This is a genomic window from Arenibacter sp. ARW7G5Y1 (assembly GCF_003201775.1).
In the GTDB taxonomy this organism is placed as follows: Bacteria; Bacteroidota; Bacteroidia; order Flavobacteriales; family Flavobacteriaceae; genus Arenibacter.
The window spans coordinates 1-115,343 of sequence record NZ_QJJZ01000006.1; the positions used below are offsets into that span (position 1 = coordinate 1).

General features: G+C 40.1%; 102 protein-coding genes and 1 pseudogene (1 of these 103 running past the window's edge). 47 read left to right on the top strand and 56 right to left on the bottom strand.

Annotation, left to right across the window (positions count from 1 at the left end; translation table 11 throughout):
• Window positions 1–194: 194 nt before the first annotated feature.
• From C7972_RS10235 to C7972_RS10245, 3 genes are all read right to left on the bottom strand, one after another.
• Window positions 195–545, bottom strand: coding sequence for a toxin-antitoxin system YwqK family antitoxin (locus C7972_RS10235; RefSeq protein ID WP_110356089.1), 351 nt, complete (start codon window positions 543–545; stop codon window positions 195–197).
• A 201-nt stretch (window positions 546–746) separates the two neighbouring features.
• Complete coding sequence (locus C7972_RS10240) at window positions 747–2,027, bottom strand: RagB/SusD family nutrient uptake outer membrane protein (protein ID WP_110356090.1); 1,281 nt, start codon at window positions 2,025–2,027, stop codon at window positions 747–749.
• 17 nt (window positions 2,028–2,044) lie between these two features.
• Window positions 2,045–5,017, bottom strand: coding sequence for a SusC/RagA family TonB-linked outer membrane protein (locus C7972_RS10245; RefSeq protein WP_110356091.1), 2,973 nt, complete (start codon window positions 5,015–5,017; stop codon window positions 2,045–2,047).
• Between the two features lie 179 nt (window positions 5,018–5,196).
• Here C7972_RS10245 and aspS point away from each other — a divergent pair, with 179 nt between their 5' ends.
• The 4 genes from aspS (at window position 5,197) to C7972_RS10265 (ending at window position 9,345) form a co-directional block, all read left to right on the top strand.
• A complete protein-coding gene (aspS, locus tag C7972_RS10250; protein WP_110356092.1) occupies window positions 5,197–6,945 on the top strand; it encodes an aspartate--tRNA ligase in 1,749 nt (582 codons plus the stop codon).
• A gap of 54 nt (window positions 6,946–6,999) precedes the next feature.
• Window positions 7,000–8,793: a chloride channel protein gene (locus tag C7972_RS10255; protein ID WP_110356093.1), complete on the top strand. Its 1,794-nt coding sequence runs from the start codon at window positions 7,000–7,002 to the stop codon at window positions 8,791–8,793.
• 14 nt (window positions 8,794–8,807) lie between these two features.
• Window positions 8,808–9,059 carry a hypothetical protein gene (locus C7972_RS10260; protein WP_110356094.1) on the top strand — a complete coding sequence of 84 codons (252 nt, stop codon included), beginning with the start codon at window positions 8,808–8,810 and terminating at the stop codon, window positions 9,057–9,059.
• 91 nt (window positions 9,060–9,150) lie between these two features.
• The gene (locus tag C7972_RS10265) at window positions 9,151–9,345 is read left to right on the top strand and encodes a cold-shock protein (RefSeq protein WP_110356095.1); all 195 of its coding nucleotides are present in this window, start codon (window positions 9,151–9,153) and stop codon (window positions 9,343–9,345) included.
• A 77-nt stretch (window positions 9,346–9,422) separates the two neighbouring features.
• Here C7972_RS10265 and C7972_RS10270 read toward each other — a convergent pair whose 3' ends face one another.
• On the bottom strand, window positions 9,423–9,842 hold the full coding sequence (locus C7972_RS10270) for a hypothetical protein (RefSeq protein ID WP_110356096.1): 420 nt from the start codon (window positions 9,840–9,842) through the stop codon (window positions 9,423–9,425).
• A gap of 82 nt (window positions 9,843–9,924) precedes the next feature.
• Entirely contained in the window at window positions 9,925–10,374 is a 450-nt protein-coding gene (locus tag C7972_RS10275) for a nucleoside deaminase (RefSeq protein ID WP_110356294.1), read from the bottom strand.
• 152 nt (window positions 10,375–10,526) lie between these two features.
• On the opposite strand from C7972_RS10275, the gene C7972_RS10280 reads away from it, so the two are divergent.
• Together C7972_RS10280 and C7972_RS10285 are read left to right on the top strand one after the other, a co-directional pair.
• On the top strand, window positions 10,527–12,305 hold the full coding sequence (locus C7972_RS10280; RefSeq protein WP_110356097.1) for a 1-deoxy-D-xylulose-5-phosphate synthase: 1,779 nt from the start codon (window positions 10,527–10,529) through the stop codon (window positions 12,303–12,305).
• Window position 12,306: 1 nt separating this feature from the next.
• Window positions 12,307–13,419 (top strand): DUF3078 domain-containing protein, encoded by a 1,113-nt coding sequence (locus tag C7972_RS10285; protein ID WP_110356098.1) that lies wholly within the window; start codon window positions 12,307–12,309, stop codon window positions 13,417–13,419.
• Here C7972_RS10285 and dgt read toward each other — a convergent pair.
• A complete protein-coding gene (gene dgt, locus C7972_RS10290; RefSeq protein WP_110356099.1) occupies window positions 13,416–14,759 on the bottom strand; it encodes a dGTP triphosphohydrolase in 1,344 nt (447 codons plus the stop codon). The genes C7972_RS10285 and dgt overlap by 4 nt on opposite strands.
• Before the next feature lie 331 nt (window positions 14,760–15,090).
• Here dgt and C7972_RS10295 point away from each other — a divergent pair, with 331 nt between their 5' ends.
• The 3 genes from C7972_RS10295 (at window position 15,091) to C7972_RS10305 (ending at window position 19,397) form a co-directional block, all read left to right on the top strand.
• Window positions 15,091–16,296, top strand: a complete 1,206-nt coding sequence (locus C7972_RS10295; protein ID WP_110356100.1) for a porin — start codon at window positions 15,091–15,093, stop codon at window positions 16,294–16,296.
• Between the two features lie 74 nt (window positions 16,297–16,370).
• Window positions 16,371–18,638 carry an inorganic phosphate transporter gene (locus C7972_RS10300; protein ID WP_110356101.1) on the top strand — a complete coding sequence of 756 codons (2,268 nt, stop codon included), beginning with the start codon at window positions 16,371–16,373 and terminating at the stop codon, window positions 18,636–18,638.
• Between the two features lie 27 nt (window positions 18,639–18,665).
• Window positions 18,666–19,397: a DUF6503 family protein gene (locus C7972_RS10305; RefSeq protein ID WP_110356102.1), complete on the top strand. Its 732-nt coding sequence runs from the start codon at window positions 18,666–18,668 to the stop codon at window positions 19,395–19,397.
• Between the two features lie 77 nt (window positions 19,398–19,474).
• Here C7972_RS10305 and nadD read toward each other — a convergent pair whose 3' ends face one another.
• The 7 genes from nadD to C7972_RS10340 all read right to left on the bottom strand — a co-directional run bounded on the left by nadD (window position 19,475) and on the right by C7972_RS10340 (window position 24,762).
• Complete coding sequence (gene nadD / locus C7972_RS10310) at window positions 19,475–20,062, bottom strand: nicotinate (nicotinamide) nucleotide adenylyltransferase (RefSeq protein WP_110356103.1); 588 nt, start codon at window positions 20,060–20,062, stop codon at window positions 19,475–19,477.
• A gap of 80 nt (window positions 20,063–20,142) precedes the next feature.
• Window positions 20,143–20,733: a guanylate kinase gene (gene gmk / locus C7972_RS10315; RefSeq protein ID WP_110356104.1), complete on the bottom strand. Its 591-nt coding sequence runs from the start codon at window positions 20,731–20,733 to the stop codon at window positions 20,143–20,145.
• On the bottom strand, window positions 20,733–21,590 hold the full coding sequence (locus C7972_RS10320; protein WP_110356105.1) for a YicC/YloC family endoribonuclease: 858 nt from the start codon (window positions 21,588–21,590) through the stop codon (window positions 20,733–20,735). The genes gmk and C7972_RS10320 overlap by 1 nt, the downstream gene beginning before the upstream one ends.
• A 114-nt stretch (window positions 21,591–21,704) precedes the next feature.
• A complete protein-coding gene (locus C7972_RS10325; protein ID WP_110356106.1) occupies window positions 21,705–22,076 on the bottom strand; it encodes an SdpI family protein in 372 nt (123 codons plus the stop codon).
• The gene (locus C7972_RS10330; protein ID WP_110356295.1) at window positions 22,077–22,907 is read right to left on the bottom strand and encodes a DUF1080 domain-containing protein; all 831 of its coding nucleotides are present in this window, start codon (window positions 22,905–22,907) and stop codon (window positions 22,077–22,079) included.
• 18 nt (window positions 22,908–22,925) lie between these two features.
• Window positions 22,926–23,693 carry a DUF1080 domain-containing protein gene (locus tag C7972_RS10335; RefSeq protein WP_110356107.1) on the bottom strand — a complete coding sequence of 256 codons (768 nt, stop codon included), beginning with the start codon at window positions 23,691–23,693 and terminating at the stop codon, window positions 22,926–22,928.
• Between the two features lie 16 nt (window positions 23,694–23,709).
• Window positions 23,710–24,762 (bottom strand): sugar phosphate isomerase/epimerase, encoded by a 1,053-nt coding sequence (locus tag C7972_RS10340; RefSeq protein ID WP_110356108.1) that lies wholly within the window; start codon window positions 24,760–24,762, stop codon window positions 23,710–23,712.
• Window positions 24,763–24,906: 144 nt separating this feature from the next.
• Here C7972_RS10340 and C7972_RS10345 point away from each other — a divergent pair, with 144 nt between their 5' ends.
• Both C7972_RS10345 and C7972_RS10350 read left to right on the top strand, forming a co-directional pair.
• Complete coding sequence (locus tag C7972_RS10345; protein WP_110356109.1) at window positions 24,907–26,610, top strand: GMC oxidoreductase; 1,704 nt, start codon at window positions 24,907–24,909, stop codon at window positions 26,608–26,610.
• 61 nt (window positions 26,611–26,671) lie between these two features.
• Window positions 26,672–27,133, top strand: coding sequence for an ASCH domain-containing protein (locus C7972_RS10350; RefSeq protein ID WP_110356110.1), 462 nt, complete (start codon window positions 26,672–26,674; stop codon window positions 27,131–27,133).
• A gap of 60 nt (window positions 27,134–27,193) precedes the next feature.
• On the opposite strand, the gene C7972_RS10355 is transcribed toward C7972_RS10350, so the two are convergent.
• The 4 genes from C7972_RS10355 to C7972_RS10370 are packed head-to-tail and all read right to left on the bottom strand — an operon-like array spanning window position 27,194 to window position 31,038.
• The gene (locus C7972_RS10355; RefSeq protein ID WP_110356111.1) at window positions 27,194–28,330 is read right to left on the bottom strand and encodes a Gfo/Idh/MocA family protein; all 1,137 of its coding nucleotides are present in this window, start codon (window positions 28,328–28,330) and stop codon (window positions 27,194–27,196) included.
• An 18-nt stretch (window positions 28,331–28,348) separates the two neighbouring features.
• Window positions 28,349–29,578, bottom strand: a complete 1,230-nt coding sequence (locus tag C7972_RS10360) for a nucleoside permease (protein ID WP_110356112.1) — start codon at window positions 29,576–29,578, stop codon at window positions 28,349–28,351.
• 16 nt (window positions 29,579–29,594) lie between these two features.
• Window positions 29,595–30,038 carry a DinB family protein gene (locus C7972_RS10365; RefSeq protein WP_110356113.1) on the bottom strand — a complete coding sequence of 148 codons (444 nt, stop codon included), beginning with the start codon at window positions 30,036–30,038 and terminating at the stop codon, window positions 29,595–29,597.
• A gap of 10 nt (window positions 30,039–30,048) precedes the next feature.
• Complete coding sequence (locus tag C7972_RS10370) at window positions 30,049–31,038, bottom strand: sugar phosphate isomerase/epimerase (RefSeq protein WP_110356114.1); 990 nt, start codon at window positions 31,036–31,038, stop codon at window positions 30,049–30,051.
• 136 nt (window positions 31,039–31,174) lie between these two features.
• Between C7972_RS10370 and C7972_RS10375 the strand changes: the two genes are divergently transcribed.
• The 3 genes from C7972_RS10375 (at window position 31,175) to C7972_RS10385 (ending at window position 34,554) form a co-directional block, all read left to right on the top strand.
• A complete protein-coding gene (locus C7972_RS10375; protein WP_110356115.1) occupies window positions 31,175–32,887 on the top strand; it encodes a GMC oxidoreductase in 1,713 nt (570 codons plus the stop codon).
• Window positions 32,887–33,534, top strand: coding sequence for a gluconate 2-dehydrogenase subunit 3 family protein (locus C7972_RS10380; RefSeq protein ID WP_110356116.1), 648 nt, complete (start codon window positions 32,887–32,889; stop codon window positions 33,532–33,534). The genes C7972_RS10375 and C7972_RS10380 overlap by 1 nt, the downstream gene beginning before the upstream one ends.
• Before the next feature lie 105 nt (window positions 33,535–33,639).
• A complete protein-coding gene (locus tag C7972_RS10385) occupies window positions 33,640–34,554 on the top strand; it encodes a hydroxypyruvate isomerase family protein (protein WP_110356117.1) in 915 nt (304 codons plus the stop codon).
• Window positions 34,555–35,036: 482 nt separating this feature from the next.
• On the opposite strand, the gene C7972_RS10395 is transcribed toward C7972_RS10385, so the two are convergent.
• The 4 genes from C7972_RS10395 to C7972_RS23780 all read right to left on the bottom strand — a co-directional run bounded on the left by C7972_RS10395 (window position 35,037) and on the right by C7972_RS23780 (window position 40,330).
• Window positions 35,037–37,511, bottom strand: a complete 2,475-nt coding sequence (locus C7972_RS10395) for a ribonucleoside-diphosphate reductase subunit alpha (RefSeq protein WP_110356119.1) — start codon at window positions 37,509–37,511, stop codon at window positions 35,037–35,039.
• A gap of 132 nt (window positions 37,512–37,643) precedes the next feature.
• Window positions 37,644–38,630, bottom strand: a complete 987-nt coding sequence (locus C7972_RS10400; RefSeq protein ID WP_031446286.1) for a ribonucleotide-diphosphate reductase subunit beta — start codon at window positions 38,628–38,630, stop codon at window positions 37,644–37,646.
• Window positions 38,631–39,339: 709 nt separating this feature from the next.
• Window positions 39,340–39,468 (bottom strand): hypothetical protein, encoded by a 129-nt coding sequence (locus C7972_RS24415; RefSeq protein ID WP_375334784.1) that lies wholly within the window; start codon window positions 39,466–39,468, stop codon window positions 39,340–39,342.
• A gap of 688 nt (window positions 39,469–40,156) precedes the next feature.
• Window positions 40,157–40,330, bottom strand: coding sequence for a hypothetical protein (locus C7972_RS23780; protein WP_181422856.1), 174 nt, complete (start codon window positions 40,328–40,330; stop codon window positions 40,157–40,159).
• Between the two features lie 313 nt (window positions 40,331–40,643).
• Here C7972_RS23780 and C7972_RS10415 point away from each other — a divergent pair, with 313 nt between their 5' ends.
• Together C7972_RS10415 and C7972_RS10420 are read left to right on the top strand one after the other, a co-directional pair.
• Entirely contained in the window at window positions 40,644–41,378 is a 735-nt protein-coding gene (locus tag C7972_RS10415; RefSeq protein ID WP_110356122.1) for a LytTR family DNA-binding domain-containing protein, read from the top strand.
• Between the two features lie 36 nt (window positions 41,379–41,414).
• Entirely contained in the window at window positions 41,415–43,367 is a 1,953-nt protein-coding gene (locus tag C7972_RS10420) for a tetratricopeptide repeat protein (protein ID WP_110356123.1), read from the top strand.
• Here the strand turns inward: C7972_RS10420 and C7972_RS10425 are convergent.
• The gene (locus C7972_RS10425; protein WP_110356124.1) at window positions 43,357–43,929 is read right to left on the bottom strand and encodes a DUF3109 family protein; all 573 of its coding nucleotides are present in this window, start codon (window positions 43,927–43,929) and stop codon (window positions 43,357–43,359) included. The two genes, C7972_RS10420 and C7972_RS10425, sit on opposite strands and share 11 nt — an antisense overlap.
• Before the next feature lie 149 nt (window positions 43,930–44,078).
• On the opposite strand from C7972_RS10425, the gene C7972_RS10430 reads away from it, so the two are divergent.
• Both C7972_RS10430 and C7972_RS10435 read left to right on the top strand, forming a co-directional pair.
• Entirely contained in the window at window positions 44,079–44,657 is a 579-nt protein-coding gene (locus C7972_RS10430; RefSeq protein ID WP_110356125.1) for a MarC family protein, read from the top strand.
• 20 nt (window positions 44,658–44,677) lie between these two features.
• A complete protein-coding gene (locus C7972_RS10435) occupies window positions 44,678–44,881 on the top strand; it encodes a hypothetical protein (RefSeq protein ID WP_110356126.1) in 204 nt (67 codons plus the stop codon).
• On the opposite strand, the gene C7972_RS10440 is transcribed toward C7972_RS10435, so the two are convergent.
• The 4 genes from C7972_RS10440 to C7972_RS10455 form a co-directional block, all read right to left on the bottom strand.
• Window positions 44,878–46,503 carry a S41 family peptidase gene (locus tag C7972_RS10440; RefSeq protein ID WP_110356296.1) on the bottom strand — a complete coding sequence of 542 codons (1,626 nt, stop codon included), beginning with the start codon at window positions 46,501–46,503 and terminating at the stop codon, window positions 44,878–44,880. The genes C7972_RS10435 and C7972_RS10440 overlap by 4 nt on opposite strands.
• Window positions 46,504–46,518: 15 nt before the next feature.
• The gene (locus tag C7972_RS10445; RefSeq protein ID WP_110356297.1) at window positions 46,519–46,953 is read right to left on the bottom strand and encodes a dCMP deaminase family protein; all 435 of its coding nucleotides are present in this window, start codon (window positions 46,951–46,953) and stop codon (window positions 46,519–46,521) included.
• A 210-nt stretch (window positions 46,954–47,163) separates the two neighbouring features.
• Window positions 47,164–47,748 carry a HupE/UreJ family protein gene (locus tag C7972_RS10450; RefSeq protein WP_110356127.1) on the bottom strand — a complete coding sequence of 195 codons (585 nt, stop codon included), beginning with the start codon at window positions 47,746–47,748 and terminating at the stop codon, window positions 47,164–47,166.
• A gap of 36 nt (window positions 47,749–47,784) precedes the next feature.
• Complete coding sequence (locus tag C7972_RS10455; RefSeq protein WP_110356128.1) at window positions 47,785–48,522, bottom strand: TerB family tellurite resistance protein; 738 nt, start codon at window positions 48,520–48,522, stop codon at window positions 47,785–47,787.
• 137 nt (window positions 48,523–48,659) lie between these two features.
• Here C7972_RS10455 and C7972_RS10460 point away from each other — a divergent pair, with 137 nt between their 5' ends.
• From C7972_RS10460 to C7972_RS10470, 3 genes are all read left to right on the top strand, one after another.
• Window positions 48,660–49,070: a BrxA/BrxB family bacilliredoxin gene (locus C7972_RS10460; RefSeq protein ID WP_110356298.1), complete on the top strand. Its 411-nt coding sequence runs from the start codon at window positions 48,660–48,662 to the stop codon at window positions 49,068–49,070.
• Window positions 49,071–49,151: 81 nt separating this feature from the next.
• Window positions 49,152–49,889: a 1-acyl-sn-glycerol-3-phosphate acyltransferase gene (locus C7972_RS10465; protein WP_110356299.1), complete on the top strand. Its 738-nt coding sequence runs from the start codon at window positions 49,152–49,154 to the stop codon at window positions 49,887–49,889.
• Entirely contained in the window at window positions 49,886–50,542 is a 657-nt protein-coding gene (locus tag C7972_RS10470; protein ID WP_110356129.1) for an HD domain-containing protein, read from the top strand. Before C7972_RS10465 ends, C7972_RS10470 begins: the two co-directional genes overlap by 4 nt.
• 110 nt (window positions 50,543–50,652) lie before the next feature.
• On the opposite strand, the gene C7972_RS10475 is transcribed toward C7972_RS10470, so the two are convergent.
• Window positions 50,653–51,765, bottom strand: coding sequence for a PA0069 family radical SAM protein (locus C7972_RS10475; RefSeq protein WP_110356300.1), 1,113 nt, complete (start codon window positions 51,763–51,765; stop codon window positions 50,653–50,655).
• A gap of 203 nt (window positions 51,766–51,968) precedes the next feature.
• Here C7972_RS10475 and C7972_RS10480 point away from each other — a divergent pair, with 203 nt between their 5' ends.
• On the top strand, window positions 51,969–52,403 hold the full coding sequence (locus tag C7972_RS10480) for a hypothetical protein (RefSeq protein ID WP_110356130.1): 435 nt from the start codon (window positions 51,969–51,971) through the stop codon (window positions 52,401–52,403).
• Window positions 52,404–52,442: 39 nt separating this feature from the next.
• On the opposite strand, the gene C7972_RS10485 is transcribed toward C7972_RS10480, so the two are convergent.
• From C7972_RS10485 to C7972_RS10500, 4 genes are all read right to left on the bottom strand, one after another.
• Complete coding sequence (locus tag C7972_RS10485) at window positions 52,443–54,008, bottom strand: hypothetical protein (protein ID WP_258364823.1); 1,566 nt, start codon at window positions 54,006–54,008, stop codon at window positions 52,443–52,445.
• A gap of 23 nt (window positions 54,009–54,031) precedes the next feature.
• Entirely contained in the window at window positions 54,032–54,814 is a 783-nt protein-coding gene (locus C7972_RS10490) for an enoyl-CoA hydratase/isomerase family protein (protein ID WP_110356131.1), read from the bottom strand.
• Between the two features lie 68 nt (window positions 54,815–54,882).
• On the bottom strand, window positions 54,883–56,307 hold the full coding sequence (locus C7972_RS10495; protein ID WP_110356132.1) for an ATP-binding protein: 1,425 nt from the start codon (window positions 56,305–56,307) through the stop codon (window positions 54,883–54,885).
• Between the two features lie 116 nt (window positions 56,308–56,423).
• Entirely contained in the window at window positions 56,424–56,975 is a 552-nt protein-coding gene (locus tag C7972_RS10500; protein WP_110356133.1) for a CopD family protein, read from the bottom strand.
• Window positions 56,976–57,238: 263 nt separating this feature from the next.
• Here C7972_RS10500 and C7972_RS10505 point away from each other — a divergent pair, with 263 nt between their 5' ends.
• On the top strand, window positions 57,239–58,018 hold the full coding sequence (locus C7972_RS10505) for a tryptophan-rich sensory protein (RefSeq protein ID WP_110356134.1): 780 nt from the start codon (window positions 57,239–57,241) through the stop codon (window positions 58,016–58,018).
• An 89-nt stretch (window positions 58,019–58,107) separates the two neighbouring features.
• Here C7972_RS10505 and C7972_RS10510 read toward each other — a convergent pair whose 3' ends face one another.
• Both C7972_RS10510 and hemH read right to left on the bottom strand, forming a co-directional pair.
• Entirely contained in the window at window positions 58,108–59,493 is a 1,386-nt protein-coding gene (locus C7972_RS10510) for an MATE family efflux transporter (protein ID WP_110356135.1), read from the bottom strand.
• Window positions 59,493–60,524 (bottom strand): ferrochelatase, encoded by a 1,032-nt coding sequence (gene hemH / locus C7972_RS10515; protein WP_110356136.1) that lies wholly within the window; start codon window positions 60,522–60,524, stop codon window positions 59,493–59,495. The genes C7972_RS10510 and hemH overlap by 1 nt, the downstream gene beginning before the upstream one ends.
• A 319-nt stretch (window positions 60,525–60,843) precedes the next feature.
• Here hemH and C7972_RS10520 point away from each other — a divergent pair, with 319 nt between their 5' ends.
• The 3 genes from C7972_RS10520 (at window position 60,844) to C7972_RS10530 (ending at window position 66,713) form a co-directional block, all read left to right on the top strand.
• Window positions 60,844–61,917 carry a mechanosensitive ion channel family protein gene (locus tag C7972_RS10520; protein ID WP_110356302.1) on the top strand — a complete coding sequence of 358 codons (1,074 nt, stop codon included), beginning with the start codon at window positions 60,844–60,846 and terminating at the stop codon, window positions 61,915–61,917.
• Window positions 61,918–62,039: 122 nt separating this feature from the next.
• A complete protein-coding gene (locus C7972_RS10525) occupies window positions 62,040–65,570 on the top strand; it encodes a TraB/GumN family protein (protein WP_110356137.1) in 3,531 nt (1,176 codons plus the stop codon).
• Between the two features lie 300 nt (window positions 65,571–65,870).
• Window positions 65,871–66,713, top strand: a complete 843-nt coding sequence (locus C7972_RS10530) for an N-acetylmuramoyl-L-alanine amidase-like domain-containing protein (protein WP_110356138.1) — start codon at window positions 65,871–65,873, stop codon at window positions 66,711–66,713.
• Between the two features lie 180 nt (window positions 66,714–66,893).
• On the opposite strand, the gene C7972_RS10535 is transcribed toward C7972_RS10530, so the two are convergent.
• The 4 genes from C7972_RS10535 to C7972_RS10550 all read right to left on the bottom strand — a co-directional run bounded on the left by C7972_RS10535 (window position 66,894) and on the right by C7972_RS10550 (window position 71,743).
• Window positions 66,894–68,681 (bottom strand): SGNH/GDSL hydrolase family protein, encoded by a 1,788-nt coding sequence (locus C7972_RS10535; RefSeq protein ID WP_110356139.1) that lies wholly within the window; start codon window positions 68,679–68,681, stop codon window positions 66,894–66,896.
• Between the two features lie 6 nt (window positions 68,682–68,687).
• Window positions 68,688–69,179, bottom strand: coding sequence for a GyrI-like domain-containing protein (locus C7972_RS10540; RefSeq protein WP_110356140.1), 492 nt, complete (start codon window positions 69,177–69,179; stop codon window positions 68,688–68,690).
• A 472-nt stretch (window positions 69,180–69,651) separates the two neighbouring features.
• A complete protein-coding gene (locus C7972_RS10545) occupies window positions 69,652–70,113 on the bottom strand; it encodes an FKBP-type peptidyl-prolyl cis-trans isomerase (RefSeq protein ID WP_110356141.1) in 462 nt (153 codons plus the stop codon).
• 163 nt (window positions 70,114–70,276) lie between these two features.
• A complete protein-coding gene (locus C7972_RS10550) occupies window positions 70,277–71,743 on the bottom strand; it encodes a Gfo/Idh/MocA family protein (protein ID WP_110356142.1) in 1,467 nt (488 codons plus the stop codon).
• Between the two features lie 598 nt (window positions 71,744–72,341).
• Here C7972_RS10550 and C7972_RS10555 point away from each other — a divergent pair.
• On the top strand, window positions 72,342–73,469 hold the full coding sequence (locus tag C7972_RS10555) for an inorganic phosphate transporter (protein ID WP_110356303.1): 1,128 nt from the start codon (window positions 72,342–72,344) through the stop codon (window positions 73,467–73,469).
• Here the strand turns inward: C7972_RS10555 and C7972_RS10560 are convergent.
• From C7972_RS10560 to C7972_RS10575, 4 genes are all read right to left on the bottom strand, one after another.
• Complete coding sequence (locus tag C7972_RS10560; protein ID WP_110356143.1) at window positions 73,466–73,912, bottom strand: GNAT family N-acetyltransferase; 447 nt, start codon at window positions 73,910–73,912, stop codon at window positions 73,466–73,468. The two genes, C7972_RS10555 and C7972_RS10560, sit on opposite strands and share 4 nt — an antisense overlap.
• A gap of 74 nt (window positions 73,913–73,986) precedes the next feature.
• Window positions 73,987–74,769 (bottom strand): family 16 glycosylhydrolase, encoded by a 783-nt coding sequence (locus tag C7972_RS10565; RefSeq protein WP_146216304.1) that lies wholly within the window; start codon window positions 74,767–74,769, stop codon window positions 73,987–73,989.
• Between the two features lie 909 nt (window positions 74,770–75,678).
• The gene (locus C7972_RS10570) at window positions 75,679–76,488 is read right to left on the bottom strand and encodes a ThuA domain-containing protein (RefSeq protein ID WP_258364824.1); all 810 of its coding nucleotides are present in this window, start codon (window positions 76,486–76,488) and stop codon (window positions 75,679–75,681) included.
• Window positions 76,489–76,705: 217 nt separating this feature from the next.
• Complete coding sequence (locus tag C7972_RS10575) at window positions 76,706–77,596, bottom strand: helix-turn-helix transcriptional regulator (protein WP_110356146.1); 891 nt, start codon at window positions 77,594–77,596, stop codon at window positions 76,706–76,708.
• A gap of 204 nt (window positions 77,597–77,800) precedes the next feature.
• Between C7972_RS10575 and hemA the strand changes: the two genes are divergently transcribed.
• The 15 genes from hemA to C7972_RS10645 all read left to right on the top strand — a co-directional run bounded on the left by hemA (window position 77,801) and on the right by C7972_RS10645 (window position 90,851).
• Window positions 77,801–79,057: a glutamyl-tRNA reductase gene (gene hemA / locus C7972_RS10580; protein ID WP_110356147.1), complete on the top strand. Its 1,257-nt coding sequence runs from the start codon at window positions 77,801–77,803 to the stop codon at window positions 79,055–79,057.
• Window positions 79,054–79,965 carry a hydroxymethylbilane synthase gene (gene hemC / locus C7972_RS10585; RefSeq protein WP_110356148.1) on the top strand — a complete coding sequence of 304 codons (912 nt, stop codon included), beginning with the start codon at window positions 79,054–79,056 and terminating at the stop codon, window positions 79,963–79,965. The genes hemA and hemC overlap by 4 nt, the downstream gene beginning before the upstream one ends.
• A 33-nt stretch (window positions 79,966–79,998) precedes the next feature.
• Window positions 79,999–80,676: a uroporphyrinogen-III synthase gene (locus tag C7972_RS10590; RefSeq protein ID WP_258364825.1), complete on the top strand. Its 678-nt coding sequence runs from the start codon at window positions 79,999–80,001 to the stop codon at window positions 80,674–80,676.
• 82 nt (window positions 80,677–80,758) lie between these two features.
• On the top strand, window positions 80,759–81,790 hold the full coding sequence (hemE, locus tag C7972_RS10595; RefSeq protein ID WP_110356150.1) for a uroporphyrinogen decarboxylase: 1,032 nt from the start codon (window positions 80,759–80,761) through the stop codon (window positions 81,788–81,790).
• Window positions 81,791–81,973: 183 nt separating this feature from the next.
• Entirely contained in the window at window positions 81,974–82,723 is a 750-nt protein-coding gene (locus tag C7972_RS10600) for an EI24 domain-containing protein (RefSeq protein ID WP_110356151.1), read from the top strand.
• Between the two features lie 224 nt (window positions 82,724–82,947).
• Window positions 82,948–83,517, top strand: coding sequence for a transposase (locus C7972_RS10605; protein WP_110356152.1), 570 nt, complete (start codon window positions 82,948–82,950; stop codon window positions 83,515–83,517).
• A gap of 175 nt (window positions 83,518–83,692) precedes the next feature.
• Window positions 83,693–84,595, top strand: a complete 903-nt coding sequence (hemF, locus tag C7972_RS10610) for an oxygen-dependent coproporphyrinogen oxidase (protein ID WP_110356153.1) — start codon at window positions 83,693–83,695, stop codon at window positions 84,593–84,595.
• A gap of 19 nt (window positions 84,596–84,614) precedes the next feature.
• On the top strand, window positions 84,615–84,782 hold the full coding sequence (locus tag C7972_RS23785; RefSeq protein WP_181422857.1) for a hypothetical protein: 168 nt from the start codon (window positions 84,615–84,617) through the stop codon (window positions 84,780–84,782).
• A 54-nt stretch (window positions 84,783–84,836) separates the two neighbouring features.
• Window positions 84,837–85,223: a YchJ family protein gene (locus tag C7972_RS10615; protein ID WP_110356154.1), complete on the top strand. Its 387-nt coding sequence runs from the start codon at window positions 84,837–84,839 to the stop codon at window positions 85,221–85,223.
• Between the two features lie 76 nt (window positions 85,224–85,299).
• Entirely contained in the window at window positions 85,300–86,274 is a 975-nt protein-coding gene (gene hemB, locus C7972_RS10620) for a porphobilinogen synthase (RefSeq protein WP_110356155.1), read from the top strand.
• Between the two features lie 70 nt (window positions 86,275–86,344).
• On the top strand, window positions 86,345–86,857 hold the full coding sequence (locus C7972_RS10625) for a DinB family protein (protein ID WP_110356156.1): 513 nt from the start codon (window positions 86,345–86,347) through the stop codon (window positions 86,855–86,857).
• 10 nt (window positions 86,858–86,867) lie between these two features.
• On the top strand, window positions 86,868–88,187 hold the full coding sequence (locus C7972_RS10630) for a serine hydrolase (RefSeq protein ID WP_110356304.1): 1,320 nt from the start codon (window positions 86,868–86,870) through the stop codon (window positions 88,185–88,187).
• Window positions 88,188–88,235: 48 nt separating this feature from the next.
• On the top strand, window positions 88,236–89,357 hold the full coding sequence (locus tag C7972_RS10635) for a CNNM domain-containing protein (protein ID WP_110356157.1): 1,122 nt from the start codon (window positions 88,236–88,238) through the stop codon (window positions 89,355–89,357).
• Window positions 89,357–89,830, top strand: a complete 474-nt coding sequence (locus C7972_RS10640; RefSeq protein WP_110356158.1) for a methylated-DNA--[protein]-cysteine S-methyltransferase — start codon at window positions 89,357–89,359, stop codon at window positions 89,828–89,830. Before C7972_RS10635 ends, C7972_RS10640 begins: the two co-directional genes overlap by 1 nt.
• Before the next feature lie 307 nt (window positions 89,831–90,137).
• On the top strand, window positions 90,138–90,851 hold the full coding sequence (locus C7972_RS10645; RefSeq protein ID WP_110356159.1) for a 3'-5' exonuclease: 714 nt from the start codon (window positions 90,138–90,140) through the stop codon (window positions 90,849–90,851).
• A 25-nt stretch (window positions 90,852–90,876) separates the two neighbouring features.
• Here C7972_RS10645 and C7972_RS10650 read toward each other — a convergent pair whose 3' ends face one another.
• Window positions 90,877–93,081 (bottom strand): S8 family serine peptidase, encoded by a 2,205-nt coding sequence (locus C7972_RS10650; RefSeq protein WP_110356160.1) that lies wholly within the window; start codon window positions 93,079–93,081, stop codon window positions 90,877–90,879.
• Window positions 93,082–93,231: 150 nt separating this feature from the next.
• The gene (locus C7972_RS10655) at window positions 93,232–94,206 is read right to left on the bottom strand and encodes an endonuclease/exonuclease/phosphatase family protein (protein ID WP_110356161.1); all 975 of its coding nucleotides are present in this window, start codon (window positions 94,204–94,206) and stop codon (window positions 93,232–93,234) included.
• 77 nt (window positions 94,207–94,283) lie between these two features.
• Between C7972_RS10655 and hflX the strand changes: the two genes are divergently transcribed.
• A complete protein-coding gene (hflX, locus tag C7972_RS10660; RefSeq protein WP_110356162.1) occupies window positions 94,284–95,495 on the top strand; it encodes a GTPase HflX in 1,212 nt (403 codons plus the stop codon).
• Window positions 95,496–96,334: 839 nt separating this feature from the next.
• A complete protein-coding gene (locus C7972_RS10665) occupies window positions 96,335–96,724 on the top strand; it encodes a hypothetical protein (RefSeq protein WP_146216305.1) in 390 nt (129 codons plus the stop codon).
• 660 nt (window positions 96,725–97,384) lie between these two features.
• Here C7972_RS10665 and C7972_RS10670 read toward each other — a convergent pair.
• From C7972_RS10670 to C7972_RS10720, 11 genes and pseudogenes are all read right to left on the bottom strand, one after another.
• Window positions 97,385–98,317: a DUF3078 domain-containing protein gene (locus C7972_RS10670; protein WP_110356164.1), complete on the bottom strand. Its 933-nt coding sequence runs from the start codon at window positions 98,315–98,317 to the stop codon at window positions 97,385–97,387.
• Window positions 98,318–98,391: 74 nt separating this feature from the next.
• Complete coding sequence (locus C7972_RS10675; RefSeq protein WP_110356165.1) at window positions 98,392–98,895, bottom strand: DUF2480 family protein; 504 nt, start codon at window positions 98,893–98,895, stop codon at window positions 98,392–98,394.
• A gap of 95 nt (window positions 98,896–98,990) precedes the next feature.
• Window positions 98,991–99,323, bottom strand: a complete 333-nt coding sequence (locus tag C7972_RS10680) for an SUF system Fe-S cluster assembly protein (protein ID WP_110356166.1) — start codon at window positions 99,321–99,323, stop codon at window positions 98,991–98,993.
• A gap of 59 nt (window positions 99,324–99,382) precedes the next feature.
• Window positions 99,383–99,805 carry a SufE family protein gene (locus C7972_RS10685; protein WP_110356305.1) on the bottom strand — a complete coding sequence of 141 codons (423 nt, stop codon included), beginning with the start codon at window positions 99,803–99,805 and terminating at the stop codon, window positions 99,383–99,385.
• Between the two features lie 106 nt (window positions 99,806–99,911).
• A complete protein-coding gene (locus C7972_RS10690; RefSeq protein WP_110356167.1) occupies window positions 99,912–101,138 on the bottom strand; it encodes an aminotransferase class V-fold PLP-dependent enzyme in 1,227 nt (408 codons plus the stop codon).
• 42 nt (window positions 101,139–101,180) lie between these two features.
• Window positions 101,181–102,497 (bottom strand): Fe-S cluster assembly protein SufD, encoded by a 1,317-nt coding sequence (gene sufD / locus C7972_RS10695; RefSeq protein WP_110356168.1) that lies wholly within the window; start codon window positions 102,495–102,497, stop codon window positions 101,181–101,183.
• Window positions 102,498–102,529: 32 nt separating this feature from the next.
• A pseudogene (locus tag C7972_RS10700) lies at window positions 102,530–102,906 on the bottom strand (four helix bundle protein).
• 65 nt (window positions 102,907–102,971) lie between these two features.
• Window positions 102,972–103,724, bottom strand: a complete 753-nt coding sequence (sufC, locus tag C7972_RS10705; protein ID WP_110356169.1) for a Fe-S cluster assembly ATPase SufC — start codon at window positions 103,722–103,724, stop codon at window positions 102,972–102,974.
• Window positions 103,725–103,867: 143 nt separating this feature from the next.
• Window positions 103,868–105,313, bottom strand: a complete 1,446-nt coding sequence (gene sufB, locus C7972_RS10710) for a Fe-S cluster assembly protein SufB (RefSeq protein ID WP_110356170.1) — start codon at window positions 105,311–105,313, stop codon at window positions 103,868–103,870.
• Window positions 105,314–105,412: 99 nt separating this feature from the next.
• Window positions 105,413–105,742 carry an iron-sulfur cluster assembly accessory protein gene (locus tag C7972_RS10715; protein ID WP_110356171.1) on the bottom strand — a complete coding sequence of 110 codons (330 nt, stop codon included), beginning with the start codon at window positions 105,740–105,742 and terminating at the stop codon, window positions 105,413–105,415.
• Window positions 105,743–106,092: 350 nt separating this feature from the next.
• Window positions 106,093–109,011, bottom strand: coding sequence for a PA14 domain-containing protein (locus C7972_RS10720; RefSeq protein WP_110356172.1), 2,919 nt, complete (start codon window positions 109,009–109,011; stop codon window positions 106,093–106,095).
• Between the two features lie 324 nt (window positions 109,012–109,335).
• On the opposite strand from C7972_RS10720, the gene C7972_RS10725 reads away from it, so the two are divergent.
• Complete coding sequence (locus C7972_RS10725) at window positions 109,336–110,793, top strand: Gfo/Idh/MocA family protein (protein WP_110356173.1); 1,458 nt, start codon at window positions 109,336–109,338, stop codon at window positions 110,791–110,793.
• Window positions 110,794–111,092: 299 nt separating this feature from the next.
• Window positions 111,093–112,136 carry a thiamine-phosphate kinase gene (thiL, locus tag C7972_RS10730; protein WP_110356174.1) on the top strand — a complete coding sequence of 348 codons (1,044 nt, stop codon included), beginning with the start codon at window positions 111,093–111,095 and terminating at the stop codon, window positions 112,134–112,136.
• 180 nt (window positions 112,137–112,316) lie between these two features.
• Here thiL and C7972_RS10735 read toward each other — a convergent pair whose 3' ends face one another.
• Complete coding sequence (locus tag C7972_RS10735) at window positions 112,317–112,568, bottom strand: hypothetical protein (RefSeq protein WP_110356306.1); 252 nt, start codon at window positions 112,566–112,568, stop codon at window positions 112,317–112,319.
• A gap of 266 nt (window positions 112,569–112,834) precedes the next feature.
• Here C7972_RS10735 and brnQ point away from each other — a divergent pair, with 266 nt between their 5' ends.
• Window positions 112,835–114,121 (top strand): branched-chain amino acid transport system II carrier protein, encoded by a 1,287-nt coding sequence (gene brnQ, locus C7972_RS10740; protein WP_110356175.1) that lies wholly within the window; start codon window positions 112,835–112,837, stop codon window positions 114,119–114,121.
• A 67-nt stretch (window positions 114,122–114,188) separates the two neighbouring features.
• On the opposite strand, the gene C7972_RS10745 is transcribed toward brnQ, so the two are convergent.
• Window positions 114,189–115,343, bottom strand: partial view of an aminopeptidase P family protein gene (locus C7972_RS10745; protein ID WP_110356176.1) — the 3' portion only. Its footprint extends 144 nt past the window's final position; only the last 1,155 of its 1,299 coding nucleotides appear in the window; its start codon lies beyond the right edge, outside the window — the gene reads right to left on this strand; it ends in the stop codon at window positions 114,189–114,191.

Below are 115,343 nucleotides of genomic sequence, written 5' to 3' on the forward strand. Positions count from 1 at the left end.
TCTAACATAGTGTCGATAAATCATTACCCATTGAGGGCCCAGTTCAGAGGAGTCAAAAACACGGAATTCTTCCTAATTAGGCTACCAACAATATTATTATAAACACAACAATTGGTCAAGACCCCAACTGCGCCATGATCCAAAACAAAAAACCCGGCGATATTCGCCGGGTTTTCAATTCACAAAATATTGTATTATTTATTGACCGCCAATTGACCCACGTTGTTCCATTCGGTAACATTGGCAATTTTACTGTCCACAAAATCCACTTCTTTTAATTTTTTGACATCCCAGAAGAACCATTTTCCGGTTTTCTTTCCTTCGGTATATTCACCCATGGATATTTTTTTTCCATCTTCACCGTACATCTTCCATTCACCATGGAGTTTTCCATTTAGAAATTGACCTTCCTGGGAAACTACTCCATTATCATGGTAATAGGTGGCCTTCAATATTTCACCATCTTGTTCAAAAACAGGTTTTATATCTTGAGCGTTGATTACAACTGAAAATATAAGTGCAAAAATCAATGTTATTCCTTTCATTTTATTTGGGATTTTAAGTTTTTCAATAATCTCCTAACGAAATAAAGATACATATATTTTACGAAAAATAAACCTTAAGTTAACATTAAATTTACATTGAACTGCCAAACAGCTGTTTTATAGTTACTTATAAACCAAAGAAACTCCCTATTTTAGGGAGTTTCTGTTTTCATCGATTATTTGATGTGTTACAACTACAAATTATTGAGCTTCATTCTGAGGAATAGGGAATTGTGCAACCCTATTGTCTCCGGCCCTGTCTATTACCAGTTCATCCAGCCTATCAAACCTTCTTAAATCTATCCAGCGATGCCCCTCGGCAAATAATGAATATCTTCGTTCGTACAAAATCCTATCCTCATCCACACTACCTGGAAGAACAGGGTCTAGTCCGGCAGCATCCCTCACTAGGTTGATAGCCATTTCAGCTTCGCCAGGGTTATCTGCCATATTCGCTTCTGCATATAACAAAATAAGCTCTTCATTCCTAATTATTGCAACCGGATCAGTACTGGATTCATAAATATATACATCATGTGTCCCAGGTGTCAATCCTGCAATATTTAGTGGGCCGTCGGTTCTCAGTACCGCTTTCCCCAATCGACTATCTCCAGGTTCGGCTGAATTAACAAAATCTGGATGTGCAATTCTCGCATTGGCACCCGTGGAATTCTTGGCAAAAAACAACTGGTTCAATTCATCGGACCCCGCGGATGAAAATTGGTAATATGCTCCTAAATACAAGTCCCCCGTGAAATCCATAAAGGAATCCTCCAAAGCACTTAGAACAAGGGGATAGTTACCTTGATAGGCAGCTGCCCTTGCCGTTAGGGCTCTGTTGAATTCCAAATAGGATACACCCAAGGTATTGGGAGAAACGTCCCCTCCGGTGGCCAAATCAGTGGCCGCGGAATTCAATAAACCTATAATAGTTGTTAATGCGGCATCATAACCTTCGAAGCTGCCCAGATTATCAGGATCGGCCACATCGGTCCGTATTCCGTTTTGATACAACATATTAAGTACGGTTAACAGTTGATGTGCCTTAATAGTGTTTGCAAACCCCCGAATAGCAGCCTTTTCAGCCTCGGAAAAATCTGTTGTCGTATTTTCCAATCCTTCCAGCAAAATATTACATTCCTTAACTACAGCATAACGGGCCGAATACGGTGTTGTAAGATAAAAGGCGTTATCATCCAAGACCCCGGTCATAAGATCCCCGGTCCATCTGGGATCAGAACTCTGATGTCTCCAATAGTCCCGGCCAACAACCGAAATAACATCTTCTTGGGTATTTAAACGATCTCTCATATCGGCCAGTATTCCGGACACCACTTGAGGAAGTTCCGGTCTGGACACTCCTTCCGAAATGGATGTTGTTTCTGGACCGTTTAAATCTTTCCCATCTTCAATAGTACAACCAAAAACCAGCAATCCGATCAAGGTCATAAATAGAACTTTTAATTTATTTGTGATTTTCATATTATTATTTTTAAATGTTATAGTCCAATTGATAAGTGAAACATAAATCTTTTGGACGATGGAAATGGTGCCACTTCAATTCCTATCCCTGCTGCTGCCGAACCAAAATTAGATACTTCTGGATCGTAGCTATTGTAGTCAAAAATACTAATGATATTGTGTCCGGAAAGACCAATTTTAACATTGGAAACATTTCCTTTAAACAATTTTTGGAGCGTGTTTTCGGGAAGGTTATAATACAAACCTACTTCCCTTAATTTTAAATACGAAGCGTCTTCCACAAAAGGTCCTGCAAAACCGGCGCCATAAGCACTTAGCCTATAACTTCCATTGTTGAGGGTACCTGAAGGGTCTAAATTCATTTTATCAAAATCGGCACTGGTTCCGCCAAAATCTGAAAGTAACCTACTTAGATTTACATTATCCCCCCCTTTTTTCCAATGCCATAAAAAGGATAAAGAGAAGTCCTTATACTTGAAATTGTTATTAAATGACATTTGAAAATCCGGTTCTGCATCCCCCAAAACGACTACGTTGCCATTTTCATCATTACCAACAATTTGGGTAGCACTTTTGCCCTCCTCAATTCTAAATGTTCCCAGACCCGTACCAAAACCTTGAGTATCAAATGAGGCCACGGTTAATTTTGTGATTTCAGATTTATTTTTAAACCAACTAATTCCGGAATCCCATGAAAAGTCCTCATTGTCAAAGGCATTTACATTGATTCCTATTTCGGCTCCCTTATTTTGCAAAGCTCCGGCATTTGCCCATCGAAAGGTATAGCCCGAAGAGGGTTCGTTATCCGCTTGGAGAATTAGATCTTCCACCTTCTTGTTATACCATGTAAATTCCAAGGTCACTTTATTATTAATAAAACCGGCATCCAGACCAATTTCAAATTCCTTTTGCCTTTCAGGCTGAATGGAGGGATCCCCAAGCGTTGCCGGGGTAATTATCCCTACATTTCCGTCGATCAAAGAATTTATATAGGTCGTAAAAAGTGCCCCATTTGGCGCAAAATTACCTGCTTCCCCATAAGCAGCACGTAGCTTCAACTGATTAACGGCCTCCAGTTTCCAAAAATCAAAATTGTGAATATTCATTGCTACGGAAGCCTTTGGATAATAAAATAGCTTATTGGCATCACCATTGTTTGAGGACTTATCTCCCCTTATCCCAATGGTTCCCACTAATTTATCTTGAAAATTAACCTCCTCCTGAACGAAAAACCCGGCATCTTCCTGTTCCAATCTAAACTGGTCTACCTTAACATTGGCAGCCTGATCCACATTTTGTTCAGAAGCTATTAAGCCAGTTGAGGTTACCCTAACAGTGTTTTGGGAAAACTGCTCATTGGTCACCCCTGCTTGGGTGGTAAAACTAAGTTCATTATCGGTTCGAAAATTATGTACAAGAAACCCCGAAAAATTAGCATCGGTGTTCTGTGTGGTACCATCGGATGACAATCCGTCCAATCCTCCTACATCCGGTCGCATAAACTGTAATTCCCTCGGGAAAAAAACGGTCGTTTTAAGAGTGTATGTGTCCATTCCAGCCTTAAGGATCATTTTCAAACTTTGATTTTCATTTCTAAATAAATTCACATCCAAAGATCCACCGGCAATCAATCGACTAACAGATTCGTTGTTCGTCATTACATCCCGGGTATGTATCTGATTGGAAGAATTCGCAGGGTGATCGGGATAATTACCATCCGCATCGGGTAATAAATAATCCCATGGCCTAGTAAATAACAAAGAAACTCCTATGGTGGTGTTGGAGTTATCATTATTGAAGAACCCTCTATCCGCACTGGACTCAATATAATTTCCTGTTAAGGATAATTTAATATCATCTGTAATCCTGTGATCCACATTTAAACGAAGCGATTGTTTGGATGCCCCGGTCCTTTTCACAATACCATCTTCCTCATTGTTGGTAAAACTGCCAAAAAAAGAGGTTTTGTCGGACCCTCCTGAAATACTTAAATTAGTATTGGTAATAAAGCCCTTTTCTCCATAAATTTCCTGCTCATAATCACGTAGCCTGCCTGCAGATTCAGCCGCCGTAAACAATGCGCCTTCACTATATGCACTCTCTGCCAATGCCGCGGTCCAGTTTCTTTGACCCAACAAATTAACAGCTTCGTTAAATCCTACGGCTTGGGAAAAATTGATTTTTGTTTTCCCGGCCTTCCCCTTTTTGGTTGTAATAATTATTACACCTGCAGCGGCCCTAGACCCGTAAATGGCAGAGGCCGAAGCTCCTTTTAGTATCTCAATATTCTGAATATCGTCCGGATTTATATCCGCAATCCTATTTGAAGCGTTGTCCTGGGAATCGGTAGAGGAAGCACCACCACCGGCTGCATTGGAAATCTCATTTAGACCACCAGCAAAAACACTGTTGTTATTCACATAAACACCATCTATAATATATAAAGGCTGGCCCTGTCCATTAATAGAGGTAACCCCCCTCAATTTTACCGACATACCACCCCCTGGGGCTCCGGATGCCGCAGTAATTTGTGCTCCTGCAAATTTACCGGCCAGGGCACCATCCAGAGTTTGTGGTGGTGTCCTTCCCGTTAACTCATCTGCGGATACCGAGGCTACTGCATTGGCGGAATTACTCCGTTTAACCGATGTTGCCAATCCTGTTACCACCACTTCCTCCAATCCTGTTGCAGATTCGTCCATAACAACATTTAAAGTAGTTGGGCCAGTTACCCGCATTTCTTTTAAGGCATATCCCAAGGACGAAAACACCAAGGTAGCCGGGAAATTATCCACTGAAATTTCGTAATTACCATCAAAATCGGAGGTAGTACCTGTTGTGGTACCTTTTATTACCACATTGACCCCTGGAAGTGGATCTCCCAGACTAGTGTCTGTAATCTTTCCCTTAACAACTCCCTGAGCCAACAAAAGCAGAGGTGCCATTAAAAAAAATAAGAACATGTTTTTCCTAATTAATTTCTGTTTCATATTTATAAGTTTAGTTAGAATTATATACTAAAATACTTAAGTTTTGTTAATATTCTCTAAAAATTATTAGAATTTGATAAAATTGAGTAACCCATATTTCGAATTTCCTAATTGCGGATATTTTTTTCAGCTTACCCTATTACTTCTTACATTTGCCTGATCATAGATGAAAAAAAAAGATGTATAGAAGTCATAATTGCGGTGAATTACGGGAAAGCCATCAACACACAGAGGTTACCCTGTCTGGATGGGTCCAAACGGTTAGGGACAAAGGTTTTGTGATATGGGCCGATTTACGCGACCGATATGGTATTACCCAGCTCATTTTTGATGAGGAACGCTCCTCAAAAGAGATTATGGAAATTGCCAAATCCCTAGGTCGTGAATTTGTAATACAGGTTAAGGGAACCGTTATTGAAAGGACCTCCAAAAACCCAAATATACCTACCGGAAATATAGAAGTTTTGGTCTCGGAAATCAAAATACTCAATAAATCCTTAACCCCCCCTTTTACCATTGAGGACCAAACCGATGGTGGCGAAGATATCCGTATGAAATTCCGATATCTGGACATTCGCAGAAATCCTGTAAAGAACAACCTAATATTTAGGCATAAAGTGGCCATTGAGGTGAGAAAATATCTCTCCGACCAAGGTTTTATTGAAGTGGAAACTCCCTATTTGATCAAATCCACTCCAGAGGGTGCCAGAGATTTTGTAGTTCCAAGCAGAATGAACGAAGGCCAGTTTTATGCCCTGCCACAATCGCCCCAAACATTTAAACAATTATTGATGGTCGGAGGAATGGACAAGTACTTCCAAATCGTTAAATGTTTTAGGGACGAAGATCTAAGGGCGGACAGGCAACCGGAATTTACACAGATAGATTGCGAAATGGCCTTTGTGGAACAAGAAGATATTTTAAATGTTTTTGAGGGACTAACCAGGCATTTATTGAAGGAAATAAAAGGGGTCTCACTTGACAAGTTTCCTAGAATGACTTATGATGAGGCCATGAGAAAATATGGCAACGATAAACCGGATATCCGTTTTGGCATGGAATTCGGTGAACTTAACGCCATTGCAAAACATAAGGACTTTGGAATATTCAACGAGGCCGAATTGGTAGTGGGTATTGCCATACCTGGAGGAGCGGCCTATACCAGAAAAGAAATAGACGCCCTTGTAGACTGGGTACGTAGGCCACAAATAGGGGCCAAAGGAATGGTCTATGCCAAATTCAACAACGATGGCACCTTCAAATCTTCAGTAGACAAATTTTATGACCAGGAAGATCTTGCAAAATGGGCAGCTGCAACAGGCGCCAATGTAGGGGACCTAATATGCGTACTATCCGGGGAGACCCATAAAACGAGGACACAATTAAGTGCACTTAGAATGGAAATAGCCCAGCGTTTAGGATTACGCAAAAAAGATGAGTTTGCTCCGCTTTGGGTAATCGATTTTCCATTATTGGAACTAGATGAGGAAACAGGTCATTACCACGCCATGCACCATCCATTTACCTCACCGAAGCCCGGACAGTTGGAGCTACTGGACACGGACCCCGGCGCAGTAAAGGCCAATGCCTATGATTTGGTGCTGAACGGCAATGAAATTGGAGGTGGCTCCATACGGATTCACGATAAGCAAATACAAGCCACTATGTTCAGACATCTTGGCTTTAGCCCAGAGGAAGCCAAGGCACAATTTGGATTTTTAATGGATGCCTTTCAATATGGAGCACCGCCCCATGGTGGTTTGGCATTTGGCCTCGATAGATTGGTAGCCATTTTGGGCGGACAGGAAACTATACGGGACTTTATTGCTTTTCCCAAAAACAATAGTGGTCGCGATGTCATGATCGATGCCCCTGCCCCGATTGACAATTTACAGTTGAAGGAACTTCACCTAAAATTGGATTTATAATCATATCTTTAAAATCCTGCTAGTCAAAGTAACTAGCGGGATTTTTTCAAAATCATGACAGCACTAAAAAAATCTTGGCTTACCAACTTTTTGGTTTGGCGCGCAAAACATATCTCCCAAAGGCAATTTATTTACATCCTTAGTATTTTGGTTGGGTTTACTTCTGGGATAGGTGCTGTTGTCCTTAAAAATTTAACTCACTTTTTTCAACATCTATTGGAAGGTAATTTGGTAAGGTATTACCACAATGCCTTTTATTTTGTTTTTCCTATAATTGGTCTTACCCTTGTTTATTTGATCATTAAATACGTGATCCGCAACAAGGTGAGCCATGGTATTCCCTCTACCCTCTTTGCCATTTCCAAGATGAAGGGAATAATGCGGAAATATCAGATGTTCGGATCCATTCTTACAGCACCCATTACCGTTGGTTTCGGAGGATCTGTTGGTCTGGAGGGCCCTACCGTGGCAACAGGAGCTGCCATAAGCTCCAACATTTCAAGGATGTTCCACGTAAACCAGACCACAAGGAATTTACTTATAGGCTGTGCGGCAGCAGGAGCCATGGCCTCCATATTCAAAGCCCCCATTGCAGCCATTATTTTCGCCATTGAAGTATTTAGCCTAGACCTGACCATAGCCTCCATGCTGCCCCTGCTCTTGGCTTCCCTTTCAGGAATTATAACATCCTACTTTTTCTTTGGGAGCGATGTGCTTTTGCCCTTTAAAATTGAGGACGATTTTATTATTTCGGACATTCCCTTCTTTGTAATCCTAGGCTTGTTTGCAGGTCTAACCTCCATCTATTTCACAGAAGTATATGAGCGGATCCAAAAAATATTCGACAGAATAGGTTCTCCCATCAAAAGGTTACTTTACGGCGGAATTGCTATTGGAATATTGGTTTATTTGGTCCCTCCTTTATACGGCGAGGGTTTTGATGTTATCAACAACCTCATCTTGGGAAAGCCTGAAAAGGTTTTGGAAAATAATATTTTCCATTTGGACCTTACGAATATATGGTTAGTAATTGGACTATTGGCCGGATTGGTTTTTTTTAAAATTATTGCCTGTGCCCTAACTTTTGGTGCGGGGGGCGTTGGGGGTATCTTTGCCCCTACACTATTCATGGGAAGTATAATGGGCAATTGCATTGCAAAAGCAATTAACAATTTAGGAATCTTATCAAACCAAATTTCAGAAAGTAATTTTACACTTGTGGGTATGGCCGGACTTATGGCCGGCGTTCTCCACGCCCCCCTCACTGCAATATTCCTTATAGCCGAGGTTACTGGGGGATATGAATTGTTCATTCCTCTAATGATCACCTCTACTATCTCCTTTTCCATCACCAAATATGTGCACCCACATTCTGTTTACAACATGGAGTTGGGCAGAAAAGGAGAGTTAATTACACATGATAAGGACCATGCCGTTTTAACTTTGATGGATATAGACAAAGTTATTGAAGATAATTTTGTCCCAATATACCCGGAGATGAATCTGGGGGATATTGTACATCAAGCAGTGGTAAAATCCAATAGAAATATATTTCCGGTAATTGACAAGGAGGACAATACCCTTTTGGGGATTATTTTGTTGGATGACATACGCCCCATAATGTTCGATCAGAAATTGTACAAGGAAGTAATGGCGGGCGACATTATGAACACCCCTCCCGATATAATTGAATTGGACAAGGATAAAATGACGGATATTATGGAGAAGTTTCAAAGTAGCGGAGCTTGGAACCTGCCCGTTATTAAAGATGAAAAATATGTAGGTTTTATCTCCAAGTCCAAGTTGTTGACCGCTTACAGAAGAAAATTAATAAATTTAACCTCATAAAATCCCAGTTAGGAATGAAGTATATTATTTCTTTGATTCTAATAGCTTCCATAACCTCCATCGTTTATGGGTTTAACATAAGTGAGGAAGATGTGGTCTTATCCAATAAATGTATAGGTTTTGGAACAGTCGGGATATTTTTGGTGGCCATGCCCCTCTTTCTTATCAAAGTTAGTAAAGGCAAAAAAATGAAGGACTATATGCTTACTGAGGAAAACATCCTAAAAATGCAGGGAAAGGAAAAGAAGCCTACTGACAATCAGTGATTTTCATATTTTTTTAAATCGATTATATCCAATTTTGCCCAAAAAAACATAAATTAGTAATATAAACCATTATTATTTTAATTTCATTGGAATGACTGGAACAGTAAAATTTTTTAATGAATCCAAGGGATATGGCTTCATTACCAACGACGACACAGGTAAGGATATTTTTGTTCATGCAACTTCATTAAACGGCACTGAACTTAACGAAGGCGACAAAGTGGAATACGAGGAAGAGGAAGGCCGAAAAGGAATAGTTGCTGCAAGGGTGCAGGTAATTGGCTAATACTATTTATTTAAAAAAATGTAAACCCTTGGTGATCGCTAGGGGTTTTGGTTTTTGACCATTTATCAATGCCTTGGCTATTTTACCAGTACCAATACAAAGCCATCCGCTCCACTACCCGAAGAGGTGTTGTTTTGGTCTAAGACCAATTGTGACTTGGCAACATCAATACCACCTACCTCCTTGTCGTTTAATTGCAAATAATCCTGGTCTTTCCCCTGTAGGATGGAATAAGCATAGGTGCCCGTTGGCAAGCCGTTGTATAGTGCGCCTGATTCGTCATTGTTGGTAACGAGCAAGGTCCCATCCTTGGTGTCGAATTCCCATATAATTTTACCTTTTTCAAAGTCTTCATCAATCCCAGCGAATCCACCACTAACGCTCATCAGGTTCCAAGTTCCACTAACCTTGTCCTTCTTTTCGGGCGTACTTTCTGTGGAACATCCATGTAGGACAAAAATCAGAACCAGGAAGCGTATTAATCCATATACTTTCATTATATCTCAGATTGTTGAATTAAAAAGTAGATGCAAAATCTGCTAATAAGTTGCGTATTAGGCAAAACCAATTGGAAACATTCTAATTCAAATTACGCTTCTGAATAAAAAAGCGCTTCAAAATTTCCGATGCCTCCTTCTCCATGACCCCTTTTACCAATTCGGTCTTGGGGTGTATTTTGGTACCCATGGTTATAAAACCCCTATCCAAGTCCCTTGCTGCATAGACAACCTTGGAAATTTGGCTCCAATACAGTGCCCCCGCACACATTTGACAAGGTTCCAGTGTTACGTATAGGGTGCAATTGTGTAGATACTTCCCTCCCAGAAAATTGGCCGCCGCGGTTATGGCCTGCATTTCGGCATGTGCAGTAACATCGTTCAAACGTTCGGTTAAATTATGCGCCCTGGCAATAATCCTATTCTCAACAACAATAATGGCACCAACGGGCACCTCTCCTATTTCAAAAGCGGCTTCTGCCTCCTGTAAGGCTCTCTTCATAAAATAAGTGTCGTCAAAAGGATTGATCATACCTAACATTTTAAGCCACAATAGTAAACAATATTGGTGAAGGGTCAAAAAAAATACCATTTGATTAAATTATCCTGAAAAACCGCCAATGATCCACTAAAAAACATACCATTCAACGTTTAAATACCTTAGTTTTGCGTAACATTTTTAGTATGCCCAAGGGAATTCTACAACATATTAACGACCCCAAGGATATTCGAACCTTGGAAATAGTCGATTTATTGCAACTTGCCCAAGAATTAAGGGAGTTCATCATAGACATTGTAGCTACCAAAGAAGGGCATTTGGGGGCCAGCTTGGGTGTTGTGGAACTAACGATCGCCATTCATTATGTATTTAACACCCCGAAAGACAAGCTAATATGGGATGTTGGACATCAGGCTTACGGCCATAAAATATTGACCGGACGTAGGGATATATTCGATACCAATAGGCAATTGGGGGGAATAAGCGGATTTCCCAAACGCACAGAAAGCATTTATGACGTATTTGGCACTGGACATAGTTCAACCTCTATTTCAGCAATCCTAGGAATGGCTTTGGCCTCCCAAATAAAGGGGGCAAAAAATATACAGCACATTGCCGTCATAGGTGATGCCTCCATTGCTAGCGGTATGGCCTTTGAAGCGCTTAATCATGCCGGGGACACCAACGCCAACGTCCTTATTATCCTAAATGACAATGCCATAGGAATTGATCCTAGCGTAGGTGCCTTGAAAAAATACCTTACCAATGTTAAAAAAGGCACAGCCAAAGACGAAAACATTTTTGAATGTTTAAATTTTAATTATTCCGGCCCTTTGGACGGACATGATCTGGCTATGTTGATAAAAGAGCTAAAGAGGTTAAAAGATATTGAAGGGCCCAAATTGCTCCATATTATAACTACCAAGGGAAAAGGACTCAAAAAAGCTGAGGAGAACCAAGTAGCGTACCATGCTCCAGGGAAATTTAATAAAGAAACGGGCGACCTTTGGCCCAAAACCTCGGAAAAACAACCTCCAAAATATCAGGATGTTTTTGGGCACACCTTGGTAGAATTGGCTAAAAACAATGAACATATTGTAGGTATAACCCCAGCCATGCCCACCGGAAGCTCCCTTAAATATATGATGGAACAAATCCCGGAAAGGGCTTTTGATGTGGGCATTGCCGAGCAACATGCCGTAACCATGGCTGGTGGAATGGCCGCAGAAGGCCTGGTCCCATTTTGCAATATATACTCTACTTTTTTACAGCGTGCCTATGACCAGATCATACATGATGTAGCTCTTCAAAATCTCCCAGTTATTTTCTGTTTGGATCGTGCAGGTATAGTTGGGCAGGACGGTGCCACCCATCACGGAATATATGATATGGCCTATTTACGGTGCATACCAAATCTTATTATTTTTGCACCTTTGAACGAAATCGAACTTAGGGATATAATGTTCACGGCACAGCTGGGTTTAGGACAACCCATAGCCATAAGATATCCAAGAGGAAGAGGGGTAACACTGGATTGGAAACAACAGTTTAACAAAATTCCGATAGGATTATCACAAGAATTAAAAAAAGGTACGAAAATTGCTGTACTTTCAATCGGTCATATTGGGAACATGGTGGTTGATTTACTAAAAAGCACGAAGGACGAGGGCCAAATTGGCCATTACAATATGCGTTTTGTAAAGCCTTTGGATACGATTATGCTGCGGAAAATATTCTCGGCCTATGAGCAGGTGATCACCATTGAGGATGGCTGTAAAATGGGGGGATTTGGAAGTGCCATTTTGGAATATGCCAACGAGATGCATAGTTTTGTCCCAATAAAGATTTTTGGAATTGAAGATGTTTTTATAGAGCACGGAACTGTGGAAGAGCTCCATAAAATAGCTAAAATAGATATATCGACCTTAAAAAAATATATTAACAACCTCTTGAATACTGATTAGCATGTACGGTAAAATTTTCATTATTGTCCTTCTGTTTCTAAATTTTAATTTTTTATTCGCACAAGATACTATTCCCGCTCCACAAGCCCCGGATTCCATACAAGTAGATTCTATGCGTATAGATACCATAGTAATACGGACCTTGCAGGACAAAATTAAATACATTCCGCGTGGTGCAGACCTGACAAATCCCGTTGTCTCCTTTAAGCGCACCAAGCCCCTAGAAGAAAAATACAGACGATTTAGAATTCCTTCGTTTTGGGAAAAGGAGAATAAACTTGGATTTAATTTTAGTGAAGTAGCCTTTGTAAACTGGAATGCCGGGGGTAACAATTCCATTTCCGGATTGGCCAGCGCCAAATTTGTACGAAATTATAAATTTCGATACGTTCAACTCAACAACAATTTGGACATACGATATGGCCTCAATGCCCAAGAAGGTTTTAAATTAAGAAAGTCCGATGATGCATTACGGTTTTCCTCCACCTTTGCATTTCGAAGGGATACCATAAGCAATTGGTACTATTCCGCTAGTGCCGAATTTAGGACACAGTTCTCCAATGGTTACAAATATCCCAATAGGGATAAACCAATTTCCCGATTTATGGCTCCTGGCTATGCCCTATTGGGTGCTGGTACTTCCTATATTCCAGAAGGCAAGAAATTCAACCTGCGCTTAGCCCCTCTCACCTTCAAATCCACCTTTGTGTTAGACCAAACTCTTGCCAACAGTGGTGCTTTTGGGGTACAAAAAGCACTTATAGACACCGATGGCAACATAATAAAAGAGGGCGAAAACGTATATCTGGAATTTGGTTTTCTGGTCTCCAACTCCTGGGAAACCATGGTTTATGAAAATGTAAAACTAAATCACAGGTTACAATTATACTCGGACTACGTGAAAAATTTCGGGAACATAGATGTTGACTGGGAAGTAAATTTGGATTTAGCCGTAAACAAATATGTAAAGGCCTCCATTGGCACCCATGTTTTATATGACCACGATATAATTTTCGACGAGGTTAAAGCCGCGGATGGCACCATTACAACCCCGGGAAAACGCAAGGTACAATTCAAACAATTACTGGGCGTAGGTTTGATCTATGATTTTTAAAGCTGTTTTCCCATAATCTTATTATGGATGTGCACCGCAGCACTATCCGATAAGCTGGCAACATAACAGCAGGTACTCAAGAGTATATCGTAGATGGAACCTTTGGTTTCCCTATAAGGTTCGGGCAAAGTAGAAATCATAAGTCGGTCATAATTGGAACTATTCCCTTCCTTATTCCTGATCAATGCCGTTGCATATACATCCAAAATGTCCGAAATTATCCTGTAACCCGCTATTTCCTTTTCCAACACCTCCTGGGACCTATAGATCTTCTGTACACTTAAGGTAATAATATCCTCTATTTGTGCCTTAAACTTGCTTTTATCCATTAAGGAAACCGAAAATTCCCCGTTTAGGATAGCATCCTCGTTTTCAATAAAAATAGTAATGGCATCAGAGATCAAGGTGTTGATAGCAAGAGCCCTTAAATAGCTCAGACGATCTTCCATATATGCCAAATTGTTATACTTTTTTATGTTGATACTGTCCTTGACCAACTTAATTAAATACTCCAAGGCATAATCCTCTGAAATAAGGCCTAAATTGATTCCGTCCTCAAAATCGATAATGGTATAACAAATATCATCTGCAGCCTCTACCAAAAAAGTAAGCGGGTGTCTACAAAAACCGACATCCCTGCCCTTTCCCCTCGATTCGAGTCCCAGCTCCGCGGCCACCTCCTGAAAAGAAGACACATCCTGTTGAAAAAATCCAAATTTCTTGTCCGCTATATGCTTGGTGGGCTTTTTGGGCAAGGATTCCTTTGGGTATTTCATAAAAGCCCCCAGGGTAGCGTAACTAAGTCGCAATCCCCCTTCAACTCCTTGGCGGGATTCTGTTAATAATCTATATCCATTGGCATTACCTTCAAAATCTATAATGTCCTGATACTCTTTTGGTGTCAACACCTTCTCAAACTGTTTGCCCCTGCCCGTTTTAAAGTATTCCCCTATGGCCTTCTCCCCACTATGGCCAAAAGGAGGGTTCCCAATATCATGTGCCAGGGCTGCAGCGGCAACAATGGCGCCAAAATCGTTAAAGCGATAACCGTGCACTTCACGTAAATGAGGATGTTTTTCCAGAATTTTCTTCCCGGCGATCCTGCCAAGGCTTCTACCTACTACCGAGACCTCCAAGCTATGGGTAAGACGGGTGTGGACAAAATCGGTTTTGGAAAGAGGTATTACCTGTGTCTTGTCCTGTAGGCTCCTAAAAGCCGCAGAAAATATCACCCTATCGTAATCCACTTCAAAACCCAACCGAGTTTCATCCTGTTCCTTTCTAATTCTTTTGTTGGTATCACCAAAACGTTTCAAGGAAAGAAGCTGCTCCCAATTCATAATGTAATTTTAGAGGTCGCAAGATACATTTTTAGGATTTCAACACATAATAAAACCTAAAAACAGCGCTTACCCAACCAAACCACACACCCAATTTTTAACGATAAATTAAAGTTAAGATTACAATGGGTTTATTAGCAATCCCCATCTTAGCATTTGTCTTAAGACTATCTTGGTTTCATTGTAACTATTAGTTTTTGTCGACTATTGATGTGAAATCGGAAGCTACCTCTGGCCAAGGTAGCTTTTTATTTAAACTAATATTATTCCTAAGTTAACATTAAATTAACATATATATTGGTACTTTGTCCTCGACAAAAACTAATACTATATGAAAATGAAATGCTTAGCCCTAGGGCTTGCATTGTGCTCACTTTTTATATCCTATTCTCAAGAACCCAATGCCCCCGAATTTGGCAAAGGTCTTTTTAATTTGATGGGCAAGGACAGTACCTGGAGCTCCAAGATTGCGGCTAGAATGCAATTTTTGAGTAGCACGACTTGGACTGAAAATCCCAACGGAAATTATACAGACCCCGATTTTAATGCTTTGATAAGAAGGGCAAGGTTAAAATTTGATGGATTTGTATATTCCCCTAAACTTCGTTACAAACTGGAGTTGGGATTGTCCAACAGGGATATTTCCGGTGGTTCCAAATACACTGGTAACGCCCCACGTTATATACTGGACGCCGTAATAATGTGGAATTTCTATCAAAATTTTGAACTTTGGGTAGGCCAAACCAAACTGCCCGGCAATATGGAGCGGATTATTTCTTCAGGCAATCTTCAAATGGTGGACCGTTCCCTATTAAATGGTCAGTTTACCTTAGACAGGGATATGGGCATTCAACTTAGACACCACTCCCATCTAACGGATACATTTGTGATACGCGAAATAATCGCAATTTCGCAAGGAGAAGGTAGAAATATCACCACTGGAAATCTAGGTGGCCATCAATACAGCGGACGCGTGGAACTACTTCCATTTGGTGAATTTAAAAGAGGTGGCGAATATAGTGGAGGCGATTTAAAAAGGGAAAAATCCCCAAAACTGATGGTGGCCGCCACGTACAACCTGAACCTCAATGCGGTTAAGACCAGAGGTAGCCAAGGGACATATATGGTAACCGACTTCGGTTTTCACCAAACCGATATCAACACCCTATTTCTAGATGCCATGTTTAAGTATAACGGATTCTCCTTTATGGCCGAATACGCATATAGGGATGCCGAAGACCCCATTGCGAGAAATATGGACGGTTTTCAGACCGGGGAGACAGTGCAGATAGGGCACGGATTAAATCTGCAAACCGGATATCTTTTAAACAGTAATTGGGAAATTTCCGGAAGATACACCAACATAGAACTGGAGAATAATATTACCATAGAAAACCCTAAAAATCAATACACCCTAGGACTTTCAAAATATATTGTTGGCCACAAATTGAAGGTGCAAACGGATATTAGCTATCTATCTGTTGGCAGTGGCCCTGATGAATTAATGTACAGACTGCAATTGGATGTACATTTTTAAGAATAAAATATAACCTTAAGATAACGTTACGAACCTAGAGACTTTAGATATTTGCAAACTATTTTTATAAGATAATGGACAATTTATATTTATTAATGATCATTGCCCTTGCCTTCTTGGCAATAGCAGATTTGGTAGTTGGGGTTAGCAATGACGCCGTTAACTTTTTAAATTCCGCAATTGGCTCCAAAGCCATTTCGTTCAGGACCATTATGATAGTGGCCAGTTTGGGTATAGCCATAGGTGCCATTTTTTCCAGTGGAATGATGGAGGTGGCCCGTAAGGGAATCTTTCACCCAGGTGAATTCATGTTCAGCGAAATTATGATAATTTTCATGGCGGTAATGATTACCGATATCCTGTTATTGGATTTTTTCAACACGGTTGGGATGCCCACTTCCACAACGGTATCCATCGTCTTTGAACTGTTGGGAGCCTCGGTAGCCATGTCCTTTATAAAAATTGCCTCAAGTGGGGGCGACTATATTGATATTTACAATTATATAAACACTTCAAAGGCTACTGAAATTATTTTGGGCATCTTGCTTTCCGTTGTAATTGCCTTTTCCATAGGAGCCATGGTTCAATATCTGTCCCGTATTCTACTTTCTTTCGACTTTAGAAAAAAGGCTAAGATAATAGGAGCGCTCTTCGGAGGTATTGCCCTGACAGCAATCACCTATTTCATTCTTATAAAAGGTTTAAAAGGGGCTACTTTTGTAAGTGATAATGTTCTGGATTATATAAAAAACAATACCGGCACCATTATCATTGGAAGCCTTGTACTTTGGACCCTGGTATCTTATATTATTTCGGTAATATTGAAATACGACGTGTATAAACTCATTATTATAGTAGGTACATTTGCCTTGGCACTTGCCTTTGCCGGGAACGACCTTGTTAACTTTATTGGAGTCCCCATCGCCGCTTGGCAATCTTTTGAGGCTTGGCAAGCTTCAGGGGTTCCTGCAACCGAATTTAGCATGACAGTGTTGGCCGAAAAAGTTCCTACCCCCACTATTCTATTGTTCGTAGCAGGAATGGTCATGGTACTTACCTTATGGTTTTCCAAAAAGGCACGTTATGTAACCCAAACCGAAATTAACCTATCTAGGGAAGGGGAATCCAAGGAGCGTTTTCAACCCAATTTTTTATCAAGGGGAATAGTTAGATCGGCTATGATGTTGTCTACGGTCACCTCTGCCCTTTTACCAAAAGCCCTACAGGAAAAAATAGATTCCAATTTTAAAAAGCCCGTTATACCCCTTTCCAAAGATAAAACGTTTGAAATGCCAGCTTTTGATATGGTAAGGGCTTCCGTTAATTTGATGGTTGCCGGGGTGCTGATATCCGTGGCCACCTCGTACAAATTGCCATTATCCACTACCTATGTAACATTTATGGTAGCAATGGGAACCTCTTTGGCCGATAGGGCTTGGGGAGCTGAAAGTGCCGTTTACCGGGTTGCCGGAGTATTGAATGTCATTGGAGGCTGGTTCTTTACGGCCATTATAGCCTTTGTTTCTGCCGCAGTTATAGTTTCACTTATCAATATACATGTACCCTCCATGGTGGCGGTTCTGTTATTGTTGGCAATCCTCTTGTTGGTAAGAAATTATATTTCACACAACAAAAAATCCAAGGAAATCCGGGCGGAAGACAGTTTAAGAAAGGCTGAAAGCAGCTCTATCCAAGGGGTGATCGAAGAAAGTGCGGACAATATTTCCAATGTGGCGAAAAGAAGTAACAAAATATACACCCACATCATCGACGGACTTGCCAAACAGGATTTGGAGCTATTGAAAAAGAACAAAAAAGGTGTTGGTAAACTTTCTGACGAAATAGATGAATTACGAGATCATATATTCTATTTCATCAAGAATCTGGATGAGGCAAGTGTTGGGGCCAGTAACCTATATATCAACATTTTAGGGTATTTGCAAGATATGGCCCAATCCTTGGAATATCTGAACAAGATAAGCCATAAACACATCCACAATAACCATAAAAAATTAAAATACAACCAGATAAAAGAGTTAAAAGAAATAGACCTTGAATTGCAAAAATTACTAAGTGCAACAAAGGCGGCTTTTGAAACTAGATCTTTTGATCGTATTGGTGAAATTTTTGCCAGTAAACAAGCACTTTTGGATATGGTTTCGCAAAAAATAGAAAAGCAGATTGCTAGGACACGTACCGAAGAATCCAGCCCAAAAAATACTACTCTGTATTTTACTTTTCTTCTGGAGACAAAAGATTTTATCAACGCTACCATGAACCTTTTGGAGCTCTATTACAACGAACACGATAGTACGGTAATACCTGCCAAATTGGAAGTGTAATAGTGTTCCCTTCAATTATAAGTTTGCATGAAATACTTATTTATAATAATATGTTTTATACATGCTACGGGATGTTTGGGCCAGGGGATATCCGGATCCGAACTCCTGGATAAGGCTATTGAATATCATGACCCCAACAACAATTGGCACTCCTTTAAGAATGATTTTACAGTGACCATGGAATCGCCCAAAGGGGATATCCGAAAAAGCCTCATCAACATTGACCGGCCCGCATCCTCCTTTAAGTTGACCACAAATATGGCTGGGAAAACCCTGGAACAGATTATGGTCAGGGATACATGTATTTTGAAAATTGATGGTAAGGCCATTATCTCAGAAAAAGATAGGGCAACCCATAATATCTCCTGTGAGCGGTCCAAAAAAATGAGGGATTACTACACCTATCTCTATGGCCTTCCAATGAAATTAAAAGACCCGGGGACCCTTTTAGACCCACTTGTTGATACCAAAACCTTTAAAGGCAAGAACTATTTGGTACTAAAGGTTACTTATTCAAAGGAAGTGGGAACAGATACCTGGTATTTTTATTTTAATCCTTCCAGCTATGCCATGGAAGCCTATCAATTCTTCCATGATGAATCCAAAAATGATGGTGAATACATTCTATTATCAGGAGAAGAGATAATCAACAATGTAAAAATTCCTAAGACTAGGGCATGGTACTACAATAAAAACGATCAATATTTAGGAACGGACATTTTGAGTAAACTATCTCAGGGCAAGCCCGCGAGGCATTGAAAGAAAATTCAAATTTGATTTCGACGCAAGCGTCAGAGCATTTAAATCTTGATTATCGAGTAAAACCCCCTAATGACCTATCTATAAAAATTCATTTCATCCATATATTTCCAGACTCTTTCCGGAAGCATAGGTCTTACATTTTTACCCAATTTATGTTGCGCCCTAATAAAGGTGGAGGATATTTCCATGATTGGAGCATCCACCCGTTGGATCCTATCGTGATTCTTAAAACGATGCACCACTTCCCCTTCGGATATCCTTGGGTAGACATAAATGTAATGGTTTTCCAAAATTACCTCAAAGTTCTTCCATTTATGTAGCCCTTTTAAATTATCCTCCCCCATTATCAAACAAAAATCATGTTTATCATCATATTTTTCAAGAAGATAGGCAAGGGTGTTTACTGTATAATTGGGCTGGGGCAGATCAAACTCAATTTTGCTAGGTTTTAATTTGGGATAATCCAGGGTAGCTTCGGTTACCAGCTGATAACGATGATGATTGTCCAGCAGGCTTTTCTTGGTTTTAAAAGGACTTTGTGGAGTAACCACAAACCAGACCTCGTCCAGATCGGAAAACTCTACCATATAATTGGCTATCACCAAATGCCCTATATGGATCGGATTGAAGGTGCCAAAATAAAGTCCAATTTTTTTATTCATACGAAACTTGATGCAGTATCATTATTCAAGGAGTACACTAATCCTATTTGCGAGGGCCAATCTGTACCAGACCCTGTTTCCTATATTTTACTTTTAACTTCAACACCTACATATTCTGCCACCAATTTATGGGCCTCATTCAAAGCGGTATCCAAATCGTAATTCTTAATCACCGCATCGAACTGAGGGGCGGTCGCCAACTCTACCGAAGCTTTCGCAATCCGCATATTTATTTTATCCTCGGATTCCGTACTGCGTTTTTTCAACCTAATTTTGAGTTCATCAACACTGGGAGGTTTCACAAAAACGGCAAGTGTCTGATCAGGAAACTTCTTCTTTATCCGCAGACCCCCAACTACATCTATATCAAAAATGACATTTTTACCCTCTGCCCAAAGTCGGTCTACCTCACTTTTTAAGGTCCCATAGAAATTGTCCCTATAGACTTCCTCCCATTCCAAAAAATCATCATTTTTAATATGTCTCTTAAATTCGGACAAGGTCATAAAATAATAATGCTCCCCATGCTTTTCCTTACCTCTCCTAGGCCGGGAGGTAGCTGAAATGGAAAAAGCCAAATTTAGCTCTGGCTGGTTTAATAGATGTTTGACAATGGTAGTTTTTCCACTGCCCGAAGGGGCAGAAAAAATAATTAATTTTCCTCCTTTCATTATAAAACGTTAAGCATTTGTTCTTTGATCTTTTCCAATTCATCCTTCATTTGCACGACCAACTGTTGCATTGGGGCAAAGTTTGCCTTGGAACCAATGGTATTGATTTCCCTCCCTATTTCCTGACTTATAAAGCCTAGCTTCTTACCATTGGAGTCATCAGATTTAAGCGTAGCGGCAAAATAATCCAAGTGATTTAGCAAACGGACCTTTTCTTCCGTAATATCATATTTCTCAAGATAATATATCAGCTCTTGTTCAAAGCGATTGGTATCCAGATCGGCCTTTAGGTCCGCCACGGCCTTCTCCAGTCGCTCCCTGATCGTTAGAAGCCTATCGGGGTCCATTTGTGCCACTTGTTCCAATAAGTTCTTTAAAACACTTATTCTGGCCTCAAAATCGGCTTCCAAAACCTTTCCCTCCTCCGTTCTAAAAATGTTTATTTCCTTAAGGGCTTCCTCCAAGGATTCCTTAATGATCTTATATTCCTCTTCATCAATATCCTCCCGTTCCGTTTTCATAGTATCGGGCATTCGCATAGCAATTTCCAACAAACCCATTTCATTGCCCGAAACAATATGTCCCAATTGCTTCATATATTGCCTTACTACCACTTCGTTCACCTCTGAAGAGGTCTCTGCACCCGTATTTTCTATATAAAGTCCGAAATCTACCTTGCCCCTGACCAATGAACCTGCAATAGTCCTGCGCAGTTCCAATTCCTTTTCCCTATAGGTGGATGGTATTCTAGCATTTAAATCGAGACTTTTACTGTTCAGCGATTTAATTTCGATGGTAATTTTTTTCGAAGGAAGTTGAATAACATGCTTCCCAAACCCTGTCATAGATTGGATCATAAAATATTTTTAGAATTTGTCAAAGGTAATTAAAATTGAGGTTTGTATATCTCGATAGTCCAGTACTGTCCAAAGTAGTTCATGGAGACCATAAACACCATTTTGAACACTTCCCTAATTGGGTTTACCACCTTTATGAATTCGTTTCCCATTTTTATCAAAATTATCCGCCAATTGCTGTTCGCACCAAAATATGCCTACAAATGCAGCAACCACAAGGAAAAAAATGGAAATACCAAAGGACCATGGAGGAGAAATGAAATAAGTGGCCGCACCTACTATCAAGGAGGACACGCCCACATAAAAAAACATTTTGGCTCCTATTTTGTTACCAAAATCCCATGTCTCTTGATTCCTCATACTTTTCCTTGTACGGTAACCATAAATAAAATTAATGCTTTTGGGAGGGAATGCCCTATAGTACCAGGAAAAAATAATAAATAGTAGACCGGGCCCTGTGGCTCCAAGAAAAAACACCCATTCCATTTAAAGTTCCCTTACCCAAATATTCCTATAGCTAACCCTACTATTGTCCCCATGGTCCTGTAGTCTTAAAGGCCCCTTGCCATGTGCAGGGTTTTTGGGCCAGCCAATATAGGGAGTGGTTCCCTTAATTTCAACATTGTCCTGAATCAGTACGCCATTATGTAAAACCGTTATGGTCCCAGATTTAATTTTATCCCCTTCATCATTGAATTCAGGAGCATGATAAATAATATCATATATATTCCATTCCCCTGTGGGCACCGAAGCCATGGCGAGGGGCACGTGCTGCTTGTAAATAGAGCCCACCTGTCCATTAACATAGGTGTCATTATCATTGTTGTCCAAGACCTGTACCTCATACAGCCCATTTAAAAAGACACCGCTATTGCCCCTACTTTGACCTTTACCCTGTATTTCCGCAGGAGATTTCCATTCCAGGTGCAATTGAATACTTCCAAAGTTTTGTACCGTCTGTATATCCCCTGTTTTATTATTAACAGTCATACTGCCATCATTGTTCACTATCCATTTGGCCGCGGTACTATCCCTTGAGCTGATCCAATTATCCAAATTGTCCCCGCCAAAAAGTACAATGGCATCACTGGGAACTTTTTTTATGGGGTCATAGGGATTAACTACAGCTGGTACTGGTTTATACAATTCGGTCTCCTCAGGAGTAGTGGGTTCTATACCTGCATATTCCGAATGAACCACAATCTCTTCCCCCCCGGTTTCTGTTCCCCTTGACTCCAAGGCATCCACCGAAACTTTATCCTTACAGGCCAAAACCAAAATCGATAAAAAAGGGATAAAAATTAGTCTTATTCCCATAAGCATTCCAATATAGATTTAGTCCAATGATTTAATTTTAATATTTCTATAGGACACTATATCCCCGTGATCCTGTAAACCTATTTTTCCAGTTCTATACTTCCCAAAATGTTCGGAACCCTTAAATTTGGATTTGGAGATCATAGCCTCCCATTCCTCTCCGTGTACAGGGAAAGAAGCCACTTCCGTACCATTCAACACCACATTCCCCTTATTGGTTTTATGATTTACTGTGATAACACAGGTATTCCATTCCCCTACAGGTTTGGTAACATCCTCACTAGGACCAACCATATCGTACAAAGCTCCAGCCTGTCTTACAGGCCCATTTTTGGCGTCAGGGTGTTTTTGGTTGTCCAAAACTTGGATTTCCGGTCCGGAATGGTAGGCCTCTGGAAGACTTTCCACCTCCTTGACTCCCCAAAAAATACCACTATTACCACCTTCCGAAATTTTCCAATCTACGGATAGTACAAAGTTGGTAAAGTCTTCCTTGGTCACTAAATTGTATTTCTCCCCCTTTTTGCGCTCTTTTGGCGGATAGTATACCATGGCACCATCCTCTATTTTCCAGGCATCCCCTACACCATCCTCCAAGTACCTTTTCCAGGCATCGAAATTTGTCCCATCAAAAAGTACTTGCCATTCGTTTTCCATGACATTGGTAGCTGGGGTTTCTTGCTCCGAATTGGTCACAGCATCCGAATCTACGGTCTTTTTGTCCGATTTTTCCTTACATCCCATTACCATAACGGCGATCAAGCTGCTAAATATTAATTTTTTCATTTCCCTTATATTTATTTTAAAGTCCTAATATTTTCTTCAATACTGATTTATCTATGGCCGCCCCGGCGAAATCATCAAAGGTCTTTTCAGTGGCTTCAATAATATGCTCTTGGATAAACTTGGCGCCTTCCCTAGCTCCCTGCTCCGGGCTCTTTATACAACACTCCCATTCCATCACGGCCCACACATCGCATCCGTACTGGGTTAATTTAGAGAAAATGGATTTGAAATCTATTTGCCCATCCCCTAATGAACGATATCTTCCTGCCCTGTCGCCCCAATCATTAAAGCCCCCAAAGGCACCTTTTTTTCCAGTTGGATTAAATTCGGAGTCCTTAACGTGAAAAGATTTTATGAATTCGTGATAATGGTCTATATAGGCAATGTAATCTAACTGCTGAAGTACAAAATGGCTAGGATCGTACAAAATATTAACACGTTTATGGTTCCCGGTGGCCGCCAAAAAACGTTCAAAAGTATCCCCATCATGTAGATCTTCACCTGGATGAATTTCGTAACATACGTCCACACCTTCCTTGTCAAAGTGATCCAGAATGGGCAACCATCTTTTGGCCAGTTCTTCAAAGCCCATTTCTACCAATCCTGCAGGTCTTTGAGGCCAAGGATGGGCGGTATGCCAAAGTAGGGAGCCAGAGAAGGTGGCATGTGCATTTAGTCCAAGCCTACGACTCGCCGTGGCCCCTTTTTTAACAACATCAATGGCCCATTCGGTTCGTGCCTTTGGATTATTCTTCACCTGGTCCGGCGCAAAGTTGTCGAACATCAAATCGTAGGCAGGATTCACTGCTACCAATTGTCCTTGCAAATGGGTGGACAACTCTGTAATTTCCAATCCATAGGAATTTATCTTTCCCTTTAGCTCATCACAGTAAGTCTGACTCTCGGCAGCCTTATCCAAATCGATTAGAAAATCTACCCATGTAGGTATTTGTATTCCCTTATATCCTAAATCGGATGCCCATTTACACAAGCCATCCAAGGAATTGAATGGTGCTTTTTCATCAACAAATTGCGCTAAAAATACTGCCGGCCCTTTAATTGTCTTCATTTTGATTTTTTATTAAGTATAATTGAAAATAACCTCTGTTAACATTTAGGATAAAAATCCTATATTTAAAGTTTGTAGCATATACCTACAAATGCGAAGTCATAAATATAGGAAAAGCATCAGAATTAAAACAAGAAATTTAGAATGAATCAAGGTGAAATATTTGATGCCATTGTTGTAGGTACTGGAATTAGTGGGGGCTGGGCAGCTAAAGAACTTTGTGAGAATGGGTTAAGGACTTTGGTGCTGGAAAGAGGTCGAATGGTAAAGCATATCGAAGATTATCCCACAATGAACGACGATCCCTGGGATTATCAGTTAAAAGGTGAATTATCCAAAACGGATAGGGAGAAATATCACATACAAAGTAGGTTGAATTGGGCACCGGTGGAAAGCAATAAGCATTTCTTTGTAAACGACCTGGAGCATCCTTACGTTGAAACCAAACGGTTTGATTGGATTAGAGGATATCAGGTGGGCGGACGTTCCTTAACATGGGGCAGACAGAGTTACCGATGGAGTGATATTGATTTTGAAGCCAACAAAAAGGAGGGTATTGGTATTGATTGGCCTGTTAGATATAGGGACATTGCGCCCTGGTATGACAAAGTTGAGGAATATATAGGGGTAAGTGGTGAGCCCCTGGGGCTAAAGCAATTGCCCGATGGCAAATTTCAACCCGCCATGAAATTAAATTGTGTAGAGGAAGACTTTCAAAAATCTATCGAGGAAACATTTGATGACGGCCGTTTGGTGACCATTGGCCGTACGGCACATATTACAGATCCAAATGCAGATTTTGAAGGTCGTGGAGTATGTCAAAATCGAGATAGATGCTGGCGCGGCTGCCCTTTCGGAGGCTATTTTAGCAGCAATTCATCCACTTTGCCGGCCGCCGAAAGAACGGGCAATATGACGCTCAGACCCAATTCCATTGTTTACGAAGTTGTCTATGACGATAAAACAAAAAGAGCGACCGGCGTAAAGGTGATAGATGCGGAGACCAACGAAAAAATGGAGTTCAAAGCCCGTATTATTTTTCTTTGTGCGTCATCCATGGCCTCTGTGGGTATTTTATTGCAATCTAAAAGTGAACGCTTCCCAAACGGTCTTGGAAATGACTCGGATGCCTTGGGAAGAGGAATTATGGACCATCACTATAAATTAGGGGCAACCGCTAATGTAGATGGATATTTGGACAAATATTATAAGGGTCGCCGTGCCAATGGTTTTTATATTCCCCGATTTGTAAATTTGGACGAAAGGACCAAACGTGATGGGTATATTCGTGGCTTCGGGTTTCAAGGTACGGCCAGTAGAGGTGATTGGTCGGAAGCCATTGGGGAATTGGGATTTGGAAAAGAACTCAAGGAAACCATACTAAAGCCAGGGCATTGGACCATAGGTGTCACCGGTTTTGGTGAATTCCTTCCCTATGATGACAACAGGGTTACCTTAAGCCCTACTGAAAAAGATAAATGGGGGCTTCCACAACTGGCCTTTGATGTAGAGTTTAAGGAGAACGAATTGAATATGCGCAAGGATATCATAAAAGTTATTGTGGAAATGTTTGAAGCGGCAGGATTTAAAGATGTAAACGCCTATGAGGAAGCTTCCGGGCCAGGATTGGGAATCCATGAAATGGGCGGTGCCCGTATGGGGCACGACCCCAAAACTTCAATCCTGAACAAAAACAATCAAGTACATCTCGTTCCCAATGTTTACGTCACCGATGGTGCTTTTATGACCTCTTCAAATTGTGTAAATCCCTCATTGACCTATATGGCATTTACCGCCAGGGCTGCAAATCATGCTGCCAAACAATTGAAAGAGGGTACATTTTCATAATATCCTTCGAGAAATAATTAATGTTTTAAATCGTTACTGTTAAACCTTAGACCTAATTAAAATGGACAATGCTTCGGCTAGAAATATGTGGGGTGATTTTTTGGATGCCCACTTGGAATTTGCTTTTGAAGAAGCCCCTAAAGTGTTACACTTTAGCGACAATGAACAAGATGCAGACCACGGGGTGGAACTGGTCATCAAAAACCTTAAGAAAGCGACCACCTTTTCCCTTTTGGGCCTGCAATACAGAAAAGAGCCACTTCCCAAAATAGGTGCCTTTATAATCCTTACGGATTGGAGCGGCAAAGCAAAATGTATCATTAGGACAACAGCTGTAAAACTAAAGCCGTTCTTTAGTATTAGCAAAGAGTATGTACAATTGGACTGCTTGGGCGATAAAAGTCTGGAACATTGGAAAAAGTTCCATTGGGATTATTTCTCACGTGAATTGGCCCCTTTTGAACGTGTTCCTCGAGAAAGTATGATCGTGGTCTGTGTAGAGTTTGAAAAAATATACGGATGAGAATCCTTTACATTAAAAAGGGCCGCAAATGCGACCCTTTTTTTTATACCCAATCGCGTATTATTTTAAATTGATCCAAACGTTGCCCTTTTTGTTGGATTCCACAGTGCTCTCTATAAAATCGAGCCCGCGAACACCATCCATCATGGTTGGGAATTCTCCATCGTTATATTTTTGCCCTCGAATAGCCCTTGCAACACCCAAATAAATATTGGCCATGGAATCAAAGATACCTTCGGGATGCCCTGCAGGTAATTTTGTTCCATCCAAGGACAACTTGGAATTATAGGCATGACCAGGCTTATAAACCTGAAGCGGTTTATCGTCGCTCAGCACATAAAGGTAATTGGGATTTTCCTGCTCCCATCTCAGTCCACCTTTCTCACCATAAATAGCAATGGAAAGTCGGTTCTCCTCCCCGGTAGCAACCTGGCTGGAGCGTATAACCCCTTTCACATGTTTGTCCATACGGATCAATACCGTACCGTCCACATCCATTTGGTTATCTTCATATAAATAATTGAAATCTGCCAAAATGGATTTGATGGTCAATCCCGTAGTATATTCAATCATATTAAAGGCATGCACCCCTATATCTCCCATACAGGAACTGATCCCGGCCTTCTTAGGGTCCAATCTCCAAACCGTTGAACGTTTGTCCTTGTCATGGATAATGGAGTTGATCCACCCTTGATAATACTGTGCGTCCACCTTATGTATCTTCCCTATGGCGCCGGACTTTATCATTTCCCGCATTTGTCTAACCATAGGATATCCCGTATAGGTATGGGTAACCGCAAAAACCGTCTTGGCCTTTTCCAAGGTAGCCTGTAAAATTTTGGCTTCCTCGTAAGTGGTGGTCATGGGCTTTTCACAAATTACGTGAAACCCATTTTCCAACAACTTTTTAGCCATAGGAAAATGCAAAAAGTTAGGGGTCAGCACCGAACAAACCTGTATACGCTCTGTCTCTGGAAGTTTCAATTCCTCTTCCACCAAGGTGTCAAAATCCTTATAGATTCTATTGGTAGGCACATCTATTTCCTTGGCAAAAGCAACATTTTCCTCAAAAACAGGGTTGAAAACCGCTCCAACAATCTCGTAATTATCATTGATCTGTGATGCCACCCGATGCAGCACCCCAATAAGGGAGTCTCCTCCACCCCCCAAAATTCCTAATCTAATTTTCTTGCTCATAATGTATTTATTCCTAAGTTACTCTTTATACTCAACTTCTACGTTCTTAAAAAATATTGCGAACAACAACATTGCCCCTAAGGCAAAAACAGCAGGAAATGTCCAAATATTGGTCCAACTGTGTATCCCTTCACCAATTACATAACTATCCGTTATAGTTCCTGCCACCCAAAAACCAATCAACATTCCAACCCCATAGGTAGCCAAGGTTATCAATCCCTGGGCCGCACTCTTAAATTTGTCACCTGCCTTGGAATCCGTATAAATTTGTCCTGAAACAAAGAAAAAATCATAACAAATTCCATGAAGGGCTATCCCCAAAATTAACATAAATGCCAAATCTCCAGCATTACCGTATGCAAATAACAGATACCTAATGGTCCATGCCAACATTCCGGCAATCAAAGTATTTTTAAATCCAAATTTCTTGAAAAAATATGGCAATAACAACATAAATAAAACTTCCGAACCCTGGCCAATGGTCATTTTACCGGTGGGATTTTCCATTCCGATCTCCGACAAAAACGGGTTGGCATTTTGGTAATAAAAGGCCAATGGAATACAGATTAAAATAGATGAAAGAAAGAAAATAAAAAAGTTCCTATCCTTTAGGAGTTTTAGGGCATCCAGCCCCAAAATACCCGAAATGGATACCTTTTCACCGGTTTTTACCTTTGGTGGCGTTTTGGGCAGGGTAAAGCTAAAAATCCCTAAGGCCGCTGATGCAATGGCCACCATTAAAAATGTATTTTTCAAAAGACCTTGTTCCCTAGAAGTTTCCGAATCCCATAGGAACACAAAACTAATTATGAGTCCGGCCACTATCCAACCTACGGTACCAAAAACCCTCACAAAAGAAAACTCCTTGGCAGGATTCTTCATCTGACTAAAGGAAATTGAATTCACCAAGGCCAAAGTTGGCATATATAGAATCATGTATCCAAGTACATATGGATAGAAACCAGCAAAATCGACCGCCATATACATTTGATACATCATTATCGCGCCAAGAAGGTGCAAAACCCCTAAAATGCGCTCTGCATTGAAATATCTATCCGCTATTAAGCCAATGATAAAAGGTGCAATTATGGCCCCCCAGGATTGGGTGGAATATGCCATTGCCGATTCTGCACCCGTGGCCTTGAGATTCTGCCCCAAAAAAGTGCCAAGTGTTACAAACCAACCTCCCCAAATAAAAAATTCGAGGAACATCATTAAGGACAACTGAACTTTGGTCTTTACATTCACGTTATTGTAGGTATATTTAGCGTTTATAAGTTGCGTAATCCAAGACCAAGGGCTCAATGGAGTTGTTTCTAAAATCAATGGAAATTTGTGCCCTGTGATGGGTGGAATGGTTTATGATATGAAATAACATATCCTGTATGGTATTGGTAAACAATCTACCCTGCGAATTCTCATAATCCAAGCGCTTTTCAAAACTATCCACATTGGTGATTATTTCAAAAGAGCTTCTTTGATTTTCATAATGCAGGTCGCCCCAATCTTTTAACGATTGTAACTGAAATACACCATACTCCACTTTTTTACCAAGAATTCTGGCGTTCCATATATGGTGTGCATTTAATATATGACTGAACAGTTCCGTTGTCCTTTCTGGAACGTTTTCCAGTCTTTGGCACTCTTCAATCAATTTCTTATTGCAATAAAAGTTATAATCGAACAGTTGATTGAAAAAAGCCTTCATAAAAATAATGCTAATTAAGTTCCTTACCAGCTTTTATCAATAGATCCCTGGTGGCGATTATTCCCTGCTCCTCACTGAGCACGCTACCTTCATACTCCACGCCTATAAAACCGGTATAACCGGCATCCTTGACGATTTTAAGTATTCTAGGGTAGTCCAATTTGGTTTCATTGCCCTCGGCATCAAAATTGTAAGATTTGGCACTTACTGCCAAGGCGTGTGGCATTAACTCACTAATACCTTTGTAAATGTCATATTCCTGGGCGCAACCATCCTTCGACCTCTCAATGCAAAAGTTACCAAAATCGGGTAGGGTGCCACAATTATCCATATTTACCTTGGTCATAACCTCTGCCAACATAACGGCATTGGACGATAGACCACCATGATTCTCCACCAAAATCTCAATATTTTTATCCTTGGCATAGGTAGCCAACTGGGTTAGACCATCCACAGAACTGGCAACCCATTCATCGGGAACCTTGCTTCCGGAAAGGTTGACCCTAATAGCATGGCAACCCATGTCTGCAGCAGCATCTACCCACTTGTAATGATTTTCAACAGCCTTCTTTCTTTTTTGTGCATCCGGTGTGGCAAGATCTCCTTGACCATCGATCATTATCAACACGTTTTGCATTCCATGTTTTTTGCTTTCGGCATTGCATTTTTCCACGAAAGAAGCCATGGCTTCCTTGGAAAAATTGGCAGCCTCCAATTCCTTATAATAAAGGGCACTTACATACTCCAATCCAGTAAAACCCCAATTCTTGGCCTTTTCGGCAAATGTATATGGATCCACACCATCTTCACGCACCATTTTATGCATTGACCATTGCGCGAGCGACAATTTAAAAAAAGGTTCCGTAGCCTTCATGGACACTTCCGGGGTTCCTACATCTTTGGGCTGCTCCTTGGGGGCTTCCTTACAGGACAAGGCACCCATTAACAAGGCAACCAAAACCACCTTGACACCTTTTGAATTTAAATTTTTTTGCTTCATTTTTAAGTTTTGAGATTATATCCGAGAATTAATAATTACTATAACGTTATAGTGCCATAGTATTAATATATATAGGGTTTAAATGTAAAAAATTAATTTTATATTTAATAAATTTATTAAATAAACAATTTCATAAATGAGCAAATTCAATAACAATGAAGTGCAGGATTCGTATGATGCAATTGTCGTGGGTACGGGTATTAGCGGAGGATGGGCCGCTAAAGAACTATGTGAAAAAGGACTCAAAACCCTAGTGTTGGAGCGCGGAAGGATGGTGAAGCATATCGAAGATTATGAGACGGCCAATTTGGATCCCTGGGATTTTCCGAATGCCGGCGAACCAACCAAGGAAGATATTAAAAAACAGCCCAAACAGAATAGAACTGGATATACCACCAATGCCGCCAGTAAAATGTGGTTTGTAAATGATTTGGAACACCCTTATAATGAAATAAGGCGATTTGATTGGATGAGAGGTTACCACCTAGGGGGGCGCTCCTTACAATGGGGACGCCAAAGTTACCGCTGGAGCGACATCGATTTTACCGCCAATCAAAGGGAAGGTATAGCCGTCGATTGGCCAGTGCGCTATAAGGACATTGCACCGTGGTATTCAAAAGTGGAAAACTTTATCGGCGTTAGCGGGGAAGCACTTAACCTACCTCAATTGCCCGATAGCGATTTTCTACCGGCCATGGAAATGAATTGTGTGGAAGAACATTTTAAAAACAAAGTAACCGAAGGTTTTGACGACCGTGCCGTAACCATAGGTCGGGTTGCCCATATTACCGGTACCAAAAATTTTGACGGCCGTACCAAATGTCAATATAGAAATAGATGTATCAGAGGCTGTCCTTTTGGAGGCTATTTCAGTAGTTTGTCATCTACCCTACCGGCCGCAGAGGCAACGGGAAATATGACGTTGCGGACGGACTCCATTGTTCACGAAGTAATATATGACCCCGATACCAAGAAGGCTACAGGAGTAAAGGTCATAGACAGGTTGACCAAGGAAGCCTTTGAATTTAAGGCAAAGGTAATTTTCTTGTGTGCCTCGGCCATAGCGTCTACCTCTATTTTAATGCAATCCAAATCCGATCGTTTTCCAAATGGTTTGGGCAACGACTCGGATCAATTGGGACGTAACATTATGGACCACCATCTAGGAGTAGGTGCTTCCGGTAAATTTGATGGCTTTGAGGACAAATATTACAAAGGCCGAAGACCCAATGGGATCTATATTCCTAGATTTAGGAACCTTGGGGGTGCTTCCGATAGAAAAGATTACAAGCGTGGTTTCGGTTATCAAGGTGGAGCCAGCAGAGGTAATTGGGAAGAAACGGTTGCAGAACTCTCTTACGGAAAAGAATTTAAGGAAAACATGCTTAAACCGGGTGGATGGAGAATGGGAATTGGCGGTTTTGGCGAAGTACTCCCTTATGAAGATAACAGGATGACCTTGGATTATGACAAACTGGATAGCTGGGGACTCCCCACGATAACCTTTGATGCCGATTTACAGGAAAACGAATTCAACATGCGTAAGGATATGCAGGAATCTGCAGTGGAAATGTTGGAAAAAGCTGGATTACGGGATGTAAAGGGACATGATGGACCAACCGGTTTGGGTCTGGGCATTCACGAAATGGGTACTGCCAGAATGGGACGTAACAGAAAAACCTCCGTACTAAACGGTAACAACCAATTACACGATGTACCCAATGTATATGTTACCGATGGGGCATTTATGACCTCGGCCAGTTGTGTTAACCCATCATTGACCTACATGGCCTTCACCGCCAGGGCAGCCGACCATGCGGTAAAAGAACTTAAAAAAGGAAATATATAATGGATAGAAGAAAAGCACTAAAAAATATGGGGCTGGCATTAGGATATACGGTAGCCACCCCAACCTTGATCAGCATCGTACAAAGTTGTAAAAAAGATACTGCCAATGTATGGACTCCGGATTTTTTAACCTCCGCCGAAGGAGCTGTTCTGACCCATTTGGTAGATATAATAATGCCTAAGACCGATACGCCTTCAGCTTCCGAAGTGCAGGTCCATATCTTTATAGATCGCTTTGCCGATCAGGTAATGGAAAAGGAGCAACAGGATCTTTTAAAAATGACTATGGGAAAATTCATGGAGAAGGCCCTGCAAAATTCCGGCAAGATGGAAATTGCAGACCTGACCCCCGAAGATTTGGAACCGGTCTTGGCCATTGCCCTCAAAATTTCCAAAGCCGATCAAGCCAAAAACTTTAAGGCTATAAGTTCTTATACAGAAGCTGTTAAGAATGGCCAAACAGCCACCTTGGATGATGATGTGTCTAGATTTGCCTTTGCCAATAATTTAAGGGGGTTGGTTATCTGGGGCTACAAGTCGTCTGAGTTTGTAGGAGAAAATGTATTGCCCTATTTACCGGTACCTGGTGAATTTATAGCCTGTGGAGACCTTCAGGAACTGAGCGGGGGAAAAGTTTGGTCGTTATAAATAATCAAGACAATTTTCAAAAAAGCTAAAAGGACTGGGATAGCCAATACATTGCAGTTCTTTTAGCATTATTTTATCAAAATATTCCAACTATATCCAAAAAAAATGAAAAGAAGAGATTTTATACAAAAAACAGCCCTAACCGGCAGTGCGGTTACCCTAGGAGGTTCTTTAGCCTATGGAACCAACACTGGTTTGGATTTGAAACATACGTTCAACCTAAAATACGCTCCCCATTTTGGAATGTTCAAGAACCTTGCTGGCGAAGACCTTATTGACCAGATAAACTTTATGGCCGATCAAGGGTTTACGGCGTTTGAAGATAATGGTATGATGGGCAGGGATGTAGCAACCCAAACGAAAATCGGTGAAACCTTGGCCAAACGCAATATGACCATGGGGGTTTTTGTGATAGACAAGGGTGGCAATATGGCCAACACCTTGGCTGCCGGCAAACAGGAATACATCGATATCTTTTTGGATGGATGCAGAAGAGCCGTTGAGGTTGCCAAACGCGTCAACGCCAAGTGGATGACCGTTGTACCAGGTGGATTTGAAAGGAAACTGCCGATCGGTATTCAAGATGGCAATGTTATTGAAGCATTAAAAAGGGGGGCTGAAATTTTGGAACCCCATGGCTTGGTAATGGTCCTTGAACCATTATCGGACTCTCCGGATCTGTATTTACAAAATTCCGATCAGACCTATATGATCTGTAAAGGAGTGGACAGTCCTTCCTGCAAAATATTGTTCGACATTTACCATATGCAGAAAACAGAAGGACATCTAATCCACAATATGGAACTTACCTGGGATGAGATCGACTATATCCAAATAGGGGATAATCCAGGTAGAAAAGAGCCAACTACAGGAGAAATTAATTATAAAAACGTATTTAAATACATCCATAGCAAGGGATTTAAAGGAGTTCTGGGAATGGAACACGGCAATTCCAGACCGGACAAGGAAGGAGAACTGGCGGTTATAAATGCCTACAAATCGGAAGATAATTTTTTGTAGTCCAAACTACCTTTCAAGGTTCCTGGGCCATCAATTTAACTTAGTATTCAGAAAGTTTCCATCTTGTTTCCACGTCAAAGGATCAGGATGGAACTTTATTTTTACACCATAACAATGTACTTGATATTATTTGTCCTAGGCAGAATAATATATCACCATCATTTCAAAAAATGAGAAGGGTAAACTACGTTATATTATTGTTTTTGAGTTAATTATAATCTATTTTTTAATTCTTACCGTATATAACTATATACTCATTAATACAGGTAAAGTGGACAATTACATTACAATTCTGGTTATATACTGCATAGCGTACCTATGCGCATTTGTACTAAAGCCCTATATATCCAATAGATAGGAATACCCTCCTTATTGCAATAGGGAAGGGTTATTTTGAATAATTCCCATTTGCCAAGGACAAAAAAATCCCCGAAGAGATCTACGGGGATTTTTTTGTTTCTCCAATATGCCAAATAAGCCATTTAGGAGCCACACATTAAACAATCGTCATCTGCTTGTCCCTCCTTTGCCTTAGCGATCAATTCCTTCATCTCAGCGGCCGTCATAGGTTGAACATCCACCTCCTGGGTGTTGGCAGAAGTGGCCTCGACCTTTATAGTCTTTGCTACGGCAGGGGCTACTATTGTGGCCTCCATTGGCGCCTCAACCACTGGCACTTCCTGTTTCTTTGAATTATCCAAAGTGAATTTAATGGCATCTGCAGCTGCCTTGGTCCTTAAATAGTACATTCCAGTTTTAAGTCCGCTCTTCCAGGCATAGAAATGCATTGATGTCAATTTTGAATAGTTTGCGTTTTCCATGAACAGGTTTAGGGACTGGCTCTGATCTATGAAATAACCGCGTTGTCTGGACATATCAATAATATCCTTCATACTTAATTCCCAAACCGTTTTGTACAACTCCTTAATATCCGCGGGAATATTATCAATATGCTGTACGGATCCATTGGCACGCATCAATTCCTGCTTCATATTTTCGTTCCAAAGTCCAAGACCAACCAAATCTTCCAACAAGTGCTTATTCACTACAATAAACTCGCCGGACAGCACCCTACGGGTGTAGATATTGGATGTATAAGGTTCAAAACATTCATTGTTACCTAGTATTTGCGATGTGGAAGCTGTAGGCATTGGAGCTACCAACAAGGAGTTACGAACGCCATTCTTTTTTACTTCTTTGCGCAATTTTCCCCAATCCCATCTACCGGACAACTCCTCATCCTTAACTCCCCACAAATTGTGCTGGAATTCCCCTTTGGATATTGGGGAACCTTCATAGGTAGAATAAGCACCTTCCTCTTTTGCCATTTCCATGGAAGCGGTAACTGCGGCAAAATAAAGCGTCTCAAAAATCTCTTGGTTCAGTTCCTTGGCCGCATCACTGGTAAATGGCAATCTCAACATTATAAAGGCATCTGCCAAACCTTGAACGCCCAAACCAATTGGCCTATGTCGCATATTGGAATTTTCGGCCTCCTTGATGGGGTAATAATTTCTATCTATTACCCTATTTAGATTTTTGGTTACACGTTTTGTAACCCTAAATAACTCTTTATGATCAAACTCTCCATTCTTAATAAACATGGGGAGTGCAATGGAAGCCAAATTACAGACCGCCACTTCGTCCGGGGAGGTATACTCCAAAATTTCCGTACAAAGATTGGACGAACGGATAGTACCCAAATTCTGTTGGTTACTCTTCCTATTGGCAGCATCCTTATAAAGCATATACGGTGTTCCGGTCTCTATCTGCGATTCCAAAATCTTCTCCCAAAGCTCACGGGCCTTTACGGTTTTACGCCCTTTGCTTTCCGCTTCATACTTAGTGTACAATCTCTCAAATTCCTCACTATGATGGTTAAAGAGGCCGGGGCATTCATTGGGACACATGAGGGTCCAATTTTCATTGGCTTCAACCCTCTTCATAAATAAATCCGGAATCCACATAGCATAAAAAAGGTCTCTGGCCCTCATCTCTTCCTTTCCGTGATTTTTCTTTAAGTCCAAGAAATCATATATGTCCGCATGCCATGGTTCCACATAAATTGCAAAACTACCCTTACGCTTTCCACCCCCCTGATCTACGTACCTTGCAGTATCGTTAAAGACCTGTAGCATGGGTACAATACCATTGGAGGTCCCGTTGGTACCTGCAATATAGGATCCTGTAGCCCTTACATTGTGGATAGAAAGACCTATCCCCCCTGCGGATTGTGAAATTTTTGCCGTTTGTTTTAGGGTATCATAAATACCATCAATACTATCGTCTTTCATTGCCAAGAGGAAACAGGAAGACATTTGAGGTTTTGGGGTCCCTGAATTAAATAAAGTAGGAGTAGCATGGGTGAAATATTTTTTGGACATCAACTCATAAGTCTCCAGGGCCGAATCCAGATCGTTCAAGTGAATCCCGATGGAAACCCTCATGAGCATATGCTGTGGCCTTTCGGCTATCTTTCCATTCAGTTTCAAAAGATAGGACCGTTCCAAAGTCTTAAATCCGAAATAATCGTAGCCAAAATCCCGGTTATAAATAATGGTCGAATCCAACCTATCTGCATTCTCGGCAACAACCTTATACACCTCATCGGATAGCAAAGGTGCCTTTTTCCCTGTTCTGGGATTAACATACTCATAAAGATCCTTCATCGTTTCCGAAAAGGATTTCTTGGTATTCTTATGTAGGTTGGAAACAGAAATACGGGCCGCCAATTTTGCATAATCCGGATGGGAGGTAGTCATTGTAGCTGCAATCTCGGCCGCTAGATTGTCCAGCTCCGAAGTAGTTACCCCATCATAAAGTCCTTCAATAACCCGCATGGCCACCTTTAATGGATCTACAAGGTCATTTAGTCCATAACACAATTTTCTTACTCTAGCCGTGATCTTATCGAACATCATCAGCTCTTTTCTTCCGTCTCTTTTTACTACATACATGTTGCTACAATTTTTTTAAAATGATACATAATTTTGGGTTATGGCCCAATATGTTAAAAACATTAACATATCAAATTCATCGCATAAAAATCCCCTTATAACCCAAAGGGGATTTTATTATAAAACTAAATCTTAAAAATCCGCGTCGAAGCTGATTTTCTGGGAATCGTCGTCTTTATCTTTGTTCATGACCCCTGCCTTTTGATACTCGGCCACTCTTTTTTCAAAGAAATTGGTTTTACCCTGTAGGGAAATCATGTCCATAAAATCGAAAGGGTTGGTAGAGTTGTACACTTTATCACATTCCAATTCCACCAACAAACGATCTGTTACAAACTCCAAGTACTGTGTCATCAACTTAGAATTCATTCCTATTAGACTGGCCGGAAGCGATTCTGTAATAAATTCCCTTTCTATATTCAATGCATCCACCAAAATTTCGGTAATACGTGCTTTGGGAACTTTATTGATAAGATGATTGTTATGAAGATGAACAGCATAATCACAATGCATCCCCTCATCCCTGGATATCAATTCATTGGAAAAAGTAAGACCAGGCATCAACCCCCTTTTCTTAAGCCAAAATATAGAGCAAAATGCACCCGAGAAGAAAATACCTTCCACGGCAGCGAAGGCGATCAAACGTTCGGCAAAACTGGGCGACTCGATCCACTTCAAAGCCCAATCCGCCTTTTTCTTTATAGCCGGAAAATTCTCTATGGCATTAAAAAGCAAATCCTTTTCCTTTTCATCCTTAACGTAGGTATCTATCAAAAGGGAATAAGTTTCGGAATGGATATTTTCCATCATGATCTGAAAACCATAGAAAAACTTTGCCTCGGCATATTGAACCTCACTAACAAAATTTTCTGCCAGATTCTCATTCACAATACCATCGGAAGCAGCAAAGAACGCCAAGATATGTTTTATGAAATAACGTTCGTCACTATTCAATTTATTGGTCCAATCATTAAGATCCGTATGAAGGTCAATTTCTTCAGCAGTCCAAAAACTGGCCTCACATTTTTTGTACCAATCCCACAAATCATGGTGTTTAATCGGGAAAATAACAAATCGGTTAAGGTTTTCTTTCAGAATCGGCTCTATAGCTGCTGACATATCTTTTTTTTGATTTATAGGGTTTCTTAAACTTAGGCGAAAAATTGCCCTCGATAGGAGTTAACAAAGATTGCAAAATACCCCCAATAACTAAAGCTAAATAAGCATTATTAACCACAAAGTTTTTAACACAAAATGTTGAAATGTTACCTCGCAAGTGATGTTCATTACCTTTGTAGTACAACGCAAAACGAAAAAAAGACAAACGCTTTCCTTGAAAATATTATCCCAAAAAAATAAACCAAAAAGTATATAAAAAACATACTCTTTGGTTTATCCACATCATTACCAGAAACCAACCATTGGCCGGTAGGGTCATGTATCCAAAAATGGCCTTTTTTCCATTTCAATTTAAATTAAAAAAATTAGAGCGATAATGCGGCCAAGATCATAAATATCGAAATAGCAGTCATTGCTAAAAAAACTAAGCTTACGGCTTTAATATTTGAAGTTGTCATAGTGGTGGAGTTTGAGTTAATATTGTATTTTAATACTTCCCACATGGTTAAATCCAAATGAAAATTATATTGTTTATGGCAAATCCTATCTATCGCAGAGCTCAACATCCCAAATCCTCAATTCCCGTAGTTTGCTGGGCAATCATCTACTTTCCAAATATATCTAAGATAATCCAAAAGGGATATCCAATATGTAACAATGTGTGCAACAGATGTAACATTGTCCACCTTGTACTACTGTTCATAAGTGTCTAGATACTCTTTGGGTGTTTCTTGTAGGTTTCCCTAAAACACTCAAAAAAATAGGAAGGAGTATTGAAACCTACGGCATAGGAGGCTATTTCACTGATCGATGCATCGGAGGTCTTTAATATATGCACGGCCCGTTTCAATCGTTGCGATCTAATAAAAACGGTGGTGAAAAGTCCGATATGGGTTAAAATTTCCTGTGAAATAACCCATATGCAACATTTTCTATCTACATAACCCTTCTACAGATCACTATGCGTGGCCCTTGCAACATAGATAATTGTGAATGGAAATACCAAATGTGCTACCATCGTACTTGTTAAGGCCTTCTTTGGTGGCAATACTTTTATTATTTTCTTGCCACGCTTAATCCCATCCTGCATCGCAGGAGACAAGTTAAAACTATATCCGTGGAAAATTAATTGAAATATACTTATAGGATTATTTTATGATAAGACTTATACCAGAGAGGCGCTCCGAATGCAATTAGAAAAGTAAAAAATAACCACCAAATCGGTGCGATCCAACAGATGCAATGAGTTTCTGAATTACGAGAATCGGAACCACACGTTTAGGTAGTTCCCCCGAAACCTAAAGACTTTGCGAATTCCAATACCTACAAGTTGATTGCGTTTTTCAAATTTACATCAACATCCTTCGGATAGTTTTGCAACAATAACAAGTTACTATTTAAAAAATCCTACAGGACCGCACTTTTTTTGGCAGTTAATTTAATTTATTAATAATTATGGTCATTGAATACTCTTCGATTATAAATACCACAAATGGATTACCAATGTAAACTACAAAACTAAATTTTCAATATCTCCTGTCTGCCACGGTCTTATTTTCAACAAGATTCTTATTGTTATTTGTATCTACCTTATGTTCCACTAAGTTGTTTTCTTGGGAAATTGCACTCTTATTGTCCGTAAAAACAGCAGCAACAAGAACTAAAACTAAAACGATAAAAAAAACTATACATTTATTCATCACCTGGATTTTGGCACTATTAGGTTAAACTAGATCCATTTCTTCCGAATATCGGATGAATCAAATGTATATGAAATGTAAGAGCATATACCCTCTAATTGTGTAAATGGTAAAATTTCCTGTATAAATGACATCGGATAAATCCAAGATACCCTTTCTATTCCAGCCCATAAACCCGTAAACCGTCTCCCCTTTCCCAAATTACCCAATCTTAACCTAATAACCGCCAATTATACTCAATTCAATTCCATTGACACAAAATATTAAAAGCATTGCTTACAATATTTCTAATTTTGAGTATCTTTCCTATTCTATGTTAGAAGCAGTTTTAGTAGACGACGAAATTAAAGCCTTGCAGAGTCTTTCCTGGGAGTTGACCAACTTTAGTGATGAAATTAAAGTAGTGGCCTCCTTCACAGACCCTTTTGAGGCATTAAAATATTTGGAGCAATATCCCCCGGATTGTTTGTTCCTGGATATAGAAATGCCCACCATGGACGGATTTCAATTTATTCAGAAATTGCAGAACAAGGAGTTTCCGGTAGTCATCACCACTGCCTACAACCAATATGCGATAAAGGCCCTTAAGAACGAAGCAATAGATTATCTTCTAAAACCAATAGATACTGATGATTTAAATGCCACCATCGCAAAAATAAAGAAGTTCAACAGCAAAAATTATACGGCGGAAAAACTAGAGAAAATATTACTGAAATTCAACTCCGATTCTCTTCAAAAGAAGATTACCATAAATACAGATGGGAAATTATTATTTTTAGAAAGTGATGAAATTCTTTTTGCGGAATCCGATGGCAATTACAGTACTTTATTTTTAAGTGATGGTCAGAAAATTTTGCTAACCAAAAAATTAAAGGAGGTAAATCAGATTCTTCCTAAGGATACTTTTTTTAGAATTCACAATTCCTTTATCATCAACCTTAATAAAATAAAGGAATTTCTTAAAACGGATGGTTACGTAATTTTACAATCAAACCATAAAATACCTGTGTCAAGACAGAAGAAGTCCGACTTTCTAGATTTAATATAATCTATCATTATGAATTTTCCCTCTTTATTTTTTTCTATGTTTTGTCGACTTCCATTCTTAAATATAGGCCGCTACTTTTTTTTTTTAGTTTTTACCTCCCTTTCATTTTCCACAGCCCATTCCCAGAAAGTATCAGAAGAATTTAAAAGGATAGCGGATAGCCTCATTAAGGCTGCACCTGTCACCTATCAGGAATTGGATTCCATTTTAAAACCTAAAAGAAGTGATACCACCTATATGCGCTTTTTTGATATGGAATCTGCCCGAAAAAAATATTTCATAGGACAGTCCTATGCCTTAAATCAACTTGGCAGGAAATACAGGAATATTTCCAATTATACAAAGGCCGTTGCACTCCATGAACAGGCCTTGCAGGCGGCCTTGGATGCCAACAATCTAGAATTCCGAGTCTATAGCCTAAATATGTTGGGTGTAGTCTACAGAAGGAGCGACGCCATTAAAATAGCCTTGGATTACAACCAGGAGGCATTGGAATTGGCGGAGTCGGAAGCGAATCCTTCGGACGGACTGAAAAGAAGTATCAACGTTTCCCTAAACAGTATAGGCAATCTTTATTCCATTCTAAAACAATACGATATTGCCATTGCACAATTTAAGAAGTCGATGGCTTTGGAAAAGGAGCTTGGCAATAAGTTGGGCCTTGCCATTAACTATCAAAATATTGGGGAATGCCTGGAATACAAGGGAGAATTGGAGGAAGCCCTGCACTACTACAGAACCTCCCTGGATTACAATAATGAAATTGATAGTGACAAGGGCAGGGTTATTTGTAAAAATAGTATTGCCCAGATCTACATAAAGCAGAACAAATTAACACAGGCGTTGGAAATTCTTGAACCCAACCTATTGGCCGCGGAATCCTTAGGGGACAAGACTGTTATAGCGGCCATAAACATCAATATGGGTTGGGCCCTAATGGAGTTAAAACAATATACAGAATCGGAAAAATACCTTGTGAACGGGTTGGAAATGTCCAAAAAACATCATTTGCCCAGTTACATTGCCCATGCTTATAATTACTTATCCAAACTATACACTTACAAAGGCGAATACCAAAATGCCTTGGAATACTACCAAACGGCGGAAAAATTTAACGAAGAAATAAATAGTGAGGTAAATCGGCGTTATATCAATGATTTGATCATAAAATATGAAACCGAAAAAAAAACCAATCAAATAGAGGCCTTGGCCCGGGAAAACGAATTCATCAACCTACGGCTTCGCAAGAAAACAAATACCCTGATCATCGGGGCATTGGGAATGGCCCTTTTAACTTTTATTCTTTACATTCTATATCGGCAGAAAGAGCTGAAAAATGAAAAACAGATTCTAACCTTGGAGCAAAGTATGCTGCGCAGCCAGATGAATCCTCATTTTTTATTCAATTCCCTAAATTCAATTAAGCTGTACATCATCAATAATGAAAAAAAGAATGCGGTACACTACCTTAATAAATTTTCCAAGTTGGTTCGCAAAATTCTCGAAGCATCCTCATTGAAAGAAATATCCCTGGCCGATGAATTGGAGACCATTGACCTATACATGAACATTGAAAACATTAGATTTTCGCACGAGATAAATTTTACAGTGCGGGTAGATGAACCCATTGATGAGCATACCGTTAAGATACCTTCGCTGATTCTACAACCATTTCTGGAAAATGCTCTTTGGCACGGGCTTTCATCAAAAGAAGGGGAAAAGAAAATCCATCTGCACGTAAGCCGGGAAAATGAGAAATTCATACAAATAAGCATCACGGATAACGGTGTTGGGCGTGAGGCCTCCGAAAGAATCAAGGAAAGTAAGATTTTGAAGCGTAAATCCATTGGCATCGACATAACCAAGGAAAGGTTGGCCAACTTCTCCAAAGACTTCGAAAACTCCTTTCAGGTAGAAATTATAGACTTGTATGATTCCAATAAAGTGGCCTTGGGTACCAAAGTGATCCTACACATCCCTACCCATTAGTATGCTCCAGGGCAATTTGCTCCAATTCCGAATACCATTTTTTTCCAAACTTCCGAATCAGGGCCTCCTTTACAAATTTATAAATTGGCACCTTTAGTTCCTTTCCCAAAGAACATGCAGGATCGCAAATTTCCCATTTATGATAGTTCACTGCGGTAAGTTCGGAATACTCACGCACCCTTATTGGGTACAAATGACAGGAAACGGGCTTTTTCCATTTGGTAGCGCCTTTATTATAAGCCTCTTCCAGGCCGCATTTTGTTATACCTTTATCATCAAAAATTACATATGCACATTCGCTCCCATTCACCAAGGGCGTTTCCCATTCACCATCCTCCCCCCGTATAAAGGCTCCTTGCTTTTCTATTTCAGCAATGCCTTCGGGCCGTAAAAAAGGTTTTACCTTGCTGTATATATCCACCAAAATTTCGGTTTCCTTATCATCAAGAGGTGCTCCGGCTTCACCATCAACACAACAGGCCCCCTTACAGGCATTTAAATTACAAACGAAATCGTTTTCAATTATTTCCTCCGATACTATTGTTTTTCCCAGTTGGAACATACCATTTTATTAGGCAACAAATATAATTGATTAAGGGATATATTTTCATTTAAATAAATCCAAATACCCTTAATTAAACGTAAATTTACCGCGTTTTAGACCCGAAAGGAAAATCAAGTGTTTTAGAATCCGGGATTATATTTTTTATTATGGAATTCAATTTTAATTTTAGGGAGATAGTTACTGCCAGTATGGTTCTTTTTGCAGTAATAGATATAATAGGCAGCATTCCGATCATTATTTCCCTAAGGAACAAGGTGGGACATATCCAATCTGGTAAAGCGTCTGTTGTTTCGGCCTGCATTATGGTGGCTTTTTTGTTTGTAGGGGAAGAAATCTTAAACCTAATAGGGATCGATGTCAACTCCTTTGCCGTGGCCGGGTCCTTTATAATCTTCTTTTTGGCCATAGAAATGATTTTGGGCATCACCTTGTACAGGGACGATCATCCTGAAAGCGCTTCCATAGTGCCTATTGCCTTCCCGCTAATTGCCGGTGCCGGAACGGTTACTACCTTGCTCTCATTGCGTGCGGAATACTACGTAGAGAATATTATTGTAGCCATAATAATAAATGTTATTTTTGTATACTTTGTCCTGAAATCCTCTAAACGAATAGAGCACATTTTAGGTAAGAACGGACTTAATGTAATCCGAAAAATATTTGGTGTTATTCTTTTGGCCATTGCCGTTAAGCTATTTACCTCGAATATCAACCAGCTATTTTAAACTATAAAGTAAGTGATCAGATGAACAAAATTGTAATAGTAATACTTATTGTACTGGGATTGGGCCTTATAGCTTATAACGTGACCTTGGTGGATTTTAAGGACCCTTTTCAGGGAAATAGTATAATAGCCCTAATAGGAATAGTGGCCTCCTTATGTGCCATAGCACTTTTACTGATTTACAGTATCTCTAAAAAAATCCAAAAAAAAATTGAGCAGGACTAATTGGTAGCTTCAATTTGATCGGCCTCCTTTTGGCTTATGCTTGGGCTATCCAGTTCCAATACTTTTTGTAGCATATCATCCCCACCACTTTTTATCTTGGCATAGGTGTTGGGATCGAACAACTGTTCTGCCAATCTTGCCTTTATATATAATTTTATTTTATCCTCGTAAGCGTAAAAGTCGAACTTAATATTCTTATCCAAAAAATAATCTATAAACTCTTCAAAAAGGATATCATCTACCCTAAACCCATTGATAAATTCTTCCTTTGAGTACCCTTGGTACTGGGGCCTGTGGGCATCCAGATGTTCAAATACAAAATAGCCCAGATATCCCGAACTTTCAATAGTCTCCAAAAATTCGGATTCATTGGAGCCAATGGGTACAAATACATCGGGAATAATACCACCACCGCCATAGACCACCTTACCTTTCGGGGTCTTAAACTTTAGGGAATCGGCAACTTTTATACTGTCTACAGAAATTAGTTCCCCACTATGAAAGCGATCCGTAAATTTCTGATAATAATCCTTATTCCCCTTGTTGTAGGATTTCTGAATGGAACGCCCAGTAGGGGTATAATATCTTGATACGGTCAATCGCACGGCCGAACCATCTCCCAAATCCATTTCCCGCTGAACCAAACCCTTACCAAAAGAACGGCGCCCCACAATAGTGCCTATATCATTATCCTGCAGGGATCCTGCTATGATCTCGCTAGCAGAAGCGGAACGTTCATTTATTAAAACATAGACCGGTTTGTCCTCAAAGTCCCCTTTTTTGGTTGCAAATACTTTATCTATCTTACCCTTTTTGTTTTTAGTGAACAAAATCAATTTCCCATCGCCTAGAAATTCATCGGCCATTTGTTCGGCAATCCCCAGATATCCTCCAGGGTTATCCCTTAGATCCAAGGTCAATTTCTTTGCCCCTTGGGCCTCCAATTTCCTCAATGCCGCCTTAAACTCTTTATAGGTTGATTCGGCAAAACGATTTACCTTTATATAGCCCATATCCTTGGTAAGCATATAATAGGCCTCTACACTTTTTATGGGAACCACATCCCTTTTAATATTTACACTGAAGGTTTTATTGTCGTCCTTTCTATAAACCTGTAACTTTACGGGGGATCCTTTTTCCCCTTTTAGTTTATTTACGATAACATCATTTCCAATATTTTGACCAAATAGGGTATCCCCGTCAGCCATAAGAATTTTGTCCCCGGGCTGTAGACCTTTGCGGTAACTAGGCCCATCTTCTATAGTCCTGATCACCGAAATAGTATCCTTATACATATAGAAATTAACACCAATCCCTACAAAATCGCCCTTCATATTCTCAGAGACCTTGTCCATCTCCTGTTTCGGGATGTATACCGAATGCGGGTCCAATTTCTCTAGAATATTATTTACGGTTACATCTACAATGCTATCCGTATTGATGTCATCAACGTATTCGTAGTCTATATAATCTATTAATCTATTGAGTTTGTCTTTTTTAGAATTGGTAGTGAAAAGCTTCTCAGGAGAGTCATTAAAGTTCAATTTGCCCCCAACGAATATCCCCGTGGCCAAAGCCAAGGCAATTATTGTAGGCCATATGTAGGAATTTTTTCTTTTCATGATCCAAATTGGCATTTACACGTTCACAATGGAAGGGAGGTGAACGAGCTGCACTCCTGCCTTTTCCAGAAATTGCAGTCCGGAGTTATCCTTATACGCTTTCTGATATACTACACGTTTTATGCCAGACTGATGTATTAATTTACTGCATTCCTTACAAGGGGACAACGTTATGTACAAGGTGGCACCTTCACAAGACTGGGTGGAAGAGGCTACTTTGGATATGGCATTGGCTTCGGCATGAAGAACATACCATTTGGTATAGCCTTCTTCGTCCTCACAAATATTTTCAAAACCGGTTGGAGTTCCATTGTAACCATCTGAAATAATCATCCTATCCTTTACAATTATTGCCCCTACCTGCTTGCGCTTGCAAAACGAAAGTTTGCCCCATTCGCTGGCCATTCGCAAGTACGCCTTATCATACTTTTCCTGTTTACGTTCCTTCATCCGTTGAATTTTCCCATTTATTAACGAGCCGATTTCCCTTTTAAATGTCCCATGGCCCCTTAGCAACTACCCAAATGGTTTGCCTCTACAAAGGTAAGGGAACTTTTTATTGAAAATATTAGCGAATTGGGAATAAAATAACTTTTCCTTACTAAGATAGCTGCTACCCACAACCCATACTATCCCAAAAGGTTAAGATTTAGCCAAACTCTACCAAGGAAACGTTGCAAACAACATTGGTATTGTAATAACCAGGATAATAATCGACATTACCTGGGTAAAAAGCGATTGTTTTACCGCAAATAGGGATCTAACGATATAATTGGCGCACAATACGGCTAGTAGAATTAATATTTGCGAAATTTCTATCCCGGCCGCAAAGCCCAATAAAGGTGAAATTTTTTCTTCTTCCCCGGCCATTAGCATCTTAAAATAATTGGAAAACCCGAAACCATGAACAAGGCCAAAAAAGCCCGTTGCTATGCTATATAGGAGCATGTTCCTATGTTCTGCCGCTTTATGGGAATGAATTAGATTATGGATTGCCGTAAAGAAAATGGTAATGGGAATTAGAAACTCAATCAGCCCAACATCAACCACCGCTATCCCATAGACCGAAAGGGCAAGGGAAGCGCAATGTGCAATTGTAAAAATTGTGGCAAGTACCAATATTTTTTTCCAGTTTATAAAAGTAAATGGAACCGCCAGAGCTGCCAAAAACAAAATATGGTCATAAGCCTCCAAATCCAAAACATGCTCCAATCCCATTTGAATGTAAAACCAAAAATCCCCCATTGTCCAGAATAAAATTTAAAATTATTAATCAGCGTCTTAAAGACCTCTTTCTTGTTGAATAATCTCGTAGGCTTTCTGCACTTCCTTGAACTTTTCCTCTGCCCCTTTCTTAATAGCTTCGTTTTCGGTATTTACCCTATCCGGATGATACTTTTTGGCCATGGTCCTATAGGCCTTTTTAACCTCCTCGTCCGTCACTGATTTTTCAATTTCCAATATTTTGTACGCATTATCGGCCGATTTGATGAACATGGCCTTAATACTTTCAAAATCGATCCGACTTACCCTAAAATATCCTGCTATTTCAGATATTTTATCGATTTCTGCCGGACGCAAAGTCCCATCCGCTTGGGCTATTCCAAATAAAAAATGCAATAATTGAAGTCTAACTTCATATCTAGTCCGCTGATTTAGATAGTTACATATACGTTCTGCAGAGACTTCCCTTTTCTTAACAACCTCATTAAACGTCCTGAAAATGGCATTGGCCTTATCCTTGCCATAAGTGCTTACAAAATATCGCCTCACGTAATCCATTTCGGTTTGGCTCACGGAACCATCCGCCTTAATGACTATAGAACAAAGGGAAAGCAAATTGATCTCAAAATCGGCAGGAGATACATTTTGCTGAGTAATATCCCTAAAAACAGAACGGCCTCCCCCACTGCCAGAGCTTTTCAAATTATCGAAAAAGCTACCAATAATAAATCCCAGTATTGCTCCAGGAAACCTAAAGACATAATACCCTAATATTGCGGCGAACCATTTAATCATCTTTATTTCAAATTTTGGCAAAGATATAATTTTAAGGTACAATAGAAGGTTTAATGAAAAGTTAAGGTATTTAGTTAGGATGTACTAAAATGGTTATCTTTGAAGACTTTATCAATAATCGAATAAAAATATATACTATGTATCCTGCAGAATTAGTAAAACCTATGAGACAAGACCTGGCAGTTGCCGGTTTTGAAGAACTATATACAGCCGATGCGGTTGAAAGTGCCCTTAGTAAAGAAGGAACTACCTTGGTAGTGGTCAATTCGGTTTGCGGTTGTGCCGCTGCCAATGCAAGACCTGCGGCCAAAATGAGCCTTCAGAATCCAAAGAAACCAAGCCATTTGGTAACCGTTTTTGCCGGTGTGGACACCGAGGCTGTAAATGCCGCAAGAAATGCAATGGTTCCTTTTCCTCCCTCCTCGCCCAGTATGGCATTATTCAAGGATGGGGAATTGGTACATATGATAGAACGACACCATATAGAAGGCAGGCCCGCAGAGGTAATTGCAGAAAATTTGATGGAGGCATACAATGAATTTTGTTAATGTGGCATTTCCACATTAATTTTCAGTAAATATTCTTGAATGAAACCGCTCTTTAAAAGAGCGGTTTTTTATTTTTGTAACATGCAAAAAGTATTGGCATTTCCCTTGTCGGCCCTTTATCTCATATTATTTGGGTCAACATTGCTTCTGTTCCATCCCCTCCAATGGGTCTGCTTCAATTGGTTCGGCTATGATGCCCACAGAAAATCTGTAGCCCTGTTGAACCTATGCCTGCTGCGCTGTACCCATGTACTCGGTACTCGTTATTCCTTCAACAATCCGCACCATATACCAACAGACAGACCGGCCATTATTGTGCTCAACCATCAAAGTATGCACGATATTCCTCCTGTTATTTGGCATATGCGAAAACATCATCCAAAGTTTGTAAGTAAAATGGAATTGGGCAAAGGAATCCCCAGCGTATCCTATAACCTTAGGCATGGTGGATCGGTACTCATAAACAGAAAGGACAGTAGGCAGTCCCTGACACAAATTGCAAAATTGGGAAGTTATATTGAAAAATATAATCGTTCCGCCGTCATATTCCCAGAAGGCACTAGAAGTAAGACCGGACAACCCAAAAAATTCCATACCACAGGATTAAAAGTGCTATTAAAGAAAGCTCCCTCTGCCATAATAATCCCCATTAGCATCAACAATTCCTGGAAAATGTTGAAATATGGCAAATTCCCGTACGGACTTTGTAACCACATTACTTTCGAGGTGCACAAACCAATGGAAAATAACGGAGATTCCGAAAAGCTCATTGAACAAGTTGAAAAAACCATAACCCAGGCCATAATGCCATCTGCATGACCAACACACAGATTATAGAGGAAACTATTGCTTTTGTAAAGGAAACCCTGCAGGGAGCCGAGGGTGGACATGATTGGTTCCATATACAAAGGGTCTTTAAGAATACGCTGCTTATAGCAAAAGATGAAAAGGTAGATGTACTTGTTGTTAGTTTGGGGGCACTACTACACGATATTGCAGATGCCAAGTTTAATGGTGGGGACGAAACCGTTGGGCCACAAATGGCATTTGAATTTTTAACGTCCTTAGAGGTAGATAAAAAGATAGTGGACCAGGTGGTGAATATTATTGAAAACATTTCCTATAAATCCAGTTTGGATTCTAAAAAACCTTTTACTTCCAAGGAATTGCAGGTGGTACAGGATGCCGATCGTTTAGATGCCATTGGCGCCATAGGAATTGCCCGTGCCTTTAATTACGGTGGGTTTAAGAACAGGGAACTTTATAATCCCGAAATTGCCCCCAACCTTCAAATGACCAAGGAGGAGTATAAAAAATCAAAGGCCCCTACTCTAAATCATTTTTATGAAAAATTACTGCTCTTGAAAGACAAAATGAATACGGAAACTGGTAAGAAACTAGCTGAAAATAGACACCAATACATGTTGGAGTATCTGGAGCAATTCTATAAGGAATGGGCTGGTAAAGCCTGAGGCCTAAAGTAAATACCTTTCAGTATTATTTAAACCATCCGTTTATTGGGCTTTGGGCTGCACAGATCCCTGCACCCAATGTTCTCATCAGGATAATCAAAGCCCATATGCTAAAATAATTTCAACTGACCTCCCTTATAGCCTTCGTATTGGCTTGTATTAAGCTTCGGAAAAACTTTGTCCTTAAAATATTTTTGACGCGCCAAATGGGCCATATCCTTAATTTGCTGTGCAATTTTGCCTTCGCCCTTATTACGAATACCAAATCTACTATCGTTTAGGGAGCCACCATGGCAGTCCGCTATCTGCTGCAATACTTTATTGGCCCTGTCCGGTAAAGTCTTTCTTATCCAATCCTCAAATATTTGGCCTATGGCGCCATTAAGTCTTACCACGGTAAACCCAAAGGAAAGTGCCCCAGCCTCGGATACCGCTTTGGCCAAATTGAGAATTTCATGACTATTTATCCCTGGTATAATAGGGGCCAACATAGCATTAACAGGTATATGATTTTCGGACAAACGGCGTATTGTCTCCAGACGTTTTTTAATAGTAGCCGTTCTAGGTTCCAAGATGCGCCGTGTTTCTTCGGACAAAGAGGTCACGGAAATATTTACCGCTATCAAATTCTCCGCCGCCAATTGGGTCAAGATGTCCAAATCCCTCAGCAGCAGTACATTTTTGGTAATTATCCCCACTGGATGCCGGTATTTTAAAAACACTTCCAAACAAGCCCTGGTAATTCTAAATTGATGCTCTGCGGGTTGATAGCAATCCGTATTCCCGGATAGGACAATAGTAGCGGCCTTCCAACTTTTGCTTTTCAATTTGGCTTCCAATAGGACAGGGGCATCCTTTTTGACCAAAATCTTGCGTTCAAAATCAAGTCCGGCACTATAGCCCCAATATTCGTGGGTATTTCTAGCATAACAATAAATACATCCATGTTCGCAACCCTGATAAGGGTTTAAGGAATAATTCATGCCCACATCGGGACTGTCTACTTTGTTTACAATGGTCTTTGGAAAGATGGGAAGGTATTGCGTCCTGTTATGGTCCGATGTTTCCCCTTCCAAACGACAGAATTCCAAAAAATCCTCCCTTAATTCATTGGAAAATTGGGAAAACCTATTGCTTGTATTTTGTTGGGCGCCACGACCTTTAATGTATGTATTCTGTTTCAAATGATTTGGATTTTGTCCAAATTTATGGATTTTATCCATATTAAAATACATAAAAATAGATATATACACTTCATCGGGACATTTATTCCTGCAGGAAATGTAAAGCAATAATCCCTAAACCTAAATAAATAATTATATTGTTGTCCTAAATTGTGCGCAGATGAAAACTAGCAAACACAGCTTTATAATAGTATTTTTTTCTTTGCGCATGGTATAGTTCATATGCCCAAGAAAAAAGGAATGTGGACGATGGCACCAATTTTACCATAGAAGAGGCACAGGCTATAATTGACAAATACAACTTATTGGAGGGCAGCATAATATTACACCCCAATGATTCACTGACTCTTTCCTTACGGGAAAGAGATCCGGAATTAGCTAAAAACCTCTCTAAACCACCTTTAATACCGATGACCAAAGCCGAATTTGAAAAGTCAGTCGCAGAAATGGCCGCTTACCAACAATCACAAGAAGGACAGATAGCAAAAAAGATTGGGGATTTTTATAGAAAACTAGGTACCACTGAACCTACCGGAAAACATCTGGATAGTTTATACTTGGGCATAGATAAGGAGTACGGAACAGACTATTGGCAACAGGTTAGAGGCCCCTTGCCCCCTGGCGGAAAGCGTTACTCCAGTTTTGGCAATAAACCAATGCCCTTGAAAGAACCTTAGTGTATTACTATTCGGGAAGACAACCCTGATCTTTGGGCGTTATGGAGTGTTAATTTCTACTTTTACCAATTGCTTTTTAGATCCCCTTTTAGCATAATAAAGCATATTACCGTTTTCCTTGTCTATCAACGGCATGGAAACCATTAACGGAAGACGTGCTTCGTGATCATCTATTACCTTTTCATAACGTATCTTACCTTCCTTGTCCAACTGTATCATAAATACGTTTCTGTTACGACTAAGGCCCTGTTTAAAAACCAATCTTTCACCACTTAACAATTGTGGGTTTTCTGCAGCCGTACTGATCAGATAATAGGTATTATCACCACTGGTGCAAGAACTGTAAGACGCGTACGCACCATCTCCCTGGGTCACCTCCGACTTATTAATATTTCTTGCCCAAATGATATCGCCTTCCGAATTTAATTTGGCACTGACAATATCGTTGTAATGAAACCTTTCTATTTTTATTCTGGATCCGGTGGGATCCTGCTGCACACTGGAAGTAACAAAGTACTCCTCCGCATTAAAAAGAATGGAATTATCCTTGGTAACACTGATATTCTTAAAGACTAAATTCTTGATTTCCGTATCGTCTTCCCTCCCAAACTTATCGGCCATAAACTGTTGTGAAAACGCATTGTATTTCCTTTCCTTGATGACTAAGGAGTTCCTATCAAGTTCAAAATAAGCCAAACCATTATATCTATTGTCCTTTCTATCTGCATAAAAACCAACACAAATTAATTTGTCATTTACGATGATAGGTTTTAAGGCTTCCGAAAATTTACCGGGGTCATCAAAAGTCTGGATTCCCGCCCCATATTTGGTTACCTTGAGCATTTCATATTGAAATTTCCGTTCTGTGGCCGCAAATCGTTTCTTTTTATAATAAGCTTTACCAACCAAATACAACTGACTTAAATCCTTGGAAGTAACAATGTTTTCAAAGGCATAGTTCTTTTCTTCTATTTCCGAAGAAAAATCATATTCCATAAGCTTGTTCAAGCTACTGTTAAAGAGATATACAAAATGCTTTTCCTCCTTCCCCCTTTTAAAGTGGGTACTAATGGCGAAAGCCGATTTGTCCTCATTTAGAAAAGCGGTTGTAGTGAATCCTGAAGAAAAATTCCTCCTATAATAATTATGGTCCATAGGTTCGTTTACTTGCTGAGAGGGTATGGAAAGAATCGTCTCCTGGCTAAAATTAAAGTGGTCCAATGGACTTCTATGCACCACGTAATCATAGGAACCCTTACCAAGATTATAATCCAAGAACAGGATATTAAGTTGTCCGTTCTTTACAAAGGCATTTACAAAGTCGAGACCCTTTAGTTTGTAATTAAACTCCCCTATCAATTCCAAATCCTTATTGTAATGTTCAATATAATATCCCTTGGGCTTCAGGATGATACCCGTGTAATAGGAACGCACCAATATAGAGCCTCCCATTCCGTCATCCGAAATTTCCAACAAGTTGGAATATTTATACCTATCATTATATTTTTCTCCAAAACTATATTTTACAGGCAATTGCTGGGCCTGGGTAAGGAAAAAAACACAAAAAAACAAACATGGTAACACAAGATTTTTTCCAATATCCATAACAATCCATTTAGATTATCTTTCTAAGCACCCGGAAAATTGGCCTTTCTTTTTTCCAAAAAAGCAGTGGTTCCCTCCTTAAAGTCCAAAGTACCAAAACAACTGCCAAAAGCCTCTATTTCCGCTTCGAAACCGTTTATACTATTGTTAAAACCAGCATTTACCGCTTTTATTGCATAACTAATGGCCACAGGGGAATTATTCGATATCTTACCTGCAAACTTCATACAGAGATCCATCAGATGTTCCTGCTCAACCACATAGTTGACCAAGCCGAATTGCAATGCTTTGGCAGCATCGATCATGCCTGCTGATAGTATCATTTCCAAGGCCCTTCCCTTCCCTATAAGTTGCGGTAACCTCTGTGTTCCTCCATATCCCGGTATCACTCCCAGGGAAACTTCGGGAAGACCCATTCTGGCATTATGGCTAGCTACCCTAAAATGGCAGGCCATAGCCAATTCCAAACCACCCCCCAAGGCAAATCCGTTTATTGCGGCTATGACAGGAGTGGATAGGTTTTCTACAAAATCGAACAATCGTTTCTGCCCTTTTGCGGCTAGTTTTCCACCTTCCTTAACGGTAAAATTGGCAAACTCGGAAATATCGGCCCCGGCCACAAACGCTTTTTCACCACTCCCCGTCAAAATAATGACCTTTACTTTTTTATCCTGCTCCAAATTCTTAAAAGCGTAATGCAGCTCTTCTATGGTTGCCTTGTTAAGCGCATTTAATTTAGTTGGTCTATTTATGGTGATGACGGCCACCTGCGCTTCTGAGGTAATAAGTAAATTTTCGTATTTCATTGTTATAATATTAATTTAATCCAAAAAGTATTAAGATACCCGGTATGGACTTTCCAGCCGATACGGATTTATATATTTACACCTTCATTGGCAATAGGAAACCGAACCGTAAACACAGTGCCCCTTCCTGGTTCCGAAGTAAAGTTGATAGTTCCCTTATAGGTTTCCACAATATTTTTTACCATCCCAAGACCAAGGCCCATACCGCTGGTCTTAGTTGTAAACTTAGGTTCAAATACCTTGTCTTTAGACTCCATTGAGATTCCCATACCGTTATCTTCCACGGTCATTTTAACAAAATTCCCATCTCTGGAAACGGTCACCAAAACATTGGGGGCATCTACATTCACAATTGCCTGGGTGGCATTCTTGACCAGATTGGTAACTACCCTAATCAATTGTGTACGATCCAATTTGGCAATTATCTCCTCTTGGTCGGAGGAAAAATGAATATAGTTTTCATCAAAAATATCCACCGCCATTTTTACGATCTTCACTACATTTAAGGTCTCATTCTGCTGGGCCGGCATATTGGCAAAATTGGAAAATGCCGAGGCAATACTGCTCATAGTATCAATCTGCTGAATCAATGTTTTTGAATATTCGGAAACCTTTTTTGTAATATCGGGATCATTTGGATCGAACTTACGTTCAAAATTCTGCACACTTAGACGCATAGGCGTCAGTGGATTTTTAATTTCATGAGCTACCTGCTTTGCCATTTCGCGCCATGCCTGTTCCCTTTCCCCTTTTGCCAATTTTGCTGCGCTTATTTCCAGCTCGTCTATCATTTCGTTATAGGAGGTAATCAACTTTCCAATTTCCTCACTCGGATTCTCTACAATTATCTTTTCGTTCCTTTTGGTAAGGTCGGTCTGATTCAATCGGTCCGAAATGGTCTGCAAGGACCTAGTAATATACTTGGAGATAAAATAGGCTAGGGCAATTGCCAGGAGTAACAACAAAAGGTAAGCTCCGGTTAACCTCAACAAAATCTCCTTCAATTCCTTATCATTAAAGGAATTATCCTCAAAATAGGGCAGGTTTAAAATCCCCACATGTTTAAACCTTTTATCGTCGATGTAAGTGTAGGATGCTTGATAACTATAGCCTGCAGCCGATTTTTGTTCCACGTACCTTTTGTTAGGCGAGGACGCCAGATTGTTCAGCACTTCTGCTTCCAAACATGTGGAAATGGAGTCTACTTCAAATTTGGGCCTAGAACTTTTAATTAATTGGCCCTGTAGATCATAAATATTAAAATTGATATTCTGGACCAAGGCGATCTCATAAATTTCATCCCTAAAAATAAGGCCTAAATTTTCGGTAGTAACCGGGTATGTTGTCTTTTGCAGTGCCAGATCAATACTCTGTTTGATCTGTTCCTCCTTCCGTTCCATACGATCTGCATGGTAGTCCCTGTTTTGTTCGCTGTACTGGTATATGGTAACGGATGCAATCAAAATAAATGCGATTACCACCCAAAAAATCATGGAGATAAAAATTCGGGAACGCAAGGAGAAGTTTGTGAGCAACTGAAATCTAATTTAGACTTTAAAGGTAACAATTATCACGCCAAAATTAATGGCAATTTAGCATCAAGTAGTGCCTAAGCTTCAGGATCTTTATCGCGGATCCGCTTGTAAAGCCTTATACCCAACATTAAAAGCACTCCCAGTACAATAATACCGACAACACCAAAAATCCAATTGAAGGTTCCCTTTAAAATCACCAAGAAAACCACTGCAAATAGAATCAAGGTAGCCCCTTCGTTCCATATGCGCATAAATTTGGAGGTGTATTTCACCTCATCTCGCTGCAACTGTTTAAAAATCTGATGATTTTTCAAATGATAGGCTATCAGTAACAGTACAAAGACAAGTTTTATATGCATCCACGGCTGTTGCAACCAGGCAGGATACAAAACCAAAAGCCATATAGCAAAGAAGGTGGCCAAGACCGCGGACGGCCATGTAATGATAAACCACAACCTCTTGGTCATCAACTTTAGTTGGTGGGTTAGGATTTCCCGCTCCGGTGACATTTTTTGATCGGCTTCAATATGATAGATAAACAACCGGGGTATATAGAACAATCCCGCAAACCAGGTAACTACAAAAATGAGGTGCAAGGATTTAATATAGTTGTAATAGTCGGTCATACAAGGTCTATTGTTCCGTAAAGATAGTAGACGGATTTCTGAAAAACTAATCTTTGGTATCCTTACTGGTTTACACCCCTAATACAGGGGTCAATACCAACTAAATAATATCCCAATTTTATTCACTTTCTGAAAAATGTCCTCTGTATTTGTTATGGTAAAAAATGCAATATGCCTTACAATCAGAATAGGGTTTATGTGAATGGATTAATTTTTTAAGCAATAAGACTTTAATCCCTGCAAAAGTTACGTAATTTGGGTAAATGCACAAGAAATTATCCATTATAAACCTGCTCTCGGTGATTTTGGTCATAGCTGTAAATTATGTTTCGCAGGCTGTCCGCATTAACGATACCACTATAGGGGAATTAAGTCAGCGGTACACCAATCTTTTCACTCCTGCCAGCTATGCCTTTGCCATTTGGGGCCTTATTTTTTTAGGCTTGTTGGCCTATGCCCTATTTCAAATTAAAGTTGTTTTTTTTGATAAGAAAGAACTTGCTTACATAGAGCAGACGGGATATTGGTTTGCCTTTGCCAATGTATTGAATGGGATGTGGGTGATTGCCTTTGCATATGGGTACATGGGCTTAACCGTAATTATCATGGCCGGAATCCTAATCTCCCTAACAAGAATTATTATCAACACCAATATGGAACGATGGGATGCCCCTAAGGGAATAATAGCCTTTTCCTGGTGGCCGATTTGTCTTTACAGCGGATGGATTACCGTTGCCACTATAGCCAATATTGCCCTTTATTTAACGAAAATAGGTTGGAGCGGTGGTTTTCTTACAGAAGTGTCATGGACCATTGTTCTAATGGTAGTTGCCACATTGATAAACCTGGTCATCATCTACAAAAGAAACATGCGCGAATTTGCAGCTGTTGGGGTATGGGCACTGTTCGCAATTTATATTAGGCATCAAGACAGCATGGAAGTCCTGGCTTATACGGCATTGGCGTGTAGTGCTGTTCTGCTATCGGTAATATTGGTCCATGGGTATAGCAAAAGGAAATCCAACCCCTTTTTAAAGCTTTGAATTATTAAAAACCCGGATTCTTTATTGGGTTCGGTGTAAATATCATCTTCTTGGACTTTAGAATGTTGAATTCTTAAAGCTTGTGTTACTTATGGTTTTTCCATCAAGGTCGCCCTCACTTCTTTCCTCAAAAAATAGCCCGTAACCAGGGTGGCCAGGACATCGGCAATGGGGAAGGAAATCCAAACTCCCAGTTCTCCCAAGTAATTGGGTAAAATTAAAATGAGCGGTATAAAAAAGAATCCCTGTCTACTCAAGGTCAGTAATAGAGCAGGCACGGCCTTGCCAATGGCCTGAAAATAGGCCGCACCAATCAATTGAACTGCGATAATAGGTGTAGCCGCAAAGACCCAGCGCATAGCTGAAGGGGTATGTTCCAATACATAGGCATTCATAGCCAATTCATCTGCGGTCATTCCTGGCTGGTTGCTCAAAAACAGGGCCGCAATCCCTGCCGGAAAAATCATAAGCCCTACAAACACCACAAATGCCAAGCTGGCAGCGTATAGGATGGCCGTATTGATCGACTCCCGTACCCTTTGGTATTTTTTTGCTCCGTAATTAAAGCCTGCAATAGGTAGAAATCCCTGTGTAACCCCAAATACGGGGAACAGGGCAAACATTAGCATCCGACCAATAATGGCGTAAACCGCTATCATGGCCTCTCCTCCCAGACCAAAGAGAATGTTGTTCATCAACAAATAGATTAAACTTATTACGGCCTGTCTGGACAAGGTTACGAAACCCAAAGCGCCTATTTCCCTTAGAATGGGTCTATCCAGTCCAAAATGGAACCATTTCAATTTTAATTCGGAATTCTGGGAAAGAAAAAAGTACAGTATATAGGCAAAACATAGAAAATAGCCTATAGTAGTTGCCCATGCTGCCCCTTCCATACCCCAATCAAATACATAGATAAAAAGATAATCCATCAAAAGATTTCCTACCGAGGGGATTATCATGGCGTTCATGGCAAATCTTGGTTTACCTTCCGCTCTAATGACCGTATTTCCCATCATACACAGCGCCAAGAATGGCACTCCGTACAAAACAATGGTATAATATATTTTGGCCGGACCAAAAATATCCCCTTTGCCCCCAAAGGCCGGAATTAGGCTATTAACATAATAGAGTCCCAAAATCACCATAACTATGGTAACCAGAAGTGTTAAACTTATCTGATTTCCAAAGGTCTTTAGGGCCTTTTCCTTATTGTTTTCACCCAGGGCACGCGAAATAATACTAGATCCCCCAATACCAATGGCCATACCTAGGGCCGCTATAAAAAAGGAAACCGGAAGTACTACATTGATGGCCGCAATGGCTATGGAACCGATCCAGTTGCCAACAAAAATAGAATCGACCAACACGTTAAGTGACATGACCAAAATGCCTATTGAAGCGGGAACTGCCTGTTTTACCAGCAATTTACCTATAGGCTCACTACCCAACTGTTCTGAGGATACCTTGGCCATTACACGGGAAGAGTTTCCTTAGCCTGCCAATCCCCTATCCATTTCACCATTAAATTCACCCAGGCTTCATTGTCGTTTAAACAGGGGATATGCTTGTAATCTTCCCCTCCTGCTTCCTGAAACTGCTGTTTTCCTTCCATGGCAATTTCCTCCAAAGTTTCCAAACAATCCGCAACAAAGGCAGGGGTAATTACTGCCAAACGTTTAATACCCTCTTTCCCAAAACGTTCAAACTCAAAGTCGGTATAGGGCTTTAACCAGGGATCGTTGGGCAAGCGGGATTGAAAGGAAAGGCTTACCCTATCATCGGAAAGACCCAGTTGCTCCTTTACTTTTCCGGTCATTTCATAACATTGATGACGATAGCAGGTATGATGTGCCACCGAATTGGTCTTACAGCAGTTGTCATCAATCTTGCAATGGAACTTTGTAGGGTCGGATTTTTTTATGTGTCTTTCGGGAATGCCGTGATATGAAAATAAAATGTGGTCGTATTCAAAACCTTTCAACCCTGCTGCAATACTTTCGGAAAGCACCTCAATATAATCCTGGTTATTGTAGAACGCGGGTAGCGTTGTTATTTTAACCTTAGGAAAAAACGCATCCTTGACCTCCATGGTCTTGACCACCACGGTTTCATAGGAAGACATAGCATAATGAGGGTATAGCGGAACCAACAGCACCTCGTCCACCCCTTTTTTCGTAAGTTCCTCCAAAGCGTTCTTTATCGTCATACTTCCATAACGCATCCCCAAGGCCACGGGAATTTCACTTTGTTCTTTTACCTTTTGTGCAAAACGTTCGGAAATTACTATTAAAGGAGATCCCTCTTCCCACCATATCTTTTTGTAGGCCTCGGCCGATTTTTTAGGTCTAGTCTGTAAAATTATCCCACGCACAATAATATTCCTTAACCATTTGGGAACATCAATTACCCTTTCATCCATTAAAAATTCATCCAAATAAGGTTTAACATCCTTAGGGGTGGGACTATCCGGGGAACCTAAATTTACCAACAAAACTCCTTTCATTCTTCCTTTATTATCAATTTACCTGTGCAACAAAAATAACACATGCAGAGCAACTATGATTTAAATCCTATAAATAGTTTAACTATACCGGCATAGACTGAATCAATTTATAGGGAATGGGTAAAACAGTATTATTTTAATACCATTAGGTATTTTATTTTCAACAGCCGTAACATGTTTACAAATTGGCAATTTCCTGTCTCGAAAAGGAATATTATGGGGTTATTGAAAGTTCACCCAATAATATACTGGCTCGAAGTTTTTATATTGAACAGATTTTAGTATGTTAAAGTCAATATTGAACTTAAGTAAGACCAAAATGGAAAACATATTAAAAAACATAGACAACCAGACGCTCATTTACGCTACTGGCACATTCGTCCTTTTGGCTATTCTTTACATCATCACGTATTTTACCCTGCGCAAACTGGGGAGTAATCCAAAATATCTCATTCCCAAAGATGCCATGAAAAGAGTGAGCATGCCACTTTTTATACTATTCCTCTCCCTTTTGGTCCGTTCAAAATCACTTCATACCCTATTGTACCTCAACGATTATAGCTTTGTTATTAGAAAGACCAGCACTTTAATGATTATATTTTCTATAACCTGGTTGATTTTGGTGGCTTTAAAAGTTGCCAAAAAATTGATTATCCAAAATTATGATGTAAAGACATCCGACAATCTCAAGGCTCGAAAAATATATACCCAATTCAATATCCTGGAACGGATTTTTATCGTAGTGGTGGCGGTACTGGCTTTGGGGGCCGCCCTGATGAGTTTTGATAGCATAAGGGAGATTGGACTTAGTCTTTTCGCTTCTGCAGGTGTGGCGGGTATTATCATAGGTTTCTCTGCACAGAAACTAATTGGAAGCATCTTGGCCGGAATCCAGATTGCCATTACCCAACCCATTAAATTTGATGATGTGGTGGTGGTGGAAGGCGAGTGGGGCCGGATTGAAGAAATTACACTGACTTATGTAGTGATTAAGATTTGGGACAAAAGGCGGCTTATTGTCCCCACCACCTATTTTATAGAAAACCCCTTTCAGAATTGGACCAAAACATCGGCGGATATTCTAGGTACTGTTTTTATACATACGGATTATCGTGTTCCTTTTGACAAACTGAGGGAAGAACTCACTAGGATATTGTCGTCCTCGGAATTGTGGGATGGCAATGTAAACGTATTGCAAGTTACGGACGCCAAGGCCCAGAGTATTGAGATAAGGGCCTTAGTGAGCGCAGTGGACTCGGCCACTGCATGGGATCTAAGGGTTTTGGTACGGGAAAAACTAATTGGTTTTTTACAAGAGCATTATCCGGAAAGCCTACCACATACACGATTATACCTTAGCGATGATGCCCAGCCCAACTCTTTTAAAAAGTAATCCACGGCCCCAATTGATTGGCACGAAAAATGATGCCTTAATACAAATAAAACGTTAATTATGCCCCAAGCCTTTATTCCTATAAATTTTTAAAGCATTTTTAACAAAAATTTGGATTCGGTATGCGCTTTTGTTTAGGTTTTCTTCTGCTATTCTTATCCTATGTCATCTCCGCCCAAGAAGAGAACAGCCTTTTATGGGAGATCTCCGGCAATAATCTACAGCAAACGTCCTATTTGTACGGTACCATGCATGTAAGTCAGAAAATAGCCTTCAGATTGGACGACGTTTTTTACGAAGCTTTGGACAAAAGTGAAATTGTGGCCTTGGAATCGGACCCGGATAGTTGGTTGGAAGACTATGGAAAAATGCGTAGTGGCGGAGTTGGATATGGAACCGGCTTTATTACCAAGGGCTTTTATTTATATCCCTTTGCCATCAAAAACCCGACCAAGGAAACCGTGTCCTCTTACCTCTCCCTGGACGATCGGTTAGTGAACAATATTCTCTACCGCACCAATGAAACTTCCCAAAACTTTGAAGAGGAAACCTATTTGGACATGTTTATTTATCAGGCGGGCAGAAAGTTTTCCAAACCCATAGTGGCCTTGGAAGATCTGGAAGAATCCAGCGCTTTGGTTGGTAGGGCCAATATGAATGCCATGAAACCCAAACCTGACGAATGGCTTCAGAAAAAAATGCAGACCCAGGAGGTGATGTCACTTTTGCAGGACGCCTATAGGGAACGCAACATAAATCTTATAGATTCGCTTGACCAGGCCATGTATACGGAGTATTACTTGCAAAACATGCTCTATGCCCGTAATAAAAATATGGTACTGAGATTAGATTCCTTAATGCAAACAGCAAAAGTGTTTACAGGTATTGGGGCCGCACACCTCCCTGGAAAAAATGGGGTAATACAACTGCTTAGGAACAAAGGGTACCAGGTGAAACCACTTACTTCCAGATTTTCCAACAAAGGACGGGCCCTAAAAGATTCCCTGGAAACCAAAATCCTGGACAATGAATATTACCTAAGAACTCCGGATGACGACCTTTTTAGTATTCTCCTACCCAATAAACTCTATCCCATAGCAGAATATACCAATACTACCTACGTATCTCCCGATTTGGCTAACGGTAGTTATCTTATGGTGAACCGCATCCCCACTTTCTCCTATTTAAAAAAAGACTACACCTACAGCTTGGAAGATGTGGATAAACTGTTGTTCGAGAACATACCGGGCAAAATCCTTGAAAAAAGGAAAATAGAAAACGGGATATATCCCGGATTGGATATTAAAAATCAGTTGAAAAATGGTGACTTTCAACGTTATCACATTTACATAACCCCATTGGAAATACTCATTTTCAAAATGAGCGGACACGGTGATTATGTAGTAAAACATTCCGATACCATTTTTAACAGTATACAATTCAAGTCGTTAGAAAAAAAACGAACGGTACTTTTTTCCCAATTCGATGATTTTGAAGTCGAAATGCCTCCTATATACAATTTTACCAATCGGAAGCGAAAAGGTAATAGATTTATTGAAGGTGTAGATCCCGAAACCTCCTCCTACTACTTTCTTAAAAAAGCTACTTTAAATGATTTTAATTTCATTGAAGAGGACACCTTTGAACTGAAACAAATACAAGCCCGATTTTTTGAAGACCTTAAGTTGAAACCTGAATATGGGCCTTATGACAATCAGAGTTTGACTTCTTCCGCCAACTTTAGCCCCAACGGAGCACAAAAGTTATATTTAAAGACTGTTATTAGGAACAACCACTATTATCTCTTGGGCAGTGTTTGCAAGGATAGCACGGATGCCAAACATTTTTTCGATTCTTTTAAGGTAAGGCAACAGAAATATACCGAAGTGTTTAAAAAAATTCGGGATACTGCTTTGTTTTTTTCAACAGTCAGCCCTGTTGATCCTCCCAAATTTGTTGAAAACAGTAATAACTATTACGAACGCCACAAAAAACCAAAACCTTACAGCGCATACACCAAGAAATCTGTTTATCAAAATAAAAATAACGAGGCTGTGCTTGTTACTGTTAATAAGGCCCATGATTTTCTAATGTTCCCCAATATTGATTCAGTATGGAGGTTAAGGAGAAAATTGTATGCTCAAAATACGTTTAAGATTATCCGGGAGCAACGGCCAAAGTACAACAACAAATATCACGAGATGAACATAACCCTAGCAGATACTGGTAGCACTAGGGGAATAATGATCAAAAACATTGTTAAAGGCGGTTTACTTTACGAAGTAAAGGCCCTTATAGATACTGTTCTGCCCCCAAGTAAGTTTGTCCATGAATTCTTCAAAAACTTCTCTCCCCATGATACCCTTATAGGTTCCTCAATCCTAAGCGATAAAACAGCCGGCTTTTTCAAGGCTATAAGACAGAACGATAGTATTGTCCTTGATGGCTATCCATTTGTGCAGTTTTACAAAAAACACGAGGATTCCCTTAAGTATTACATTTCCGAATTCAACTTTAAGGACAATCAAAAATATTTGCAGGCACATTTAATCCAAAAATTGGCCCAAATGCAGGATGTGGACGCCACAAAGTTCTTTGAGGCCTACTATGCCAAATCCTACAACAACTCCAAGGCTCAAACAAAAATACTACAGGCCATTAGCAAAAGACAAAATGAAAGCTCTTTAGAACTTCTTTTACGCCTTATGTCAACCGATTTGCCTTTGGTATCCAGCAAACAGGAGATTCAAAATATATTTCAGCCCTATTTGGATAGTCTGCCCCTTGCGCGCAAATTATTTCCGGAAATCCTGGACTACAGTGCCATAGAGGAATACAAATCGCCCATTTTCTCAATGCTTGCCAAGCTCAAGGCACGTGGCTTGATAAAACCGAAAAGCTATAAGAAATACAAGAATCAGATTTTAAATGATGCCAAGATCCAGTTAAAGAGGCAGCTGGGCCTCTCCATGGATCAATTGACAGAGGAGTCACCAAATACATCTGGCAACAATTACGACATTTTGGAGAATTATGCCATTCTACTTTATCCGTTTATTAAAGAAATAGAGGTTGCCGCATTCTTCAGACGTCTATCGAAGGTGGAAGACCCCGAAATACAAACGTCATATATTGCCCTAATGATTAAAAATGAAGAAAACCCTCTGAATGGTGAAAACAAAATACCGAAAAGCCTAATAATATCACTTGCTGAAAACCCTGAAACACGCTTAACACTATTCGAGAAATTACAGCGTATTGGCAAATTGAATTATTTTCCTGCCACCTACAGAAATCAACAGGCTATAGCCGAATCCATACTCTACAATACTTTGGAATTAAATCCCGAACAATACAACATTGAATACATCAAAGATCAAAAATTGTATTATCCCAACAACAATTACCACGGCTATTTTTTTAAAGTAAAAGATAAGGATAAGTACAGTAATAATTTAAAGATGTACTTATTAGCTTTCAAAAAAAGAAACCAAATTGAATCCAAGCCCTATTATATAAATAAAGGTTTTAACATTGCAGACATTAATACCGAGGAAGAAGTATTGGAGTTAACTACCGAGGAGTATAATTTAAAGGATAGGCCACGTGCGATAGTGAACAACCCTTCGGCCTACCCTGGCTTTTTGCATTAATACTATACTTTTTGGCATTAATACAAGGATATATGCCTCTAACCCAAACTAGAGTGATTGGGATAAATAAAAGAATCTTTAATAATAAGTAGCCATTTTTGAATGGTTGCCCCAAATAATTATTTATATGTATATATTAAACAAGTTTAATCTGTCCGTTACCAGGTTTTTATGCCTCTAAAGTTGGACTCGCCCTCCTGATACCGAAATGCACATACCAATAAGTATTAAAAAATTATAATTCATTTATATATAACAATATATAAACTTTTAAATAAACTATAAATTCATATTAATTCGATGAAACATATACTCTGCTTTCTAATATTAATTGGTTACAATCTCCCTGGAGCTGCCCAAAAACTAATTTGCTCAACACAGGACAGGGAAGCCTTTAACACCAAAATAATGGCAATTTCCAATATTAATGCTCAAGATATTGGCCCTACAATGGTTGCGGTGGGCAAAACCTTTATTGGAATTCCCTATGTGGCCAAAACTTTGGAGATAGGAGAAACCGAATCCCTGGTCATAAACTTTCAGGGGTTGGACTGTACTACTTTTGTTGAGAATGTTTTGGCTTTTAGCCTCATGCTTCAAAACAAACAAAAGGAATTTAACCGCTTTATCGACCACCTCGAAACCATTCGGTATAAAGACGGAAAACTCAATGGTTACGCCTCACGGCTGCATTATTTTTCAGAATGGATCGCCAACAATGAGCAAAAAGGCCTATTGCAGGATATAACCTCCCAAATTGGAGGTGTGGAAAGCAGTAAGCCCATTAATTTTATGAGTACACATCGGGAACTGTACCCTTTTCTCAAGGATGCGGATAACTACAGGAAAATACAGGCTTCAGAGGAATTTCTTAAATCGCAGTCCATCTGCATACTACCACAGGAGCAGGTAAAGACACAGGAGCACCTAATCCAATCCGGGGACATTATTGCCCTGACCACCTCAATAAAAGGACTGGACATTACCCACACTGGAATAGCGACCAGGGAAGCAGATGGAAGAATACATTTATTGCATGCTTCCACGGGATCCATGGAGGTAGAGGTCTCCAAATTACCATTGGCCGATTACCTAAAGGGCATAAAAGGAAATACGGGAATTATGGTAGCACGCCCCTTATAGCCCCATGAATCATTGTTCTTAAATTGGACTTTCTCAAATGATATGCCCTAATCCCAATTTAGGATAAAATAAACGTAATTGCAGAAGGCTTATAAAAGTTGTTCCATAGGCCCACAGGCGAATTTCGAATTATGTGACAGTACTCCCAAAGGCCGGCGCAACACAATTTTATAGGCTTCTCTATTTTGCACCCTCTTGAAGGGCTGTCTTTAAAATCTTTCCCACTTTTCGGTAACCTTTTGCGTTGGGGTGCAGGCCATCCGAAAAAAGACTGGCATCAATTTTCTGGTCCTTGCCCAATAACACTCCCCCGATATCTGCATAATCCACATTTTTAGAGGTCGCCAATGCAGCTATTCCAGTGTTTAAATTACGCATACGCTCCTCCTTGCCTACCCTTGGAAACAACCCCAGCACTAACAGTCTTGCTTTTGGCTGTCTTTCTTTTATGGCATTGATCACCATTTCCAATCCACCGAGAATCTCCTTATCCGTATTGAGGTGTTCATTGTTGGTGCCGATCATAAGCACAATTTGCTCAGCTTCAAAGCCATCCAATTCATCGTGATAGATGCGCCATAATACATTTTCTACCCTATCCCAACCAAAACCAAAATTCCGTACCTCCAATTCGGCCAAATTGGATTTCCACGAATCTGCCCCGCTGCTTAAAATTGCTTTTGGAGAACCGCCCCAATAATGGGTGATACTGTTTCCGAAAAAACATATTTTGGGAGCACTTTCCCGATTCATTTTCAATAACTCCTGATGACGGCCCTCCCAAGGGTACATTTCGGGCTCCCTGGCCTGGGTTACCGGAATTGTCGTGGAAATGATTCCAATCGGCTCCTTCAATATCTCGCGTAAGGCCTTTTCATAGGCAAGGGCATACTCCATCATTCCCAAATCCGTTGGGTGGGTACCATCCACAAAACTCTCCATAGACAGATTCAATTCTTCCCGGGTCAACAAATGTATATCCCTTAGCCCGTCTGACTTTAATTGAGCAAATGCCTCCTTGGCAATTCTATTCAAATCGGTATAGGTCTGAAAACGATCAGCATCTACGGCCCCATCGGAATATCCGTCGTGCTCCACCACTAAAATTGGGGTTGTGGGACGTTTTTTCTTTATTTGTTGCACTGCCGAAATAATTAGCTGCCGTACCTCATCCAGTGAACGGTCCTTGGTTGCACTCAAATTGGGCAAACAATCCAGCACAAAGATTTTAGCATCAATTTCCGTAATATAATTGAGCACCTCTTCTTCAAGTCGCCCATTTCCTGAAAAGGCCAAATTTATCAGGGGTCTATCCAATTTTCTCCCCAGTATAGAGGACCAAGCCATTCCTGGGCGGGAGGCACAGCCACCTTGTGCAATGGAAGTGCCATAAACCACAACAGGTTTCTCTCCTCTTAAGGGCAAAGCTTCCAAAACAGCATCCACTGGCACTCCTATTTCCAACCATTCTACCTCATTATACAATGGCAGGTACAATTGGTACTCCCTTCCCTTGGTATGATATTTCTCATTTGGGTCTATGTTGGAGTAACGATATTGTATGGTATCGGCAAAGGAATATTTTCCTCTATACCATCTCCAATCCCCATCAGCGGTCTTGGCATATAGATCCACCCCGCTAACCCCGGTTGCCGGCATGTGGGGCATGGCATGGTTCCCTTTTACCTTGTATCGCACCGTTATAGATTCGGCATCACTTATAAATCTAATGGAGAGACCGGCTGAATGTTTGGACAAGTTCCAGACCGCTTCGCGGACAACTCCCTCGGCCTGTTTTGGCAATCTGTGATATCTTGTAGCCACCTGATCAGGCCATGCCTGGCCTTCAACCACCAACGAATTGGATTCTGCAGGATTATACCAAGAAATAGCTGTATCCTCTTGGGCAATTGAAAATTGAAATAGCAAAATTATTGCCCATAAAACTAAAAGCGACTTTTTTTCCATATATACTTATTCTTTTATTTTTCTTTTAATTGGCACCCAGACCTCTTCTTCCGAATTTGAGTTGTTGTTGCTGTATTTATCGCCCATAATCTCGAAATGTTCCCTATGATCCAATTGATAGTCGGATTTTGGCAACCATTCCCCAAAAATATACTGAGCCGTTCGGGGAAAATCACTGGGCAAACCCTTATGAATAAAAACGGCGTACAATCCTCCCAACAAGGTATAGGACTCCAAACCTTGTGGCAAAAACTCAAAATCTTCCACCTCAACAACCGCCCATTTTTCAAATGGAATACTGTCATTAAATTCCGGAAAACTCAGCTGCCTATCATATATTTGCATACTGATTAAATGGGCGCCGATTAAATTCCCAATTTCCTTTCTTCTCTTCATAAATCCCTGCCACAGTTCCCTGGTCCTATCCCGAGCCATAGACATTACCAATCGTTGTCCGATCAATTTTTTTTCAGATACTACTTCTATTCGAGGTTCCATTTAAAATACTACACTGATATAAAAATATATCTATTGATTTCTTCATATTAAGTCCTTCCAAACTAAATTGCCAGCGCTTTTTAAAGAGAATTCAATAGCTAAATATAAGCACTTGATTACAAAGATTTGGACTTTCAAAAAACCTTTCTGTCATCGAGCTGGCAATCATCGCATTTTTCCTACTTCAAATAATATTTGAACCAGACAAGTACACCTTTGAAACAATGGAAAAATGAAATTAAACCTCTATAAAAATTCATTGTAACGCTTCAATTACATACCCATTGGTTGGTCTAATATCACAATATGCCGCTTTTAGCACCATGACTGGCATTTGGTCGGGGAATTATGCACAAAATCTACCCATTGTACCATTTTTCTAAATGGATTAAACACAAAAACCAACCTTCCGGTTGGTTTATATAGGTATTCCCACAATAAGGCATTAGCCAAAGGGTAAATTAAGTGCCTTTTAATTTACAGATAGCAAAGTAACTTCAAAAATAAGTACAGAGCCCCCAGGGATTCCATTATAATCCCTGCTACCGTATCCCAAGTGGGCAGGTACCAAGAGTATACCACTTCCCCCTTCCTTAAAATAGGCAATCCCCTCTGTCCAACCGGCAATAACTTGGTTTAAACCAATAGTAATACCCTCTGCATCACTTTGATCGAAAACCGATCCATTAAGAAAATATCCCTTATAGGCCACCGTTACATTGGAACTGGCCGTGGCCTGTGTTCCCGTACCTTCTTCTTCTATTACATAATAAAGCCCCGAGTTACTTCTTTCGGCGGTTAAATTGTTCTCCTCAACATAGGCCTGGATTTCCGCCTCGTTCTTGGCAACATAATCAATATTCTCCTCCGTTTTCTTATCGATATCACAGGAAATAAAAAGTATTAAGGCCAAAGCAAATAGTGTCCTCCTCATAGTTATTCTTTTTTAAGGGCCAAATATAGTAAAATAGCTAAAGCCACCTAGGCCGGTAGTCTTATTTAGGTGTGTAAATTTTAGTTAATTATAAAAAACAAAACACCCTTAAAAACTTTTTTGGAAGCCTTTAAGGGTGTTCAATTTTCCACTCTATTTATTATTATACCGCAAAGCCAGGCCGGTAATTTCTGGTTACAAACTGATTTGCTTCCTCAAGATTGGTAATACGCATATTTTCCCCATCCCAAAGCAATTTCTTACGTGCAAAAAACTCCATCTTCCCCTTCTCATTTTCCCTTTGCAACAAATAGCTACGTATGGCAAGGTTCCCCATTAGGACTGTCTCTGTCATAGGCCCTGCATAATCAAAGGACGAGGTAAGCCCAAGATGCTCCTTACTGCCAAAACCAGCCTTACAGGCTTCTATCCACAAGCGTTGATGTCCGTATTCAGGTTCATCATTTGGCTCCACTTCCGGACCAAAATCCGTTGAACCATCGTTCATATATAATTTAGGCATTAAAGGGGAACTATCGTTAATATTGGTAGAGATAATTCCCTTTTCACCAATGATCAATACCCCGTTCTGACTCCCTTTACCTCCAATATCATCATCCGCTGGAATAATCTCTGGGTGTGCAGGGCGTATACCTCCATCGCTCCAAGTCATTTCTATGGGAGACTGACTTTTTTCCGTAGCCCCAAAGTGCAATGTTATAAATGAAGAAGCCGGACATCCTTCTGGATGATAATCGGCATTCCACATATTGGTATAAACAGCACCCACGCTACATTCTGCATCCGTTGGATATTTAAGCCCCAAAGTCCTAAAGGGAATATCGATCAAATGACACCCTACATCTCCCAGAGCCCCTGTACCGTACTCCCACCATCCTCTCCAGCCAAAAGGATGTAAATTAGGTGTGTAAGGCTTAAATTCCGATGGCCCCAGCCATAGATCCCAATTAAGGTCCTTTGGCTTTGCACTTGGATCCGGCTTGGGAAAAGCTCCTCCCTGTGGCCAAACAGGTCTATTGGTCCATACCTGTACCTTTGATATCTTACCAAGTTCCCCTGAATCCACCCATTTTTGAACCATGCCCAATAATGGGTTGGAACCACCTTGATTCCCCATTTGAGTTACTATTTTTTTACTTCTGGCCATCTCGGTCAGCATTCTTGCCTCCCGTATATTGTGAGTCATTGGCTTTTGCACATACACATGTACCCCTCGCTCCATGGCATAGGATGCTGCAGGTCCGTGTACGTGATCCGGGGTGGAAATGGTAACGGCATCGATGCCTTTTTCCTTGTCCAACATCTCCCTAAAATCTGCATACAGTTTTGCTTTCGGGAAGAGTTCAACAGATTTCTTTGCCGATCCTGAGAAATCCACGTCACATAAGGCAACCACTTTTTCCCTGCCTCCTACGGAAGCATTGCGAATATCACTGGCACCCTTTCCGCCCGCACCAATGGCCGCAATGTTCAATCGGTCACTGGGAGCAGTATACCCAACGCCTCCAAGTACATGCCTAGGTACAAAAAATATAGAGGATGCCATAGCGCCCTTTTTGATAAAGGATCTACGCGAGTCCACAGATTTTTTAGATTTTTTTTTCTTCATAATTAATGATTATTAGATTTTTATATTGACCATATTATCCACATAAGTCCTCCCAAAGCCGGAGATACCGCAACAACATTGCCATACACCTAAGCATATCAAACATAGGGATATAGCAATATAGAACATATCCGCAAACATAATCTCTAAGATTTTCTCAAATACTACTACAATTTTAACCCTAATTGCAAACCCTGACCTCTTGAAAATGAAAAGTTTATAAAATGTGTGATAAAATCCCTCAAAGTTGATTTCCGCCTACACTGGGAAATTTGCCCGTCCAATTCCACCATCCCGTCCCAATTTTAATGGATAATAAAATTCCAGAATTCCATACCAAATGCAAGGAATCCGTTGCAAGGGGGAGGATACTTCCCTTGCCAAGCAATAAAATATCATACATCTGTAAAAAAATCTTCCTAAGGACGCCAATACAACAACGCAGCCGTATCTTTTAAACTTATTCCTGTAATTATCACCAACCTCCACCGTCTATTCATGTATGCCGGCAGATTGAAATTAGCATTCCTTACGAACATTTTATGTAACCCTTATTTTGGGCCAATTCAATTATTCCAATACCATTAAGAGATTATTTATGATTTTTGTACTTCTTTTTGTAGTGGCTTGTTTTCTCGCATATAGCAATGGGGCCAATGATAACTTTAAAGGTGTGGCCACCCTCTTTGGCAGCGGGACCACAAATTACAACCGGGCCATAAATTGGGCTACGTTGACTACATTTCTTGGTTCAGTAACCGCTATTTTTTTAGCCAGTTCACTGGTCAAAAACTTCTCGGGCAAGGGCTTGGTCCCGGATGTATTGATACAGGCCCCTGAATTTGCCACATCCATAGCCCTAGGAGCAGGGATAACAGTATTCCTGGCCACAAAAATAGGGATGCCTATTTCAACTACCCATAGTTTGGTAGGTGGTCTTTTCGGAAGTGGTATTGTAGCTGTGGGAAGTGCATTTAATTTTAATCTGCTCGGCAATACATTCATAATGCCCCTAATTCTGAGTCCACTGATGGCTGCCGGGGCCAGTATAATCATCTATCTCCTTTTTAGACGATTACGTAATTTGTTTGGGGTCTCCAAACAAATGTGTATTTGCATTGGCCAAGAATATGTACCTGTTTTTGACAATTTGAACAAGACGAATCCTGCGGTTGATGCCATTGGCCCTTACAAATCAATTAAGATAGATGAGGAACAAAAATGCATTGAAAGGTACCAGGGAGCCTTTTTGGGTTTAAACGCCCAAAAACTACTGGATGTTGCCCATTTTTTAAGTGCAGGGGTGGTTAGTTTTGCCAGAGGTTTAAACGACACCCCTAAATTGGTAGGCCTGCTCATTGTAATAAACAACCTATCCATAGAATGGGGCATGATTGCCCTTGCCGTTGCAATGGCTATTGGAGGATTATTAAACGCAAAAAAAGTAGGCGAAACTGTAAGTAAAAAGATAACCCCAATGAATCATGGGCAAGGGTTTACGGCCAACCTCATCACTGGTCTTTTGGTAACCACAGCAAGTATACATGGACTGCCCGTTTCTACAACCCATGTCTCCGTAGGCTCAATTTTTGGAATTGGGACCGTAACCAAAAAATCGGATTTAAAAGTAGTACGCAATATTGTTCTTTCTTGGATACTAACATTACCTATAGCAGCCCTTATAAGCGCAATGGTCTATTATTTGTTGTCCAATATAGTTCGTTAGCCCTTCTTAATCAATGCCTCGGTTTTAAGAACGTAAATACGGCTTTCCTTTTCCTTAAAGCCCAAACTTTTATAGAGATTAATGGCTTCGATTCTCTTGTCTGCGCTAAAAAGAAGGATTTCGGTAAGACCATTTTGCTTTCCCAACTCCACCAATTTCTCCATCAGCTTCCTGCCAATTCCCTGGCCCCTGTGCTCCACATCTACGACCACATCCTCTACCCAGCCCTTAATGCCAGATATTACTGTATAAGTACACATTAAGGCCATTCCCAATACCTTATTGTCATCAATGCAATACACCAAACTTATAGGGTTCTCAGGATCCAGTACCTGCTTCAGGTCTACCTGTTTTATATCGGCATTCAATTGGCGGAACAATCCGGCCAGTTGCTCCTCCATTTCCGAATTTATATCGGATTCTTGTAATAATGCTATTTTCATGGGCTCTCTTTAGACTTAAGCTCTAAAATTTGAAAATTTTTATAGTTGCAAATTTAGTCAATCTTCTTTTAGTGTCAATAGCCATTTTTCTTTTGGTAAACCTTAACATAGTCCACCATAAAAACATCTGGAAAAATTGTTTTTAATATCTCCTCCTTTTTGCCAGGATATTCCATACTTAAAATTATATATTCCTCTATATTGGAGATACCCTCCTTTACCTCATAATACTTATACCCATCCACATAAAAAATATACTTGTCCGGGAACCATTCCATGCCAAAGGTATGAAACCCCAAGCTTACCCCCCGGCGATAGCTCTGCATACCTTTGGTAGATTGCTGGTTGGGTCCGTAGGACCAATGTACATTATGCGACACGATATCGGTTCCCAATTTTTTAAAAAACTCCATTATATCTATTTCAGCTCCAAATTTGGACGGGTCTTCCCCCTTGCTTATCTGGGGAGACTGTAACCAAAAAGCCGCCCAAACCCCCTCTGACTTCTGTAACTTGGCCCTGCATTCATAATAGCCATATTTGGACATAAACTTCCCCTGGGTACCCACTGCGGAGCCCAACAAGGTGTCCCCCTTTTTAAGGGCATACAACTTCAGATATCCCTTTTCCACTTTTACCGCTTCTTCGGAAACATAGGCAATAGCCCTAGGGCCAATACCTCTTACGGCCCATTTGGTGGTATCCAAAGCTTTTCCCTTAAACTGATCTTCCCATACCAATTTATAACCCATTTTTTCAGGATTAAAGCGTTTTTTGGACATAGGCCCCTGTGCTGGCCGTTGCGCAAAGGCAAATCCACTAATAAACACAAATAAAAAGACAGTGGTCAATTTCATTCTAAAGGATTTGTAACCATCAATGGCTGTATACAAAAAAATTTCAGGATATATATCTTTTCAGACCCAAATTGATTTTATGAATTATTACCAATGTAAAAATACAACACATAACCAACAGTTTGAGCCAACAGCAAGATAACACACCTGAGACAACATTATCTGGCAGATTCTATCAAAAACTGTTGTAATTTTAACCATTGGGCGAATTTTTTGGGTGTGTCCCTAATGGGCCGGGCTATCCGCTACAAGTCCTCGGTTTTCAACCTGCGGGCTTTTCACTCCTATCCCTCACACTCAGAACGGTAACACAAGGCAAATCCGACCCATTGGTTGGTTCTTATTAACTCCGGACAGCCAAAACGGCCCTATTACTTCGATATAAAACGCAATATAGTCCATGAAATACCAATACCTTTCCCCTTAGGCGCCAAAAAACAGACCAAACCGACCATACAGTCTATTTGGAAAGTCATGAACGACCCAGATAATTGGGATTTCATTGCTTTTATCATCTAATTCGAGCCGGAAATAAAAGGCAGTTTCCACTTCTTAGGAATTCTATTGGAAAAATATTCTTAAACCCTACCCCTGTACAAAATCCTCATTAAAAAGGCTTCAGCCGATTAGCTTTTAGGACACTTGCAAAAATTATTGAAATCTTTTGACTCCAAACTGAACGGGCAGGCCAGTACTCCATTACCAGGTAGGCGCTAGCGCATTCAAATTCCACATAGGGAGTAAGAACTACATAAAAAAAAGTCCTGCGAGGTTGTTACCGACACACTAAAATGAATTTTAGGTTGGTTGATCCGGTGACAATAGAACCTTGCAGGACTACAGTAAAGGTTGGTGGTTATTAAAATTACAAAGTATTGGTATCAACTTTGTTCTGTAAATACCCGAGAGTTAATCCCTCTTCAGGCAATATTCGATACCGCCGACCAAATGTTGACGGAAATTAAGATCATCAAAAGCTTCCTCGGTATGTCCCAAACCAGTATAGAAAGCACGCCCTCCATCATACTCATGGTACCAAGCAATAGGGTGGTTATCACCATTCTTACCTCCCTCATAAGAGCTTTCATCCAGTTTCATGAGCACATGGACTGCCGGATTTATATTTTTATAATTGTACCATTCATCAAAATGGGTCCAGATATCGGCCAAATGTTTGGTAGCAGGATGGTTGTGGTCTACCACGTTTATCCTGGCTGTTTGTTGTTTCGGATGACTTAAAAAATAGGCCCCAACCAATTTGTTATACCAAGGCCATTCATATTCCGTATCGGCCGCAGCATGGACTCCCATAAAACTTCCGCCATCCTGTATATATTTCTCAAAGGCCGATTGTTCCTCCTCTCCCAATACATCCATAGTAGTACTTAAAAAAACCACCAATTTAAACTTCTTTAGATTTTCAATATTAAATTGAAGCGAATCCTCGGTATGGGATACTGCAAAATTATTGGCTACGCCCAATTTTACAAATGTGGCCACCCCCTTTTCTATGGATTTATGGCGAAAACCATTGGTTTTGGAAAATATCAAAACCCTATCTTTCGCCAATGTGTTGGCCGAAATTATTCTTTCCGGAATCTGTACAGGAGTATTATGAAGGTTTGGATTTAAGGTCACCTCTTCCTGTATCTTGGTGCTACCACATCCAATCATAACTACTAGCGCAATTAAAGCAATAGCAAATCTATATAAGCGCATAAAAATTCTCGATTATCTATTTGAAGTTCTAAATATCTAAAATTTAACGCAACAAAACACAAAATTTATCATTATTTCCAAAATTTACTGGAGTTCTCACAATAATAGCGCTACTTGTTAGGAATAAAAACCACTATCCATTTTGCAGAAAATGGAACATTGCCAACCCCAAAACCAAAAAAATAGGGATAAATACAACCCTAATAACAAAACCAACCTATCCGTTGGCGAGGGACATGAGGTATTTTTTTGGAGTGGTACTATATTTCTTCTTAAAGGCAGCTATAAAGTGACTGGAAGTACTATACCCCACCTTAAGCCCTACCTCATTGACGTTGTGCTTACCGGATTCCAACATTTTACGGGCATATTCCATTTTGTAGTCGAATAAAAAACTATATACAGAGTCACCATAGATTTGCTTAAAGCCTTCTTTCAATTTTTTTAGACTAAGTCCTATTTCTTCGGAGAGATCCTGTAAACTAGGTGGTTCGGCCATTCTAGAAATAATTATTTCCTTGGCATTCCTAATTCGCTTTACGTTGTCCTCATCCACTAAAAAGGGACATTGTTCTACATCGGCATCCTGACTTTTATTAAAATAAAGTGAAATTAACTCGTACACTTTTCCTTTTATATACAACTCTTTAATGGACCGATGAAGGTTATAATTCATTACCTGGCTCAGAACAACCGCTATGGCTGGGGACACAGCTTCCTGTGAATAATATTTTTTGTCCTTGTTATCGGCGCTTAAAAAAGGAATATAATCGGCCTCCTTGGAAAACAAGGAATGGAATTTTCGGATAGTCATAATGATGGAGACCATCCACGAGTTGGCATTTAAAACCAGATTAAGAGGCAGGTCTACCTGAGTATTATACAAAAGGAGTGAACTATCTTCATTGACCTCCAAGGCATACCTGCCTTCATTAAATACAAACTTGGCACCCCCCTTTAAACAGAAATGGAACTGAATAAAGGAACTATCAATTTCACGGGTAACCGTCTGGTTATGAATACCATCATTTTGAATTTTCAACACATAGAAGCCATCTTCAATAAACACTTCCTCGAAAGACCCTTGAGCGATATTTTCTAGCTCCATCTCAACCTTATATTAAATTTATCTATTTAGAAACATTCTAAATTATCATTGGCTAGAATTCCCTAAACACTGCTAAAATATACTATTTCAAGGGTTTTGGCACCTAAAACAACGTTAAAAAACCACAAACGATATTAATTGTTCCTCCAGCGTTACTTTTATAAGTTTGATGCACTTATTTTTGTGGCGCTCTCAAGAGTACCTATGAAAGATTACCATATTTCCAAACATAATTCATTATACTCCATTGGTCTTAACTACAAAAAGGCGGATGCCGAAGTACGTGGTAAATTTAGTTTGGATGAGAATGCCATAAATCGCATACTGGAGCAAGCCAAAATAATTGGCCTGGATGGTCTCTTGGTAACCTCTACCTGTAACCGTACCGAATTACATGGGTTTGCACAACATCCTTATCAATTGATAAAATTATTGTGCGACAATACGCATGGCACCGTGGAGGAATTCCAAGAAGTAGCCTATGTGTACAAAAATAACGACGCCATAAACCATCTTTTCAGGATGGGCACAGGCTTGGACAGCCAAATTTTAGGAGATTTTGAAATTATTAGTCAATTAAGACAAAGTTTCAATCGTTCAAAAAAGCAGCATATTGCCAACCCATTTTTGGAACGCTTGTGCAATTCCGTAATCCAAGCCAGTAAAAGAATAAAGAACGAAACCAATATTTCTTCGGGTGCCACCTCGGTTGCCTTTGCCTCGGTACAATACATTATAAATACCATCCCCAACATATCGGAAAAGAACATTCTGTTGTTCGGAACCGGGAAAATAGGCAGAAATACTTGTGAAAATTTGATTAAGCATACCAAAAATTCACATATCACCCTTATTAACCGCACCAAAGACAAGGCAGAGCGTATAGCCGGGAAATTTAATTTGATAGTAAAAAACTACGGGGACCTGCAGACCGAGATCCGAAACACCGATGTGCTAATAGTAGCCACGGGGGCACAATCGCCCACCATTTCAAAAGAATTGATCTACACCAAGAAGCCTCTATTGATCTTGGACCTATCCATTCCAAAAAATGTATCGGACAATGTAACGGAATTGGAGAATGTAACTGTAATACATTTAGATCATCTTTCGCAAATGACAGATGATACCTTGGAGAAAAGAAAAGAATCGATACCTCAGGCCGAGGCAATTATTGAAGAAGTAAAGGACGAATTTATAAAATGGTTGGAAACTCGAAAGTTTGCGCCAGTCATCAAGGCTTTAAAGAAAAAATTAAAGACCATGAAGGATGAGGAATTGGATTTCCAAAGCAAAAAGATTTCCGATTTCAATTCAGTACAAGCCGATATTATCTCGGAACGCATCATACAGAAAATCACCAAGCAATTTGCCAATCACCTCAAGGACACCGAAATAGATTCAGACACCAGTTTAGAGCTTATTCAACGCGTTTTTCAACTTGAATTGGAGTCTAAATGAGTAAAACAATACGCATTGGCACCCGTGATAGCCAGTTAGCACTCTGGCAGGCCCATACCGTACAGGACCAATTGGAAGCCCTAGGCTTTAAAACGGAAATCATTTCCGTAAAATCTACCGGGGATCTCCTTTTGAACAAGCCATTGTACGAACTTGGGATTACGGGAATATTTACCAAAACCTTGGATATCGCAATGATCAATGGTTCCGTGGACATTGCCGTGCACTCCATGAAAGATGTTCCTACCCGACTTCCCAAGGGAATTGTACAGAGCGCGGTACTCCCAAGAGCAAATACCCAAGATATCTTGGTCTACAAAGACTTGGATTTTTTGGAATCCAACGGCACTATAGCTACTGGAAGCTTACGAAGACAGGCGCAATGGCTACATAAATACCCCTCACACAAGGTTGTAGATATACGGGGAAACGTAAATACCCGACTTCAAAAACTTCAGGACAATCCGTGGAACGGGGCTATTTTCGCAAAGGCTGGTTTGGAGCGCATAGAAGTACTGCCCCACAACCATATAGATTTGGATTGGATGGTTCCTGCACCGGCCCAGGGGGCCATGGTAGTTGTTAGTATGGAAAATGACACCTTCTCAACAACAGCAGTACGCAAGCTGAACGACTCGGCAACGGATATATGTACCCATGTGGAAAGGCAGTTTCTACAAGTTTTGGAAGGGGGCTGTACGGCACCCATAGGAGCTTTGGCCAGTATAGAAGAGGATAGCCTCCATTTTGAAGGAGTACTACTTTCCTTGGATGGCAAACAAAAATTAAGGGTAAAGAAATCTATTTCCGCCCATGACCATTCCCACTTTGGCAAATTGTGTGCCCAAGAAATTTTGGACAATGGCGGCAAGGAATTGATGGTAGGAATAAAAAAGGAATTGTCATAACCCCCCGGTTTGGAAATTACAAATCACAGTAACATGAGCATGACCGTTCTTTCTACAAAAATCCTGACAGCCTCCCAAAAGGCAATGCTGACCAATGCCAATATTCAAGTAGTAGAGTACAATGCTATCCATATTGAATACCTAAGTCCGGAGATAGATCCAAATTTTAAAAATATCATATTTACCAGCCAAAATACCGTAAAGGCCTTTCTAAAGACCATAAATCCCCAGTATCTCAAAAACAATTCCTATTCCGCCTTTTGCGTGGGTGAAAAAACAAGGTCGATTTTAGAGAAAAACGGTATAAATGTGATGGAAATGACTGATTATGGAGCAGAATTGGCCAAAATTTTGGCCGATAAGCACTCAAATAAAACTTTTCTGTTTTTGTGTGGCGATAAGCGTCGCAATGAAATTCCCTCCTATCTCACAAAACACAAAGTAGCATTTAAGGAACAGACCCTGTATCAAAATACCCCAAATCAACTTACCTTTGACCCCGATTTTGACGGGATTCTATTTTTTAGCCCCAGTGGTATCCAAAGCTTTATGACCAAAAATAATTTTAGGAACTTTGTTGCCTTTTGTATTGGTACCACCACGGCCGCTGAAGCCAAAAAATACGTCAAAAAAATTATCGTTGCCGAAAAACCAACGGTAGAACATGTCCTGGAAAAGGTAATAGGGTACAGTAAGAGAAAAATAAACTAAATATGGCCTATGATAGACAACCCCGAATAATGAATTGCAGGGGAATACACTAAATTGAATAGGCAATAATTGCAGCTATATTATGAGCATTAAAAACGATTTATTCTTAAGAGCATTAAAAGGTGAAACTGTAGAGCGCCCACCAGTTTGGATGATGCGCCAGGCAGGAAGATATCTGCCGGAATTTATGGCAATCCGCGACAAGTACGACTTTTTTACCCGTTGCCGTACACCGGAATTGGCCAGTGAAATTACTGTACAGCCCATACGTCGCTACGGTATGGATGCCGCAATTTTGTTCAGCGATATTTTGGTAATTCCACAGGCGATGAACATAGAAGTACAGATGAAACCCAATTTTGGGCCGTATTTGCCCAATCCGGTAACGGACCAAAAAGGCGTGGACGAAGTTATTGTCCCTGATGTGAACGTGGAATTGGATTATGTAATGCAGGCCATAAAAGCCACCAAGGAACTTTTGAACAATGATATCCCCTTGATCGGCTTTGCCGGCTCACCTTGGACCATTTTGTGTTATGTGGTACAAGGCCAGGGCAGCAAAACCTTCGATAAGGCCAAAGAATTCTGTTTTACCAATCCAGTGGCGGCCCATCAGCTACTACAAAAAATTACCGATACTACCATTGCCTATCTAAAGGCAAAAGTCAAGGCCGGTGTAGATGCCGTACAGGTGTTCGACTCATGGGGGGGAATGTTGTCCCCTGTGGACTACCAGGAATTTTCGTTCCAATATATACAACAGATTATAGATGCCCTTAAGGACGAGGCTCCCGTAATCGTTTTTGGAAAAGGATGCTGGTTCGCCTTGGGCGATATGGCCAAATCTGGAGCAGCTGCCCTTGGAGTGGACTGGACCTGTTCCGCACGGAATGCACGTTACCTTTCAGGAGGCAATATCACCCTACAAGGTAATTTTGATCCGGCAAGATTGCTTTCCCCTCCTGCCGTAATCAAAAAAATGGTAACCCAAATGATCAATGAATTTGGCAAGGATAAATACGTGGTCAACCTTGGTCACGGTATCCTGCCCAATGTTCCCTTGGACAACGCCAAGGCCTTTATAGAGGCGGTAAAGGAGTACCGATATAATTAAAAGGGCGTATCCCTTTCTTCCTCTTTTCAGGGAAAAAAGGGTCGCGCTTTCCGTTATATCTTTTATTTTTATGGAAGTATTACTTTGGGGCATCGCTTAAAATAACAGAATTACACCCAAGACAGTTTGTCTTCCATAAAAATAAAAGGATGTCACTGCAATCGCTTACGCAAAACCACAAGTATGACCAAACATATACTGAACGGTATTAAAGCCTATTTTGGCACCTTTAAAATTATTTCCCAATTGGGACTTTGGCGCTATTTTTGGATTCCAATATTGATCAGCATAGTCGTAGCCATTATTATTTTCACCTCAGCTTTTGGGCTATCCGATAATATAGGTGGATTTCTTTCGCAATGGTGGATTTGGGACTGGGGAAGGCAAACGGTGATTCTGATCAGCGAAATTTTTGGAGGCCTTTTAATTATTGTGTTTGGCTTTATTTTGTACAAGCATATTGTCATGGCACTTTCTGCGCCTTTTATGAGCCCAGTTTCAGAAAAAATAGAGGCCCATTTATTGGGAAACACTATAAAAACCCATAGAGATACCACCTTCGGGGAACAACTTTGGCGCGGTATCCGAATCAACCTAAGAAACCTGATAATGGAAATCTTGTTGACCCTCCCTATTTTATTAATCGGGCTAATCCCGATTATAGGATTGGTTTCAACCCTTCTCATATTTCTAGTACAGGCCTATTATGCGGGTTTTGGTAATATGGACTATACCCTGGAACGACATTTTAAATATGCCGAAAGTGTAAACTTTGTACGAAATAACAAAGGCATTGCCATAGGTAACGGAATTGTATTTATGTTCTTTCTGTTTATTCCCGTAATTGGTGTAATTCTAGTATTGCCATTGTCGGTAACCGCTGCGACCATAAAGACGGTAGATATATTGAAAGCAGAAAAAGAAATTGGATAGCATAGGACCTGCAAGGTTGAGCCGCTGACAAGACCTGCAAGGTTTCAAAAACCTTGTAGGTCTATAAACCGAAAATGAAAAAATGATTGTTCCAGGCAATGGAACAAAGCCAACAAGGTCGGGGAGACCTTGCAGGTTAGGCAAACAACTGAGCGCTAACCAAGACCTGAAATATGGCAAAGGTGACAAGACTTGCAAGGTTTAAATTCTATAAAGCAACAAAAATGAAACTAGAAAAACTTGAACAGGGTTGTTATTATCACATATACAACCGAGGAATAAACGCTGGGCATATATTTAAATCTGATGAAAACAAATGCTACTTCTTAAAACTGATCAATAAGTATTTAACAAACAAGGTTTCCATTCTTGCATATTGTTTAATGGGCAACCATTACCACATGGCGGTTCAGGTCATTCAAGAAGAACAAAAAGTAACTCAATCATTTTCCAATCTTTTCAACGCATATGCCAAAGCTTTCAATAAAATGCACAATAGAACGGGTAGTCTTTTTGAAAAGCATTTTAAAAGAATTAGAATTCAAGATACCAAATATTTAAGGAACTTGATTATCTATATCAATACTAATCCAGAATTACATGGAATCACCGAAGATTATAAATCATACAAATATTCGTCTTATCAGACCACTATTTCCATTCAGAACAGTACCGATTTAGTTTCAATAGCAAAAGAAGAGGTAATAAATCTTTTTGATGATCTAGGGAATTTTGAATATTTGCATGAACAAAAAAGAAGCTTAGGTCTAGACAAATTGAACTGGGGTCAATGACCTGCATGGTTGAGCCGCTACAAGACCTGCAAGGTTTCAAAAACCTTGTAGGTCTATAAACCGAAAATGAAAAAATGATTGTTCCAGGTAATGGAACAAAGCCTACAAGGTCGGGGAGACCTTGTAGGATTGGTAAACCTTGAAGGTCTACATCGAAAACAAGAAAACAAAAGGTATGAAAGATAAATTTTACGCTTACATTCAACAACTACAGGATACGATTACTTCCAAATTGGAAGCTGTAGACGGTATGGCCAAGTTTAGGGAAGACATTTGGGAACGACCTGAAGGGGGCGGTGGACGATCAAGGGTCATAGAAAACGGCGCTGTTTTTGAAAAGGGCGGTGTAAACATCTCTGCCGTTCACGGCGCCTTGCCACAAAGCATGCAAGACTATTTTGGAGTAAAGGACGCCGATTTTTTTGCCTGCGGACTAAGTCTTGTCATTCACCCAAAGAATCCCATGGTTCCTACAGTACATGCCAATTGGCGCTATTTTGAAATGTATGATAGACACGGTAAATTGGTGGACCAATGGTTTGGTGGGGGACAAGATTTAACACCGTATTATCTATTTGACGAAGATGCCAAACACTTTCATACAATTTGCAAAAATGCCTGTGACAAACATAATCCGGAATTCTACAATACCTACAAAGCAAAGTGCGACAATTATTTCTGGAATACGCACCGGAACGAGGCTCGGGGTGTTGGGGGACTGTTTTACGATTACTGTAAGGCAAATAATGCGATGTCCATGGAAGATTGGTACAATTTTGAAACCGAAGTGGGCAATAGCTTCCTGGAGGCCTATGTGCCAATCGTTGAGAAAAGAAAGGACTTGCCCTATACCAAAGAACAGCGGAATTGGCAGGAAATCCGACGTGGCCGTTATGTAGAATTTAACCTGGTACATGACAAGGGTACACTCTTCGGCTTAAAGACCAATGGCCGAATAGAAAGCATATTAATGAGCCTACCTCCCCATGTACAATGGGTATATGACCATCACCCAATAAAGGGAACTGAGGAAGAACGTTTGTTGAATGTTCTTGCCAAACCCAAGGAATGGGTATAGTAAACCTAAACATAGGATTATGAGTAAAAAAGGTAAGGAAAAAAATACCGCCAACAAGGCAAAACACAGCAAACTCCTCAATAGAAAGAAAAACAAACTTAAAAAAGAAAAGGAAACCCGTAAAGAGCGACTTAAAGCGATTATAACACTACATCGGGAAAAGGGGAATATAGAGGATACGAATTAGTCTTTAAAAGGCAGTAGAACCATAATCACTAAAAAAACCATTATAATAAATGCCATGAATTGTCCCTGTGGAACCCATAAATCCTATGTCAATTGCTGTGAATTGGCGCATAAAGACCTCAGAGCCGTTAGGACAGCGGAACAATTAATGCGTTCCCGCTATTCGGCCTTTGTTTTGGGCAATGGCAACTATTTAATGGATAGTCACCACTCCTCCAGCAGACCCATTAAAGAAAAGAAATCTATTGAAGCTTGGGCAAAATCCGTAAGCTGGATCAGATTGGAGATTTTGGATAAGGAAAAAGGAGGGATATACGACCAAAAGGGCACCGTTACCTTTAACGCATATTTTTTTGAAAACGGCAAAGTGGAAGTGATATATGAAAAGTCGGACTTTGTAAAGGAAAACGGCCTATGGATGTATTTAGGTCTAGCGAAATAATAAAAGGATTAACCCGTCCATTTAATACAATTTAGGACATGTTCCCCTATCTTTGAATTTTAAAATTAACATAACAATGTATCCACTTAAAAGAAACAGAAGACTCCGTACCAATGAGGCCATAAGGTCCTTGGTCCGTGAAACTATTATCGCTCCAAATGATTTTTTAGTACCCCTTTTTGTTGTGGAAGGAAATGGGGTCAAGGAAGAAATTGCATCCATGCCCAATTACTACAGATACAGCCTGGACTTATTGGAAAAAGAAGTAAAAGAACTTTGGGCCATGGGACTTAAATCGGTACTTCTCTTTGTGAAAGTGCCAGACCATTTAAAGGACAATAAAGGTAAGGAAGCCGTAAACCCCAAGGGGTTAATGCAAAGGGCCATTAAAACGGTTAAAAATGCTTGTCCGGAGATGTTGGTTATGACCGATGTTGCATTGGATCCCTATTCCTCCTATGGACATGATGGTATAGTGGAAAACGGACAGATCGTTAATGACGATACTGTGGAGGTTTTGGCCAATATGAGCGTGAGCCATGCCCAAGCCGGGGCCGATTTCGTTGCGCCCAGTGATATGATGGACGGCAGAATATTGAGCATTCGGGAGGCCTTGGAAGATGAAGGGTTTATAGATACTGGAATTATGAGCTATAGTGCCAAATATGCCAGTGCATTTTACGGTCCCTTTAGGGATGCGTTGGATTCGGCTCCAGGCTTTGGAGATAAAAAAACCTACCAAATGGATTACGCCAATAGGTTTGAGGCCATTAAGGAAACCGAAATGGATATTGATGAAGGTGCGGATATCGTAATGGTAAAACCTGGTCTTTGCTATTTGGATATAGTAAGGGAAATTAAAAATGAGGTGGATGTTCCCGTGGCAGTATACCAGGTATCAGGGGAATATGCTATGGTTAAGGCTGCAGCCGAAAAGGGTTGGTTGGATCACGATGCCGTTATGATGGAGCAGTTGACCGCCATAAAAAGGGCCGGTGCCAATATCATTGCCAGTTACTTTGCCAAGGATGTAGTCCGCGTATTGGGATAAATAAGGTGTACCACCTTTCATCCTAGGCCTTGCCAAAAGTTATTTAGCACTAAACTTACATTATTAGCATATGAAAGATTTGCTTTTTGTACTTATTATTCTTTTTGTGGTCCCCCTACAATCCCAGGACCTTGTTATTCCCACTTTTTTGGAAAAATGGGAAAATTCCAAAACTTATCTAGTGGATATAGCAGAAGCCATGCCTGCAGAGAAATATAATTTTAAGCCTACTGAAAGACAAAAGGTTTTTAAAGATCAGTTACTGCATATAAAGGGCAATATGGATTGGTTATGCAGCACCTATTTCGGCGGACAAAAACTTGACAATAAAACAGATATAAACTCCACACCAACAAAGGAAGAAATTATAAAATCGTTAATAGACAGTTTTGATCGGGTTGGTACTATTCTAAAAAACACCCCTTCTTCAACGCTTTCGGAAAAAGTTGAATTTTTTGCCGGTAAAAAATCCAGATTACAAATATTGAATCTTTTACAGGACCATGTAACCCATCACCGGGGTCAATTAATTGTATATTTAAATCTCAATAATATTGAACCCCCAAAATATGTGGGTTGGTAATTCATCTGTTATGAAAAGAAGTAATTATGGTGCCATTATTATACTGTTAAGTATATTTATAAATATACATCTCCTAGCGGCACAAACAACTAATCTGGAGACACTTCGCTATGATCATCCGTCGGCTGTCGGAATGGATTCATTGTTTATCCACTCCAAAGTAGATTCAATAATGACCTTTGCCATTAAGGAGGAAGCCTTCCCAGGTGCACAGGTATTGGTGGCCAAGAACAACAAAATCATTTTTCATAAAGCCTATGGGTTTCACACCTATGACAGTTTACAGCCTGTAGGTCTAACGGATATCTACGATTTGGCATCAGTAACCAAAATAATGGGGCCACTACCAGCCTTGATGAAATTACATGACGAGGGAAAACTGGATTTGGATGCGCCCTTCAGTACCCTATGGCCTAAATGGAGCAAAAGAAAGGATAAAAAATCGCTGACGATAAGGGAAGTTTTTGCCCATCAGGCGGGATTGGTTCCCTATATAATTTTCCTTCAAGAGGTGATGAAAAGGAATGGTTCGGTAAAAAATCGTTTTGTAAGACACGAGCCTGGTCGTAAATTCAACACTAGAGCCTATGACAATATCTATATCAAGGATAGGTTTAAAAACAAAATATATCGCCACATCAATCGCTCTAAGGTGTCGGAAATAAAAAAGTACAAGTATTCCGGGCTTACTTTTTTACTCTATCCCGAAATCATTTCACGACTTACCAATACGGATTATGAAGCCTATGTAACCCAAAACTTTTATGCTCCTTTGGGGGCCACTACTTTGGGGTTCAATCCCAAAACAAAAAATTACCAAAACAAAATAGTCCCTACGGAAATCGACACCTTGTTCAGACATCAACTGACCAAAGATTGGGTCCATGACGAAAACGCAGCTTTAATGGGCGGGGTATCAGGAAACGCAGGGCTGTTCGCCTCGGCAACGGATTTGGCAAAAATGATGCAGATGTACATGAATTATGGTACTTATGGAGGTAAGCGGTATTTGTCCGAGGCCACGGTGAAGGAATTTACCAAAGTACAATATCCCGAAAATGACAATAGAAGGGGGCTAATATTCGATAAACCCGATTTGAACAATCATGAACTTACCTTAGCCGATTCCTATCCGGCCCCAAGCGCCAGTGCTGACAGTTTTGGACACAGTGGGTTTACAGGAACATTTGTTTGGGCCGATCCGAAAGCCCAATTGGTATACATATTTCTGTCCAACCGTGTATATCCCAGTAGAACACATGGCAATATATACAAATACAATATCCGCTCCGCCGTACAGCAAGTATTTTACGACGCTATGATGGATTGAGTTAAGAATTTCTGAATTTATTAGTACCTTAGTGTTTTATACATTTATATGGGGTTATTAATATTTTTTGCACTTATTTCCATCCTCGTATCCTTTCTATGCTCCATTTTAGAAGCAGTGCTTCTGAGTGTTCCCCAAACTTTTATCAACCTAAAGATAAAAGAGGACAAATCTTATGCACAGGATCTGGAAATCCTTAAAAAGGATGTGGACAAGCCTCTTATAGCCATTCTCACCTTAAATACCATAGCCCATACAGTAGGGGCAATTTTAGTAGGGGTGCAGGCAAAAGTAGCTTACTCCGAACTTTACGGAAATACCGAAAAATCCATTTTAGGAATGGAATTTACCGAAGCCGCCATGGTGGGATTGGTTTCTACCATCATGACCATTTTGATCTTGGTAGCCTCCGAAATAATTCCCAAGACAATTGGTGCCACCTATTGGAAACAATTGGCGCACGCGGCCACAACTTCCCTAAAAATAATGGTGTGGGCCCTTCGTTGGACAGGAATTCTTTGGCTATTGCAACTTTTCACAAGACTGGTCGGTAAAAAAGGCGTGCATGGCAGTGTATTTAGCAGGGAAGATTTTAGCGCCATGACCGATATTGCCCATGAGGAAGGGGTTTTTCAAGAATCGGAATCCACCATTATCAGAAACCTCCTGAACTTTGACGAAATCAAGGTAAAGGACATCATGACTCCAAGGGCCGTGGTAAAAATTGCCTCGGAATCCACCACCATTAAGGAATTTTATAATGCCAACCCCAAAATGCCATTTTCACGAATTCCCGTATACAGTAAAAAAATGGATAATATTACTGGGTTCGTTTTAAAGGACATGATTTTGGAAGAAATAATCAAAAAAAATGGCAGTGCACCACTGTCCAGTATTAAAAGGGAGATATTGGTAAGTAACCGACAAACTCCTATTCCTGAGTTATTTGAAACCTTTATTTCCAAAAGGGAGCATATAGCCCTTGTTGTGGATGAATACGGTTCAGTTAGTGGGGTAGTAACTATGGAAGACATTTTAGAGACCTTATTGGGCCTCGAAATAATGGACGAAAGCGATAGTGTGGAAAACCTACAACACCTCGCCCGAAAAAATTGGAACGAAAGGGCCAAACGTCTCGGAATTATTCAAGGAAAGAGAAATAAGGAATAATGGAGGCCGTATATATAAACACGCCTTTGGGTATAGCAAAAATTGAAGGTGATGAAAACGGATTAACTTCCATCACTGTATTCGATAGTGAAGAAAAACTATCGGATATTGTTCCTGAATTGCTCGAGGATGCGGTATACCAGCTTCGGGAATATTTTGAAGGTACAAGAAAGGAGTTTAGCTTAACACTCAACCCCGAAGGAACAGATTTTCAAAAAAAGGTTTGGCAGGCCCTACAACAAATTCCTTATGGCAAAACTGTTTCCTATCTGGAGCTGTCCAAAACGTTGGGCGATGTTAAAGCCATAAGGGCCGTAGCTTCGGCCAATGGCCAAAATCCTTTATGGATAGTTGTGCCCTGTCACCGGGTCATTGGCAGCGATGGTTCCTTAACGGGATATGCCGGTGGATTGCATCGTAAAAAATGGCTTTTGGAACACGAGAGTCCCGTAAAGCAACAAACTCTGTTTTAATTTTTTACAGACCCTTCGGTCGGTATATCATCCTTTAGGGCCTTATTTGTATACCTTGGTAGACTTACATCGGTATTTCTGTGTTCTTTATGGAAATATCCCAAATATGTAACGGTAACTCATAGTTGTGTACCAACCGTATGGTCGGTTAATACCTTCTTGTGCTTCCCGCCCAATATACCCTAAATTGAATCTAAACAATAGGGAAAATGCCCAAAACAACAGTTTTAAATTTGTTTGTATATTTATAATTCACCTTGTTTTATCAAAATTATAATCGAGCCATTTAGGTAATAATAAACTTTGAATGCTACATAAAATTAACTTGGAACACATACTCTTTTTGGACATTGAAACGGTTCCGGAAGAAGAGAATTTTAATAAGCTGGACGACACCAAAAAAGAACTTTGGGAACATAAGTCGCTCTACCAACGAAAAGACGAATATACAGCTGAAGAATACTATGACCGGGCTGGAATTTGGGCAGAGTTCGGAAAGATAGTTACAATTTCGGTTGGATACTTTAATTACAAAGGGGACAATCGGACGTTTAGGGTTACCTCATTTTATGGGGAGGAGCCAAAGATTCTCAAAGATTTTAAGAATTTGTTGGATACTCATTTCAATCGTCCCCATCACCTACTATGCGGGCACAATGGCAAGGAATTCGATTTTCCCTATATCGCTAGACGTATGATCATCAATAAGGTTGATTTGCCCAACAAGTTGGACCTTTTTGGTAAAAAGCCATGGGAAATAGCTCATTTGGACACTATGGAACTATGGAAGTTTGGAGACTACAAGCATTACACTTCACTTAAGCTTATGGCCAATATTCTTGGCATTCCCTCTCCTAAAGAAGATATAGACGGCAGTATGGTAAAAGCCGTTTACTATGAGGAGAAGGATTTGGATCGCATCGTAAAATACTGTGAATTGGATGTGATCACTACAGCGCAGGTGTTTTTACGTTTGCGGAACGATGAACTATTGGATGAAAGTGAAATTAAAAGAATATAAGATCTTGGCTATTGATGCTTTTAGATTAGGACTTGTAGAACTTAATGGATTTTGATCCTTCTAGGTCTGCAAGGGTTAGCACGTACAAGCCAGTGGTAAGGTCGGCAATATAAATCTGCCTATGCTCCGCCTTACCGGATTTTACAACGATGCCGTTAAGAGAAACAATCTTGTACATGGCATCCTCCGAGACATCTCCATTAATAGTCATTGAGGTCTGCACGGGATTGGGGAAAATGGAAAACTGTACTTCCAAAGTCAAGGTTTCATATTCCATATAATCCATAAGTTCGGTTTCGCTTCCCTTAAAGGTAAATTCGTATTCTTCACTATATTCGGAACTTATATTTTCGGAACAAAATGTCTTTACCCGAAGGCTATATTCCATTCCCTCTACTAGATTATTTAGGCTAATAAAGTTATCGAAGGTTGTTTCCACATTCCATTCGTTACTACTTTTCTTTTTATATTCAATTTGGAAAAGTGCATCTGTGTTTGCAGTCCAATCCAACCTTACCCCGGTATCATCGGAGGTGGTAAGTTCAATATCTTCCGGGGTAACTAGAACACAATCGGTAAGGGCAATCCCCGTAACAATAAGGGAAAAATTCTGAGGCCCTTGGCTAAGGGTATTTTTATGGGTAATTGTTATGGTATATTCCCCTTTGGCATTCTGAATATCTATTCTTTCAAAGGGATCCACTCTATTGTCTCCGCTAGCGGCTGGAGCATCTGCCTTGGTTGCATTCAGTTTCCATGGTAAAAATGTCTTGCCGTCCTTAATTATCCGAATATCCAAATCGTTCACCAAGGCTGCGGACATATCGTTTAAAGTTCCGGAATTTACCGCTCCTGTAGCAGGGTCTGTCCAAGAAATTGAAGCAGATAACTGTTCTAGTCCATTGGCCATTACCGTATAGGTCTTTGTTTCACCTTCCAAAAGGGTTTCTTCCGAAATCATGGTAGAAAACCCCTTATTTGTTATTACCTCTACAGCCGATTTTGTATTAATAACTCCCCAACCCATTTTATAGTCGGGACCCGGAGCATCAACATCGTCTGCAGTATGTAGTACCAATCCTTTTAGCGTGGCAGCCTTCATAAAACTACCTTCCATTTGTTCGTGATATTCCTGGATCAACAACATAGATCCTGTTACTCCCGGTGTAGCCACAGATGTTCCATTAGCAGTCTCATACCTAGTGTCGTTCGCAATACCAGTAGTGTAAATATTCGTTCCATAGGCCGCAATGTCTGGCTTAATACGACCATCATCAACAGGACCAAAACTGGAATAGGAGGCCACTGAAGCTCTTACCAATTGCCCTTGATCATTGGTTTCAATATCTGCCGCAGCAACCGTGACGCCATTTTTCGAGGTTGCAAATCCCAACATCAAATCAAAACCATTGGAAGCCGAACCAAAAATAGGAGCCTCGTTATCTTTACTTTTTTGGGAATTCCCTGCAGCGGTCACCATTAAATAATAGGGAGCATTGTACATTATTTTATCCCAATCCCTTGAAACTTGAATATAAGACCCGAAATACCAATCTGGCACTCGGTTAGACATAATTCCGTAGGAGTGGTTGGACAATAGTAAGCCATTGGCGGCCATCTCGGCAGCTTCAATTTTATCCCTTCTCCAGTCATTGGAAACAGCCTTAGCCTTATATGCCACTCCTTTTGATTTTTTATCCAGTCCTTCTGCAACCAAAATTCCAGTGACCCTTGTGGCGTGCGAATCCACAATATCACTCTGGTCCAAAATCTGTACCCTATTCCCAAATTCTTTGTGGTTTGCTAAAACGGCTCCTGCGTCCCATACCCCTACCAACATATTCTCTCCGTTAATACCCAAATCCAATAACCCATTATCATGTAAGGCGTTGGCTCTGGTAGCGGTATTTAATTCTGTACTGAAGGTGCTATAATAAAGAGGGGTTCCATCATCGCCTATAGAAGTAAGCTCGCTAAAATTTCCATCTGCCAATCTTTCGGTCAATTTCCAACCATTTGTCTTCGCGGCCTGCAATAAGCTATTGTTCTCCTTGTCAAAATTCCTTTTAAGGTCATTGGTAAACACGCCCAACTTTGAGCTGCGGTATTTATCCTTAATAACATGGATCTGTTTCTCGGTTTGTGCAAACGAGTTATAGGTAGCAAGGCAAAAGGCTAGTGGAAGTAAATACTTGCCAATCTTTAACAAAGTAGGGTTTGCGTAAGCCATGATTAAGTTTATAGTAAGATTTGGACTACAAATATACCACAACAAGCAAATATTATCGATTAACGCACCTTTTTATTCGATGAAACGCATGGTTTTGTTGTGAACAGTCAAAAAAACGACATGAACGCTTCTCTTGAAGGAAAGAATAATTTAAATATTGTACTTAAACTGTACGTAAACTGGAAAATGATCACTGAATCCACCCATATATCTCCTTCCAACATAGGTTCTACGCGGATTGCCCTTATACTTCCCTTTGAACTCGGTTAAAAAGGTCTCATCAAAAATATTGGCTTCGCAAAAACTATGGGTGCCTTTTTCGTAATTGAAAAAGTTATGGGACACTATAATTTGATCGAAAAGACTCCAAGACCTTCTATAGTTGGCACTTCCCCTGTCAGGAGATTTTAATTTCTCCATAGGATTATGCAAGCTAGTCCTACTCATCAGGGTCTGGAGACTGGCAGATGAAGGACCGTCATTAAAATCGCCCATTACAATATAATTGGGATTTTCAATGCGTAGCTCCAAATCCTCCATAAAATCAATAATAGTCTTGGCTGCAGCAATACGCTTATAATCGGTTTCTACCTCCCCACTCCTTCTCGAAGGCCAATGGTTTACAAAAATATGAACCTCTTCACCATTTAAAACCCCGTTTACATACAAAATATCCCTTGTGGTATCGCGTTGGCCATTATCATTATGTATTATCAAAGGAATAGCTTCGGAGTTTAATACTTCAAAATTATCCTTATTATATAGCAAGGCATTATCTATTCCCCTTTCGTCCGGGGAATCATAGTGAACATAATGATAATTGTAATTATTTAAAGGATCTGTGGACAACAAATCCTGTACTACCTTCCCGTTTTCAACCTCGGCAACACCAACCAAGACCGGAGGAAACCCTGTAGATTCGCGTCCAATTTCGCCAATGGTTTTGGCCAGTCTTGACAACTTATTCCGATAGCGCTTTGGGGTCCACTTTTTAGATCCATTGGGCGTAAAATCATCATCCAGGGTTTTGAAGTCATTTTTGGCATCAAATAGGTTTTCTAGATTGTAGAATGCCACAGTGTGGAGGGTATTGATCGATTTTTTCTTAAAAAATGAAAATTTCATCCAAAATTTTTAATCGATTGCTAAATTACGAAAAACCCTTGGCAAGTATTGATTAGATTTGTACTTTAAACTGATATATGCTAGAGAAGAAGACAATAGAATATGAAAAAGCAGTACTCATAGGGGTAATGAACAAGGACCAGAATGAGGAAAAGGTAAACGAATATTTGGATGAACTGGAATTCCTTACCTACACTGCCGGTGGGGAGGTTTGTAAACGCTTTGTCCAACGAATAGACTTGCCCAACCCCAAAACCTATATTGGGAGTGGTAAAATGTTGGAAGTGGAGGCCTATGTTAAAAGCAACGACATTGGATCCGTTATTTTTGATGACGAACTTACACCAGGACAGCAGCGGAATATAGAAAGGCAACTGAAATGTAAGATCCTTGACCGTACCAGTCTTATCCTGGATATTTTTGCCCAAAGAGCACAGACCAGCTATGCCCGTACCCAAGTAGAACTGGCCCAATATGAATATTTACTCCCAAGACTAACCGGATTATGGACCCACTTGGAGCGACAAAAAGGGGGTATTGGGATGCGTGGACCTGGTGAAACGGAGATCGAAACCGATAGGCGTATTGTTCGTGACCGAATTTCCCTTCTAAAGAAAAAATTGTTGAAGGTAGATAAGCAGATGGAAACCCAACGGGGCAATCGTGGTGCATTGGTGCGTGTAGCCTTGGTAGGGTATACCAATGTGGGCAAATCCACCCTGATGAACGTTATTAGCAAGAGTGATGTCTTTGCCGAAAACAAACTTTTTGCCACCTTGGATACTACGGTTAGAAAAGTAGTGATAGGTAACCTTCCCTTTTTATTGAGTGATACGGTAGGATTCATTAGAAAACTGCCCACACAATTGGTCGAAAGTTTTAAAAGTACTTTGGATGAGGTGCGCGAAGCAGATCTATTACTACATGTAGTTGATATATCCCATCCAAATTTTGAAGAGCATATAGATTCGGTAAACCAAATTCTTGCTGAAATAAAAAGTTCGGATAAAAAAACCATCATGGTCTTTAACAAAATAGATCAATACGAACACCAGACCATAGACGATGATGACCTGATCACCGAAAAAACGAACAAACACTTCTCTATTGAAGAGTGGAAGAATACTTGGATGCGCCGTGTTGGCGACAGGGCCCTTTTCATTTCGGCCCTGAACAAAGAAAACCTCGAAGAATTCAGAAAACGTGTCTATGACGAGGTCCGGGACATACACATCACCCGATTTCCGTACAACAACTTTCTATATCCAGAACATTTGGATGAATATTGAATTAATGCCATACAAGGGTTTAATTGCCGATTCCCATCTTAAATACGTGAGGGTATCCCTCTGATTACGGACTTGGAGGACAATGTTCAGGGACATTAAATAGCGGATAAAAAATCCTTGTAAGGCATTATCATCACTTATAATGAAACCAATGGGGTATAAACCTATTGCCGTTCATCGAAGAAAGGATACCGTTGATTTTTTTCACAACATTCTAGAGCGCGTTCACAACAAAAATTAAACATAACTACCTATTCCTTATATCTTTACATTGTATTTAAGTGATAGTGTTTAACCCCAAATTGAATACAAAACTTAATTCGAAGTGCCTTTTCCCCAAATCGGCACTTAACCTTAAAGTAAGAGCTTTAATTAGCCAAATTTTACTAGAAATGCCTACTTAACTAAAAAAAAATGCCCTTCTCTCGAGGGGCATTTTTTATTGTGAATTATGTTCATCATCATAACTTCTAACGCTTATTTTTCAATTTTTAAAAAGGATTTGGCAATGTCTTACAAAATCATGCGCTTTTCCTATTCTGTAAGAAAATCCAAGGAATCAAGATACTAGATTGACTTCGAAATGGCTCTAAGCCATACCATTACATACACCAATAGTTTATGGTTATTTAAAACAGTGTTACATATTTTGGACACTCTGTTACATATGTGATATGATACTCCTTTACAGTTTTATAACTTCGATCTATTGAAGGCTTCGCTTAATATTTAGCCTTTTCTACCAAAGCAAGAATAAGATATTAAGGATTAGTTTAGACGGGAAGCCCATTCGGGTCTTTTGATAATTAATAATTATAACCTATAAATTACCTAAAATAATGAGAAGTAGAATAATTTGTATAACGGTGGTATTGTCGATTTTTATGAGTTGTGGAATAGACAATTTGGGTGAATCGAAATGCTTTAGTGAGGCCAAAAAAGGTTTAGATGACTTAGATGAAAAGTACAAAAATGTCATCTATTTCGATGAAGAAGGTAATTTTAGGGAGAAATCGTATGAAAATTGCGTTTTTGCCCGAACAATGACAACTGGCCAAATAAACCTTTTGGAAGATAATGAAGAGGAATTAGCAGTGGATTCTAGTTGTATGTCAGAAGCAGAGTATCTGGATTTACTTGCTAGGATTGATAAAAGAAAGCGTGAATTGGAACAAGATATTGAGGATGTCTGGAATGGTTGTGAATCGGCTTTTGGTGTAGACGACTAAACCCTGATATCTTTGGTTTTTAGAATTACATAAATAGTTGAAAATATGCGGTAGAAAGACAGGAACAACCAACAATCAATTGATTTAATAGTCTACATTTTTTAACTTCTTTTAAATGCATATGAATCAACATTTTAAGGAGGTTTTTTCGCTGATAAGTATTACATAGTTCAAATAAAAGGGAACTATAATTTACATTTAAAGTAGCCGAATTCTGAAAAGGGCTCCAAGATAATAATAAATATCAACTGGTATAAAATAACAGTAAGTGAGCCACTCCGCAACCCGTATTTTACCAACAAAGAGAAAACAGGTATGCTATAGAAAACTCCGTTCACCACGGAAATATCGGTAAATAGGCGGCAATACAATACTGGCCATAGCAATCCTTAAAATGCTATGCACTTCCTGCCACTAAAATACATTTCGTAGCTAAGCCACCCCACTCTTCAATTCGCACACCACATGATGCCCTATATTCACAACAAAAATTTAACTGCCAAATAGCTACTTGTTATATTAGCTGAACAATTAAAAGAAATACTTTTCCAATTGGAATTCAAAATATATACCGCTTAACCAAAATTGACAAATCCTACTTTGCAAAAATGGCCCTCTTTGAGGGCCATTTTATTTTATTATACCGATCAATATCGTCTTTTAGAACGAATAGTTTAGACCGAACAGCCAATAGGTCTGTAAATCGTTGTCGATTGACGCAAAAGTAGGGATTGGATCTCCTACATCCAGATTGCCCAAAGCATAGTTTAAAGCTTCCTGCTTGTTGTTTCTTAGGCCAAATTCGAACCCTAGACCAATACCTTTCCATAAAGTATATCCAAAAGAGTTGGTCCAAGTCCAGTTGGAATAATCTGCACTCTTATAACTTTGAAACAGGGATAAATTGGTCTTAAAATTAACATCCCCTAATTTCTTTGTATAGTCGGCCACAATTTTAGCCCCTAAGGAGGATTCAAAAACGGTATCTCCGGAACTGAACACAAAATTGTAGTTTAGGGGGTGAATAACAACCACCAAATCGGTAATAGGGGTCCAGGTTGCACCAACTCCAATATCCAAATAGCCTGGGTCATTAAAATTATCAATAATCGTAGTCCTATATTCCCCCAGAGTAGATATAGCGAACTTATCGCTCAATTTCCGCCCGTACAACGAGGTGATATTAAAAACATCCGTAGCGGAACGAAAACTATCATCATCGGTATCAATATCCTTATCATCTATTTTTACCCACCCAAGATTGATATTCAATGAATTTCTCCAGAAATATTTAGGTTGATTAAGATTGGCGAAGGCATTGGTAGTAATACCTATATTCCCTGCACTGGAATTTGGAGTGCCTTTGGAATACCAATTGTTAAATCCGGAAAGACTGGCACCAATGGTTCCAAAAGCGCCTTTTTTCCATCCGGGTATGGCATTTATTTTTCCTTGAATGGCGTCTACCCTTCCTTGTATTGCCGCAATGGAATCTTTTTTACTTGCCTTTTCCGCCTTTAACTCCTCTAAAGACTGGGCAACAGTAATATTCATAGCCAACAAAGCGACTATTGCTAGTACAATTTTCTTCATAACAATTAGTGTTTTATTTATAGTTAGGGCAAAAATAAGGAATATTGGATAAAGAGTAAGAATGTTATCAGTCGTTATTTTGCCTTAAACAAAGGCACCGAAGAACAGGCTTCCCCGTACATTACGCTTTTGGCTACCGTCTGAATTTTGGTAGTGGCCCATAAATAGGCATTGGGTGGTACAGGTTTGTTGGAACAGCCTTTGATGATTACCGGTTTGTCCACAAATTCGGACACGTCCAGATCTTCCAAAATGGATTGATAAAGGGAAGATTCCAACATTTCCAAATCCCCAATAATAATTTGTTTGGAATAAGGTTGTAGTTTGGTAGCTATAAGCATATACGCCCAACCCGGAATAATGGCATCGGAAGTGCAGTTTAATGCCACATATGCACCTTTGTACTTAGTCCAATCATGTTTCTCCAAATGAGCCCGAAATTCCTTTTCCCGAAGGATTAAGCCCTCATACAACCAATCCTTAATGTCCATGAGTATCCTTTCCCCATTGGGGTATAAATCCTCTAAGTTAAAGGTCACCAATTTACTTTGGGAGACTCGATTTATTATTTCAGACATAAATCTTCGGTTTTAGAATATCACTTTTGATCGACAGATCCAATCCTACCAATTAATTGGGTATTTTCTTATTGCTAGATGGGATTACAGGACAGCTATAGCATTCCCAATTCCAATTTGGCTTCTTCACTCATTAATTCTTGGGTCCATGGGGGGTCAAAAGTAATTTCTACCTCAACATCCTTTAGCTCGTCTATAGATTTTACCTTTTCCTCCACTTCCATTGGGAGCGACTCGGCAACAGGACAGTTCGGCGAAGTCAAGGTCATTAAAATTTTAACTTCATTGTCCTCGTTGACGAAAACATCATAAATTAGGCCCAATTCATAAATGTCCACAGGTATTTCGGGGTCGTAAATGGTTTTTAGTACCCTTACTATTTTTTCGCCCAATTCCTGGGTGTCCATGGTTTCTATTTCTTCACTCATTGTTTTAATTATTTATGGTCCAAAAGAGGTCAGTGCATCAATTCTTATGGCAGGACCAATTAATTTAATTGTGTTTGGTATGCCACGGCATACAATTTCAATTGTTTTATCATACTTACCAAGCCATTGGCCCTAGTAGGCGATAAATGTTCCTTCAATCCGATCTCGTCAATAAAATCGGTCTCGGCCTCTATTATGTCCTTAGGCCTTTGGTTACTAAAGGCCCTTATTAAAATAGCAATGATACCTTTTGTAATAATGGCATCACTATCCGCAGTAAAAACCAATTTATCACCTTCCAGTTCAGCATGTACCCAAACCTTGCTCTGGCAGCCTTTAATAATATTATCGTCGGTCTTATACTGTTCTTTGATCATTGGCAAGGATTTTCCAAGCTCTATCATATACTCATAGCGCTGCATCCAGTCCTCAAACATTGAGAACTCATCAACTATCTCTTCCTGAATTTCTTTTATACCCATATCAAAATTTTGTGCCCATTGTATAATGGTAACAATTCCAAACAAAAATACAACAAGTAATTTTGCCTATCAACTATTTAAAAGATTGAAAATTAACCAAATGAAGTTATAATAGCATTGTTTTTGCCCTCCGCACACTGGACACCAGTATATCTACTTCTTCCTTGGTATTGTAGAAACTAAAACTTGCCCGTACGGTACCTGGAATTTTGTAAAAATCCATGATAGGCTGGGCACAATGATGTCCTGTTCTTACAGCAACACCTAGTTTATCCAATATACTCCCAATATCATAAGGGTGGAGTCCTTCAATATTAAAAGAAATCACGGCTGTTTTTTCCTTGGTATCCCCGTATATTTTTAATCCATCAATGGCCAGAAGTTCTTGGGTTGCATATTCCAAAAGTTCCTGTTCGTATTGGGCAATGGCATCAAATCCAATGGCATTCATATAATCCAAGGCAGCCCCAAAGGCTATACCACCACAAATATTGGGAGTACCTGCCTCAAACTTATGGGGAAGTTCGGCATAGGTGGTTTTTTCAAAGGTTACCTCTGCAATCATTTCGCCCCCTCCTTGGTAAGGTGGCAATTTATTTAACCATTCCTCTTTGCCATAGAGCATTCCTACTCCAGTAGGACCACACATTTTATGGGCAGAAACCACGTAAAAATCAACATCCAGTTTCTGAACATCAGCCTTTATATGCGGAGCTGCTTGAGCCCCATCTATTAAGACGGCAGCACCTACCTTGTGGGCTGCGGCAATAATTTCCTCAATAGGATTAATGGTACCCAAGGCATTTGAAACATGGTTACAGAATACCAGTTTGGTACGTTGGGAGAGTAATTTATGGTATTCCCCCATAACCAATTGGCCCTCCAAATTCATTGGAATCACTTTTAAAACAGCACCGGTGCGTTCACAAAGCATTTGCCATGGCACAATATTGGAATGGTGTTCCAATGCGGAAACTATAATTTCATCACCTTTTTCCAATAAAGAGGTAAAACCATTGGCTACTAAGTTTATACCATGGGTAGTTCCAGACGTAAAAATAATTTCCTGTGGCCTAGCGGCATTAAAATGCCTTTGTATTTTCTGCCTCGCCTGTTCATAGACGTCCGTTGCTTCTTGGGACAGTGAGTGTACCCCTCTATGGATATTGGCATTGTAATTACTGTAGTAATCCACAATGGTATCTATAACCTTTTTAGGGGTCTGGGACGTAGCGGCATTGTCCAGATATACCAAAGGATAGCCGTTTACTTTCCTATTTAGGATAGGAAAGTCCTTACGTATGCTCAATATATCGAAAACAGTTTGTATCATGTTAAAAATTCAATGCTGGAAATTACGTTGAATAGAAACTTTCTATAGGTCAAACCCTAAACGAACTCCCAATTTGTTGGCAATTAATTTGTTGATCCTAACCTTTAATTCAGGAATTCGCACACTTTCCAAAACGTTATTGGCAAAGGCGTACATAAGCAATGCCCGTGCTTCTTTTTTTGGAATTCCCCGAGACTGTAGATAAAATAATGCCTCCTCATCCAATTGCCCTATGGTACAACCATGTGAACATTTCACATCGTCTGCAAAAATCTCCAACTGGGGTTTCGTATTAATGGTAGCCTTGTCACTAACCAAAATATTGTTATTCTGCTGAAAGGCGTTAGTCTTTTGGGCAATTTTGTCCACTATAATCTTACCGTTGAAAACACCTGTGGCATTTTCCCCATATATCCCTTTATAATCCTGATGACTTTCACAGTTGGGCTGAATATGGTGCACCAGGGTATGGTGATCCACATGTTGCTTTTCCTCAATTATGGTAACCCCTTTCATGGTAGAATCTATACGCTCCCCATTTTGATAGAAGTTAAGGTTGTTCCGCGTTAATTTTCCTCCAAAGGAGAAGGTATGGACGTTTACTACACTACCATCTTTCTGGTCAATATAAGTATTGTCTATCAATGAGGCGGTTGTTAAATCGTTCTGGACCTTATAGTAATCTACATGAGCGTTCTTGGCAGCAAAAATTTCTGTTACCGAATTGGTAAACACTTCATTGGCCGTTAAACTCTGATGCCGTTCTATTATCTGCATTTCCGCATTTTCCTCTGCAATGATCAAATTTCTTGGCTGCAACAATAACGCTGCTTCATTCCCTGTTGAAAAATGAACAATTTCAATCGGTTTTTTGGGAATCTTGTTTTTGGGAATATAGATATAGGCTCCCTCCCGGCTAAAAGCGGTGTTCAAGGTAGTCAACGAATCGTCCTTGGAGGCTATTTTATTAAAATAAACATCTATTATCTGCTGGTACATAGGCTTGTTCAAAGCCGAACTCATTAAACACACATCAACTCCATCATGGGTTGTCTCCGACAAAAAAGAACTATATACCCCATCTACAAATACAATTTTAAAGGTGTCTATTTCATGTAGAAAGTATTTTTTCACATCCCTGTATTCCAACATGCTTTCCTTTTTAGGAAAGATGCTGAAATCTATTTTCTGTAGTGTATTTAAGGAAGTATATTTCCAAGCCTCCTCCTTTTTGGTAGGAAACCCCTTTGTCTCAAAATTCTTGATGGCCTCTGAGCGTATATCGTGTACCGGATGATCTACATCCACACCATTTTCAAAAGCCAAGAATGAGGAAACTAATTTTTCTTTTAAATCCATTTTTACAAGTTGTAATGTCTAAATGTTAAACGTTATAAAGTGCCTTGTCTACTTATCCAATTCTTTATAAATCCACTTAACATTATAGATATGTTTTCAATTTTTTCCTTTAATAAAATAAACTGCTTCTCCTCCAAATGCCCCAAATCCAATGCTAAATACAACTGTGATCCAACCTCTCCCGCAGAGGCTTTTGAAATGTAAGAAAGTGGATAAATTCCTTATTCGTATTTCTTTCAAACCCTTCTGCAATATTAGAACTTATTGATACTGAAGCTCTCCTAATCTGTCTCTTTAAATCAAAATATTTTTCAAATTCACCCTTAATCGTCAAATCATAAATTACCTTGTTGAAATCTATACTCTCTTTCCAAGCATTTATTTCCCCAAACAAATTTATTTTGGCCATTTCCAATCCATAATTAGATTAGAACGCCATTTTGACTTTCAAACTTTCAACATTGAACCTTATAACTATATCACAGTTTCCTGTTTCAACCAGTCATATCCTTTTTCTTCCAATTCCAAAGCAAGGTCCTTAGTACCGGATTTAACGATCTTTCCGTTGTGCAAAACGTGCACAAAATCAGGGACAATGTATTCCAACAAACGTTGGTAGTGGGTAATAACTATTACAGCGTTATCCTTACTCTTTAATTTATTTACCCCATTGGCAACAATACGCAGGGCATCGATATCCAAACCGGAATCCGTTTCATCCAAAATGGCCAATTTAGGTTCCAACATCGCCATTTGAAAAATCTCGTTACGCTTTTTCTCCCCACCTGAAAAGCCTTCATTAAGGGAGCGCGACAAAAATTTTCTATCGATCTCCAACAATTCCGATTTCTCACGGATCAATTTCAACATATCCTTGGCAGGCATATCTTCCAAACCTTTTGCCTTTCTAGACTCATTGATCGCTGTTTTCATGAAGTTGGTAACGGAAACACCTGGAATTTCAACAGGATACTGAAAGGAAAGAAATATTCCCTTATGTGCCCTATCTTCTGGTGAGGTGTCCTCTAAATTTTCACCTTCCAAAAATACCTCTCCTTTGGTAATTTCAAATTCTTCCTTCCCGGCAATTACGGCAGCCAAGGTACTTTTCCCAGAACCGTTAGGCCCCATAATAGCATGTACTTCCCCTGCATTTACCGTTAAGTTTATTCCTTTTAGTATCTCCTTATCCTCTACTCTAGCGTGTAAGTTGTTAATTTTCAGCATTGTTCTTAATTCTAATTATTTTAAATAATTGGGCGCCTTCGGCATTTTATTAAATCTTCTCTATATGTTTAAAGAAAGGGGCATTTATATAATTTCTTAAGGGCCCCTGCCCCAACGAAACAGGACTCTAGGAATTTTTTCCTCTATCCTACAGATCCTTCTAAACTTATTTCCAATAATTTTTGGGCTTCCACTGCAAATTCCATTGGTAATTTATTCAGTACTTCCTTACTGAAACCGTTTACGATCAAGGCAATTGCCTTTTCCGTATTGATACCCCTCTGGTTACAATAGAATATCTGATCTTCCCCGATCTTACTGGTGGTGGCCTCATGTTCTATCTGTGCCGACTTGTTCTTGACTTCTATATAGGGAAAAGTGTGTGCCCCACATTCGTTCCCCATAAGCAAGGAATCGCATTGGGAAAAGTTTCTGGCATTTTCCGCCCTACTGTTTACCTGTACCAAACCACGGTAACTGTTTTGGCTCTTCCCTGCCGATATACCCTTGGAAATAATAGTACTCCTGGTATTTTTCCCCAAGTGGATCATTTTGGTACCGGTATCAGCCTGTTGATAATTATTGGTTACGGCAATGGAATAGAATTCCCCAATGGAATTATCCCCTTTAAGAATACAGGATGGATATTTCCAAGTGACTGCCGAACCCGTTTCGACCTGTGTCCAAGAAATTTTTGCATTCTTTTCGCACAACCCCCTTTTGGTTACAAAGTTGAAAACACCCCCTTGACCTTCTTTATTTCCTGGGAACCAGTTCTGCACTGTTGAATACTTTATTTCGGCATCATCCAAAGCAATCAATTCTACCACTGCGGCATGCAATTGGTTTTCATCACGCGACGGTGCGGTACATCCTTCCAAATAACTCACATAACTGCCCTCATCGGCTATAACGAGAGTTCTTTCGAACTGTCCGGTTCCGGCCTGATTGATTCTAAAATAAGTGGATAGCTCCATAGGGCATCGGACGCCTTTTGGAATATAACAGAAAGACCCATCAGAGAAAACCGCCGAATTTAGGGCTGCATAAAAATTGTCCTTTTGCGGAACTACCGAACCTATATATTTTTTTACCAGCTCAGGGTGCTCTTTTATGGCCTCTGAAATGGAACAAAATATGATTCCTTTTTCGGCAAGTGTCTTTTTAAAAGTGGTAGCGACCGATACCGAGTCCATAACGATATCGACGGCCACCCCTGCCAATTTCTTTTGTTCGTCCAAAGAAATACCCAACTTTTTGAAGGTGTCCAGTAATTCTGGATCTACCTCGTCCAAACTTTCGTATTTGGGTTTTTTGTTAGGTGCGGAATAATAGGAAATGGCCTGAAAATCAGGTTTTTTATATTTAACATTTGCCCACTCGGGCTCCACCATATCCTTCCAAATTTTAAAGGACTGCAATCGCCATAAGGTCATCCATTCGGGTTCTTCCTTCTTTTTGGAAATAGCGATAACAATTTCCTCGTTTAAACCGTTTGGAAACGTATCCGATTCTATATCTGTGTAGAAACCATATTCATACTCCTTGGTTTCCAGTTCCTTCTTTAATTCTTCCTCTGTATATGCCATTCTTCCTAATTTAACAATTGTTCCATGGAACAATTGGTTAATTACTTATCATCTCTAATGCACCCAATGGCACATTTATTCTTGTACATCTTTGCTTTTTTAAAGAGAGAAACTCTCTCCACATCCGCAAGTCCTTTGGGCATTGGGGTTGTTAAATACAAAACCTTTGCCATTAAGCCCCCCGGAATATTCCAGTACCGTTCCAACCAGATAAAGAAAACTTTTTTTATCCACTACAATACGCACTGCATTATCCTCAAAAATTTTATCGGTTTCCGTGGTCTTTTTATCAAAATTAAGCTCATAGGACAATCCGCTGCAACCTCCACTTTTAACACCTACCCGCACATAATCCTTGTTGGCATCAAAGCCTCCTTCGGCCATTAGGGCCATCACCCTCTGCTTAGCTGTTTCAGATACTTTAATCATACTTAATTGGATTTAATCTAAATAGTTTACAAATATACTACATAAGTAGGGTTTTACCATATTTCCTAACATTAATATAACGAATAGCCAAATCAAAATTTCTTATGGCCGTTAGGAGCATTAAAATGGATTTTTTTTCGAATGGATCTTTCGTGGAAACCTAGCCAAGACTTTTTATTTAAACAACGTTCGGAAACCCCATAGCATAGCCTATATCCAATGGTCTCCCATTAAAAAAATTATCAGATACAAGCAATAATAAACACGCTAAATATCCAGGCCGTTTGTACTATTGACCAACAGTCTAGTTCTTGAACACAATTTAACTCTAGGATTTAAGGGTTTTTATTTCAAGGGCTGCCCCCAGGTTTTTTGGTCATGGTATACCAAGTTTCCGTTGACCATAGTGATTGGTCATTTTCACTTCTTAAAGGCTTTGCAATATGTATGTAAACCACCCTGTTTTCTTGGATACCAGGTATCTCCAAAAATACTTTTTTCCTATCTGCTGAAAGGTTCACCGATTTGATCTTAAGCGACTCCTCTCCCAATTTTGGTCCTCCGTAGTCCTCGGTGGCTTCATAATAAAATTGTTGCACCTCAAAACCATCGGCAGTCATTATTTCACCTGCAGCTATCGGCTCGGTAAATTCAATTTCCATTCCATGACTTTTCGCACGGACCGCCAACATTTCAAAGGTGGATTTTTCATTGTATTCAAATCGATGAAGGGCATACCATAATCGGCCCTCATGCCTCCAGTTCCCACCAGAGCCCACGCCACCGGCATATAGGTTACCATCGGGTCCCCAGACCGTCCGATTGATCCCTGCGTCCAATCCCTGAATAAAACGAAAAACAGCGCCCTGTTTTACACCGTCAACCTCATCAATAAACACCCTTTTAATGCCACCGTGGGTAACATCCCCATGAATCATTTGATCCTTATACGGTCCAATATTCAAAATTGCAGGTTGGCTAGGGGAATTGCTAATTTCGCCATGTGGTAGCCAAACCAGCGGAGGATCCTCATCATAATCCTTTACCCGCTCCCAATCCGCATGTTTAAATCCGTAAAACTTTCCCTTTTCAACCCGTACAATCTTACTAGTGGGTATCCAATTTCCCTGATTATCCGCAACATATAAAGCACCATCCGGTCCCTCTGCAATGCCATTGGGAGTTCTAAAGCCTTCGGCTATAATCTCAACCTCACTACCATCCTTGCTAATTCTCACCACCTTACCCCTGTCCTTTACCTCTTTAAATTCTGAACCCAGGTCCGTTGCCAAGGTGGCATAAAAACTTCCTTCCTTGTAAACAAGACCAAAGGCAAACTCGTGATAATGTGAAGTAACGTTCCAAGAATCACAAACCTTTTTGTACTCGTCAATGATACCATCCCCATCGGTATCGATCAGTTTGGTGAGTTCCTGTTTTTGCAACACATACAGTTCCCCATCCACCATTTTAATCCCTAAAGGCTCGGCCAATCCCTTAGCTATTTGTTTTACTTCTATAGATTCCGGGTCTTCGGTATTATAGTTTTTCAAAATATATACGGAGCCAGTGGCATCCCAAGTACAGATGACCATTTTATCCCTGTCTATAAAGTCGATACCCCCTATCCTAGGATGAAATTCCGAGGGTTTGGCCTGAAACATGTCAAATGATGGGTGTACTGCATTCAAGGGCATTTGGTCTCCAGGAACTGTACTTGCCTTTCTTGAAACATACGGCAATAATTTTCGAAACGCACTGGTATCGTGATAAAATACGGAATCCGGGACCACCGTAAATTGTTCCCCATCATCCGACCATTGAAGTGAAAGGCCATACCCTCCACCACCTTGTTGAAATTGTAACAAGAATTCGTTCCATCCCTTTTCCAAAACTGCCAAGGCGTTTACGGCTTCAGCACCGTGATCTCCCCTATTATCTATTATTTCGGAACCGTTGAGTTTCAATACAGAACCGTCATCACTAATTAGCCTAAAGGTTTTGTTTACCCTTTCATCAGATTTTATAAATCCTTTAAACTCCATATAGAAATGTTCATTGATCTCCCCCAACACCCCTGAAGTTGGTAAATGAATTGCAGGTGCAATTCCGCTTAATATTGGGAGGGTACTTTTGGTAAGATCTTCATACAGATCACCACTATCATTGACCAAATAAAAACTTACGGCCACCCCTGCCTGTTTTTCAGTGTTATCGCCACCCCTTCGGTCAACATTGTCCATGGCAAAAGTGATGTCCGCTGTATTCAACGCAATATCCACTACCCTTTTCTCGGGTTCGGGCTCGGCATCCAAAGACAAAATATAATAGGCCATATTCTGTGCTTCGGACCTTGAAATATCAGGATGGGGGGTCATGGCGATAGTACCCCAGTTCCCAGTTCCGCCCAGTCTAATTTTGTCCGCCAAGGCATCAACAGTGGCCCAATCAAAAGGGTATCTCTTCGCTATGGAATCATATGCAGGGCCAACCAAGTTTTCGTTTGGTAGATGACAGGCACTACAATCATTACCTTCAACCATTTTTCTGCCAATGACCTTCATTCCGGTATCCTCTGAAATAGGTTCTTTCCAGTCTGCCGGAACAGGATTAAAATACGTCTCAACCACAGTATTTTTTGCAAGCTCCAAGCCATTGTTATTACCCCGCCGTTTCCCCCCTTTCAGGATTTCCTTGTATATCAATTTATGGTCCGTACCATAATTCAATACCGCTACCAAATCATTGGACGAGCCTTCAAGAATAGTAAAATTCCTAACCAATCCTGAACGGCCTTCCTCAAGAACGTACTCCGGAATTTCACGAACCTTGACCGAATTTCCAGTTTTTGAAATCAATTCAAGGTTGATTCCTACTTGACCATTTATCATTGAATACCCCAAGTAATTGATTTTAGGAATTTCAAGACCCTCATGACTTTTTATCCTCCATTGTGTTTCTTGGGAATCATCCTGTATATAAGCAAAACCAAAACTCGAGGGCTGAATACCATGTGCTGTGGTATAAACGGCCCCCTCATAATTAACCCCGCCCTTCCATACTTTGTATAAATTTCCGGATTGTAAATTGTAACAAGTATACAAATCCTTATTCAAGGCCACGGTCAACATTCGAGGCTGTTTGTCCATGACAGATCTAAAGACCCAGGTATCTATTGGTCTATCATATTTTACTTTATGATCACATGAGAAATTAAGACCTATTAAAAACAGGATAATGGGCAAACTGGAGAACTCAAAATATTTCATTTCTTAACTAGTTAAAGCCTTTATGTAAAATTAAGTTTGCAAGTTATGACAAGTATACAAATACAGTAGTATTTGCTTAAACGATTAAAGTTGTAAAATACAATTATATATTAAAGTGCCTCCGATCCTCATATTATTGGATTAAACCACTAATTATCAATACATAAAATCCATGTAAAGCCCACGACCCAAATTATAGTTCCAAGGCCACAACGGATAAATTAACAAAATATATAGAAATTAATTAAAACATCCTTATGCAGATTACAAAAAATTAAATTAAATTCAAATCCATTTTAAAAAATAGAAAAACTTTCAAAAATTATGTCCAAAAAAAAGACCGCATTTAGTAACAATTCGCGAAGAGATTTTATTAAAGGTACCGGCTTGGCAACTGCCGGATTTATGATTGTCCCAAGACACGTATTGGGAGGTCCGGGTTATGTTGCCCCAAGTGACAAATTAAATATTGCCGGTATTGGTGCGGGTGGTAAAGGTAGAAGTGATATTGCATCTTTCGCAGAAAGTCCCAATGTTAATATAGTTGGGCTTTGTGATGTTGATGACAGACAGGCCGTTGAGTCCAGGAAATCGTTCCCTAAGGCTAAATATTATGCCGATTTTAGGAAAATGTTGGAAAAGGAAAAGGACAATATTGATGCCGTATCGGTATCGACTCCGGATCACAATCATGCCGTTGCAGCCTATATGGCCATGCAAATGGGCAAACACGTCTACGTTCAAAAGCCCCTAACCCATGATATCTGGGAAGCCAGAATGCTTACCGAAGCTGCAAAAAAATTCAAAGTAGTTACCCAAATGGGCAACCAAGGTGGTTCCGGTGATGGAGTACGGAGAATGAAGGAACTTTATGACACAGGTATCATAGGTGATGTTCACACCGTAAAATGTTGGACCAACAGGGCCATTTGGCCACAGGCCTTACAAACTCCAACCAAAAAAGACAAAATACCTAAAGGCTTAAATTGGGATCTGTGGTTGGGAACTGCTGAAATGCGCGATTATAACGATGCCTATCTTCCTTTTGATTGGAGAGGCTGGTCCGATTTTGGAACAGGGGCACTAGGTGACATGGCCTGCCACATAATGGATCCTGTTTACAGAATTCTACCTATTCTCTATCCAAACCAAGTGGAATGTAGCGTTTCCGATTCCTTTAAAGGGAAATTTGAAACAGCTGATTATCCTAAGAGTTTCCCCAATTCCAGTAAAATACACCTAAGCTATCCAAGAACCGATGGCAAAGGCACAGTAAAAGTTACATGGATGGATGGTGGACTACTGCCAGAAAGACCAGATGAAATGGGTGATGACGAAGCACTGGGCAACTGGGATGGAGGAGTACTATTTATTGGTACCAAAGGTAAATTATTGGCTGATTGTTATGGTGCCAACCCAAGATTGCTACCATTATCATTAAATGAACAGTTCGATGTTCCGGAAACTATCGCCAGAGTGCCGGAAGGTCACTACCTACAATGGGTAAATGCCTGTATGGCCGGTTATGGCAATGCCGAAACCAGTTCTTCCTTCGATTATGCCGGTCCGTTTACCGAAAGTATCCTAATAGGTAACTTGGCGTTAAAAGCCTATTTTGAAGTTGACCCCAATGCAGAAAGCAAAGGATTCTGGAGCGGTGGTTCACAGTACTATGGTAGAAAACGTTTGTTATGGGATGCAGAGAATATGAAGGTTACCAACTTTGAACCTGCCAACAAGTATGTAAAACGTAATTATAGAGCAGGATATTCTTTGGGATAGACCACTTATTAAAATTTGATTTAAAAATGCCGGACTTTTAAGTATGTTTGGAATACTTATATAGGTCCGGTTTTTTTAATGCATAATTCTCAAAATAAACGAGTATGCTGCAACGACATATATTGGGGCCATCCGCTTATAGTAACATTTAACCCATCTCATGCGGAACGACCCAAAATAGCAGTTTCCACCCTGCCTATCAACAGGCAGGCCCTACAAAAAGTTAGGAGAACCCCAAGATTGTTTACTTATAGATTCTTTCTTAAGGATATAATGGATTTACTCCTTATTTTTGCAGCATGATAGAAGACAAGAATCAAGAAAAGACCGGACTGGATCAATTGGGAGAGTTTGGATTGATAAAACATCTTACCAAAAATTTCACCTTACAACATAGCTCCACCTTAAAAGGCATAGGCGATGATGCTGCCGTATTGGATTTTAAAGACAAAAAAGCCGTTATATCTACGGATCTTTTGATAGAAGGTGTGCATTTCGACCTCAGCTATATGCCCCTAAAACACTTGGGCTATAAGTCGGTTATGGTAAATTTATCCGATATCTATGCCATGAATGCCACAGCCACACAAATAACTGTTTCCATTGCGGTTTCCAATAGATTTCCTTTGGAAGCCTTGGAAGAATTTTACAGCGGGGTTGCCTTGGCCTGTGAAATCTACAAGGTAGATCTTGTGGGAGGGGATACTACTTCCTCTACCAAAGGAATGTTGGTCAGTGTTACTGCCATAGGGGAAGCCAAAGAAGGGGAAATAGCATATAGAAGTGGGGCCAAACCCAATGATCTTTTAGTGGTTTCGGGAGATTTAGGTGGTGCCTACTGTGGTTTACAGGTTTTGGAAAGGGAAAAGGAAGTTTTCAAGGTAAATCCAAACAATCAACCAGATCTATCCCCATATACCTATATTGTTGAACGTCAATTAAAGCCCGAAGCCCGAAGGGATATAAAAGGCCTGTTGGAAATGTTGGAGGTTCTCCCTACCTCCATGATCGATATCAGTGATGGACTTTCCTCTGAAATTTTACATTTATGCGATAAAAGTGAGGTGGGCTGTAATTTATTCGAGGATAAAATTCCGCTGGATCCAACGGTAATTTCGGCATGTGAAGAATTTAAAATGGATAGCACACTAGTAGCCCTAAGTGGAGGTGAAGATTATGAATTATTGTTTACCATAGACCAAAAGGACTTTCCAAAAATAAAGGGCAATCCACATCTTACGGTAGTGGGACATATGACGGATAAGAGTGAAGGCGTTCATTTGATTTCCAGGAGCAATACCAAAATTCCCATTACCGCACAGGGTTGGAATTCATTTTCATAATGTGATAAAGATTTGATAGGATAATTTTAAAAAAAGAATTCCCGAAAATACAGGACGTTCCTTACTTAACTGTCGTGGGGCGCAGGACAGTCAAGGAATATGGGCGTTCTTCTAATTTACGGGAATAACTTCAAAAACTCCGATACCGCTTAAGGCCGGAATTAAGTTGCCAAGCATAATTTAGGCTACCTGTTGGGTAGCCCTATGTCTTTTCTGATAAATATCTTGTAAAGTATTGTTAATGTCCTGCAATTCCGGAGTTAAGTTGGACAGATTTCCACTTACATCGGTAGTCACTTCTTTATTACAATGTACACATTTATATTCCTTGATGTGTAGGGTAACCTTTTTGGAAACAATGTAGTGGTGTCCAAAAATACTGCAGCAAATGGCGCTGAGTTTTGTTCCATAGTCTGTAATAACTTTCTTCATAATACAGGTTTTTTTAGGTGGCATTGGTAAGGTTTAGGGGACCGTAAAATGCAAAAATTAAACTTTAGGTTAACTGTTGAAAGCACTTATTAAATGACTTTCAGATAATTAACGCCGGCACCCTTCCTTTTATTGAGTGCAACCTGTTTTTTTTCCGTTTTTTTTTAGCAAAATTTGATTTTTTCGACCAACTGCACTTATAGCGCGATTATATACCCATTTAAACTAAACGGTTTTTAAACTATCTTTCGCCAAAATTGCCATTAATGCCCAACACCAAGGAAACCCTAGTCACTTCATTTGCATTATTCTCCTTGTTTTTTGGGGCAGGGAATTTAATTCTTCCACCCCTACTTGGGTTTCAGTCTGGAAATTGGTGGTGGCTGGTGACCTTAGGATTTGCAATGTCTGCTGTCTTGGTACCCGTCCTGGGAATTTTGGCCCACGCCAAATTGCAGGGGACCATTTATGACTTTGGAAAAAAAGTCTCCCCAAAGTTTAGTCTTATCTATTCTTTGTTGATCTATGCTATTTCCATAAGCTTGCCTTCACCGCGCACTGCTGCCGTAACCCATGAAATGGCAGTACAGCCCTTCTTTAACACCTCTGCCCTCCTAAGCAGTGTTGTCTACTTTATCTTGGTTTTTATTTTCGTTGTAAATCGATCAAAACTGTTGGACATCCTGGGTAAATTTCTAACCCCTGCCATCATATTAATTTTAGTTATGCTAATCGTTTCGAGCTTTTTTACGCTTGACTACAATTTTGGGACTACCGAAATTAGCAGTCCGTTCAGCGATGGCATTTTGGAAGGCTATCAAACCTTTGATGCCATTGGTGCCGTTGTAGTTGGGGGTGTAATCATTGTATCTATCAATATAAAGTCGGACGCATCCTTTAAGGACAAAAAAACATTGGTGCGCAATGCCGGTTGGTTGGCTGGATCAAGCCTTTTTATAATTTACGCAGGCCTTATCCTTTCGGGAGCTTTGAACCACAACAATTTTGAATTAAATAGCACCAGAATAGAACTACTGACTGGTATAAGTAAACAAAGCCTGGGTAATAACGCCAATATATTCCTTAGTATATTGGTAAGCCTGGCCTGCTTTACCACTGCCGTAGGCATTGTTACAGGAACCGCTGATTTTATCAAGGACCGACTCCCAAAATACAAACATGCCTATCTCATAACAGCAATAATGGGCTGTCTTCTTGGGATTACAATGGGGCAGTTTGATGTTGCCTATATTATTACGGTAGCTTTTCCGGCGCTTATGTTCATTTATCCTATTACCATTATATTGATTCTGCTTAATTTAATGCCAGAGAAATGGGCCTCACCAATGGTGTTTAAGGCTGTGGTATTCACTACCGTCATTTTTAGTATCCCGGATTTTTTGAACAGCTTGGGGAATTGGGCCCCTAAAAAGGATTTTTTTTACTGGATACCCCTCAGTGAATACCGATTGGGATGGATTTTGCCGGCTCTAACTGTTTTTGTGGCTTCAAACCTTATACGTGAATACTTATCATCCAAGAAGTCTAATTAAAAAAGATCCTGAAAATAAAAAAGAGCTGGATCATACCAGCCCTTCTATAATAAATTATGGTAATGCCTTAAATATTGGCATTCATCAACTCTTCTATCTCCTCTACCTCAATAGGGATATTTGCCATGAGGTTAAAAGGAGCCCCTTTTTCTTGGATTACCACATCGTCTTCTAATCTAATCCCCATTTTTTCCTCCGGAATATAGATTCCTGGCTCCACAGTATATACCATATTGGCCACCATAGGCGTTTTTAATGCGCCGTAATCGTGGGTATTTAAACCAATGTGATGACTAGTACCGTGCATAAAATATTTTTTGTAGGCGGGCCAGTCCTTATCCTCATTTTGAACATCGGCTTTATCCAGCAAGCCTAATCCCAACAACTCTGAAGTCATTAACTTGCCTACTTCCTGATGGTATTCCCCCCACATAGCACCAGGAACCAACATGGCGGTGGCATCGTTCTTTACCCGAAGAACAGCTTCATAAACCGCTTTCTGCCTTGGGGTAAACCTCCCGTTGACGGGAATGGTACGGGTAAGATCACTGGAATAATTGGCGTATTCTGCTGCTACATCCAACAATAACATATCCCCATCCTTACATTCACGATTATTTTCTATATAATGTAGCACATTGGCATTGTTGCCCGACGCTATAATAGGGGAATAGGCAAAGCCCTTGGACCTATTACGAATAAATTCGTGAAGCAATTCGGCTTCGATCTCGTACTCCATAACCCCCGGCTTTACAAACTGCAACAGACGCCTGAATCCCTTCTCTGTAATATTACAGGCCGTCTGCATGATCGCAATCTCCTCCGGCTCCTTCACCCCCCTAATTTCCTGTAAAATAGGACTGCTTTTGGCCCATAGATGCGCAGGATAATCCTGTTTGCATTTTATTATAAACCTATCTTCCCTGGTTTGGGTCTCAACAGCCTGACGGTAATGCTCGTTGGTATTAAAATATACCATTTCCACTTCGGTCATAAGATCATAAAAGATCTTATCAAAATCGGTCAACCAATAAATGGTTTCGATACCAGATACCTCGGTGGCTTTTTCTTTGGTCAATTTTTCCCCTTCCCAGACTGCAATGTGTGCATTGGTCTCCCTCACAAACAAGACTTCCCTATGCTTTTTCTCATGAGCGTCCGGGCACAACAACAAAATGGTTTCCTCCTGATCGGCACCACTTAAATAAAACAGGTCCCGGTT

Excerpts from the sequence above, each read along its gene's own strand:
- C7972_RS10235 (WP_110356089.1), bottom strand. The coding sequence starts at position 545 with ATGAAAGGAATAACATTGATTTTTGCACTTATATTTTCAGTTGTAATC.
- C7972_RS10240 (WP_110356090.1), bottom strand. The coding sequence starts at position 2,027 with ATGAAAATCACAAATAAATTAAAAGTTCTATTTATGACCTTGATCGGA.
- C7972_RS10245 (WP_110356091.1), bottom strand. The coding sequence starts at position 5,017 with ATGAAACAGAAATTAATTAGGAAAAACATGTTCTTATTTTTTTTAATG.
- aspS (WP_110356092.1), top strand. The coding sequence starts at position 5,197 with ATGTATAGAAGTCATAATTGCGGTGAATTACGGGAAAGCCATCAACAC.
- C7972_RS10255 (WP_110356093.1), top strand. The coding sequence starts at position 7,000 with ATGACAGCACTAAAAAAATCTTGGCTTACCAACTTTTTGGTTTGGCGC.
- C7972_RS10260 (WP_110356094.1), top strand. The coding sequence starts at position 8,808 with ATGAAGTATATTATTTCTTTGATTCTAATAGCTTCCATAACCTCCATC.
- C7972_RS10265 (WP_110356095.1), top strand. The coding sequence starts at position 9,151 with ATGACTGGAACAGTAAAATTTTTTAATGAATCCAAGGGATATGGCTTC.
- C7972_RS10270 (WP_110356096.1), bottom strand. The coding sequence starts at position 9,842 with ATGAAAGTATATGGATTAATACGCTTCCTGGTTCTGATTTTTGTCCTA.
- C7972_RS10275 (WP_110356294.1), bottom strand. The coding sequence starts at position 10,374 with ATGATCAATCCTTTTGACGACACTTATTTTATGAAGAGAGCCTTACAG.
- C7972_RS10280 (WP_110356097.1), top strand. The coding sequence starts at position 10,527 with ATGCCCAAGGGAATTCTACAACATATTAACGACCCCAAGGATATTCGA.
- C7972_RS10285 (WP_110356098.1), top strand. The coding sequence starts at position 12,307 with ATGTACGGTAAAATTTTCATTATTGTCCTTCTGTTTCTAAATTTTAAT.
- dgt (WP_110356099.1), bottom strand. The coding sequence starts at position 14,759 with ATGAATTGGGAGCAGCTTCTTTCCTTGAAACGTTTTGGTGATACCAAC.
- C7972_RS10295 (WP_110356100.1), top strand. The coding sequence starts at position 15,091 with ATGAAAATGAAATGCTTAGCCCTAGGGCTTGCATTGTGCTCACTTTTT.
- C7972_RS10300 (WP_110356101.1), top strand. The coding sequence starts at position 16,371 with ATGGACAATTTATATTTATTAATGATCATTGCCCTTGCCTTCTTGGCA.
- C7972_RS10305 (WP_110356102.1), top strand. The coding sequence starts at position 18,666 with ATGAAATACTTATTTATAATAATATGTTTTATACATGCTACGGGATGT.
- nadD (WP_110356103.1), bottom strand. The coding sequence starts at position 20,062 with ATGAATAAAAAAATTGGACTTTATTTTGGCACCTTCAATCCGATCCAT.
- gmk (WP_110356104.1), bottom strand. The coding sequence starts at position 20,733 with ATGAAAGGAGGAAAATTAATTATTTTTTCTGCCCCTTCGGGCAGTGGA.
- C7972_RS10320 (WP_110356105.1), bottom strand. The coding sequence starts at position 21,590 with ATGATCCAATCTATGACAGGGTTTGGGAAGCATGTTATTCAACTTCCT.
- C7972_RS10325 (WP_110356106.1), bottom strand. The coding sequence starts at position 22,076 with ATGGAATGGGTGTTTTTTCTTGGAGCCACAGGGCCCGGTCTACTATTT.
- C7972_RS10330 (WP_110356295.1), bottom strand. The coding sequence starts at position 22,907 with ATGGGAATAAGACTAATTTTTATCCCTTTTTTATCGATTTTGGTTTTG.
- C7972_RS10335 (WP_110356107.1), bottom strand. The coding sequence starts at position 23,693 with ATGAAAAAATTAATATTTAGCAGCTTGATCGCCGTTATGGTAATGGGA.
- C7972_RS10340 (WP_110356108.1), bottom strand. The coding sequence starts at position 24,762 with ATGAAGACAATTAAAGGGCCGGCAGTATTTTTAGCGCAATTTGTTGAT.
- C7972_RS10345 (WP_110356109.1), top strand. The coding sequence starts at position 24,907 with ATGAATCAAGGTGAAATATTTGATGCCATTGTTGTAGGTACTGGAATT.
- C7972_RS10350 (WP_110356110.1), top strand. The coding sequence starts at position 26,672 with ATGGACAATGCTTCGGCTAGAAATATGTGGGGTGATTTTTTGGATGCC.
- C7972_RS10355 (WP_110356111.1), bottom strand. The coding sequence starts at position 28,330 with ATGAGCAAGAAAATTAGATTAGGAATTTTGGGGGGTGGAGGAGACTCC.
- C7972_RS10365 (WP_110356113.1), bottom strand. The coding sequence starts at position 30,038 with ATGAAGGCTTTTTTCAATCAACTGTTCGATTATAACTTTTATTGCAAT.
- C7972_RS10370 (WP_110356114.1), bottom strand. The coding sequence starts at position 31,038 with ATGAAGCAAAAAAATTTAAATTCAAAAGGTGTCAAGGTGGTTTTGGTT.
- C7972_RS10375 (WP_110356115.1), top strand. The coding sequence starts at position 31,175 with ATGAGCAAATTCAATAACAATGAAGTGCAGGATTCGTATGATGCAATT.
- C7972_RS10380 (WP_110356116.1), top strand. The coding sequence starts at position 32,887 with ATGGATAGAAGAAAAGCACTAAAAAATATGGGGCTGGCATTAGGATAT.
- C7972_RS10385 (WP_110356117.1), top strand. The coding sequence starts at position 33,640 with ATGAAAAGAAGAGATTTTATACAAAAAACAGCCCTAACCGGCAGTGCG.
- C7972_RS10395 (WP_110356119.1), bottom strand. The coding sequence starts at position 37,511 with ATGTATGTAGTAAAAAGAGACGGAAGAAAAGAGCTGATGATGTTCGAT.
- C7972_RS10400 (WP_031446286.1), bottom strand. The coding sequence starts at position 38,630 with ATGTCAGCAGCTATAGAGCCGATTCTGAAAGAAAACCTTAACCGATTT.
- C7972_RS23780 (WP_181422856.1), bottom strand. The coding sequence starts at position 40,330 with ATGAATAAATGTATAGTTTTTTTTATCGTTTTAGTTTTAGTTCTTGTT.
- C7972_RS10415 (WP_110356122.1), top strand. The coding sequence starts at position 40,644 with ATGTTAGAAGCAGTTTTAGTAGACGACGAAATTAAAGCCTTGCAGAGT.
- C7972_RS10420 (WP_110356123.1), top strand. The coding sequence starts at position 41,415 with ATGTTTTGTCGACTTCCATTCTTAAATATAGGCCGCTACTTTTTTTTT.
- C7972_RS10425 (WP_110356124.1), bottom strand. The coding sequence starts at position 43,929 with ATGTTCCAACTGGGAAAAACAATAGTATCGGAGGAAATAATTGAAAAC.
- C7972_RS10430 (WP_110356125.1), top strand. The coding sequence starts at position 44,079 with ATGGAATTCAATTTTAATTTTAGGGAGATAGTTACTGCCAGTATGGTT.
- C7972_RS10435 (WP_110356126.1), top strand. The coding sequence starts at position 44,678 with ATGAACAAAATTGTAATAGTAATACTTATTGTACTGGGATTGGGCCTT.
- C7972_RS10440 (WP_110356296.1), bottom strand. The coding sequence starts at position 46,503 with ATGAAAAGAAAAAATTCCTACATATGGCCTACAATAATTGCCTTGGCT.
- C7972_RS10445 (WP_110356297.1), bottom strand. The coding sequence starts at position 46,953 with ATGAAGGAACGTAAACAGGAAAAGTATGATAAGGCGTACTTGCGAATG.
- C7972_RS10450 (WP_110356127.1), bottom strand. The coding sequence starts at position 47,748 with ATGGGGGATTTTTGGTTTTACATTCAAATGGGATTGGAGCATGTTTTG.
- C7972_RS10455 (WP_110356128.1), bottom strand. The coding sequence starts at position 48,522 with ATGATTAAATGGTTCGCCGCAATATTAGGGTATTATGTCTTTAGGTTT.
- C7972_RS10460 (WP_110356298.1), top strand. The coding sequence starts at position 48,660 with ATGTATCCTGCAGAATTAGTAAAACCTATGAGACAAGACCTGGCAGTT.
- C7972_RS10465 (WP_110356299.1), top strand. The coding sequence starts at position 49,152 with ATGCAAAAAGTATTGGCATTTCCCTTGTCGGCCCTTTATCTCATATTA.
- C7972_RS10470 (WP_110356129.1), top strand. The coding sequence starts at position 49,886 with ATGACCAACACACAGATTATAGAGGAAACTATTGCTTTTGTAAAGGAA.
- C7972_RS10475 (WP_110356300.1), bottom strand. The coding sequence starts at position 51,765 with ATGGATAAAATCCATAAATTTGGACAAAATCCAAATCATTTGAAACAG.
- C7972_RS10485 (WP_258364823.1), bottom strand. The coding sequence starts at position 54,008 with ATGGATATTGGAAAAAATCTTGTGTTACCATGTTTGTTTTTTTGTGTT.
- C7972_RS10490 (WP_110356131.1), bottom strand. The coding sequence starts at position 54,814 with ATGAAATACGAAAATTTACTTATTACCTCAGAAGCGCAGGTGGCCGTC.
- C7972_RS10495 (WP_110356132.1), bottom strand. The coding sequence starts at position 56,307 with ATGATTTTTTGGGTGGTAATCGCATTTATTTTGATTGCATCCGTTACC.
- C7972_RS10500 (WP_110356133.1), bottom strand. The coding sequence starts at position 56,975 with ATGACCGACTATTACAACTATATTAAATCCTTGCACCTCATTTTTGTA.
- C7972_RS10505 (WP_110356134.1), top strand. The coding sequence starts at position 57,239 with ATGCACAAGAAATTATCCATTATAAACCTGCTCTCGGTGATTTTGGTC.
- C7972_RS10510 (WP_110356135.1), bottom strand. The coding sequence starts at position 59,493 with ATGGCCAAGGTATCCTCAGAACAGTTGGGTAGTGAGCCTATAGGTAAA.
- hemH (WP_110356136.1), bottom strand. The coding sequence starts at position 60,524 with ATGAAAGGAGTTTTGTTGGTAAATTTAGGTTCCCCGGATAGTCCCACC.
- C7972_RS10520 (WP_110356302.1), top strand. The coding sequence starts at position 60,844 with ATGGAAAACATATTAAAAAACATAGACAACCAGACGCTCATTTACGCT.
- C7972_RS10525 (WP_110356137.1), top strand. The coding sequence starts at position 62,040 with ATGCGCTTTTGTTTAGGTTTTCTTCTGCTATTCTTATCCTATGTCATC.
- C7972_RS10530 (WP_110356138.1), top strand. The coding sequence starts at position 65,871 with ATGAAACATATACTCTGCTTTCTAATATTAATTGGTTACAATCTCCCT.
- C7972_RS10535 (WP_110356139.1), bottom strand. The coding sequence starts at position 68,681 with ATGGAAAAAAAGTCGCTTTTAGTTTTATGGGCAATAATTTTGCTATTT.
- C7972_RS10540 (WP_110356140.1), bottom strand. The coding sequence starts at position 69,179 with ATGGAACCTCGAATAGAAGTAGTATCTGAAAAAAAATTGATCGGACAA.
- C7972_RS10545 (WP_110356141.1), bottom strand. The coding sequence starts at position 70,113 with ATGAGGAGGACACTATTTGCTTTGGCCTTAATACTTTTTATTTCCTGT.
- C7972_RS10550 (WP_110356142.1), bottom strand. The coding sequence starts at position 71,743 with ATGAAGAAAAAAAAATCTAAAAAATCTGTGGACTCGCGTAGATCCTTT.
- C7972_RS10555 (WP_110356303.1), top strand. The coding sequence starts at position 72,342 with ATGATTTTTGTACTTCTTTTTGTAGTGGCTTGTTTTCTCGCATATAGC.
- C7972_RS10560 (WP_110356143.1), bottom strand. The coding sequence starts at position 73,912 with ATGAAAATAGCATTATTACAAGAATCCGATATAAATTCGGAAATGGAG.
- C7972_RS10565 (WP_146216304.1), bottom strand. The coding sequence starts at position 74,769 with ATGAAATTGACCACTGTCTTTTTATTTGTGTTTATTAGTGGATTTGCC.
- C7972_RS10570 (WP_258364824.1), bottom strand. The coding sequence starts at position 76,488 with ATGCGCTTATATAGATTTGCTATTGCTTTAATTGCGCTAGTAGTTATG.
- C7972_RS10575 (WP_110356146.1), bottom strand. The coding sequence starts at position 77,596 with ATGGAGCTAGAAAATATCGCTCAAGGGTCTTTCGAGGAAGTGTTTATT.
- hemA (WP_110356147.1), top strand. The coding sequence starts at position 77,801 with ATGAAAGATTACCATATTTCCAAACATAATTCATTATACTCCATTGGT.
- hemC (WP_110356148.1), top strand. The coding sequence starts at position 79,054 with ATGAGTAAAACAATACGCATTGGCACCCGTGATAGCCAGTTAGCACTC.
- C7972_RS10590 (WP_258364825.1), top strand. The coding sequence starts at position 79,999 with ATGAGCATGACCGTTCTTTCTACAAAAATCCTGACAGCCTCCCAAAAG.
- hemE (WP_110356150.1), top strand. The coding sequence starts at position 80,759 with ATGAGCATTAAAAACGATTTATTCTTAAGAGCATTAAAAGGTGAAACT.
- C7972_RS10600 (WP_110356151.1), top strand. The coding sequence starts at position 81,974 with ATGACCAAACATATACTGAACGGTATTAAAGCCTATTTTGGCACCTTT.
- C7972_RS10605 (WP_110356152.1), top strand. The coding sequence starts at position 82,948 with ATGAAACTAGAAAAACTTGAACAGGGTTGTTATTATCACATATACAAC.
- hemF (WP_110356153.1), top strand. The coding sequence starts at position 83,693 with ATGAAAGATAAATTTTACGCTTACATTCAACAACTACAGGATACGATT.
- C7972_RS23785 (WP_181422857.1), top strand. The coding sequence starts at position 84,615 with ATGAGTAAAAAAGGTAAGGAAAAAAATACCGCCAACAAGGCAAAACAC.
- C7972_RS10615 (WP_110356154.1), top strand. The coding sequence starts at position 84,837 with ATGAATTGTCCCTGTGGAACCCATAAATCCTATGTCAATTGCTGTGAA.
- hemB (WP_110356155.1), top strand. The coding sequence starts at position 85,300 with ATGTATCCACTTAAAAGAAACAGAAGACTCCGTACCAATGAGGCCATA.
- C7972_RS10625 (WP_110356156.1), top strand. The coding sequence starts at position 86,345 with ATGAAAGATTTGCTTTTTGTACTTATTATTCTTTTTGTGGTCCCCCTA.
- C7972_RS10630 (WP_110356304.1), top strand. The coding sequence starts at position 86,868 with ATGAAAAGAAGTAATTATGGTGCCATTATTATACTGTTAAGTATATTT.
- C7972_RS10635 (WP_110356157.1), top strand. The coding sequence starts at position 88,236 with ATGGGGTTATTAATATTTTTTGCACTTATTTCCATCCTCGTATCCTTT.
- C7972_RS10640 (WP_110356158.1), top strand. The coding sequence starts at position 89,357 with ATGGAGGCCGTATATATAAACACGCCTTTGGGTATAGCAAAAATTGAA.
- C7972_RS10645 (WP_110356159.1), top strand. The coding sequence starts at position 90,138 with ATGCTACATAAAATTAACTTGGAACACATACTCTTTTTGGACATTGAA.
- C7972_RS10650 (WP_110356160.1), bottom strand. The coding sequence starts at position 93,081 with ATGGCTTACGCAAACCCTACTTTGTTAAAGATTGGCAAGTATTTACTT.
- C7972_RS10655 (WP_110356161.1), bottom strand. The coding sequence starts at position 94,206 with ATGAAATTTTCATTTTTTAAGAAAAAATCGATCAATACCCTCCACACT.
- hflX (WP_110356162.1), top strand. The coding sequence starts at position 94,284 with ATGCTAGAGAAGAAGACAATAGAATATGAAAAAGCAGTACTCATAGGG.
- C7972_RS10665 (WP_146216305.1), top strand. The coding sequence starts at position 96,335 with ATGAGAAGTAGAATAATTTGTATAACGGTGGTATTGTCGATTTTTATG.
- C7972_RS10670 (WP_110356164.1), bottom strand. The coding sequence starts at position 98,317 with ATGAAGAAAATTGTACTAGCAATAGTCGCTTTGTTGGCTATGAATATT.
- C7972_RS10675 (WP_110356165.1), bottom strand. The coding sequence starts at position 98,895 with ATGTCTGAAATAATAAATCGAGTCTCCCAAAGTAAATTGGTGACCTTT.
- C7972_RS10680 (WP_110356166.1), bottom strand. The coding sequence starts at position 99,323 with ATGAGTGAAGAAATAGAAACCATGGACACCCAGGAATTGGGCGAAAAA.
- C7972_RS10685 (WP_110356305.1), bottom strand. The coding sequence starts at position 99,805 with ATGGGTATAAAAGAAATTCAGGAAGAGATAGTTGATGAGTTCTCAATG.
- C7972_RS10690 (WP_110356167.1), bottom strand. The coding sequence starts at position 101,138 with ATGATACAAACTGTTTTCGATATATTGAGCATACGTAAGGACTTTCCT.
- sufD (WP_110356168.1), bottom strand. The coding sequence starts at position 102,497 with ATGGATTTAAAAGAAAAATTAGTTTCCTCATTCTTGGCTTTTGAAAAT.
- sufC (WP_110356169.1), bottom strand. The coding sequence starts at position 103,724 with ATGCTGAAAATTAACAACTTACACGCTAGAGTAGAGGATAAGGAGATA.
- sufB (WP_110356170.1), bottom strand. The coding sequence starts at position 105,313 with ATGGCATATACAGAGGAAGAATTAAAGAAGGAACTGGAAACCAAGGAG.
- C7972_RS10715 (WP_110356171.1), bottom strand. The coding sequence starts at position 105,742 with ATGATTAAAGTATCTGAAACAGCTAAGCAGAGGGTGATGGCCCTAATG.
- C7972_RS10720 (WP_110356172.1), bottom strand. The coding sequence starts at position 109,011 with ATGAAATATTTTGAGTTCTCCAGTTTGCCCATTATCCTGTTTTTAATA.
- C7972_RS10725 (WP_110356173.1), top strand. The coding sequence starts at position 109,336 with ATGTCCAAAAAAAAGACCGCATTTAGTAACAATTCGCGAAGAGATTTT.
- thiL (WP_110356174.1), top strand. The coding sequence starts at position 111,093 with ATGATAGAAGACAAGAATCAAGAAAAGACCGGACTGGATCAATTGGGA.
- C7972_RS10735 (WP_110356306.1), bottom strand. The coding sequence starts at position 112,568 with ATGAAGAAAGTTATTACAGACTATGGAACAAAACTCAGCGCCATTTGC.
- brnQ (WP_110356175.1), top strand. The coding sequence starts at position 112,835 with ATGCCCAACACCAAGGAAACCCTAGTCACTTCATTTGCATTATTCTCC.